The sequence below is a fragment of the Variovorax sp. YR750 genome, from assembly GCF_900109805.1.
Classification (GTDB): domain Bacteria; phylum Pseudomonadota; class Gammaproteobacteria; order Burkholderiales; family Burkholderiaceae_C; genus Variovorax; species Variovorax gossypii.
The window spans coordinates 55,903-167,396 of sequence record NZ_FOBJ01000011.1; the positions used below are offsets into that span (position 1 = coordinate 55,903).

Annotated in this window: 103 protein-coding genes and 1 pseudogene (2 of these 104 only partly in view); 54 read left to right on the plus strand and 50 right to left on the minus strand. The window is 68.6% G+C overall.

The window, feature by feature from the left end:
* Together BMY35_RS22095 and corA are read right to left on the minus strand one after the other, a co-directional pair.
* On the minus strand, positions 1-703 hold the 5' portion of the coding sequence (locus BMY35_RS22095) for a YoaK family protein (RefSeq protein ID WP_093203755.1). The gene continues 62 nt to the left of window position 1, outside the view; only the first 703 of its 765 coding nucleotides appear in the window; it begins with the start codon at positions 701-703; its stop codon lies off the left edge, out of view.
* Positions 704-784: 81 nt separating this feature from the next.
* Positions 785-1,771, minus strand: a complete 987-nt coding sequence (gene corA, locus BMY35_RS22100; protein ID WP_093203758.1) for a magnesium/cobalt transporter CorA — start codon at positions 1,769-1,771, stop codon at positions 785-787.
* 236 nt (positions 1,772-2,007) lie between these two features.
* Between corA and BMY35_RS22105 the strand changes: the two genes are divergently transcribed.
* From BMY35_RS22105 to hprK, 4 genes are all read left to right on the plus strand, one after another.
* The gene (locus BMY35_RS22105; RefSeq protein ID WP_093203760.1) at positions 2,008-4,128 is read left to right on the plus strand and encodes an ATP-dependent helicase; all 2,121 of its coding nucleotides are present in this window, start codon (positions 2,008-2,010) and stop codon (positions 4,126-4,128) included.
* Between the two features lie 344 nt (positions 4,129-4,472).
* Complete coding sequence (gene hpf, locus BMY35_RS22110) at positions 4,473-4,802, plus strand: ribosome hibernation-promoting factor, HPF/YfiA family (RefSeq protein WP_019655573.1); 330 nt, start codon at positions 4,473-4,475, stop codon at positions 4,800-4,802.
* Positions 4,803-4,995: 193 nt separating this feature from the next.
* On the plus strand, positions 4,996-5,463 hold the full coding sequence (locus BMY35_RS22115; RefSeq protein WP_019655574.1) for a PTS sugar transporter subunit IIA: 468 nt from the start codon (positions 4,996-4,998) through the stop codon (positions 5,461-5,463).
* A gap of 98 nt (positions 5,464-5,561) precedes the next feature.
* Complete coding sequence (hprK, locus tag BMY35_RS22120; RefSeq protein WP_093203763.1) at positions 5,562-6,521, plus strand: HPr(Ser) kinase/phosphatase; 960 nt, start codon at positions 5,562-5,564, stop codon at positions 6,519-6,521.
* A 57-nt stretch (positions 6,522-6,578) separates the two neighbouring features.
* On the opposite strand, the gene fur is transcribed toward hprK, so the two are convergent.
* A complete protein-coding gene (gene fur / locus BMY35_RS22125) occupies positions 6,579-6,998 on the minus strand; it encodes a ferric iron uptake transcriptional regulator (RefSeq protein WP_093203766.1) in 420 nt (139 codons plus the stop codon).
* A 93-nt stretch (positions 6,999-7,091) separates the two neighbouring features.
* Between fur and BMY35_RS22130 the strand changes: the two genes are divergently transcribed.
* From BMY35_RS22130 to BMY35_RS22145, 4 genes are all read left to right on the plus strand, one after another.
* Positions 7,092-7,658, plus strand: a complete 567-nt coding sequence (locus tag BMY35_RS22130; protein WP_093203768.1) for an outer membrane protein assembly factor BamE — start codon at positions 7,092-7,094, stop codon at positions 7,656-7,658.
* A gap of 109 nt (positions 7,659-7,767) precedes the next feature.
* The gene (gene dapB, locus BMY35_RS22135; RefSeq protein WP_093203771.1) at positions 7,768-8,613 is read left to right on the plus strand and encodes a 4-hydroxy-tetrahydrodipicolinate reductase; all 846 of its coding nucleotides are present in this window, start codon (positions 7,768-7,770) and stop codon (positions 8,611-8,613) included.
* A gap of 24 nt (positions 8,614-8,637) precedes the next feature.
* Positions 8,638-9,333, plus strand: coding sequence for a MotA/TolQ/ExbB proton channel family protein (locus BMY35_RS22140; protein WP_093203773.1), 696 nt, complete (start codon positions 8,638-8,640; stop codon positions 9,331-9,333).
* 28 nt (positions 9,334-9,361) lie between these two features.
* Positions 9,362-9,832, plus strand: coding sequence for an ExbD/TolR family protein (locus BMY35_RS22145; RefSeq protein ID WP_093203776.1), 471 nt, complete (start codon positions 9,362-9,364; stop codon positions 9,830-9,832).
* Positions 9,833-9,836: 4 nt separating this feature from the next.
* On the opposite strand, the gene BMY35_RS22150 is transcribed toward BMY35_RS22145, so the two are convergent.
* The 6 genes from BMY35_RS22150 to BMY35_RS22180 all read right to left on the minus strand — a co-directional run bounded on the left by BMY35_RS22150 (position 9,837) and on the right by BMY35_RS22180 (position 21,896).
* Complete coding sequence (locus BMY35_RS22150) at positions 9,837-12,320, minus strand: glycogen/starch/alpha-glucan phosphorylase (RefSeq protein ID WP_093203779.1); 2,484 nt, start codon at positions 12,318-12,320, stop codon at positions 9,837-9,839.
* A 23-nt stretch (positions 12,321-12,343) separates the two neighbouring features.
* Positions 12,344-13,816, minus strand: coding sequence for a glycogen synthase GlgA (glgA, locus tag BMY35_RS22155; protein ID WP_093203782.1), 1,473 nt, complete (start codon positions 13,814-13,816; stop codon positions 12,344-12,346).
* Positions 13,817-13,826: 10 nt separating this feature from the next.
* Positions 13,827-15,143: a glucose-1-phosphate adenylyltransferase gene (gene glgC, locus BMY35_RS22160; protein WP_093203785.1), complete on the minus strand. Its 1,317-nt coding sequence runs from the start codon at positions 15,141-15,143 to the stop codon at positions 13,827-13,829.
* A gap of 91 nt (positions 15,144-15,234) precedes the next feature.
* Positions 15,235-17,343 carry a glycogen debranching protein GlgX gene (glgX, locus tag BMY35_RS22165; protein WP_093203787.1) on the minus strand — a complete coding sequence of 703 codons (2,109 nt, stop codon included), beginning with the start codon at positions 17,341-17,343 and terminating at the stop codon, positions 15,235-15,237.
* Positions 17,344-18,036: 693 nt separating this feature from the next.
* Positions 18,037-20,214: a 1,4-alpha-glucan branching protein GlgB gene (glgB, locus tag BMY35_RS22175; RefSeq protein WP_093203790.1), complete on the minus strand. Its 2,178-nt coding sequence runs from the start codon at positions 20,212-20,214 to the stop codon at positions 18,037-18,039.
* A 5-nt stretch (positions 20,215-20,219) separates the two neighbouring features.
* Positions 20,220-21,896 (minus strand): alpha-amylase family glycosyl hydrolase, encoded by a 1,677-nt coding sequence (locus tag BMY35_RS22180; RefSeq protein WP_093203792.1) that lies wholly within the window; start codon positions 21,894-21,896, stop codon positions 20,220-20,222.
* 135 nt (positions 21,897-22,031) lie between these two features.
* Here BMY35_RS22180 and BMY35_RS22185 point away from each other — a divergent pair, with 135 nt between their 5' ends.
* The 3 genes from BMY35_RS22185 to BMY35_RS22195 are packed head-to-tail and all read left to right on the plus strand — an operon-like array spanning position 22,032 to position 24,615.
* Positions 22,032-23,510 (plus strand): NAD(P)-binding domain-containing protein, encoded by a 1,479-nt coding sequence (locus BMY35_RS22185; protein ID WP_093204261.1) that lies wholly within the window; start codon positions 22,032-22,034, stop codon positions 23,508-23,510.
* Positions 23,507-24,016, plus strand: a complete 510-nt coding sequence (locus BMY35_RS22190) for a CMD domain-containing protein (protein ID WP_093203795.1) — start codon at positions 23,507-23,509, stop codon at positions 24,014-24,016. The genes BMY35_RS22185 and BMY35_RS22190 overlap by 4 nt, the downstream gene beginning before the upstream one ends.
* The gene (locus tag BMY35_RS22195) at positions 24,013-24,615 is read left to right on the plus strand and encodes a peroxidase-related enzyme (protein ID WP_093203797.1); all 603 of its coding nucleotides are present in this window, start codon (positions 24,013-24,015) and stop codon (positions 24,613-24,615) included. The genes BMY35_RS22190 and BMY35_RS22195 overlap by 4 nt, the downstream gene beginning before the upstream one ends.
* Here the strand turns inward: BMY35_RS22195 and BMY35_RS22200 are convergent.
* Positions 24,607-25,689 (minus strand): NAD/NADP octopine/nopaline dehydrogenase family protein, encoded by a 1,083-nt coding sequence (locus BMY35_RS22200; RefSeq protein ID WP_093203800.1) that lies wholly within the window; start codon positions 25,687-25,689, stop codon positions 24,607-24,609. The genes BMY35_RS22195 and BMY35_RS22200 overlap by 9 nt on opposite strands.
* A complete protein-coding gene (locus BMY35_RS22205; protein ID WP_093203802.1) occupies positions 25,682-26,656 on the minus strand; it encodes a Bug family tripartite tricarboxylate transporter substrate binding protein in 975 nt (324 codons plus the stop codon). The genes BMY35_RS22200 and BMY35_RS22205 overlap by 8 nt, the downstream gene beginning before the upstream one ends.
* A gap of 160 nt (positions 26,657-26,816) precedes the next feature.
* On the opposite strand from BMY35_RS22205, the gene leuS reads away from it, so the two are divergent.
* The 6 genes from leuS to BMY35_RS22235 all read left to right on the plus strand — a co-directional run bounded on the left by leuS (position 26,817) and on the right by BMY35_RS22235 (position 35,936).
* Positions 26,817-29,447, plus strand: coding sequence for a leucine--tRNA ligase (leuS, locus tag BMY35_RS22210; protein ID WP_093203805.1), 2,631 nt, complete (start codon positions 26,817-26,819; stop codon positions 29,445-29,447).
* 35 nt (positions 29,448-29,482) lie between these two features.
* The gene (gene lptE / locus BMY35_RS22215; RefSeq protein ID WP_093203807.1) at positions 29,483-30,004 is read left to right on the plus strand and encodes an LPS-assembly lipoprotein LptE; all 522 of its coding nucleotides are present in this window, start codon (positions 29,483-29,485) and stop codon (positions 30,002-30,004) included.
* Positions 30,005-30,023: 19 nt separating this feature from the next.
* Positions 30,024-31,088 (plus strand): DNA polymerase III subunit delta, encoded by a 1,065-nt coding sequence (gene holA / locus BMY35_RS22220; RefSeq protein WP_093203810.1) that lies wholly within the window; start codon positions 30,024-30,026, stop codon positions 31,086-31,088.
* 85 nt (positions 31,089-31,173) lie between these two features.
* The gene (locus BMY35_RS22225) at positions 31,174-32,466 is read left to right on the plus strand and encodes a glutamate-5-semialdehyde dehydrogenase (RefSeq protein ID WP_093203812.1); all 1,293 of its coding nucleotides are present in this window, start codon (positions 31,174-31,176) and stop codon (positions 32,464-32,466) included.
* Between the two features lie 105 nt (positions 32,467-32,571).
* The gene (gene gshA, locus BMY35_RS22230; protein ID WP_093203815.1) at positions 32,572-33,897 is read left to right on the plus strand and encodes a glutamate--cysteine ligase; all 1,326 of its coding nucleotides are present in this window, start codon (positions 32,572-32,574) and stop codon (positions 33,895-33,897) included.
* 170 nt (positions 33,898-34,067) lie between these two features.
* Positions 34,068-35,936 (plus strand): potassium transporter Kup, encoded by a 1,869-nt coding sequence (locus tag BMY35_RS22235; RefSeq protein WP_093203818.1) that lies wholly within the window; start codon positions 34,068-34,070, stop codon positions 35,934-35,936.
* Positions 35,937-35,951: 15 nt separating this feature from the next.
* Here BMY35_RS22235 and BMY35_RS22240 read toward each other — a convergent pair whose 3' ends face one another.
* Both BMY35_RS22240 and BMY35_RS22245 read right to left on the minus strand, forming a co-directional pair.
* Positions 35,952-36,875 (minus strand): polysaccharide deacetylase family protein, encoded by a 924-nt coding sequence (locus BMY35_RS22240; RefSeq protein ID WP_093203820.1) that lies wholly within the window; start codon positions 36,873-36,875, stop codon positions 35,952-35,954.
* A gap of 10 nt (positions 36,876-36,885) precedes the next feature.
* Positions 36,886-37,314, minus strand: coding sequence for a hypothetical protein (locus tag BMY35_RS22245; RefSeq protein ID WP_093203823.1), 429 nt, complete (start codon positions 37,312-37,314; stop codon positions 36,886-36,888).
* A 264-nt stretch (positions 37,315-37,578) separates the two neighbouring features.
* Between BMY35_RS22245 and gshB the strand changes: the two genes are divergently transcribed.
* Positions 37,579-38,538: a glutathione synthase gene (gene gshB / locus BMY35_RS22250; RefSeq protein ID WP_093203825.1), complete on the plus strand. Its 960-nt coding sequence runs from the start codon at positions 37,579-37,581 to the stop codon at positions 38,536-38,538.
* Between the two features lie 20 nt (positions 38,539-38,558).
* On the opposite strand, the gene BMY35_RS22255 is transcribed toward gshB, so the two are convergent.
* The 12 genes from BMY35_RS22255 to BMY35_RS22310 all read right to left on the minus strand — a co-directional run bounded on the left by BMY35_RS22255 (position 38,559) and on the right by BMY35_RS22310 (position 51,910).
* Positions 38,559-40,775, minus strand: coding sequence for a TonB-dependent receptor (locus tag BMY35_RS22255; protein WP_093203828.1), 2,217 nt, complete (start codon positions 40,773-40,775; stop codon positions 38,559-38,561).
* A gap of 122 nt (positions 40,776-40,897) precedes the next feature.
* A complete protein-coding gene (locus tag BMY35_RS22260; RefSeq protein ID WP_093203832.1) occupies positions 40,898-41,665 on the minus strand; it encodes a class II glutamine amidotransferase in 768 nt (255 codons plus the stop codon).
* Between the two features lie 48 nt (positions 41,666-41,713).
* On the minus strand, positions 41,714-42,832 hold the full coding sequence (locus BMY35_RS22265; RefSeq protein WP_093203834.1) for a class II histone deacetylase: 1,119 nt from the start codon (positions 42,830-42,832) through the stop codon (positions 41,714-41,716).
* A complete protein-coding gene (locus tag BMY35_RS22270) occupies positions 42,829-43,884 on the minus strand; it encodes a branched-chain amino acid ABC transporter permease (protein WP_093203837.1) in 1,056 nt (351 codons plus the stop codon). Before BMY35_RS22270 ends, BMY35_RS22265 begins: the two co-directional genes overlap by 4 nt.
* Before the next feature lie 12 nt (positions 43,885-43,896).
* Positions 43,897-44,763 (minus strand): branched-chain amino acid ABC transporter permease, encoded by an 867-nt coding sequence (locus tag BMY35_RS22275; RefSeq protein WP_093203840.1) that lies wholly within the window; start codon positions 44,761-44,763, stop codon positions 43,897-43,899.
* A gap of 16 nt (positions 44,764-44,779) precedes the next feature.
* Positions 44,780-45,478, minus strand: coding sequence for an ABC transporter ATP-binding protein (locus tag BMY35_RS22280; protein WP_093203841.1), 699 nt, complete (start codon positions 45,476-45,478; stop codon positions 44,780-44,782).
* Positions 45,465-46,223 carry an ABC transporter ATP-binding protein gene (locus BMY35_RS22285; protein ID WP_093203844.1) on the minus strand — a complete coding sequence of 253 codons (759 nt, stop codon included), beginning with the start codon at positions 46,221-46,223 and terminating at the stop codon, positions 45,465-45,467. The genes BMY35_RS22280 and BMY35_RS22285 overlap by 14 nt, the downstream gene beginning before the upstream one ends.
* A gap of 28 nt (positions 46,224-46,251) precedes the next feature.
* Positions 46,252-47,562, minus strand: a complete 1,311-nt coding sequence (locus BMY35_RS22290) for an ABC transporter substrate-binding protein (RefSeq protein ID WP_093203846.1) — start codon at positions 47,560-47,562, stop codon at positions 46,252-46,254.
* Between the two features lie 116 nt (positions 47,563-47,678).
* Positions 47,679-48,662, minus strand: a complete 984-nt coding sequence (locus BMY35_RS22295) for a Bug family tripartite tricarboxylate transporter substrate binding protein (RefSeq protein WP_093203849.1) — start codon at positions 48,660-48,662, stop codon at positions 47,679-47,681.
* Between the two features lie 40 nt (positions 48,663-48,702).
* Positions 48,703-50,172, minus strand: a complete 1,470-nt coding sequence (locus BMY35_RS22300; RefSeq protein ID WP_093203851.1) for an amidase — start codon at positions 50,170-50,172, stop codon at positions 48,703-48,705.
* 85 nt (positions 50,173-50,257) lie between these two features.
* Positions 50,258-51,244 carry a helix-turn-helix domain-containing protein gene (locus BMY35_RS22305; RefSeq protein WP_093203854.1) on the minus strand — a complete coding sequence of 329 codons (987 nt, stop codon included), beginning with the start codon at positions 51,242-51,244 and terminating at the stop codon, positions 50,258-50,260.
* 138 nt (positions 51,245-51,382) lie between these two features.
* Complete coding sequence (locus BMY35_RS22310; protein WP_177213677.1) at positions 51,383-51,910, minus strand: MarR family winged helix-turn-helix transcriptional regulator; 528 nt, start codon at positions 51,908-51,910, stop codon at positions 51,383-51,385.
* A 147-nt stretch (positions 51,911-52,057) separates the two neighbouring features.
* Here BMY35_RS22310 and BMY35_RS22315 point away from each other — a divergent pair, with 147 nt between their 5' ends.
* The 7 genes from BMY35_RS22315 to BMY35_RS22345 are packed head-to-tail and all read left to right on the plus strand — an operon-like array spanning position 52,058 to position 59,786.
* Entirely contained in the window at positions 52,058-53,500 is a 1,443-nt protein-coding gene (locus tag BMY35_RS22315; protein ID WP_093203860.1) for an NAD-dependent succinate-semialdehyde dehydrogenase, read from the plus strand.
* Between the two features lie 30 nt (positions 53,501-53,530).
* Positions 53,531-54,910 (plus strand): aminotransferase class III-fold pyridoxal phosphate-dependent enzyme, encoded by a 1,380-nt coding sequence (locus BMY35_RS22320; protein WP_093203863.1) that lies wholly within the window; start codon positions 53,531-53,533, stop codon positions 54,908-54,910.
* Complete coding sequence (locus tag BMY35_RS22325) at positions 54,907-56,157, plus strand: Tm-1-like ATP-binding domain-containing protein (protein WP_093203867.1); 1,251 nt, start codon at positions 54,907-54,909, stop codon at positions 56,155-56,157. The genes BMY35_RS22320 and BMY35_RS22325 overlap by 4 nt, the downstream gene beginning before the upstream one ends.
* Positions 56,154-56,825: an HAD-IA family hydrolase gene (locus BMY35_RS22330; protein WP_093203870.1), complete on the plus strand. Its 672-nt coding sequence runs from the start codon at positions 56,154-56,156 to the stop codon at positions 56,823-56,825. The genes BMY35_RS22325 and BMY35_RS22330 overlap by 4 nt, the downstream gene beginning before the upstream one ends.
* 11 nt (positions 56,826-56,836) lie before the next feature.
* Positions 56,837-58,228, plus strand: a complete 1,392-nt coding sequence (locus BMY35_RS22335) for a transaminase (RefSeq protein ID WP_093203872.1) — start codon at positions 56,837-56,839, stop codon at positions 58,226-58,228.
* Positions 58,225-59,019: an SDR family oxidoreductase gene (locus BMY35_RS22340; RefSeq protein WP_093203875.1), complete on the plus strand. Its 795-nt coding sequence runs from the start codon at positions 58,225-58,227 to the stop codon at positions 59,017-59,019. The genes BMY35_RS22335 and BMY35_RS22340 overlap by 4 nt, the downstream gene beginning before the upstream one ends.
* The gene (locus tag BMY35_RS22345) at positions 59,016-59,786 is read left to right on the plus strand and encodes an SDR family NAD(P)-dependent oxidoreductase (RefSeq protein ID WP_093203878.1); all 771 of its coding nucleotides are present in this window, start codon (positions 59,016-59,018) and stop codon (positions 59,784-59,786) included. Before BMY35_RS22340 ends, BMY35_RS22345 begins: the two co-directional genes overlap by 4 nt.
* Before the next feature lie 9 nt (positions 59,787-59,795).
* Here the strand turns inward: BMY35_RS22345 and BMY35_RS22350 are convergent, their stop codons facing one another.
* Positions 59,796-60,935: an ABC transporter substrate-binding protein gene (locus BMY35_RS22350; protein WP_093203880.1), complete on the minus strand. Its 1,140-nt coding sequence runs from the start codon at positions 60,933-60,935 to the stop codon at positions 59,796-59,798.
* A gap of 66 nt (positions 60,936-61,001) precedes the next feature.
* Positions 61,002-62,522 carry a DHA2 family efflux MFS transporter permease subunit gene (locus BMY35_RS22355; protein WP_093203883.1) on the minus strand — a complete coding sequence of 507 codons (1,521 nt, stop codon included), beginning with the start codon at positions 62,520-62,522 and terminating at the stop codon, positions 61,002-61,004.
* A 134-nt stretch (positions 62,523-62,656) separates the two neighbouring features.
* Here BMY35_RS22355 and BMY35_RS22360 point away from each other — a divergent pair, with 134 nt between their 5' ends.
* Positions 62,657-63,967, plus strand: a complete 1,311-nt coding sequence (locus BMY35_RS22360) for a zinc-binding metallopeptidase family protein (RefSeq protein WP_093203885.1) — start codon at positions 62,657-62,659, stop codon at positions 63,965-63,967.
* On the opposite strand, the gene BMY35_RS22365 is transcribed toward BMY35_RS22360, so the two are convergent.
* The 4 genes from BMY35_RS22365 to BMY35_RS22380 are packed head-to-tail and all read right to left on the minus strand — an operon-like array spanning position 63,958 to position 66,724.
* Entirely contained in the window at positions 63,958-64,197 is a 240-nt protein-coding gene (locus BMY35_RS22365; RefSeq protein ID WP_093203888.1) for a cysteine-rich CWC family protein, read from the minus strand. The two genes, BMY35_RS22360 and BMY35_RS22365, sit on opposite strands and share 10 nt — an antisense overlap.
* Positions 64,194-65,450 (minus strand): 6-phosphofructokinase, encoded by a 1,257-nt coding sequence (locus tag BMY35_RS22370; RefSeq protein ID WP_093204264.1) that lies wholly within the window; start codon positions 65,448-65,450, stop codon positions 64,194-64,196. The genes BMY35_RS22365 and BMY35_RS22370 overlap by 4 nt, the downstream gene beginning before the upstream one ends.
* Before the next feature lie 57 nt (positions 65,451-65,507).
* Positions 65,508-66,323, minus strand: coding sequence for an enoyl-CoA hydratase-related protein (locus BMY35_RS22375; protein ID WP_093203890.1), 816 nt, complete (start codon positions 66,321-66,323; stop codon positions 65,508-65,510).
* 32 nt (positions 66,324-66,355) lie between these two features.
* A complete protein-coding gene (locus tag BMY35_RS22380; RefSeq protein ID WP_093203893.1) occupies positions 66,356-66,724 on the minus strand; it encodes a DUF2917 domain-containing protein in 369 nt (122 codons plus the stop codon).
* Between the two features lie 82 nt (positions 66,725-66,806).
* Between BMY35_RS22380 and BMY35_RS22385 the strand changes: the two genes are divergently transcribed.
* A complete protein-coding gene (locus BMY35_RS22385) occupies positions 66,807-67,742 on the plus strand; it encodes a LysR substrate-binding domain-containing protein (protein ID WP_093203895.1) in 936 nt (311 codons plus the stop codon).
* Between the two features lie 29 nt (positions 67,743-67,771).
* Here the strand turns inward: BMY35_RS22385 and BMY35_RS22390 are convergent, their stop codons facing one another.
* Entirely contained in the window at positions 67,772-68,344 is a 573-nt protein-coding gene (locus BMY35_RS22390) for a fasciclin domain-containing protein (protein WP_093203898.1), read from the minus strand.
* 415 nt (positions 68,345-68,759) lie between these two features.
* Here BMY35_RS22390 and BMY35_RS22395 point away from each other — a divergent pair, with 415 nt between their 5' ends.
* The 3 genes from BMY35_RS22395 to BMY35_RS22405 all read left to right on the plus strand — a co-directional run bounded on the left by BMY35_RS22395 (position 68,760) and on the right by BMY35_RS22405 (position 70,273).
* Positions 68,760-68,987 carry a hypothetical protein gene (locus tag BMY35_RS22395; protein WP_093203900.1) on the plus strand — a complete coding sequence of 76 codons (228 nt, stop codon included), beginning with the start codon at positions 68,760-68,762 and terminating at the stop codon, positions 68,985-68,987.
* On the plus strand, positions 68,980-69,759 hold the full coding sequence (locus tag BMY35_RS22400) for a hypothetical protein (RefSeq protein ID WP_093203903.1): 780 nt from the start codon (positions 68,980-68,982) through the stop codon (positions 69,757-69,759). The genes BMY35_RS22395 and BMY35_RS22400 overlap by 8 nt, the downstream gene beginning before the upstream one ends.
* 76 nt (positions 69,760-69,835) lie before the next feature.
* Entirely contained in the window at positions 69,836-70,273 is a 438-nt protein-coding gene (locus BMY35_RS22405) for an EamA family transporter (RefSeq protein ID WP_093204267.1), read from the plus strand.
* Here BMY35_RS22405 and BMY35_RS22410 read toward each other — a convergent pair.
* The gene (locus BMY35_RS22410; protein ID WP_093203905.1) at positions 70,263-71,534 is read right to left on the minus strand and encodes an MFS transporter; all 1,272 of its coding nucleotides are present in this window, start codon (positions 71,532-71,534) and stop codon (positions 70,263-70,265) included. The two genes, BMY35_RS22405 and BMY35_RS22410, sit on opposite strands and share 11 nt — an antisense overlap.
* 137 nt (positions 71,535-71,671) lie before the next feature.
* Positions 71,672-73,858, minus strand: a complete 2,187-nt coding sequence (locus tag BMY35_RS22415) for a malate synthase G (protein WP_093203908.1) — start codon at positions 73,856-73,858, stop codon at positions 71,672-71,674.
* Between the two features lie 195 nt (positions 73,859-74,053).
* Here BMY35_RS22415 and hisC point away from each other — a divergent pair.
* Together hisC and BMY35_RS22425 are read left to right on the plus strand one after the other, a co-directional pair.
* A pseudogene (gene hisC, locus BMY35_RS22420) lies at positions 74,054-75,043 on the plus strand (histidinol-phosphate transaminase); the annotation flags it as partial.
* 66 nt (positions 75,044-75,109) lie between these two features.
* Positions 75,110-76,081 (plus strand): Bug family tripartite tricarboxylate transporter substrate binding protein, encoded by a 972-nt coding sequence (locus tag BMY35_RS22425; protein WP_093203912.1) that lies wholly within the window; start codon positions 75,110-75,112, stop codon positions 76,079-76,081.
* A gap of 134 nt (positions 76,082-76,215) precedes the next feature.
* On the opposite strand, the gene BMY35_RS22435 is transcribed toward BMY35_RS22425, so the two are convergent.
* Positions 76,216-76,956 carry an IclR family transcriptional regulator gene (locus BMY35_RS22435; protein ID WP_093203917.1) on the minus strand — a complete coding sequence of 247 codons (741 nt, stop codon included), beginning with the start codon at positions 76,954-76,956 and terminating at the stop codon, positions 76,216-76,218.
* Positions 76,957-77,082: 126 nt separating this feature from the next.
* Between BMY35_RS22435 and BMY35_RS22440 the strand changes: the two genes are divergently transcribed.
* The 8 genes from BMY35_RS22440 (at position 77,083) to BMY35_RS22475 (ending at position 85,689) form a co-directional block, all read left to right on the plus strand.
* On the plus strand, positions 77,083-78,018 hold the full coding sequence (locus BMY35_RS22440) for a hydroxymethylglutaryl-CoA lyase (RefSeq protein WP_093203919.1): 936 nt from the start codon (positions 77,083-77,085) through the stop codon (positions 78,016-78,018).
* On the plus strand, positions 78,011-79,213 hold the full coding sequence (locus BMY35_RS22445) for a CaiB/BaiF CoA transferase family protein (protein WP_093203922.1): 1,203 nt from the start codon (positions 78,011-78,013) through the stop codon (positions 79,211-79,213). The genes BMY35_RS22440 and BMY35_RS22445 overlap by 8 nt, the downstream gene beginning before the upstream one ends.
* 4 nt (positions 79,214-79,217) lie before the next feature.
* Positions 79,218-80,198 carry a Bug family tripartite tricarboxylate transporter substrate binding protein gene (locus tag BMY35_RS22450; RefSeq protein WP_093203923.1) on the plus strand — a complete coding sequence of 327 codons (981 nt, stop codon included), beginning with the start codon at positions 79,218-79,220 and terminating at the stop codon, positions 80,196-80,198.
* 33 nt (positions 80,199-80,231) lie between these two features.
* Entirely contained in the window at positions 80,232-81,203 is a 972-nt protein-coding gene (locus BMY35_RS22455) for a Bug family tripartite tricarboxylate transporter substrate binding protein (protein WP_093203925.1), read from the plus strand.
* 8 nt (positions 81,204-81,211) lie between these two features.
* Positions 81,212-82,156, plus strand: coding sequence for an SMP-30/gluconolactonase/LRE family protein (locus BMY35_RS22460; protein ID WP_093203927.1), 945 nt, complete (start codon positions 81,212-81,214; stop codon positions 82,154-82,156).
* Between the two features lie 48 nt (positions 82,157-82,204).
* Positions 82,205-83,131: a LysR family transcriptional regulator gene (locus tag BMY35_RS22465; protein WP_093203930.1), complete on the plus strand. Its 927-nt coding sequence runs from the start codon at positions 82,205-82,207 to the stop codon at positions 83,129-83,131.
* Positions 83,132-83,192: 61 nt separating this feature from the next.
* Positions 83,193-83,645, plus strand: a complete 453-nt coding sequence (locus BMY35_RS22470) for a DUF2214 family protein (RefSeq protein WP_093203932.1) — start codon at positions 83,193-83,195, stop codon at positions 83,643-83,645.
* A 7-nt stretch (positions 83,646-83,652) separates the two neighbouring features.
* Positions 83,653-85,689, plus strand: a complete 2,037-nt coding sequence (locus BMY35_RS22475; RefSeq protein WP_093203935.1) for a spermidine synthase — start codon at positions 83,653-83,655, stop codon at positions 85,687-85,689.
* Positions 85,690-85,787: 98 nt separating this feature from the next.
* Here BMY35_RS22475 and BMY35_RS22480 read toward each other — a convergent pair whose 3' ends face one another.
* Positions 85,788-86,132 (minus strand): hypothetical protein, encoded by a 345-nt coding sequence (locus BMY35_RS22480; RefSeq protein ID WP_093203939.1) that lies wholly within the window; start codon positions 86,130-86,132, stop codon positions 85,788-85,790.
* Between the two features lie 131 nt (positions 86,133-86,263).
* Here BMY35_RS22480 and argS point away from each other — a divergent pair, with 131 nt between their 5' ends.
* The 7 genes from argS (at position 86,264) to BMY35_RS22515 (ending at position 94,425) form a co-directional block, all read left to right on the plus strand.
* Positions 86,264-87,949 carry an arginine--tRNA ligase gene (argS, locus tag BMY35_RS22485; protein WP_093203942.1) on the plus strand — a complete coding sequence of 562 codons (1,686 nt, stop codon included), beginning with the start codon at positions 86,264-86,266 and terminating at the stop codon, positions 87,947-87,949.
* An 11-nt stretch (positions 87,950-87,960) separates the two neighbouring features.
* Positions 87,961-88,731 (plus strand): SPOR domain-containing protein, encoded by a 771-nt coding sequence (locus tag BMY35_RS22490; protein WP_093203944.1) that lies wholly within the window; start codon positions 87,961-87,963, stop codon positions 88,729-88,731.
* A 156-nt stretch (positions 88,732-88,887) separates the two neighbouring features.
* Positions 88,888-89,535 carry a thiol:disulfide interchange protein DsbA/DsbL gene (locus tag BMY35_RS22495; RefSeq protein WP_093203947.1) on the plus strand — a complete coding sequence of 216 codons (648 nt, stop codon included), beginning with the start codon at positions 88,888-88,890 and terminating at the stop codon, positions 89,533-89,535.
* A 132-nt stretch (positions 89,536-89,667) separates the two neighbouring features.
* Positions 89,668-90,387, plus strand: a complete 720-nt coding sequence (gene lptA, locus BMY35_RS22500; RefSeq protein ID WP_093203949.1) for a lipopolysaccharide transport periplasmic protein LptA — start codon at positions 89,668-89,670, stop codon at positions 90,385-90,387.
* The gene (lptB, locus tag BMY35_RS22505) at positions 90,384-91,178 is read left to right on the plus strand and encodes an LPS export ABC transporter ATP-binding protein (protein WP_093203952.1); all 795 of its coding nucleotides are present in this window, start codon (positions 90,384-90,386) and stop codon (positions 91,176-91,178) included. Before lptA ends, lptB begins: the two co-directional genes overlap by 4 nt.
* 21 nt (positions 91,179-91,199) lie before the next feature.
* Complete coding sequence (gene rpoN / locus BMY35_RS22510) at positions 91,200-92,810, plus strand: RNA polymerase factor sigma-54 (protein WP_093203954.1); 1,611 nt, start codon at positions 91,200-91,202, stop codon at positions 92,808-92,810.
* Positions 92,811-92,823: 13 nt separating this feature from the next.
* Complete coding sequence (locus BMY35_RS22515; RefSeq protein WP_093203957.1) at positions 92,824-94,425, plus strand: phospholipase D family protein; 1,602 nt, start codon at positions 92,824-92,826, stop codon at positions 94,423-94,425.
* A gap of 13 nt (positions 94,426-94,438) precedes the next feature.
* Here the strand turns inward: BMY35_RS22515 and BMY35_RS22520 are convergent, their stop codons facing one another.
* From BMY35_RS22520 to BMY35_RS22545, 6 genes are all read right to left on the minus strand, one after another.
* Positions 94,439-95,089: a LysE family translocator gene (locus tag BMY35_RS22520; RefSeq protein ID WP_093203959.1), complete on the minus strand. Its 651-nt coding sequence runs from the start codon at positions 95,087-95,089 to the stop codon at positions 94,439-94,441.
* Positions 95,090-95,136: 47 nt separating this feature from the next.
* Positions 95,137-95,505 (minus strand): hypothetical protein, encoded by a 369-nt coding sequence (locus tag BMY35_RS22525; protein ID WP_093203961.1) that lies wholly within the window; start codon positions 95,503-95,505, stop codon positions 95,137-95,139.
* Between the two features lie 10 nt (positions 95,506-95,515).
* Positions 95,516-96,154: a YceI family protein gene (locus BMY35_RS22530; RefSeq protein ID WP_093203963.1), complete on the minus strand. Its 639-nt coding sequence runs from the start codon at positions 96,152-96,154 to the stop codon at positions 95,516-95,518.
* Positions 96,155-96,222: 68 nt separating this feature from the next.
* The gene (locus BMY35_RS22535; RefSeq protein WP_371287188.1) at positions 96,223-96,816 is read right to left on the minus strand and encodes a YceI family protein; all 594 of its coding nucleotides are present in this window, start codon (positions 96,814-96,816) and stop codon (positions 96,223-96,225) included.
* A 2-nt stretch (positions 96,817-96,818) separates the two neighbouring features.
* Complete coding sequence (locus tag BMY35_RS22540; protein WP_093203965.1) at positions 96,819-97,412, minus strand: cytochrome b; 594 nt, start codon at positions 97,410-97,412, stop codon at positions 96,819-96,821.
* Positions 97,413-97,528: 116 nt separating this feature from the next.
* A complete protein-coding gene (locus tag BMY35_RS22545; RefSeq protein WP_093203967.1) occupies positions 97,529-99,334 on the minus strand; it encodes an ATP-binding response regulator in 1,806 nt (601 codons plus the stop codon).
* An 82-nt stretch (positions 99,335-99,416) separates the two neighbouring features.
* Between BMY35_RS22545 and BMY35_RS22550 the strand changes: the two genes are divergently transcribed.
* Positions 99,417-100,649, plus strand: a complete 1,233-nt coding sequence (locus BMY35_RS22550) for a THUMP domain-containing class I SAM-dependent RNA methyltransferase (RefSeq protein ID WP_093203971.1) — start codon at positions 99,417-99,419, stop codon at positions 100,647-100,649.
* On the opposite strand, the gene BMY35_RS22555 is transcribed toward BMY35_RS22550, so the two are convergent.
* Complete coding sequence (locus BMY35_RS22555; RefSeq protein ID WP_093203974.1) at positions 100,635-101,132, minus strand: surface-adhesin E family protein; 498 nt, start codon at positions 101,130-101,132, stop codon at positions 100,635-100,637. The genes BMY35_RS22550 and BMY35_RS22555 overlap by 15 nt on opposite strands.
* Before the next feature lie 115 nt (positions 101,133-101,247).
* On the opposite strand from BMY35_RS22555, the gene BMY35_RS22560 reads away from it, so the two are divergent.
* The 3 genes from BMY35_RS22560 to BMY35_RS22570 are packed head-to-tail and all read left to right on the plus strand — an operon-like array spanning position 101,248 to position 102,554.
* The gene (locus BMY35_RS22560) at positions 101,248-101,679 is read left to right on the plus strand and encodes a putative toxin-antitoxin system toxin component, PIN family (protein ID WP_093203976.1); all 432 of its coding nucleotides are present in this window, start codon (positions 101,248-101,250) and stop codon (positions 101,677-101,679) included.
* Between the two features lie 9 nt (positions 101,680-101,688).
* Positions 101,689-102,312: a type VI secretion system amidase effector protein Tae4 gene (locus BMY35_RS22565; protein WP_256229248.1), complete on the plus strand. Its 624-nt coding sequence runs from the start codon at positions 101,689-101,691 to the stop codon at positions 102,310-102,312.
* Positions 102,309-102,554 carry a hypothetical protein gene (locus BMY35_RS22570; RefSeq protein WP_093203981.1) on the plus strand — a complete coding sequence of 82 codons (246 nt, stop codon included), beginning with the start codon at positions 102,309-102,311 and terminating at the stop codon, positions 102,552-102,554. The genes BMY35_RS22565 and BMY35_RS22570 overlap by 4 nt, the downstream gene beginning before the upstream one ends.
* A gap of 18 nt (positions 102,555-102,572) precedes the next feature.
* Here BMY35_RS22570 and BMY35_RS22575 read toward each other — a convergent pair whose 3' ends face one another.
* Entirely contained in the window at positions 102,573-103,493 is a 921-nt protein-coding gene (locus tag BMY35_RS22575) for a BUD32 family EKC/KEOPS complex subunit (protein WP_093203984.1), read from the minus strand.
* Positions 103,490-105,187: an FMN-binding glutamate synthase family protein gene (locus tag BMY35_RS22580; protein WP_093204274.1), complete on the minus strand. Its 1,698-nt coding sequence runs from the start codon at positions 105,185-105,187 to the stop codon at positions 103,490-103,492. Before BMY35_RS22580 ends, BMY35_RS22575 begins: the two co-directional genes overlap by 4 nt.
* Positions 105,188-105,242: 55 nt before the next feature.
* Between BMY35_RS22580 and BMY35_RS22585 the strand changes: the two genes are divergently transcribed.
* Together BMY35_RS22585 and BMY35_RS22590 are read left to right on the plus strand one after the other, a co-directional pair.
* Complete coding sequence (locus BMY35_RS22585) at positions 105,243-106,034, plus strand: YecA/YgfB family protein (protein WP_093203986.1); 792 nt, start codon at positions 105,243-105,245, stop codon at positions 106,032-106,034.
* A 167-nt stretch (positions 106,035-106,201) separates the two neighbouring features.
* Positions 106,202-107,383, plus strand: coding sequence for an MFS transporter (locus tag BMY35_RS22590; RefSeq protein ID WP_093204276.1), 1,182 nt, complete (start codon positions 106,202-106,204; stop codon positions 107,381-107,383).
* Positions 107,384-107,388: 5 nt separating this feature from the next.
* On the opposite strand, the gene BMY35_RS37785 is transcribed toward BMY35_RS22590, so the two are convergent.
* The 4 genes from BMY35_RS37785 to BMY35_RS22605 form a co-directional block, all read right to left on the minus strand.
* Positions 107,389-108,285, minus strand: coding sequence for a hypothetical protein (locus BMY35_RS37785; protein ID WP_143080714.1), 897 nt, complete (start codon positions 108,283-108,285; stop codon positions 107,389-107,391).
* A gap of 137 nt (positions 108,286-108,422) precedes the next feature.
* On the minus strand, positions 108,423-108,743 hold the full coding sequence (locus BMY35_RS22595; RefSeq protein ID WP_093203989.1) for a GNAT family N-acetyltransferase: 321 nt from the start codon (positions 108,741-108,743) through the stop codon (positions 108,423-108,425).
* Positions 108,740-109,237 carry a nuclear transport factor 2 family protein gene (locus BMY35_RS22600; protein ID WP_093203991.1) on the minus strand — a complete coding sequence of 166 codons (498 nt, stop codon included), beginning with the start codon at positions 109,235-109,237 and terminating at the stop codon, positions 108,740-108,742. Before BMY35_RS22600 ends, BMY35_RS22595 begins: the two co-directional genes overlap by 4 nt.
* A gap of 34 nt (positions 109,238-109,271) precedes the next feature.
* Positions 109,272-110,168, minus strand: a complete 897-nt coding sequence (locus BMY35_RS22605) for a LysR family transcriptional regulator (protein ID WP_093203995.1) — start codon at positions 110,166-110,168, stop codon at positions 109,272-109,274.
* Positions 110,169-110,268: 100 nt separating this feature from the next.
* On the opposite strand from BMY35_RS22605, the gene BMY35_RS22610 reads away from it, so the two are divergent.
* Positions 110,269-111,453, plus strand: coding sequence for an Acg family FMN-binding oxidoreductase (locus tag BMY35_RS22610; protein ID WP_093203998.1), 1,185 nt, complete (start codon positions 110,269-110,271; stop codon positions 111,451-111,453).
* Between the two features lie 33 nt (positions 111,454-111,486).
* On the opposite strand, the gene BMY35_RS22615 is transcribed toward BMY35_RS22610, so the two are convergent.
* Positions 111,487-111,494: the final stretch of a CinA family protein gene (locus tag BMY35_RS22615; protein WP_240652295.1), read on the minus strand. Its footprint extends 517 nt past the window's final position; 8 of the gene's 525 nt are visible here — the last part of the coding sequence; its start codon lies beyond the right edge, outside the window — the gene reads right to left on this strand; the stop codon is at positions 111,487-111,489.

Sequence of the window (111,494 nt, forward strand, 5' to 3'; positions counted from 1 at the left end):
CGAGCAGCAGCGCGGCCAGCGGCACCACGCAGACGAAGCCCACGTACTTGAAGCCCAGCGCGCCCACCGCGCCGCCGAGCACGAACATGCCGACCAGACCGCCGGCGCGGCGCATGCGGCTGCGGTCGTGGCGCACAACAAGGGCCGGCGACGGTGCCGACTTCGAGCGGCGGTTCCAGTAGAGCATCTTGCCGATCTCGATGCCCATGTCGGTGATGTTGCCGGTCATGTGGGTGGTGCGGATGCTGCCGCCCGAGGTCTTGGACGCCACCGCGTTCTGCAGGCCCATGATGAAGGACAGCAGCAGCACGGTGAGCGGCACCGCGAACGGCGTCGCCCAGGTCAGCGTGATGGCGCCCATGAGCCCGAAGGGAAACATCAGCGCCGCCTCGAGCATCAGCGGCAGCGCGTAAACGCCGTGCATGCGGTGCTGCCGGCCCCAGTTCACAAGTACCGCGCAGACGGCCGCGCCGGTCACGAAGGCCAGGATCGCGCCCAGCGCATTCAGCAGCAGCTTGACGTTTCCCAGCACCATGCCGTCCGCCAGCTGAGAGGCGAAGCCGGTCATGTGCGAGGTGTACATGTGCAGCACGAGGAAGCCGCCCGCATTGACGGCGCCGGCGTTGAAGGCCAGCAGCAGGCCCAGCGCGGCGTTGGTGGACGGCGCGCGATGGCGGTTGGTGAGAAAACGAAGTCTGCGCACTGTGGCTCTCCGGTCAGCGCCTGGCTGCCGGCCACTCTAGCACCCCGGGGCCGGGGGCCGGCCCCCGCCCGTTGCTCGTGCCTACTTCAGCCAGCCGCGCCGGCGGAAGTACCACATCGGCACCAGCGCGCTGGCCGCCATCAGCACGATGGCATACGGGTAGCCCATGGCCCAGTCGAGCTCGGGCATGAACTTGAAGTTCATGCCGTAGATGCTGGCGATCAGCGTCGGCGGCAGCAGCGCGACGCTGGCCACCGAGAAGATCTTGATGGTCTTGTTCTGGTTGATGTTGATGAAACCGACGGTCGCATCCATCAGGAAGTTGATCTTGTCGAAGAGGAAGGCCGTGTGGTTGTCCAGCGACTCGATGTCGCGCAGGATCTGGCGCGCTTCCTCGAACTGCTCGGCGTTGAGCATCTTGCTGCGCATCATGAAGCTGACCGCGCGGCGCGTGTCCATCACGTTGCGGCGGATGCGCCCGTTCAGGTCTTCCTGCCGGGCGATGGCGCCGAGCACCTCGCCGGCCAGCTCGTCGCTGACGTTGCCCGAAAGCACTTTCTTGCTGGCCGCCTCGAGCTCGTCGTAGATGTTCTCCAGCGAGTCGGCCGAGTACTCGGCGTCGGCGTCGAAGAGCTTGAGCATGACTTCCTTGGCGTCCTCGATCAGCCCCGGCGCGCGGCGCGCGCGCATGCGCAGCAGGCGGAACACCGGCACGTCCTCGTCGTGGATCGAGAACAGCACGCCGCGGCTGCGCAGGTCGGTGTTGTGCTGGTTGAGGATGAACGCGACGCGCACCGCGCGCGGTGCCTCGTCGTCGTCGATCAGGAAGTCGGAGCGGATGTGCAGCTCGCCGTTGTCTTCCTCGTAGAAGCGGGCCGACTCCTCGATGTCCTCGTCCATCGCGTCTTCGGGAATGGACAGGCCGTAGTACTGCTTGATCCAGCGCTTTTCCTCGAGCGTGGGCGATTCGAGGTCGACCCAGATCGGCTGGAACTTGGAGAGCTCTTCGAGGGCCTCGATCTCTTCCTGGACGAGGCGGCCGTTGGCGAGCGTGAAGATGTTGAGCATTGGGCTCACTCCCGGAGATGACTGGACGGTGGGCGAGGGGAGGGGGCGCTTTCAATTCCCCGGCCCGACGTGCGCAGGAAGCGCAGAAAAGGCGTCAGCGAAAGGGAGTTGAAAGCTGCCGAGACGGGGCGGTTTCCATTGGAAAAATCTCCGGTTGCAGCGAGGCGCGATTATGTCACCGCTCATATGTCGACGAGGTGGCCGGACTGGACGGGCATACAGTAAAGTCGTGCGCCATGCAGACCACTGCGCTCCCCGTTTTTCCGGCCGTGCCGAAGACCCAGGCCGAACGCCTGGCCGACGCGCTCGCCTCGCTCAACGAGGCGCAGCGCGCGGCGGTCGAGCACGGCGTGAGCGCGGCCACCGCCGGGCGCGACGAGCGGCCGCTGCTCGTCATCGCGGGCGCCGGCTCGGGCAAGACCAGCACGCTGGCGCACCGCGTCGCAACCCTCATCGCCGGCGGCGTCGATCCGCAGCGCCTGCTGCTGCTGACCTTCTCTCGCCGTGCCGCGCAAGAGATGGAGCGCCGCGCCGGCCGGGTGCTGGCGCAGGTGCTGGGCCTGAAGTCCGAGGCGCCGCCCGCGCTGCCCTGGGCCGGCACCTTCCACGGCGTCGGCGCGCGGCTGCTGCGCGAGTACGCGCCGCAGATCGGGCTCGACGAGAACTTCACCATCCACGACCGCGGCGACGCCGAAGACCTGATGGGGCTGGTGCGCCACGAGCTCGGCCTGTCTTCCACCGTCAACCGCTTTCCGCGCAAGGGCACCTGCCTGTCGATCTACTCGCGCTGCGTGAACACCCGCGCGCCGCTGGCCGATGTGCTTAAGGAGGCCTTTCCCTGGTGCGACGAGTGGGAGGCCGAATTGAAGAAGCTGTTCGGCGCGTATGTCGAGGCCAAGCAGCGGCAGAACGTGCTCGACTACGACGACCTGCTGCTCTACTGGGCCGAGATGGCCGCCGAACCCGCGTTGGCCGCGCACATCGGCGGGCGCTTCGACCACGTGCTGGTCGACGAGTACCAGGACACCAACCTGCTGCAGGCCTCGATCCTGCTGGCGCTCAAGCCCGACGGGCGCGGCGTGACGGTGGTGGGGGACGACGCGCAGTCGATCTATTCCTTTCGCGGCGCCACGGTGCGCAACATCCTCGACTTCCCTTCGCAGTTCGCGCAGGAGGCGCGCGTGGTCACGCTGGAGCGCAACTACCGCTCGACGCAGCCGATCCTCGACGTGTCGAATCGCGTGATCGCGCAGGCCGCCGAGCGGCATGCCAAGACGCTGTGGACCGACAAGCCCTCGGCCGGCAAGCCGCTGCTGGTGCTCGTGCCCGACGAGGCCGGGCAGGCGCGCTGGGTGGCCGACAAGGTGCTGGCGCATCGCGAGGGCGGGCTGGCGCTGAAGTCGCAGGCGGTGCTATTCCGCACCTCGACGCACAGCGCGGCGCTCGAGCTCGAGCTGGCGCGGCGCAACATCCCGTTCGTGAAGTTCGGTGGGCTCAAGTTTCTCGAGGCCTCGCACGTGAAGGACCTGCTCGCGGTGCTGCGCTTCGCACAGAACCCGCGCGGGCGCATGGCGGGGTTCCGGGTGACGCAGCTGATACCGGGCATCGGCCCCGCCACCAGCGCACGCCTGCTCGACACGATGGAGCAGGCCGCCGACCCGGCCGCGGCCGTGCGCGAGTTCGTGCCGCCTTCGGCCGCCCGCGCGCAATGGGCCGACTTCGTCGAAGCCTATGCCGCCCTGCGCGCGCCGGGGCTCAAGTGGCCGGCCGACGTCGAGCTGGCGATGGACTGGTACCTGCCGCACCTGGAGCGCCTGTACGAGGACACCTCCGGGGTGCGGCGCGCCGACTTGGAACAGCTCGCGCGCCTCGCGGCCGGGTATGCCTCGCGCGAGCGCTTTCTCACCGAACTCACGCTCGATCCGCCCGAAGCCACCAGCGACCGGCCGGGGCCGCCGCTGCTCGACGAGGACTACCTGATCCTCTCCACCATCCACTCGGCAAAGGGGCAGGAATGGAATTCGGTGCACGTGCTCAACGTGGTCGACGGCTGCCTGCCGGCCGACGTGGCGCAGAGCGCGCACGAGCTGGAAGAGGAGCGCCGGCTGCTCTACGTCGCGATGACCCGGGCCCGCGACCACCTGCACCTGCTGGTGCCGCAGCGCTTCTACGTCACGCAGCAGGCGGCGCGAGGCGACAGGCACATGTACGCCAACCGCACGCGCTTCATCGCCGACGCCGACCTGGAAGGCTTCGAGCAGCAGACCTGGCCGCCTCCGCCCGAGCGGGCACCGGCCGTGCCGCCGCCCAGCGCGGTGATCGACCTGCGAAACAGGATGCGCGCTGCCTGGCGCTGAGCGGGCGGGCAGGGCGGCTGGCCCTTCCGGCGGCAGGGTCACCGGCCGCGCGGCGCTGAAACACTTGTTTCGAACGCGCGGCATCGCCAGCCCCGCGCGTGCCCGCAGCTATCGATTCGCTAGCGTGTGAAAAGCTGCTCAAGAGGCGGCAAAACCCCGGGCAACTCAGGTATTGCAATACCGTGACAGCTTGGGCATAGTGAATCGACCGTCCCCTCTTTCTCCTCTTCTTCCCCTCCCCCCTTCCTCCCTTTCCCTACCCCCAAGAGAACTCCCGTTTCGCCGGCCAAACCGCATCCTGCGGCGCGGTCATTTCCCCAACCGTCAATTCCAGGAGGTCATTCATGAATTTGACGATCAGCGGTCATCACCTCGACGTCACACCTGCCTTGCGCACCTACGTCACGAGCAAGCTGGACCGGGTCATCCGACACTTCGACCAGGTGGTCGATGTAAAGGTGATCCTCACGGTGGAAAAGCAGAAGGAAAAGGAACGCCGCCAAAGGGCGGAATGCAACATCCACGTCAAGGGCAATGACATGTTCGCGGAGTCGAGCCACGCTGATCTCTACGCTGCGGTCGATGAACTGGTCGACAAGCTCGACCGCCAGGTGGTGCGCCACAAGGACCGCCTGCAGGACCACCATCACGCGGCACCCAAGCGCCTGATGTAAGAGAGAGCCCCAGGGCTCGCATCGAAGGCCGCCTCAGGGCGGCCTTTCGTTTTTCCGACTGTGACGCTGGGTCTTTTGGCAGGCGCCCAGAGGAGAGCACGAGGCCTCTGGGCAACATGTAGACAGAAAGTAAATAGGGGGACTGGGGGTTTTTACCAAGCGGGTGCATAATCGCCCCCGCTCTGCACCCACCATGAATCGCCTCGCGTCCATCCTGCCGCCCGCTCAAGTGCTCGTGAGCGTTGACGCTACCAGCAAGAAACGTGCTTTCGAAGAAGCCGGCCTGCTGTTCGAAAGCCTTCACGGTCTGGGCCGTGCCCTCATCACCGACAGCCTTTTCGCGCGCGAGCGCCTCGGCTCCACCGGCCTGGGTCACGGCGTCGCCATTCCGCATGGCCGCATCAAGGGCCTCAAGTCGCCGATGGCAGCCGTGTTCCAGCTGGCCAATCCCATCGGCTTCGACGCCCCCGACGAGCAACCCGTCGCACTCCTGATCTTCCTGCTGGTGCCCGAAGCGGCCACGCAGAAGCACCTCGAAATCCTCTCCGAAATCGCCGAGCTGCTGAGCGACGCCAGCCTGCGCGAACAGATCAAGTCCAGCACCGACGCAACTGCCCTGCACGACCTCATTGCCGGCTGGCAATCCACCCAGGTCGCCTGAGCGCATGCGTCGGCGCGCGCGGCTGCTGATAAGCTGCGCGGCTCCTTCTTCCCTCATTCCAACGCAATGCCGGCGCCCGCGCGCCGCCTCCTGAACGCATGAAGCCGACAGTCATCAGCGCCGATGCCATGTTCGAGGAGTTCCGTGGCTCGCTCCGGTGGGAATGGCTCGCGGGGCTGGGCGCCTCGGAGCGCCAGTTCGACCCCGAGGTCATCAGCCGGGCCCAGTCGGCCGCGGACCTCGTCGGCTACCTCAACTACATCCACCCGTACCGCGTGCAGATCCTCGGCGCCCGCGAGGTGGCCTACCTCACGCGCGGCAGCGAGGAAGACTGCGCGCGGCGCATCGCCCGCATCGTCACGCTGGAGCCGCCGATGCTGGTGCTGGCCGACGGCCAGGCCGCGCCCGACGAGCTGCTGTCGATCTGCGAGCGCGCGCAGCTGCCGCTCTTCGCCACGCGCGAGTCGTCGGCCTTCGTGATCGACCTGCTGCGTGCCTACCTGTCCAAGCACTTCGCCGAGCGCACCTCGATGCACGGCGTGTTCATGGACATCCTGGGCATGGGCGTGATGATCACGGGCGAGTCGGGCCTGGGCAAGAGCGAGCTGGGGCTGGAGCTGATCTCGCGCGGCAACGGCCTCGTGGCCGACGACGCGGTCGATCTCTACCGCATCAACCAGAACACCATCGAGGGGCGCTGCCCCGACCTGCTGCTGAACCTGCTCGAGGTGCGCGGCATCGGCCTGCTGGACATCCGCGCGATCTTCGGCGAGACGGCGGTGCGCCGGAAGATGCGGCTGAAGCTCATCGTGCACCTCGTGCGGCGCGACAGCTTCGAGCGCGACTACGAGCGCATGCCCTCGGCTCCGCTCACCCAGGACGTGCTGGGCATCCCGGTGCGCAAGGTCATCATCCAGGTGGTGGCCGGGCGCAACATCGCCGTGCTGGTGGAAGCGGCGGTGCGCAACTCGATCCTGCAGCTGCGCGGCATCGACACGTACGCCGACTTCGTGGCGCGGCACCACAAGGCGATGGAAAACTCCCGCGACGGGGATTGATCGGTTCCGGCGGCCGCCGCCGGGCCGCGTTTCCTTTTCCCGTTTTCCTGCTTCGTATCAGCGCTTCTTGGCGCAATCTCCGCAAAGACCGTAGAGGGACATGGCGTGGTCCTGCAGGATCCAGCCCTTGTCCTTGGCGACCATCTGCTGGCGGCGCTCGATCTCGGCATCGTAGAACTCCTCGACCTTGCCGCAGGAGGTGCACACCAGGTGGTCGTGGTGGGTGCCTTCGTTCAGCTCGTAGACCGCCTTGCCGCTCTCGAAGTGGCTCCGCTCCAGGATGCCGGCCTGCTCGAACTGGGTGAGCACCCGGTAGACCGTGGCCAGGCCGATGTCGGAATGTTCGTTGAGCAGCACGCGGAACACGTCTTCCGCCGTCATGTGCCGCTGGCTGCCGGTCTGGAAGATCTCCAGGATCTTCAGGCGCGGGAGGGTGGCCTTGAGGCCGGTATTCTTCAGTTCGTCGATGTTGGCCATGTTGGTTCCTGCGCCCCGGAGGGCTGCGGCTAAAGGCCCTGAAAAGGCCAGCCGCTACAATGGCCGATCATATCGCTACCCCCTTTTCCTCCCATGCCTGCCAACTTCCAACGCCGGCCCTGGCTGCTGGCTGTCGCCGTCGCGGCAACGCTCGGCCTCGGTGCCTGCAGTGGTTTCACCGAGCGCACGCGTGGCGCGCTGGCCGCCGTAACCCCCTACAAAGTCGAGGTGGTTCAGGGCAATTTCGTGTCGAAGGAACAGGTCGCGGCGCTCAAGCCGGGCATGTCCCGCCAGCAGGTGCGTGAAATCCTCGGTACCTCGCTGCTGAACGACGTTTTCCACGCCAACCGCTGGGACTACGTCTTCACCATCCGCCGCCAGGGCGTCGACCCACAGGAACGCCGCCTGACCGTGTTCTTCAACGGCGAGATCATGGACCGCTTCCAGGGCGACGAGATGCCCAGCGAGGAAGAATTCGTCGCCACGCTCGACACCCGCAAGAAATCCGGCAAGGTGCCCGCGCTCGAGGCCTCGGAAGACGAGCTCAAGAAATACGCCCCCAAGGACGACGAGAAGAAGGCCGATGCCTCCAAGGGCTCGTCGTCGGCTTCCCTGCCGCCGCTGCCGGCCGCCTACCCCCCGCTCGAAGCCGCGCGCTGAGCGCGCAGGAGCATCGGCGGCTGCGGGCGGCGCCCGCCAGTCGGGCGGCGTCCGTTCCGTGTCCATGCATGCCATTGGCCGTTTCGAAATTCCCGAAGACTGAACCAGCGTGACCGAATCCACCTCCACTCCCACCAGCAATTCCGCCTCCGCGCCGCGCCGCGTCGCCATCGCCGGGGCATCGGGCCGCATGGGCCACATGCTGATCGAGGCCGTGCGCAACGCGCCCGACCTGCGCCTGGCCGGCGCCCTCGACATCGCCGGCAGCCCGGCCCTCGGCGCCGATGCCGGCGCCTTCCTGGGCTTCGACAGCGGCGTGTCCATCGTGTCCGACCTGCGCGCCGGCCTGAAGGACGCGCAGGTGCTCATCGACTTCACCCGCCCCGAGGGCACGCTTGCGCATCTCGCGGTCTGCCGCGAACTGGGCGTGCAGGCCGTCATCGGCACCACCGGCTTCAGCGACGCCCAGAAGGCCGAGATCGCCGAGATCGCGAAGGACATCGCGATCATGATGGCGCCCAACATGAGCGTGGGCGTCAACGTCACCTTCAAGCTGCTCGAGATGGCGGCCAAGGCCATGGCGACGGGCTACGACATCGAGATCATCGAGGCGCACCACCGCCACAAGGTCGACGCGCCCTCGGGCACCGCGCTCAAGATGGGCGAGGTCATCGCCGACGCGCTGGGCCGCGACCTCAAGGACTGTGCCGTCTATGCCCGCGAGGGCATCACCGGCGAGCGCGACCCGTCCACCATCGGCTTCTCGGCCATCCGCGGCGGCGACATCGTGGGCGACCATACCGTGCTGTTCGCCGGCACCGGCGAGCGCATCGAGATCACCCACAAGTCGTCGAGCCGCGTCACGTATGCACAGGGCAGCCTGCGCGCGGTGCGCTTCCTGGCCGGGCAGCGCGCGGGCCTGTTCGACATGTACGACGTGCTCGGCCTGCGCTGACCGCGCAGCCCGGAAGGACCGCCGATGAGCGTGCTCGAACTGCTGGCCCACGGTGACGGCGTCAGCCGTTCGGTGGCCGCGCTGCTGCTCGCGATGTCGATCGCGAGCTGGGTCATCATCCTCTGGAAGGCGTGGCTGCTGCGCGGCGGCACGCGCGACGTGCTGCGCAGCATCGCGGCGTTCTGGCAGTCGTCCACGCTGGCCGACGCCGAGCAGAAACTCAGGGCCTTCGACCGCGCGACGCTGGTGTCGCCCGCCGTGTCGGCCATCAGGAGCGTGGCCGCCGGCGAAGCGGCGGGCACGCTGGGCGCCACGGTCGACCGCAACCAGCGGCTCACGCGCGTGCTGCGCGACGCCCTGCACGGCGCGCTGCGCCGGCTGCAGGCGGGGCAGATCCTGCTGGCCACGGTCGGCGCCACCGCGCCCTTCGTCGGGCTGCTGGGCACGGTCTGGGGCATCTACGGCGCGCTGACGGGCATTGCCGGCCAGACCGGCGGCTTCACCATCGACAAGGTGGCGGGCCCGGTCGGCGAGGCGCTCATCATGACGGCCTTCGGCCTGGCCGTGGCCATTCCGGCCGTGCTGGCCTACAACGTCTTCGGCCGCGTCATCGGCCGCATCGAAGCCGAGCTCGAAGGCTTCGCGCACGACCTGCTGGGCAGCTTCGGAGCCCCGGCCGCGCCCGTCGCGCCGCCGCCCGCGCGGCCGATGCCGGTCTGAGAGCACGCAGACAGCAAGAGCCGCAGCCATGGCCTTCGGTCGCACATCACTGGGCAGCGCCACCGGCGGCGGCGGTCGCGCCATGGGCGCGGGCGCGCAGCGGCCGCTGTCCGACATCAACGTCACGCCACTGGTCGACGTGATGCTGGTGCTGCTGGTGATCTTCATCATCACCGCGCCGCTGATGGCCAGCTCGATCAAGCTCGACCTGCCGCAGACCGATGCCGGCCAGCCCAACGACGCGCCCAAGTTCGTGAGCCTGTCGGTCGACGCATCGGGCAAGGTCTTCCTCAACGACAAGGCCGTGACCGACGAGGAACTGGCGCAGCAACTCGAAAAGGCCGCCGCCGACAGCAAGGACACCGAGGTGCAGCTGCGCGCCGACCAGACCGTGCCCTACGGCAAGGTGGTGGCGCTGATGGGCATCGCGAACAAGGCCGGGCTCAGCCGCATCGGCTTCGTCACGGAAGCCGAACCGCCGAAGAAGCCGGGAAGCTAGCTGGCTAGCCCAGCACTACTGGCTTGGTGTGCCAGATCTCGTGCGCGTACTGCGCAATCGTGCGGTCCGACGAGAACACCCCCATCCCCGCCACGTTGAGGATCGCCGTGCGCGTCCACGCATCCGAGTCGCGGTACAGCGCATCGACCTCGGCCTGCTTCGCCACGTAGCTCGCGTAGTCGGCCAGCAGCAGGTAGTGGTCGCCCCAGTTCACCAGTGCGTCGTAGATGCCCTGGTAGCGCGCCGGCTCGCCGGGCGAGAACTCTCCGTCGCGGATCGCGTCGAGCACGCGCTTGAGCTCGGCGTTCTCCTCGTAGATCTCGCGCGGCTGGTAGCCCCGCGCGCGGATGTCGGCCACCTCGGGCGTGGTATTGCCGAAGATGAAGATGTTCTCGGGCCCCACGCTCTCGCGCATTTCCACGTTCGCGCCGTCCAGCGTGCCGATGGTGAGCGCGCCGTTGAGCGCGAACTTCATGTTGCCGGTGCCCGAGGCTTCCGTGCCCGCCGTGGAGATCTGCTCCGAGAGGTCGGCCGCCGGCATGATGACCTCGGCCAGGCTCACGCTGTAGTTCGGCAAAAACACCACCTTCAGCAGCTTGCCCACGCGCGCGTCGGCGTTGATGGTGCTCGCCACGTCGTTGATGAGCCGGATGACCAGCTTGGCCATCGCATAGGCCGATGCCGCCTTGCCCGCGAACACCACCACGCGCGGCACCATGTCGATCGGCGTACCCGCGGCCTGCGCGTCGAGGATGCGGTGGTAGCGCGTCACCACGTGCAGCACGTTGAGCAGCTGCCGCTTGTATTCGTGGATGCGCTTGACCTGCACGTCGAACAGCGCGTCCGTGTCGATGTCGATCTTCAGGTGCTGCTCGACCCAGTTGGCCAGCCGCAGCTTGTTCTCGCGCTTGGCGTGGCGGAACGCGCGCACGAAGGCCGGCTGCGCGGCCATGGGCCTGAGCGCCTCCAGCTGCGACAGGTCGCGCCGCCAGCCCTTGCCGATGCGCTGGTCGAGCAGCGCCGCCAGCGGCGGGTTGGCCTGCGCCAGCCAGCGGCGCGGCGTGACGCCGTTGGTCTTGTTGTTGAAGCGCTCGGGAAAGATCTTCGCGAAGTCCGAGAAGATCGACTGCTTCATCAGCTCCGAGTGCAGCCCCGACACGCCGTTGACCGAATGGCTCGCGAGCACCGCCACGTAGGCCATGCGCACGCGCCGCTCGCCGGCCTCGTCGACCAGCGAAAGGCGGCGCATCAGCTCCACGTCGTTGCCCACCTTCTGCGTCACGGCGGCGAGGAACTTCGCGTTGATGTCGTAGATGATCTGCAGGTGCCTCGGCAGGATGCGCCCCAGCATCTCCACCGGCCAGGTCTCCAGCGCCTCGTGCATCAGGGTGTGGTTGGTGTAGCTGAACACCTTCTGCGTGTGCGCCCAGGCCACGTCCCACGAGAGGCCATGCTCGTCGAGCAGCAGCCGCATGAGTTCGGGCACCGCCAGCACGGGGTGCGTGTCGTTCAGGTGGATGCTGACCTTCTCCGACAGCTGGTCGAAGGTCTTGTGGTTGCGCAGGTAGCGGCGCAGCAGGTCCTGCACGCTCGCGCTGCAGAAGAAGTACTCCTGGTGCAGCCGCAGCTCGCGGCCCGAGGGCGTGGAGTCGTCGGGGTAGAGCACGCGCGAGACGTTCTCCGAGTGGTTCTTGCTCTCCACCGCCTGCATGTAGTTGCCGCGGTTGAAGGCCGAGAGGTCGATCTCCTCGGTGGCGCGCGCCGACCAAAGCCGCAGCGTGTTGGTGGCCTGCGTGCCGTAGCCCGGGATGATGGTGTCGTAGGCCACCGCCAGCACGTCGTGCGTGTCGACCCAGTCGGCGGCGCCCGATGCCGCGCCGGCGCCTTCGCGCTTCTGCACGTGGCCGCCGAAGCGCACGCGGTAGTTCACCTCGGGCCGCTGGAACTCCCACGGGTTGCCGCGCGTGAGCCAGTAGTCGGGTGTCTCCACCTGCTGGCCGTCGACGATGCGCTGGCGGAACATGCCGTACTCGTAGCGGATGCCGTAGCCCATGCCCGGCACGCCCAGCGTGGCCATCGAGTCGAGGAAGCAGGCCGCCAGCCGCCCCAGGCCGCCGTTGCCCAGCGCCGCGTCGGGCTCGCGTTCGGACAGCGCCGCCATGTCCACGCCGAAGTCGGCCAGCGCCTCGCGCACGGTGTCGTACAGGTCCACCGCCAGCAGCGCGTTGGTGAAGGTGCGCCCGATCAGGAACTCCATCGACAGGTAGTAGACGCGCTTCAAGTCCTGCGCGTAGTTGGCGCGCGTGGTCATCATCCAGCGCTCGACCAACTGGTCGCGCACCGCCTGCGAGGTGGCGTTGAGCCAGTCGTCCTGGCTGGCCGCGACGGGGTCCTTGCCGACCGCGTAGATCAGCTTGTTGGCCACGGCGCGCTTGAAGGCCGCGACGTCGCGGTCGGGGTGGTCGTAGGCGAAGTCCTTGATCGTCATGGGAACGCTCCCGGGTTATCTATCTATTGCTGGATGGCTTGACGGTAGACGTCGATGTACTGCGCCGCCGCCGTGGCCCAGTCGGCCGGCCGCCGCATGGCGTTGCCGCGCACGCGGCGCCAGTCGGGCGCGCGCTCGTGCAGGGCGAAGGCGCGGCGCACGGCGCGCTCGTAGTCGGCCACTTCGAAGCGGTCGAACACGAAGCCGGTGGCCTCGCCGCTGGCCAGGTCTTCAAGCGAGCTGTCGACCACCGTGTCGGCCAGCCCGCCGACGCGGCGTACCAGCGGCAGGGCGCCGTACTTCAGGCCGTACATCTGCGTGAGGCCGCAGGGTTCGAAGAGCGAGGGCACCAGGGTCACGTCGCCCGCGCCGAAGAGCTGGTGGGCCAGCGTCTCGTTGTAGCCGATGGTCACGGCTACCGACTGCGGCGCGGCCGCCGCGCGCTGGCGGAAGGCTTCCTCCAGCCAGGCCTCGCCGCTGCCCAGCAGCGCGAGCTGCCCGCCCTGGGCCAGCAGTGCGTCGAGCCCGCCGAGCACCAGGTGCAGGCCCTTCTGCTCGGTGAGCCGGCTCACGACGATGAAGAGCGGCGCATCGGGCCGCTCGGCCAGCCCCAGCTGGTGCTGCAGCACCGACTTGCAGCGCGCCTTGCCGGCCATGTGGCGGCCTTCGGGCGTGTGATAGCCCTGGATCAGGGCGGCGTCGGTGGCGGGGTTCCAGACCTTGTCGTCGACCGCGTTGAGGATGCCGCTCAGCACCGCGCTGCGCTGGCGCAGCAGGCCGTCGAGCCCGCAGCCCTGCTCGGGGGTCTGGATCTCCAGCGCGTAGGTCGGGCTCACGGTGGTGAGCCGGTCGGCGAAGTACAGGCCACCCTTCATGAACGAGATCTGGCCGTGGTATTCGAGGCCGTTCATCTGGAACGCCGGGCCGGGCAGGCCGAGCTCCGCAAAGTGCCAGGGCGCGAAGATGCCCTGGTAGGCCAGGTTGTGCACGGTGAAGACGCTGCCCACGCGCGGGCCGCCGGCCTGCCGCGCGAAGTGCAGGTAGGCCGGCGCGAGCGCGGCGTGCCAGTCGTGCGCGTGCACCACCTCGGGCTGCCACTGCGGATCGAGCCCCTGCGCCAGTTGCGCCGCCGCCCAGCCGAGCAGCGCGAAGCGGCGGTGGTTGTCGCCGTAGGGCTGGCGCGAGATGTCCTCGTAGGGGTTGCCGGGCCGGCCGTAGAGCGCCGGCGCGTCGATCACGTAGGCCGGGATGCCGGGCGTGCCGTCGATGTCGATGTGCCCGAGGCGCAGCCCGAAGCCTTCGCCCCAGGGCGCATCGAAGGCGGCCACGGGCGCCAGGTCGCGCACGCCGGCCACGATGGCCGGGAAGCCCGGCAGCAGCACGCGCGCGTCCTGCCCTTCGGCGATGAGCGCCAGGGGCAGGGCGCCGGCGATGTCGGCCAGGCCGCCGGTCTTGAGGAGGGGGAAGAGTTCGGCGCTGACCTGGAGGATTCGCATCGTTGGTGGATCAGGCCGAGGCCAGTCGTTTGAGCATCTCGCGGGTGACCAGCACCACGCCGTTCTCGGTGCGCTCGAAGCGAGCGGCGTCCGCCTCGGCATCTTCGCCGATCACCATGTCCTCGGGTATGACGCAGGCGCGGTCGATCACCACGCGGTTCAGTCTGGCGCCGCGGCCGACTTCCACGTCGGGCAGCAGCACGGCCTCGTTGATCTCGCAGAAGGAATGCACGCGCACGCCCGAGAACAGCACCGAGCTGCTGACCTTGGAGCCCGAGACGATGCAGCCGCCGGAGACGATGGTGTTGACCGTCATGCCGTGGTGGCCGTTGCGGTCGAGCACGAACTTGGCCGGCGGCAGCTGCCGCTGGTAGGTCCAGATGGGCCAGTCCGTGTCATAGATGTCGAGCTCCGGGGTGATGGAGGCCAGGTCGAGGTTGGCTGCCCAGAATGCATCAATCGTGCCCACGTCGCGCCAGTAGGTCTTGGCCTCCGGCCCGCGCGAGGCCCGCGTCACGCAGGACATGCCGAAGGGATGGGCCAGCGCGCGGCCCTGGGCCACGGCGCGGGGGATGATGTCCTTGCCGAAGTCGTGGCTCGAATCGGGGTTGGCGTTGTCCTCCTCGAGCAGCTGGTAGAGGTACTCGGAATCGAACACGTAGATGCCCATGCTCGCCAGCGCCGTGTCGGGCCTGCCGGGCATGGCGGGCGGATCGGCGGGCTTCTCGAGGAAGTCGGTGATCTGGCGGCCGTCGTCCACGGCCATCACGCCGAAGGCCGTGGCCTCCATGCGCGGCACCTCGATGCAGCCGACCGTGCAGCCCAGGCCGCGCTCGGCATGGTCCTTCACCATCAGCGAGTAGTCCATCTTGTAGATGTGGTCGCCGGCCAGCACCACCACGTAGTCGTGCCTGGTGGAGCGGGTCTGGATGATGTCCAGGTTCTGGAACACCGCGTCGGCCGTGCCGCGGTACCAGTGCTCGTCGCCCACGCGCTGCTGGGCGGGAAGCACGTCGACCATCTCGTTGAGCTCGGCGCGCAAAAAGCTCCAGCCGCGCTGCAGGTGGCGCATGAGCGAGTGCGACTTGTACTGCGTGACCACCGCCATGCGCCTGATGCCCGAGTTCAGGCAGTTGGACAGCGCGAAGTCGATGATGCGGAACTTGCCGCCGAAGTACACGGCCGGCTTGGCGCGCCGGTCGGTCAGCTGCTTGAGGCGGGAGCCGCGTCCGCCGGCCAGCACCAGTGCGATGGTGCGGCGGACCAGTTGATGGGCCTGCAGCTCCTGCTGTTGCGGTAGCTGCGCTTGCGGTGTTGGGTTGTCCATCCTGAGTCTCCGTTCGTTGGTTTGTTCGCTTGCCGGAATCCGCCGTCAGAGTTTCTGCATCGAGACTAGCACCGCGCCGTACGCCTGGCTCCTACGTTCTTGCAATCCCGATGCTCGAGAAAGGCACCTGCAGCGTGCCGGTCAGCGCCCGGCCCTGTGCGTTGTCCGGATCGCTGTCGGGATCGGTGGACAGGCAAAGGCGCCACGCGCCCGCCGGCAGCGTGAACGACACGGTCTCGGGGCCCGCGTTCACCATCACCAGCCATGCGCCGCCGTCCGCGGTGTCGTGAGGAAAGTCACGGCTGAAGAGGATTGCAAGGGCCGTGCCCGAGCTCCATTCGGCGGGCGTCATCGGCTCGCCGTCGGGGCGCAGCCAGCGGATGCCCGGCGCTCCCCGCGGAGCCTCCCTTGACGGCTCTTCCGCCGGCCACCAGCGCGTGCTGCGCAGGGCGGGGGCCTCGCGGCGCAGCGCGGCGAGGCGGGCCAAGAAGGCGCTCATGCGCGCCGCGTCGCTGCCGGGCGCCGACGTGCCGATCCACGCGAGCCAGGTGGTCTCGTTGTCCTGGCAGTAGGCGTTGTTGTTGCCCTGCTGGCCGTGGCCGATCTCGTCGCCGGCCAGCAGCATCGGCGTGCCCTGCGACAGCATCAGCGTGGCGAGCAGCGCGCGCCGCAGGCGGGTGCGCAGGGCGAGCACGGCGGGGTCGTCGCTCGGGCCCTCGACGCCGCAGTTGTTGCTCATGTTGTGGGCGTGGCCGTCGCGGTTGCCCTCGCCGTTGGCGAGGTTGCGGCGCTCGCCGTAGCTCACCAGGTCGCGCAGCGTGAAGCCGTCGTGCGCGGTGATGAAGTTGACGCTGGCCGTCGGCGCGCGGCCGTGGTGCGCGAACTGGGCGCTGGAGGCCGCGAAGCGATGGGCGAAGTCGCCGAGCTTCGCCCTGTCGTCATGCTCCTGCCGCAGCCAGAAGCCGCGCTGCGTGTCGCGGTAGCGGTCGTTCCATTCGAGCCAGCCGGGCGGGAACCCGCCGAGCCGGTAGCCGCCGGGGCCGATGTCCCAGGGCTCGGCGATGAGCAGCGTGCGCGAGAGCACCGGGTCTTGCGAAATGGCGGCGAAGAAGGGCGCGCGCGCATCGAACCCGCGTTGCGCGTCGGCGCGGCCGAGCACGGGTGCGAGATCGAAGCGGAAACCGTCGACGCCCATCTCGCAGGCCCAGAAGCGCAGGCTGTCCATCACGAGCTGCAGCACGCGGGGCTCGCCGAGGTTCAGGCAGTTGCCGGTGCCGGCCCAGTTCTCGTAGAGCGCGCGGTCGTCGGCGCGCAGGTGGTAGTAGAGCGCGTTGTCGATGCCGCGCATCGAAAGCGTCGGGCCGAGTTCGTCGCTCTCGGCGCTGTGGTTGTAGACCACGTCGATCACCAGCTCCATGCCGCGCGCGTGGATCGCGTCGGCCATTGCGCGGAACTCGCCGGCGGGCGTGGTGCCGGGGCGGCCGCTCCAGTAGCGGGCTTCGGGCGCGAACCAGCCGATGGTGTTGTAGCCCCAGTAGTTGCTCAGGCCCATGCGCAGGAGGCGCGGCTCGTCGGCGCGGTGCTGCACGGGCATGAGGCTCAGGGTGGTGATGCCCAGTCGCTGGAGGTGGTCGAGTACCGCGGGTTCGGCGAGGCCGGCGTAGGTGCCTCTGAGGACTGCGGGGACGGCGGGGTGGAGTTTTGTCTGGCCCTTGACGTGGAGTTCGTAGAGGACGCGGTCGCCTGATGCGATGCGGGCGTGGCCTGCAGGTCCATGCTCGGTCGGTGCCGGCGCTACCCGGGCCTTGAGGGCGATGGCTGCGTTGTCTCGGGGGTCTCTTTTTTCTGGATTCGCCGGGTCGTGGCCCAGGAAGAGGTCGCTGCCGTCGTAGGTGCCTACGATCTCGCGGGCGTATGGGTCGAGGAGCAGCTTCGATGGGTTGAAGCGCTGGCCTGCCTTGGGGTTCCAGGGGCCGTGGACTCGGTAGCCGTAGACGAGGCCTGGCTTGCCGCTTGGGAGGTGGCCGTGCCAGATGCCGTCTGTTTGTTCTTTCAGGCTGAGGCGTTGTTGTTCGTTCTTGCCTGTGGTGTCGAAGATGCAGAGGTCTACTGCTTCTGCTGTGGGGGCTGCTATTGCGAAGTTGATGCCCTGGGGGGAGGGGGTTGCGCCTAGGGGGTAGGGGTTGCCTGGGCTCAGCATTGTTGTGGGCTCCTCATGGAGTTTGCTTCCCGGGGCCGGGAGTTCCGCCCGGCGGCGGACCTACTTTCTTTTGCTTCGCCAAAAGAAAGTAGGCAAAGAAAAGGCGACCCCACTGTCTGCGACCCCTTCGCTTCGCTACGGGGCAACCTGCGGTGCTCGCGTTTCGCGGGGTCTCGCAGAACTCGCTTCGCTCAAACAGCTGCGAGCCCTGATCCGCGAAACGCTGCGCTCCTCGGCGCAGCCAGAGGGGAGGGAGAACACCCGGGCCTTTGCTTCGCTCGGCCGCCAAGGCACGGCAAGCGCTTCGCGCTTGCCGTGCTTGGAGTGAATCGCTGCTCTTGTTGGCGGCGCTGAAGTTGAATGTGAATACGTGGCCGAGCGAAGCGAAGGCCAGTGCAGGCTGTTCGGCGGCCGAGCGCAGCGATGGCCTGTTTGGTTCCCAACTCCCTTCTGGCTGCGCCGAGGAGCGCAGGCGTAGGAGGGACAAGGGCCGCAGCTGTTTGAGCGTAACGAAGTGAAGCGAGTTCTGCGGACCCCCTCCTACGTCGAGCACCGCAGGTTGCCCGTAGCGAAGCGAAGGGACGCAGACAGTAGGGTCGCCTTTTCTTTGCTTACTTTCTTTTGGCGAAGCAAAAGAAAGTGAGTCGGCCGCCGGGCCGAGACCCGGCCTCGGGAAGCAAACAACCTCAAAGATCAAACCAGCACCCACATCAAGGTCCCCAGCGGCGGCACGCTAATAGACAAGGAGTCCGTCTTCCCATGCCAAGCCACAGGCGAACTCTCGACAACCCCATTCCCAACCCCACTCCCCCCATAGACAACCCCATCCGTATTGATGACCTCCCGGTAGGAGCCGCTAGAAGGAACCCCCAGTCGATACCCATGCCGAGGCACAGGCGTGAAGTTGCAAACCACGACAACAAACGCCCCATCCCGCGCCCGCCGCACAAAAGCAAACACCGACTGATCCGCATCGTCATGCACGATCCACTCGAACCCTCGCGCCTCATGGTCGAGCTCATGCAGCGCAGGAAAGTGCCGATAAACGTTGTTCAGATCCCGCACCAGCCTCCGCACCCCCTGATGCGCCGCATGCTCCAGCAGATGCCAATCCAGACTCCGATCGGCATTCCACTCCGCGTACTGCGCAAACTCCCCGCCCATGAACAGCAGCTTCTTCCCCGGATAGGCCCAGAGGTACCCATACAGATTGCGCAGTCCCGCGAACTTCTGCCACTCGTCGCCGGGCATGCGCCCGATCATCGATCCCTTGCCATGCACCACCTCGTCATGCGACAGCGGCAGCACGAAGTTCTCGCTGTGCGCGTACATCAGCCCGAAGGTGATCTGCCGATGATGGTGCTTGCGGTAGACCGGATCGGTGCCGGCGTATGCCAGCGTGTCGTTCATCCAGCCCATGTTCCACTTGTAGTGGAAGCCCAGCCCGCCGTCCTCGGGCGGCCGGGTCACACCGGGAAAGCTGGTCGACTCCTCGGCGACCGTCATCGCGCCGGGCCGTTCGATGCCCACCACGCGGTTCATGCGGCGCAGGAATTCGATGGCCTCCAGGTTCTCGCGCCCGCCGAGCGCGTTGGGCACCCATTCGCCCGACTTGCGGCTGTAGTCGCGGTACAGCATCGACGCCACCGCGTCGACGCGCAGGCCGTCCACGCCGTAGCGCTCGAGCCAGTACAGCGCGTTGCCGACGAGGTAGTTGCGCACCTCCGTGCGCGCGTAGTTGAAGATCAGTGTCTGCCAGTCGTTGTGGAAGCCCTCGCGCGGATCGGCGTACTCGTACAGCGCGGTGCCGTCGAAGCGGCCGAGGCCGTGCGAATCGGTGGGGAAGTGCGCAGGTACCCAGTCGAGGATCACGCCCAGCCCCGCCGCGTGCGCGGCCTCGACGAAGTGCCGGAAGTCGCCGGGCGTGCCGAAGCGCGAGGTCGGCGCATAGAGGCCGATGGGCTGGTAGCCCCACGAGCCGTCGAAGGGGTGCTCGCTGACGGGCAGCAGCTCGATGTGCGTGAAGCCCATGTCGCGCGCATAAGGCACCAGCGTGTCGGCCAGCTCGCGGTAGTCCAGCCATTCGTGGCCGTTCTTGCGGCGCCACGAGCCCAGGTGCACCTCGTAGATGCTGATGGGCGCGTCGCGCCCGTTCGCGGCGGCGCGGCCCTCGGGCATCTTCACCGGCGCGGGCAGGGGCTGCACCACGCAGGCGGTGTCGGGGCGCAGCTGCGCCGAGAAGGCGAAGGGGTCGGCCTTGCGCAGCACCTCGTCCTGCGCCGACAAAATCTCGAACTCGTAGCTGTCGCCCACGGACACGTGCGGCGCGAAGATCTCCCACACGCCGCACTCGCGGCGCAGCCGCATCATGTGGCGCCGGCCGTCCCAGTTGTTGAAGCTGCCGACCACCGACACGCGCTTCGCGTTCGGCGCCCAGACCGCGAAGGCCACGCCCTTCACGCCGTCCATCTCGCGCAGGTGCGCGCCCAGGCGCTCCCACGGCCGCAGGTGCGTGCCCTCGGCCAGCAGCCACACGTCGGTCTCGCCGAGCACGAACGGAAAGCGATACGGGTCCTCGAGCCGCGAGGTGTGCGTGTCCCAGTCGACCTGGAACGAATAGCCCATGCGGGCCTCGGCCGCGGGAACGAGTCCGCTGAACAGATCCGACTCGGGATGGCGCGAGAGGATGGAAAGCGGCCAGCCGGTGCGCGAATGCACCACGGCCACGTGCTGCGCGCCGGGCAGCAGCGCCCGCACCACCAGGCCCTCGGCAGTCTCGTGCGGGCCGAGCACCGCGAACGGATCGCCGTGCTCCGCGCGCATCAGCGCGTGGATATCGGCTTCGGGCAGCGGCTTGGTCTTCGATGACATGGCGGTCAGCTTCGTCCTTCTTCCGCGGCGGGCGTGCCGAAGAAGACGCCGTACGGCGCAAGCACCAGCATGCGCCTTTCGTCTGAGTCCTGGATGACGGCGGTCGGCGCGAGCGGCTGTCCGACCAGAGGCATCAACCCGTCGGGCAGCGGCATCGACACCGGCTCGCCACCGAGGTTGAAGACGGCCTGCAGCGAATGGAGGCCGTCACCGCGCTCGAAGTGCAGCAGGGGCTCCGGCGCATCGATGAAGCGGATGCCGCCGGTGCGCAGCAGCGGCTGGGTACGCCGCCAGTGCAGCAGCGCGCGGCTGAAGTCCAGCATCGAGCCGGGGTCGGCGGCCTGCCGTTCGACGGCCAGCGGCAGGTGCGGGCCGTACACCGGCAGCCAGGGCGTGCCGGTGCTGAAGCCGCCGTTGGGTGCCTCGGGGGTCCAGGGCATGGGCGTGCGGCAGCCGTCGCGGCCCTTGAACTCGGGCCAGAAGGCGCGGCCGTACGGGTCCTGCAGCAGTTCGAAGGGCACCTCGGCCTCGGGCAGGCCCAGTTCCTCGCCCTGGTAGATGCTGGCGCTGCCGCGCAGCGACAGCAGCAGCGCGAGCCAGAGCCGGTCGCGGCGCGTGTCGGGCGCGCTGCCGTCGCTCCAGCGCGTGGCGACGCGCGGCACGTCGTGGTTCGATACCGCCCAGCAGCCCCAGCCGCCCGTTTGCGCGAGCGCGTCGTCGAGCGCCTCGACCTGGTGGCGCAGGTGCGCGGGGCTGTGGTCGGCCGTCAGCAGGCTGAAGCTGTAGGCCAGGTGCAGTCGCTTGCCGAGCTCGGTGTACCGGGCCATGACCGGCGGCGCGTTTTCATCGCCGACCTCGCCCAGCGCCACCGCGCCGTAGTCGTCCAGCAGCCGGCGCAGGCTTTCGAGGAAAACCAGGTTCTCGGGCTGGCTCTTGTCGTACAGGTGCTGCTGCATCGCGTACGGGTTGTCGGCGCGCACCGTGCTGACCTCGCCGATGGAGGCCAGCGTGGCCGGCGGGTTGTCGCGCAGCAGCGCGTCGTGGAACTGGTGGTTGCAGGCGTCGAAGCGGAAGCCGTCCACGCCGCGCTCGCACCAGAAGCGCACCTCGTCCAGCAGCGCCGCCTGCACCTCGGGGTTGTGGAAGTTGAGGTCGGGCTGCTCGGCGAGGAAGCTGTGCAGGTAGTACTGGCGCCGGCGCGAGTCCCACTGCCAGGCCGAGCCGCCGAACACCGAGAGCCAGTTGGTCGGCGGCGTGCCGTCGGGCTTGGGGTCGGCCCACACGTACCAGTCGGCCTTGGGGTTGTCGCGCGAAGACCGGCTTTCGGCGAACCAGGCGTGCTGGTCGGAGGTGTGCGAGAGCACCTGGTCGATGATGAGCTTCAGACCCAGCTCGTGCATCCGCGCCAGCATGGCGTCGAAGTCGGCCAGCGTGCCGAAGATCGGGTCGACCGCGCGGTAGTCGGCCACGTCGTAGCCGAAGTCCTTCATCGGCGAGCGGAAGAAGGGGGAGACCCAGATGGCATCGACGCCGAGGCCGGCCACGTGTTCGAGCCGGGACGTGATGCCCGGCAGGTCGCCGATGCCGTCGCCGTCGCTGTCCATGAAGCTGCGCGGGTAGATCTGGTAGATCACCGCGCCGCGCCACCATTCGCTGTTGCTGCCGTCGGTTTTGCTGCCCATGCCGGTCCCTGTGGTCTGAAATCATTGTGGCATGCGAAATCCGGGCCAGTGATACGGTCATGCGGGGCGCCGGCGCACGGTGCGATGGCGCGTGAAGCTTTCTTTCTACACTGGGCGCCGTTCCCGCTTTTCAAGATGACGACTTCCGATCCCGCTTCCTCCTCTTCCCTGGCCGCGCTCGAAGCGCGGCTCGCCCAGGACCTCGAATACCTCGGCTGGCCCGCCCGCCAGTGGATGCCCGCGCGGCAGGCCGGCGGCGAGCCCATGCTCGACGTGGCCATCGTCGGCGGCGGCCAGGCCGGCCTGGCCGCCTCGGTCGCGCTGGCGCAGCTGGGCGTGCGCGCCGTGATCTTCGACCGCTCGCCCGCCGGCAGCGAGGGCCCCTGGGCCACCACGGCCCGCATGGAGACGCTGCGCTCGCCCAAGGAGCTCACCGGTCCCGCGCTGGGGCTGCCCGCGCTCACCTTCCGCGCATGGTTCGAGGCCCAGTTCGGGCTGGAGGCCTGGACCGCGATGGACAAGATCCCGCGCCTGCAGTGGATGGACTACCTCGTCTGGTATCGCCGCGTGATGGGCGTGGACGTGCGCAACAACACGGCCGTGACCGGCATCCAGCCCCTGCCCGATGCGACCGGCGTGCGCCTCGCCCTGCGCACGCCCGGAGGCGAAAGCAGCGTGCTGGCGCGCCGCCTCGTCCTGGCCACCGGGCGCGACGGCCTTGGCGGCCCGGCCGTTCCCGCCTTCGTGAACGCCCTGCCGCGCTCGCAGTGGGCGCATTCTTCCGACGAGATGGACTACGGCCGGCTCAAGGGCCTGCGCGTGGGTGTGATCGGCGCCGGCTCTTCGGCCATGGACAGCGCCGCCACCGCGCTGGAGGCCGGCGCCCACAGCGTCGAGCTGCTGATCCGCCGCACCGACCTGCCGCGCGTCAACAAGGGCAAGGGCGCGGGCGTGCCGGGGCTCACGCAGGGGCACTACGACCTGCCGGACGAACTCAAGTGGCGCATCCGCCACTACATCAACGTGCTGAACGTGCCGCCGCCGCATGGCAGCACGCTGCGGGTGTCGCGCCATCCCAATGCCTTCTTCAACTTCGGCTGCCCGGTGCTGGCCATCGAGCCGAAGGGCGAGGCGATGCGCGTGTCGACGCCCAAGGGCGACTTCGAATTCGACTTCCTGATCGTCTCGACCGGCTTCAAGGTCGACTGGCCCAACCGCCCCGAGTTCGACGGCATTGCCGCCCATGTGCGCACCTGGAAGGATCGCTTTCAGCCCGCCCCCGGCGACGAAGACCAGGAGCTGGACGACTCGCCCGACCTCGGCCCGGCCTTCGAATTCAAGGAGCGCGCGCCCGGCGAATGCCCGGGGCTCGGGCGCACCCACTGCTTCTGCTACCCGGCGGCGCTGTCGCACGGCACGGTGTCGGGCGACATCCCGGCCATCAGCGACGGTGCGAAACGGCTGGCCAGCGGCATCGCCAGCCTGTTCTACCGCGAGGACTTCGACCATCACTGGGCCAACCTCGAAGTCTTTGCCGAGCCGGAGCTGTTCGGCGACGAATGGACGCCCGCGCTGCCGCCGCAAGAGAGAAATCGAGAAGAAACCGAACCATGACAAGCACACCCGTTTCCGATGTGATCGATGCCGTCGTCCCGCTGACGCCGGACCAGCCCAACTGGGCGCTGCGGCGCCAGCGCGAAAAGGTGCTCGCCGCCACGCAGGGCAGCTACGACGCGATGTTTTCCCCCTCCGTCGAGGGCATCTCGGTGATCGAGCGGCTGCTGGTGGCGCTGCATGCCTGCCGCGTGTCGAAGGCGGACAGCCTCGCTGTGCACTACCGCGACCGGCTCGCGGCCGAGGGCGCCGCCGCCGCCGTGGTCTCGGCTGTTGATGCCGGCAAACCCGTGGCCGACGCACGCCTGCAGGCCGTGCTGGCCTTCACCGGCAAGCTGATCGAGCGCCCCATTGAAGGTGACAGGGCTGCCGTGCAGTCGCTGGCCGAAAGCGGCCTTTCGACGCCGGCCATCGTGGCGACGAGCCAGCTGATCGCCTTCCTCTCGTACCAGATCCGCGTCGCCGCGGGCCTGAAGGCGCTGGCCGCGCTGGAGGTGTCGGCATGAGCGCCCCGATCCGCATCAAGGGCTTCACCAACGAAGTGCTCAAGTGGAAGCCGTGGCTCGACACGGTGAACGTCGACACCGCCACGCCCGAGCAGCTGGCGGCGCTGGACGAGATGAGCCCGCAGGCGCGCACCTCGCCCTACTTCCTGGTGCTGGCGCACCAGCCCGAGATATTGCTGCAGCGCTCCATCGCCTTCAACGCGATCATGTTCGCACCGGGCGGCATGCCGCGCGCCGAGCGAGAGCTGGGTGCCACGGTGGAGTCGCGCGTCAACGGCTGCGTGTACTGCGCCTCGGTGCACGCGCAGCGCTTCGAGCAGCTGGCCAAGCGCAACGACGTGATCTCGCAGGTGTTCGAGGAGCCGGCGGGCGCCGGCACCACGGAGCGCGAGAAGGCCATCGTCGAGTTCTCGATCCGCCTGGGCGCGAAGCCCGACAAGGTCACGTCCGAGGACATCCGCAAGCTGAAGGATGTCGGGCTGGGCGAGCTGGAGATCCTCGACCTGATCCACTCGGTGGCCATCTTCGCCTGGGCCAACCGGCTGATGCTCAACCTCGGGGAGCCGGTGTTCCCCGAGGAAGCCGACGGCTCAGCCTAGGCGCGCGAGCAGGCCGGCGACTGTCTCGTTCGCCAGGCCCAGAGGATCGATCAGGTCGTTCCCGCGGCGGTAGTCGATGCCGTTGACCAGCGAGGCCGCATCCACGATGGTGCGGGTCGCGGGCGTAGGCACGCCGGCGATGGCGCCCAGCGCCTCGACGAAGGCCAGGCCGTAGGGCATGTCCTCGCTCACGTAGCGGGTGTCGGTCTGCGTGGGGCCCGGCGGGCCGCCGCGCTTGGCGTGCAGCTCGGCGGCGATGTCGGCGAGCTTTTCCGACTCGGTGCCGAAGGAGCGAGCGAAATGTGCCTCGATGGGACCGAGTTCGATGCCGAAGGCGGCCGCCACGGCGCGGCGCTCGGCATCGAGCGCCTCGATCGCGCGCGCCACGCCGGGCGTCATGCAGTGGTACTGCGGCCAGTTCTCGGCGCGCTCGATGCGTGTCCAGTTGAAGACCGCGAGCGGCCCGTGCGACTGCGGATTGACGTTGGCCAGGGCGCTGGCGAGCGCGTTGCCCTGCGCGGAAAAGCCTTCGCCGAAGAGATCCGTGCACAGCGCGACGGCTTCATCCACCCGGGGGCCGGGCAGGGCGGAGACGCCGACGGCTTTGCGCCGTGTCATCACCTTGACCTGGGTACCCGATTCGCGGCGCGCGGTCAGCACGGTGGTGCCGAAGCTGGCGACGGTGACCTGCCGGCCGGCGCGCACCGCGGCTTCGTGCAGATAGAGCGACGACAGCGAGGCCATCGAGCTGACGATCACCGTCTGGCCGTCGCGCAGGAAGGGCAGCAGGGAGTCCATCACCTGCCTGTGGCCGTTGACGGGCAGGGCGAGCAGGAGAACGTCGGAGGCGGCGCAGAGCCCGGCCGGGTCGTCGGCGACTTCGACGCTCACCGAAAACGACTGGATGCCGCCGGCTTCCAGCGGCTGCGTGCGCAGCGCGTCAGCGCCTCGTCCGCCGGGCGACCAGACGATGACGCCGTGGCCGGCCCGCCGCAGCCAGGCCGCGCTGGCCAGCGCGATCGCCCCGGCGCCCGCGATGCCGACGCGGTAATTGTGGCCCGCGGGCTCAGTCAACCTTGATTCCGCCTTGCTTGATGACCTTGGCCCAGCGCTGGCTGTCCTCGGTCACGACCTTGCCCAGAGCCGCCGCGCCGCCGCAGGTATTGACTGCGCCCAGCTGGGCGAAGCGCTGCTTCGTCTCCGGCAGGTTGCACACCTCGACCAGTGCGGCCGACAGCTTCTCGATGCTCGCCGCCGGCATGCGCGCCGGCGCCATCACACCGACCCAGACCGGCACTTCCATGCCCGGCAGGCCCGTGGCGTCGCCGATGGTCGGGGCCGAGCCCATGCTGGGCAGCGCGGCGCGCGAGAAGGTGCCGAGCACGCGGGCCTTGCCGCTGGCGACCATGGGCTCGATCGAGGCCACGCTGGTCACGATGGTCGCCACCTGGCCGCCCAGCAGGTCGGTGAGGGCCGGCGCGGCGCCGCGGTAGGGCACGTGCAGCAGGTTCACGCCGCTGGCCTGGGCCAGCAGCGCACCGGTCAGGTGCGAGACGGTGCCGTTGCCGGTCGAGGCGTAGGTGACCTGGCCGGGCTTGGCCCTGGCGTCGCGCAGCACGTCAGCCACCGTCTTGTAGGGGCTTTCGGCGCGCACGGAGAGCGTCATGGGGGTGTCGGCGACCAGGGCGACCGGTACCAGCTCGTGCACCGGGTCGTAGGGGAGCTTGGCCTGCAGGTGGGGCGCGATGGTGACCGCGCCGCCGGTGGCCAGCAGCACCGTGGCCCCGTCGGTCGCCTTGGCCACCGCGTCGGCGGCCACGATGCCGCCGGCACCGGCCTTGTTGTCGATGATGACCGGCTGGCCCAGCTTGTCGGTGAGCTTGGCGCCCAGGTAGCGGGCGATGACGTCCTGCGCCCCCCCGGTGGCGAAGGGCACGACGATGCGCAGGGGCTTGTCGTTCTGCTGGGCCCAGAGGGGTGTGGCGGCGAGGCCGGCGGCGGCCGCGAGGGCCAGGGCAAGGTGTTTCAGGCGCAGTTTCATGGTGCTTCAGGCGGTGCGACGAGCCTGCCGGGCGGCAGGCGTTACCCGCGCAACACGCAGGTTACGTGCCCCGAGTCTAGAGTCTGCGGGCCGGGGCCTCGCCCGGGCGCGATAATCCCGCGTTCCCGGCCGCTCCGAGCCGGGCTCTTGCCGAACCGCCATGAATCCCAGCTACAAACCCAGCGACGTCGAGTCCGCTGCCCAGGCGCAATGGAGCGCCGCCGATGCCTACCGCGTCACCGAGGACGCGAGCCGCAAGAAGTACTACGCCTGCTCGATGCTGCCGTACCCCAGCGGCAAGCTGCACATGGGCCACGTGCGCAACTACACGATCAACGACATGCTCACGCGCTACCTGCGCATGAGCGGCTACAACGTGCTGATGCCCATGGGCTGGGACGCCTTCGGCCTGCCGGCCGAGAACGCCGCGCTGAAGAACGGCGTGCCGCCGGCCAAGTGGACCTACGAGAACATCGCCTACATGAAGGGCCAGCTCCAGGCCATGGGCCTGGCCATCGACTGGAGCCGCGAGATCGCCACCTGCGATCCCAGCTACTACAAGTGGAACCAGTGGCTGTTCCTGAAGATGCTCGAGAAGGGCATTGCCTACCGAAAGACCCAGGTCGTCAACTGGGACCCGGTCGACCAGACCGTGCTGGCCAACGAGCAGGTGATCGACGGCAAGGGCTGGCGCACCGGCGCCACGGTCGAGCGCCGCGAGATCCCGGGCTACTACCTGAAGATCAGCGACTACGCCGAGGAGCTGCTCGAGCACACCCAGCACAAGCTGCCGGGCTGGCCCGAGCGCGTCAAGCTGATGCAGGAGAACTGGATCGGCAAGAGCGAGGGCGTGCGCTTCGCCTTCACGCATGACATCAAGGGCGCCGACGGCAAGCTGATCCAGGACGGCCGCATGTACGTGTTCACCACGCGCGCCGACACCATCATGGGCGTGACCTTCTGCGCCGTGGCGCCCGAGCACCCGCTGGCCGCGCATGCCGCCACGCTCGACCCCAAGGTCGCGGCCTTCATCGAGGAGTGCAAGAGCGGCGGCACCACCGAGGCCGAACTCGCCACGCAGGAGAAGAAGGGCGTGCCCACCGGCCTGACGGTGATGCACCCGATCACCGAGGAGCAGGTGCCGGTGTGGGTCGGCAACTACGTGCTGATCGGCTACGGCGATGGCGCCGTGATGGGCGTGCCCGCGCACGACGAGCGCGACTTCGCCTTCGCCAACAAGTACGGCATCGAGATCATCCAGGTGGTGCTGGTCGACGACGAGCCGCACTTCGACTATCACAAGTGGCAGGACTGGTACGGCGACAAGCAGCGCGGCGTGACCATCAACTCCGACAATTTCAGCGGCATGACCTACAAGGAGGCCGTGGCCGCCGTGGCGCATGCGCTGGGCCAGAAGGGCCTGGGCGAGCTGCAGACCACCTGGCGTCTGCGCGACTGGGGCGTGAGCCGCCAGCGCTACTGGGGCACGCCGATCCCGATCATCCATTGCGACGAGCATGGCGCAGTGCCGGTGCCCGAGAAGGACCTGCCGGTGGTGCTGCCCACCGACTGCGTGCCGGACGGCTCGGGCAACCCGCTGAACAAGCACGAAGGCTTCCATGCCGGCGTGGTCTGCCCCGTGTGCGGCAAGCCCGCGCGGCGCGAGACCGACACGATGGACACCTTCGTCGACTCGTCGTGGTACTTCATGCGCTACTGCGACCCGAAGAACGACGAGGCGATGGTGGCCGGCGGCGCCGACTACTGGATGCCGATGGACCAGTACATCGGCGGCATCGAGCACGCCATTCTTCACCTGCTGTACGCGCGCTTCTGGACCAAGGTGATGCGCGACCTCGGCCTGGTGAAGGCCGACGAGCCCTTCAGCAAGCTGCTGACGCAGGGCATGGTGCTCAATCACATCTTCTACAACCGGGGCGAGAAGGGGGGGCAGAACTTCTTCCCGCCGACCGAAGTCACCCCGGTGGTCGATGCGCAGGGCCGGATCATCGGCGGTACGCTGGCCGACGGAACGAAGCTCGAGTACGGCGGCGTCGGCAAGATGGGCAAGACCGAGCGCAACGGCGTTGACCCGCAGGACCTGATCGAAAAGTACGGCGCCGATACCGCGCGCCTGTACACCATGTTCACGGCGCCGCCCGAGGCCACGCTCGAGTGGAACGACGCGGCAGTCGAAGGCAGCTACCGCTTCCTGCGCCGCGTGTGGAACTTTGGTGCAGCGCTGGCCGAAATGCCTGTTTCACCGAGCGGCCCGCCGGTGTATGGCAAGAGTGCGCAGGCGCTGCGCCGCGAAGTGCATGCCGTGCTGCGCCAGGTCGACTATGACTACCAGCGCATGCAATACAACACGGTGGTGTCGGGGGCCATGAAGCTGCTGAACGCGATGGAGGGCTTCAAATCCGAAGGGACGCCAGGCGACTTGGCTGCATTGCGCGAGGGCTTCGGCATCCTGCTGCGCTGCCTGTACCCGGCCACGCCGCACATCGCCCAGCAGCTGTGGAACGAGCTCGGCTACGACAAGGACATGGGCGGCCTGCTCGATGCGCCCTGGCCCACGGTCGACGTGAGCGCGCTGGTGCAGGACGAGATCGAGCTCATGCTGCAGGTCAACGGCAAGCTGCGCGGCAAGCTCAGCGTGCCGGCCGGCGCGTCGAAGGACGAGATCGAGAAGCTCGCGCTCGCCTGCGACGACTTCGTGGCCTTCGCCGAGGGGGCGTCCGCCAAGCGCGTGATCGTGGTTCCGGGCCGCCTGGTCAACGTGGTCATCTGAACCGCCGAACGAACGACTCAATCAACCAAGCAAGCATGAACACTCGCAATGTCTCGCTGCCGCGCCGCGGCTTTCTTCTCGGGCTGACGGCGGCCGGTGCCTCGCTCGGCCTGGCCGGCTGCGGCTTCGAGCTGCGCAAGGCTCCCGTCTTCGCGTTCAAGTCGCTGTCGGTGTCGGGCAACTCGGCCATCATCAACCAGATCAGGCGTGAGCTGCGGGCGACCGGCTCGGTGACGGTGCTGTCGGGAGAGGACGCCTCCAAGGCCGACGTGGTGCTCGAGATCCTGAGCGAGGATCGCAACCGCATCGTCATTTCGACCAACTCGGCCGGCTTGGTGCGCGAACTGCAGCTGCAGCTGAAGGTGCGCTTCAAGCTGCGTACGCCGGGCGGCAAGGACCTGCTGCCGCCCACGGATGTCTCGCAGACGCGCGACCTGAGCTTCAACGAGACCAACGCGCTGGCGAAGGAAGGCGAAGCCGACCTGCTGTTCCGCGACATGCAGTCGGACATCGCGCAGCAGCTGATGCGCCGGCTGGCGGCGGTCAAGGAAATCTGAGACCGGCTCTTTCTTTTCCATGCAACTCGCCAGCGCCCAGCTCGCGGCCCATCTGCAGAAGGGCCTGAAGCCCCTCTACACGATCCACGGCGATGAGCCGCTGCTCGCGCAGGAGGCGGCCGATGCCATCCGTACCGCCGCGCGCGCGCAGGGCTACACCGAGCGCAGCTCGTACACCGTGGCCGGCGCGCACTTCGACTGGAGCGCGGTGCTCGCGGCCGGGGGCTCGCTTTCGCTGTTCGCCGACAAGCAGATCGTCGAGATCCGCATCCCCTCGGGCAAGCCCGGAAAGGACGGCAGCGCGGCCCTGCAGCAGCTGGCCGAATCGGCGCCCGGCAACGACAGCACGCTCACGCTGGTGATGTTGCCCAGGCTGGACAAGGCCACGCGCACCGGTGCCTGGTTCTCTGCGCTGGAGAACAACGGCGCGAGCATCCAGGTCGACCCCATCGAGCGCAACGCGCTGCCGCAGTGGATCGCGCAGCGGCTGGGCCAGCAGGGCCAGCGCGTCATGCCCGGCGATGAAGGCCAGCGCACGCTGCAGTTCTTCGCCGACCGCGTGGAGGGCAACCTGCTCGCGGCGCACCAGGAGATCCAGAAGCTCGCGCTGCTGCACCCGGCCGGCGAGCTGAGCTGGGAGCAGGTCGAGGGCGCGGTCAACAACGTGGCGCGCTACGACGTGTTCAAGCTGTCCGAGGCGGTGCTGGCCGGCAATCCCCAGCGCGTGGCGCGCATGCTCGACGGCCTGCAGGCCGAGGGCGAGGCCGAGGTGCTGGTGCATTACGCCATCGCCGAAGACATCCGTGCCCTCAAGCGCGTGAAGGACGCCATGGCCTCGGGCCGCCCGCTGCCCATGGCCCTGCGCGAGAACCGCATCTGGGGACCGCGCGAGCGCGCCTTCGAGCGCGTACTGCCCCGGCTGGACGACCGCATGCTGACCCGCCTGCTGCGCGCGGCGCACGTGGTGGACGGCATCGTGAAGGGCCTGAAGCAGCCCGACTGGCCCGCCAGCGGCTGGCAGGCCCTGCAGCGGCTCGCGCTGATGCTGTGCCGCGCCTGCGGCGGCGCGGCGCGGCGCGCCTGAGCTGCCGGTCCGGCCGGTACGGGCGGCTCCAGCCACCAAAAGACCTGCGCCAGCCGGGCCGGGGTCGGCGTGGGAAAATACGCGGATGAACGCGTTCAACGTAAGCGAACACATGCAGGCGCTAGGCCTGCAAGCCAAGACCGCCGCATTCCTCATGGCTCGTGCCGATGCGGCCAGCAAGAACACGGCGCTGAAGGCGCTGGCCCGCCGCCTGCGCGAAGCCGGCCCGGTGCTTTCCGTGGCCAACCAGAAGGACCTGGAGCGCGCCACGGCCGCCGGCCTCTCGGCGCCGATGGTCGACCGCCTCAAGCTCACGCCCAAGGTCATCGAGACCGTCGCCCAGGGCTGCGAGCAGCTCGCCGGCATGGCCGACGTGATCGGCGAGATCATCGGCATGAAGCAGCAGCCCAGCGGCATCCGCGTCGGCCAGATGCGCGTGCCGATCGGCGTCTTCGGCATGATCTACGAGAGCCGGCCCAACGTGACCATCGAGGCCGCGAGCCTGGCGATCAAGAGCGGCAACGCCGCCATCCTGCGCGGCGGCTCGGAAGCCATCGAATCGAACAAGGCACTGGCGCTGCTCGTGTCGGAGGCGCTGGCCGAGGCCGGGCTGCCGGTCGAGGCTGTGCAGCTGGTGCAGACCACTGACCGCGAGGCCGTGGGCCGGCTGATCGCCATGCCCGAGTTCGTCGACGTGATCATCCCGCGCGGCGGCAAGGGCCTGATCGAGCGAATCAGCCGCGACGCCAAGGTGCCGGTCATCAAGCACCTGGACGGCAATTGCCACGTCTACGTGGACGACTCGGCCGAGTTCGACATGGCGCTTCGCATCGTCGACAACGCCAAGACCCAGAAATACAGCCCCTGCAACGCCGCCGAAGGCCTGCTGGTGTCGGCCGCGGTGGCCGACGACTTCCTGCCCGAGATCGCCGCCATCTTCGCGGCCAAGGGCGTGGAAATGCGCTGCGACCCGGCGGCGGCGGCCATCCTGCGGGCCGACGGCGCGCTCGATCCGAAGGCCAAGGTGGTCGATGCGGTCGAGTCCGACTGGTCGGAGGAATACCTCGCCGCGGTCATCAGCATCAAGGTGGTGGCCGGCGTGGACGAGGCCATCGCCCACATCAACCGCTACTCGAGCCACCACACCGACGCCATCGTGACGCGCGACCATGTGCATGCCCAGCGCTTCCTGCGCGAGGTCGATTCGGCAAGCGTGATGGTCAATGCGAGCACACGCTTCGCGGACGGCTTCGAGTTCGGGCTGGGTGCCGAAATCGGCATCAGCACCGACAAGTTCCATGCGCGCGGCCCGGTGGGCATCGAAGGACTGACCTCGCTCAAGTACGTGGTGCTGGGGCAGGGCGAAGTCCGGAGCTGATGCCCGGGTTCGATGCGTCCGCGCGCGGCCTTGTCATTGGGGCGTACATCCCCAAATCCTAGAATTCCGCTCCACCTTTAAGCACAAAACCAACAAGGCCGCCGCATGGTTCCGCATCTAGTCACCGCCCTGACCGGCCCGATCAACGAACTGGAGCAGCGGGTGCTCGACTCGATGCCCGCCATCGAGCGCTGGTTCCGGCTCGAGTGGATGGAGCACACGCCGCCGTTCTACAGCGCCGTCGACATCCGCAACGCGGGCTTCAAGCTGGCGCCGGTCGACACCAACCTCTTTCCGGGTGGCTGGAACAACCTCACCAAGGAAATGCTGCCGCTGGCGGTGCAGGCAGCGCAGGCGGCCATCGAGAAGATCTGCCCGGAGGCGCGCAATCTGCTCGTCATTCCGGAAAATCACTCCAAAAATACCTTTTATCTCGCCAACGTCGCGCAACTCGTGCGCATCTTCCACATGGCGGGGCTCAATGTGCGCATCGGGTCGATCGATCCGGCCATCAAGTCGCCCAAGAAGATCGAGCTGCCGAACGGCGAGACCGTGACGCTCGAACCTGTCGTGCGCAGCAAGCGTCGGCTGGGGCTGAAGAACTTCGATCCCTGCACAATTCTCCTTAACAACGAGCTTTCGGCGGGAACTCCCGGCATCCTCGAGGATTTGCACGAGCAGTACCTGCTGCCGCCGCTGCACGCGGGCTGGTCGGTGCGCCGCAAGAGCAACCATCTGCACAGCTACGAGGAGCTGTCCAAGCGCTTCGGCAAGCTGCTGGGCATCGACCCGTGGCTCATCAACCCGATCTATGCGCGAGCCGAAGGCGTGGACGTGGCCGAGGGCCGCGGCATCGACGTGCTCACCAGCCATGTGGACGCGGTGCTGACCAAGGTGCGCCGCAAGTACAAGGAATACGGCATCAACGAGAAGCCCTTCGTCGTCGTCAAGGGCGGCCACAGCGGAAGCGGCAGCCCAGGCGTGGTGACGGTTCGTGACGCCAAGGACGTCGAGGCGCTGATCGGCAAGCCGCGTACCGGCGCCGCCAGCATTGCCCCAGCCGCCAGGACGGGTGCTGGCCGCGACCTGCGCGAGCCCACTGAGCTGATCGTCCAGGAAGGCGTGCTCACCAACGAGCGCGTGCACAACGGCGTGGCCGAGCCGGTGGTCTACATGATGGACCGCTATGTGGTCGGGGGCTTCTACCGCGTGCATTCCGAGCGCGCCGCCGACGAGAACCTGAAGCTGCCGGGCGCGAGCTTCGTGCCGCTGGCCTTTTCTGAAAGTGCGCACTTGCCACAGCCGGGAGCCAAGCCTGGCGCCAGTGCGCCCAACCGCTTCTACATGTACGGCGTGGTCGGCCGGCTGGCCATGGTGGCCGCCAGCTACGAGATGGAAGCGACCGATCCGGACGCCGAAATCTACGAATGATTGCCGGGGGCGGCTTGCCTAGGCGGCGGGCAACGGCAAAATAGCGGCCCCACAGCAACGGAAACAAAAGGGCGGGAGGGCAAGAAGGTGGACTAAAGTTCGCCTTTCGCACCCCGGCGTGCCTGACTGACGCGTCGATTCCAGCAGCCTGTCCTTTTCCCATCGACCTCGTGTCAGCCCCCAAAAATCTCTCAGCCGGCCTGATCGTCGGCGCCATCGGCGTCGTCTATGGCGACATCGGCACCAGCGTGCTGTACGCCGTCAAGGAAGTGTTCGGCCACGGCCACGTGCCTTTCACCGTCGAGAACGTCTACGGCATCCTCTCGATGTTCTTCTGGACGCTCACGGTCATCGTGTCCATCAAGTACGTCGTGCTCGTGCTGCGCGCCGACAACGAAGGCGAGGGCGGTCTGGTCGCCATGCTGGCGCTGGCCTCCCGCGCGGTGGCCGACAAGCCCAGGCTGCGCCACCTGCTGCTGGTGGTCGGCATCTTCGGCACATCGCTCTTCTACGGCGACGGGGTCATCACCCCGGCCATCTCGGTGCTCTCGGCGGTCGAGGGCCTGGAAGTGGTGTCGCCGCACTTCACGCACTACGTCATTCCTCTCACCCTGGTCGTGCTGTTCTGCCTGTTCGTGGTGCAGAAGCGCGGCACCGCGGGCATCGGCAAGTTCTTCGGGCCGATCACGCTGACCTGGTTCCTCGCGATCGCCGTGCTCGGCGTGTCGCAGATCCTGCACCACCCCGAGATCCTGAAGGCGCTGAACCCGTTCTACGCGCTGAAGTTCATGTGGGACAACCCGGGCACCAGCTTCATCCTGCTGGGCGCCACTGTGCTGTGCGTGACCGGCGCCGAGGCGCTGTACGCCGACCTGGGCCACTTCGGCAAGAGCCCGATCCGCATCGCGTGGTTCTCGGTGGTGATGCCGGCGCTCACGCTCAACTACTTCGGCCAGGGCGCGCTGCTGCTGGAGAACCCCGAGGCAGTGAAGAACCCGTTCTTCATGATGGCGCCTGAATGGGCGCTCATTCCGCTGGTGCTGCTGGCCACTGCAGCTACCGTGATCGCGTCGCAGGCCCTCATCACCGGCGCCTTCAGCGTCACGCGACAGGTCATCCAGCTGGGCTACCTGCCGCGCCTGAACATCGAGCACACGAGCGTGCGCACGGCGGGGCAGATCTACATTCCGCTGGTCAACTGGGGCCTGTTCGTGGCCATCGTGCTGGCGGTGGTCATGTTCCGCTCGTCGAGCAGCCTGGCCGCGGCCTACGGCATCGCCGTGACCACCGACATGCTGATCACCACGGTGCTGACCTTCTTCGTGATCCGCTATGCGTGGAAGCTGCCGCTGGCGCTTTGCATCGGCTCCACCGCGCTTTTCTTCATCGTCGACTTCCTGTTCTTCGCGTCGAACCTGCTCAAGCTCTTCGAGGGCGGCTGGTTCCCGCTGCTGATCGGCGGCTTCGTCTTCACGCTGATGATCACGTGGAAGGAAGGCCGCCGCCTGATGGGCGAGGCGCAGCACGCCGATGCCATCGACCTGAAGTCGTTTCTCGATTCGGTGTTCGTGAGCCCGCCCGCGCGCGTCGACGGCACGGCGGTGTTCCTCACGGCCGAGCCGGGCGTGGTGCCGAACGCGTTGCTGCACAACCTCAAGCACAACAAGGTGCTGCACGAGCAGAACATGTTCGTCACCGTGCGCAACCACGAGGTGCCGTGGATCCCGATGGACAAGCGCATCGAGATCGAGGCGCTGGGCCATCACTGCTGGCAGATCATCGTGCACTACGGCTTCAAGAACGACATCGACCTGCCGCGCGCGCTCGAGAACGCCCGCATGCGCGGCTGCCAGCTCGAGCAGATGACCACCAGCTACTTCCTGTCGCGCGACGTCGTCATTCCCACGCTGGGCAGCGGCATGGCGCCGTGGCGCGAGAAGCTGTTCGCGCAGATGCACCACAACGCGAGCGGGGCGGCCGCCTTCCTGGGGCTGCCGAACAACGCGGTGGTGGAGCTGGGCTCGAAGATCGAGATCTGAGGCCGGGTGCGCGGCTCAGCCGAACTCCCCTGGCCGCTCCCTCTCGATCTCGCCCACATGCGAGGCGATCGCCCCCGGCGTGGTGAACCAGATATCGCCCCGGTCCCGCGCCTGGGCCAGGCGCGCCAGCGCGGTGCGCAGGTGTCTCAGCCGGTAGGGCTGCCCCACGATGTACGGATGCAGCGCCACGCCCATCACCAGCGGCTGCGCGCGTGACTGATCGAGCATTTCCTCGAAGTTGTCGACCACCATGGTGCTGAAGTCCTTGGCGTCCATCAGGCGGCCGACGATCATCGGGATGTCGTTGAGCTCCTGCGGGTACGGCACCGACCACAGCGAGCCGCCGCCGCGCGTGCGCATGCGCAGCGGCTGGTCGTCGTGGCACCAGTTGAGCGTGTAGCCGTAGCCGGTCTCGGCCAGCAGGTCGGGCGTGAGGGCGCTTTCGGAGATCCACGGCGAAAGCCAGCCCGCGGGCGCCTGCCCGCTTTCGCGCAGCATGCGCTCGCGGCAGCGCAGCAGCAGTGCGCGCTCGTGCTCCTCGTCGAGCACGCCCTGGCGTTCCGCATTGCTGTGGCCGTGGCCGATCAGTTCGTCGCCGCGTGCCACCAGCGCCTGGACCAGCTCGGGGCAGTGGTCGTACAGCGCTGTGTTGACGAGCGCGCCGGTCGGCAGCGCGAGCGCGTCGAACAGCTCGAGGCAGCGCCACGCGCCGACGCGATTGCCGTACTCGCGCCAGCCGTGGTTGAGCACGTCTGGTTGCGGCGAGGCGGGGCCGATGCATGCGCCCAGCCCGTCCCCGAAGGCGAAGTGCTCGACGTTGAAGCCGATGTACACCGCCAGCCGCGCGCCGTTCGGCCAGGTGTAGTCGGGCCGCCGCGTGATGGGCCGGTAGTCGAAGCGGTCGTGCGTGGGCAGCCGGTCGGGCCAGCGCGTGCTCATGCCGGTGGCCTCACAGCACCGCGAGGCCGGCGCGCACCAGCAGCCATTCGGCGCTGTCGTTCCACACGTCCATCTGCACGATCAGGCCGTGGCGCACCACGTAGCGGTCGACATAGCGGTTGCCCTCGAAGGCCGTGCCATCGGGCCATGCGCCGTAGAGCGTGCCGAGGCTGTAGACCACCGTTTCCTCGGGCGTGCCGCCGGCCACCGTTTCGGTGCGCTCGATCTTCTTCTTCACCCAGGCATAGCGCTTTGCATTGAAGGCCGAGGTGTCGGCAGGCGCATGCATCGGGCGATTGCCGGTGAAGCGGATGCGGATGTCGGGCGCGGTGAAGCGCGAGGCCGACTGCGGGTCCGGAATCATCACCAGGCGCAGGAATTCGTCGACCACGGCGGCGGGATCGGGCGCGGGGCCGCCTTGCGAAAAGGATGTGTCCACGAGGTTCTCCGGGAGTTGTCGCAGTCGCAGGCATGCAATTCTCGTGCCGGATGGTTGACGTTATGGGTCTCAGATTGTTGACAATCCTGCGCCCGCGAGCTCCCGGCACAATCACCCGATGCGCGTTGCGCGGCCCGGCTGGCCGCGGCGGGCTGAAGAGAAAAAAGCCCCCGCCGGCAAGGACATCGCCGCTTCCGGCAACATCGCGCCCCGATATCCATGCCAATGGCCGCCGCGCCCCGGCAACGCAAGAAAGAACGCCTGATGAAAAACATCCTCTTCGTCGCCGATCAGCTCGATCACTTCAAGATCTACAAGGACACGACCTTCTCGATGATGCGCGAGGCGCAGCGTCGCGGCTACCGCATCGCGGCCTGCCTGCCGCAGGACATCCAGTGGAAATCGGGCGGCATGGTCACGGCCACGGTGCAGCAGATCACGCTGACCGGCGACGCGAAGGACTGGTACCGCATCGACATCACCGAGGCCAAGGCGCTGAAGGACTTCGACGCCGTGCTCATGCGCAAGGACCCGCCCTTCGACGCCGAGTACATCTACGCCACGCACCTGTTGGAGCAGGCCGAGCGGGAAGGCGCGCACGTGGTGAACAAGCCGCGCGCGCTGCGCGACCACCCCGAGAAGCTGGCGATCATGGAGTTTCCGCAGTTCGTCACGCCCACGCTGGTGACGCGCAGCCCGCAGGCCGTGCGCGACTTCCACGCCGAGCACGGCGACATCATCCTGAAGCCGCTCGACGGCATGGGCGGCATGGGCATCTTCCGCGTGAAGCAGGATGCGCTGAATCTCGGCTCCATCGTCGAGACGCTCAACAAGGACGGCGCCGAAACCATCATGGTGCAGCGCTTCGTGCCCGAGATCTCGCAGGGCGACAAGCGCATCCTCATCATTGCCGGCGAGCCGGCGCCCTTCGTGCTGGCGCGCATTCCGCAGGGTACCGAGGTGCGCGGCAACCTGGCGGCGGGTGGCAAGGGCGTGGCGCAGCCGCTCACGCCGCGCAACCGCGAGATCGCCGAGACCGTGGGCCGCGCGCTGGCGCCGCGCGGGCTGCTGCTGATCGGGCTCGACGTGATCGGCGACTCGGTCACCGAGATCAACGTGACCAGCCCGACCTGCTTCCAGGAAATCACCGAGCAGACCGGCTTCGACGTGCCGGCGATGTTCATCGATGCGCTCGAGGCGACCCTGCGCCAGCAGGGCCGCTGACGCTACCTCAGCGCGTTCGATCAGAAGTCGATCGTGCCGCTCACCGCGAAGGTGCGCGGCGCACCCAGCACCAAGTAGTTGCTGCCCTGCGTGCCGCCCCCCGAGGCCCAGTACGACTTGTTGAACAGGTTGTCGATGCGCGCGCGCAGCGTGAGCAGGCGGCCGTTGCCGAGATCGACCAGGTAGCGCGCGCCCACGTCGACGCGCGTCCACGACGGCACCGATTGCGTGTTGGTGGCGTTGGCGTACTGCTTCGAGGTGTAGAGCACGCGGGCGTTCAGCGACAGGTTGCGCATGCCGGGCACGTCCCATTCGGCGCCGATGTTGGCCTGCTGCTTGGCCACGCCGATGGCGGTCAGGCCGTCGGTGGCGCCGCCTTGCGTGTTCTTCTGCTTGGCGTCGAGCAGCGTCAGGCCGCCGAGCAGGCGCAGGCCCTTGGTCGGTTGGCCGAACACCGAGAACTCCAGGCCCTGGTTGCGCTGCTTGCCGTAGAGGCCGTATGTCTGGCTCGAGTAGTAGTAGGTGGGCTGGTCGGTGGTGAAGAACGCAGCGCTGGCGCCGAGCGTGCCGCCGTCGTACTTGACGCCGATTTCCTTCTGCTTGGCCTGATAGGGCGCGAAGATTTCGCCGGCATTGGTCACCGGACGGTTGTTCACGGTGGTGCCCGCGACGTTGCCCTTGACCAGGCCTTCGATGTAGTTGGCGTAGGCCGAGACGGTCGGCGTGATCTTGAACACGACTCCCGCGACCGGCGTGGTCTTGCTCTTGTCGTAGGTGCTCGTCTGCTTGAGCGTGTTGTAGGCGAAGCTGGTCTGCTCGATGGTCTGGCGGCGCGCGCCGAGCGTGACCAGCAGGCGGTCGTCCATGAACGACATGGTGTCGGCAATGGCCACGCTCGAGGTGTCGATCTTGTCGGTCAGGCGCGGGTTGTCCAGCGTGTTGCCCACGAAGGCGCCGTTGGCGACCGGGTAGGGCGAGGCGTACGGCGTGTAGATGTTGTTGCGCACGCTCTGCGCCGAGATGGCGTAGGCGTTGTCGCGGTCATTGCTGTACTTGGCCGCCGAGACCACCACGGTGTGCTTCACCGGGCCGGTGGCGAAGTTGCCGCGCACGCCGATCTCGGCGGTGCCGATGCGATCCTTGCGGGTGTTGCTGAAGCGCGTGTTGCTGGTGCTGCCGAAGGCGTCGGTGAGCGTCGGGTTCGACAGCACGTTGTCTTCGTCGCTGCGGCGCACACCGCCGGCTGCCCAGGCCGTGATGTTGTCGGTGATGTCGACTTCGCCGCGGAAGGTGGCGAACTTGTCCTTTTCCTTCGAGTAGGTCCAGGGCTGTGCGAAGTTGGTGCGGGCGTCGGGCGCGCGCGGGATCGGCAGGGTGGACGAGGGCGTCAGGCTCGGGCGGCCGTCCTTCAGGTCGTAGTCCTGGTAGCCGAAGTCGGCCGACAGGCGCACGTTGCGGTTGTGCCAGTCGAGGCCGATGCCGAAGGCGCTGAGCTGCTGGCTTTCGTTCTTCACGCCCGTGCCGCCTTCGCGGCGCACCGCGTTCACGCGCACGCCCAGGCTGTCGTCGGGGCCGAAGCGGCGCGCGAGGTCGAGGTTGACGAAGCCCTGGCCGCCGGTCTGCACGCCGAAGCCGACGCGGGTGAGCGGTTCGTTCGGCGCGCGCTTGGGCAGCAGGTTGATCGCGCCGCCGATGCCGCTGCCGCCGGGGGCGGCGCCATTCAGGAAGGTGTTGGCACCGCGGAACACTTCCACGCGCTCGAAGAATTCCGAGGCGATGTATTGGCGCGGCAGCATGCCGTAGAGGCCGTTGTAGGCCACGTCGTCGGAATACACGGGGAAGCCGCGCACCACGTAGAGCTCCTGGAAGTTGCCGAAGCCGCGGGCCTGGCGCACCGACGGGTCGTTCAGCAGCACGTCGGCCACGCTCTTGGCCTGCTGGTCCTGGATCAGCTCGTTCGTGTAGTTGTTGCTGGAGAAGGGGGTGCTCATCATGTCCTGGTTGCCCAGGATGCCGACCCGCCCGCCGCGCGCCACCTGGCCGCCGGCATAAGGCTTGGTCAGGCCCTCGGCCGATGCGTCGGCGCTGGCCTCGACGGTCACCGTCGACAGCGTGCCGCTCGATACCGCAGCAGCGGCCGGCTCCGCCGTGGTGGTTTGGGCCAGGGCCGCCGCGGCATTGAGCGCGAGCAGCGTTGCGACCACGGAAGGCCGGAGATGGAAGAAATGAGCGGGCATGGACGGTTCAGATATGCAAATGAGAACCGTTATTGTTTACTCGTATGAGTCCGACCGTCGATACTTTCTTGCAATGTTGCTAAAAAGTGTCAGTCAAAAGACTGACTCGGCTCCAGGCGCCTTCAGCGCCCGACTCGCTGCCCGTCCACGAACACCTGCAGCTCGCCCGGAGCGAACTGGGTCCACGTCTCGTTGGTCGTCAGGGGCGCGGTCACGACCACGGCGACGCGGTCGTTGGGCGTGGTGTGCTGCGCGAAGTCGATCTCGAGGTCTTCGTCCGACAGCTGCGCCGTCACGAAGGGATGGCGGCGCTCCACGTACCAGAGGTTGGTCGATGCATGCGCCCACAGCGCCTGCCCGTTGGACAGCATGAAGTTGAAGGTGCCGTGGCCCGCGAGCTGCGGCGCCAGTTCGCGCAGCGTGAGCGTCAGCTCCTCGATGCTCGGCACGCCCGCGTGCGACTTGGCCAGCTCCTGCATGATCCAGCAGAAGGCGTGCTCGCTGTCGGTGTTGCCCACCGGGTGGAAGTTGCCGTGCAGGCGCGGACGGAATTCCTTCAGGTCGCCGTTGTGGGCGAACACCCAGTAGCGTCCCCACAGCTCACGCACGAACGGGTGGCAGTTCTGCAGGTTGACCTCGCCCTGTGTCGCCTTGCGGATGTGCGCGATGACGTTGCGGCTCTGGATCGGGTAGCGCCGGATCAGGTCCGCCACCGGCGATTCGCTCGCCGGCTGGTGGTCGACGAAGTGCCGCAGCCCGCGATCCTCGAAGAACGCGATGCCCCAGCCGTCGGCGTGGTGGTCGGTGCGGCCGCCGCGTTGCGCGAACCCCGTGAAGCTGAAGGTCACGTCGGTCGGCGTGTTGCAGTTCATCCCTAGCAATTGGCACATGACTGCGATTAGACCGCGATTCGCGTGCCGATCGCGCCGCCGCTGCGTTCAGATACCGTGCAGCGTCGCCATCTCGTCGATCAGGCCCCGCTGGAACGCATCGAAGCGCGCCGAAGGCTGCTGCAGCCCGAAGAACTCGCTGAACGGATCTTCCACTTCCGTGCGGTGCCCCGAGAGCTCCTCCACCACAGCCAGCCCGCAGAACGGCACGCAGGCCTCCGAATAGCCGCCCTCGTGCACCACCACCACCCGCCCGTCACAATGCCGGGCCGCCAGCGCGTTGACCTGCCGCATCATCTGGCGGAACGACTCCGGATGCAGCTGCATCCGCGCCAGCGGGTCCACGCCGTTGGCGTCCAGCCCGCTCGCCACCACGATCAGCTCGGGCCTGAAGCGGTCGATCACAGGCGCCACCATGCGCTCGAAGGCGTACATGTAGGCGTTGTGGCCGCCGCCGGGCTGCAGCGGAATGTTGACGTTGAAGCCCAGCCCCTCGCCCTCGCCACGGTCTTCCGCGCCGCTGTAGCCGGGCGGAAAGCAGTTCTCCTGGTGCAGCGACAGCGTCAGCACGTCGGGGCGGTCGTAGAAGATCGCCTGCGTGCCGTTGCCGTGGTGCACGTCCCAGTCGATCACAGCCACGCGGCCGAGCTTGTGGCGTGCCTTCATGGTCTCGATGGCCACCGCGATGTTGTTGAACAGGCAGAAGCCCATGCTGTGCTCGCGCAGGCAATGGTGGCCCGGCGGGCGCGTCAGCGCGAAGGCGTTGCGGTGGCGGCCCTGCAGCACGCTGTCCATCGCGGCGATGGCCAGCCCGGTGGACAGCTTCGCGATCTCATAGCTGCCTGGCCCGAAGGGCGCGACCTCGCCCAGGTCGCCGCCGCCGGCGTCGCTGGCGGCCTTGAACTTCTCCAGGTAGCTCGCGGGGTGCACGCGCCGCAGGTCTTCCTCGGTGGCCATCGGTGCGCCCAGCAGGTCGAGCCGAGCGCTCAGGCCCGACACGTCCATCAGCGACTTGATGCGGCGCTTGGAGTCGGGCGACTCCGCCATGCCGCTGCCGGCCATGGGCTGCACCCAGCCGCCCACGGGCAGGAACAGCGCATGCAGGCCGCCCGGCACGTGCCAGAAGGTGCGTTCGTCGTGAAAGAAGGCGGTGGTGGCGGTCTTCATGCGGTGCGTCCTCGCGTGGATTCGGAAGTGAGGGAAGAAGAAAGGTCGGAAGCAGAAGAAGGCGAAGTGTGCTCGCGCGACGGCGGATGGCGCTGCACGCTCAGCCCGCGCCACCCCCAGCGCTCGCGCGCCAGGCCCCACAGGCCGCGCGGCGCCAGCAGCATCACCGTCACCGCGATGCAGCCCATCGCGATCAGGTACCAGCCGCCCGACATCGCGAACCAGGTGTTGAACAGCTCGCGCAGCCCGAAGTAGATGACCGCGCCGATCAGCGGCCCCTCGATGGTCCCGATGCCGCCGATGATGACGATGAACATCGCGGTCACCACCCAGTTGATGTCGAAGGCCGAGTCGGGCGAGACGAACATCGTGCCCATGAAGTGCGCCGCGCCCGCCAGCCCGAAGCCCAGCCCCGAGAGCACGAAGGCGATGAAGCGGTTGCGCCACACGTTCACGCCGATGCTGGTGGCCGCCAGTTCGTTGTCGCGCACCGCCATCAGCCCGAGGCCGAAGGGCGAGCGCATCAGCAGGTAGACCCCGGCCACGGCCGCCAGACCGATGGCACCCGAGATCCAGAACGCGTTCTGCTGGAAGCTCTCGGCCTCCACCAGCCGCACCGCCTGCAGCGGCACGCCCGATTCGCCGCCGAAGAGCGGAAACTTCGCCACCAGCAGACGCACGATCTCGGCCAGCACCCACATGCCGATCGAGAAGTAGGCATCGCGCAGCCGGAACATCAGCGGCGCCACCACTGCCGCCAGCAGCGCCGCACCCGCGCCGGCCACCGGCACCATCCAGTAGGGCGAGATGCCGAGCCGGTCGGAGGCGATGAACAGCAGGTAGGCCCCGATGCCCACGAAGGCCTGGTGACCCATCGACACCAGCCCCGTGTAGCCGGCCAGCAGGTTCCACATCTGGGCCATCGCCAGCGTGACGAGCACTTCGCTCAAAAGGCGCAGCGTGCCGCCGTCGGCCACGGTGGGCGCGAAAGCGATTGCCGCCGCGGCGATGGCGAAGCAGATCCAGGGAACGGGAGAAGAACGGTCACGCATGAAATTCGCCGATCAGGAGCGCGGGCCCGCGATGCCGTTGGGACGCACCATCAGCACCACGAAGAACAGCAGGTGCGCATACAGCGCGCCCGCATTGGAATCGAGCCGCTGGCCCGCGAGCTGCGCCACGCCCAGCGCGATGCCGCCGGCAAGCGCACCCCGGAAGGAGCCCATGCCGCCGATGATGACCACCTCGAAGGCACCCAGCAGCCGCTCCACGCCCGAGAACGGCGTGAACGAGGTGCGCAGCGCGAGCAGCAGCCCGGCCACCGACGCGAAGGCCAGCGACAGCCCCATCACCACGCCGTACACGTGGGCCGGCCGCACGCCCATCGTGCGCACGATCTCGCGGTGGTCGGAGGTGGCGCGCACGATCAGGCCGAAGCGCGAGCGCTGCAGCAGCCACTGCAGCGCGCCGAAGGCCAGCACCGCGAGCACAAGCACCAGCACCGGATACCAGCCGATGCGCAGCCCGCCGATCTCGAAGCCGGCCGTGGCCAGCGCGCCGCCGTCGAGCGCGCGCGGATCGGCGCCGAACAGCTCGGCCATCAGGTTGCGCAGCACCACCGCGATGCCGAAGGTCACCAGCACCGGCGTGAGTGGATCGTCGGTGGCGACGGCGCGGTTCAGCAGCAGCCGCTGCAGCAGGTAGCCGGTGCCGAAGGCCGCCAGCCCCACCGGCACGATGAAGAGCAGCGGCGACACGCCCGGAAACTGCGCCGCCAGGAACACCGCGAAGTAGGCCGCGAGCACCACGAACTCGCCATGAGCGAGGTTGACCATGCGCATCACGCCGAAGACCAGCGCCAGCCCGAGGCCGAAGAGCGCATAGAGGCCGCCGAGCAGCACGCCGTTGATGATGGTTTCGATCCAGGCCACGGCCGCTCTTTCTTCTTCAGTGTCCGAAGTACGCGTTGGCGATCTGCTGGGCGCTGAAATCGCTGGCTTGCCCCGCCAGCGTGACGCGCCCCTTGAGCAGGCAATACACGCGCTGTGCGATGCGGCAGGCGCGGGTCACGTCCTGCTCCACGATCAGCAATGCCGTGCCCTGCGCGCGGATGTCGACGAACGCGCGGTAGATCTGCTCGATCACCACCGGCGCGAGGCCCAGCGAGATCTCGTCGCACAGCATGAGGCGCGGATTGGCCATGAGCGCGCGGCCGATGCTCACCATCTGCTGCTGGCCGCCCGACAGTTGCGTGGCCGGCCGGTGGCGGAACTCGCGCAGGATCGGGAACAGCGCATACACCGTCGTCAGCGACCAGTGGCCGGGCCGCTGGCTCAGCGCACCCATGCGCAGGTTTTCCTCCACGGTGAGCGAGGGAAACAGCATGCGCCCCTCGGGCACCAGCGCGATGCCGCGGTGCGCGATGCGCTCGGCCGGCTCGGCCTCGATGGCCTGCCCGTCAAAGCGGATTGCGCCCCGGCTGCGACGGCCCAGTCCCGCGATGGCGCGGATCAGCGTCGACTTGCCCGCTCCGTTGGCGCCGATCAGCGCGGTGGCCTCGCCTTCACCCACGTCGAGCGACAGGTCGAACAGCGCCTGCAGGTCGCCGTAGTGGCTGCACAGTTCGCGCACCTCAAGCAGTGGCATGACCGGCCTCCAGGGTTTCGGTGGCTTCTTCTCCCACGCCCATGTAGATCTCGCGCACCTCGCGGCTGTCCATCGCGGCGGCGGGCGCGTCCTCCAGCAGCTTGCGGCCGAAGTTCAGCACCATGATGCGGTCGGCCACCGCCATCAGCGCCTGCGCGATGTGCTCGATCCAGATCATCGCCACGTCCTTCTTGAGCTCCAGCACGAGCGCCACCAGCACCTGCACTTCGGCCTCCGTCAGGCCTCCCGCGATCTCGTCGAGCAGCAGCAGGTGCGGTCGCGTCGCGAGGCCCTTGGCCAGCTCCAGCCGCTTGCGGTCCAGGAGCGGCAGGCGGCCGGCCGGCGTGTCGGCGCGATCGGCCAGCCCGGTGCGTTCCAGCACCGCCCAGGCCTCGCGCTCGGCCTGCGCGCGCGGCAGCCGCGCGGCGAAGCTGGCGGCTGCCAGTGCGTTCTCGTAGGCGCTCAGGTGCGCGAAGGGCTGCGGGATCTGGAAGGCGCGTGCCACGCCCAGCCGCGCGCGCACGTCGGCGCGCAGGCCCACCAGTTCGCGGCCCTCGAGCTTGATGCTGCCGGCGTCGGGCACGGCCACGCCGGTGATCAGGTTGAACAGCGAACTCTTGCCCGCGCCGTTGGGCCCGACCACACCGAGGCACTCGCCGCGCGCGAGCGAGAGCGAGACCCCGTCGGCAACGACGATCTCGCCGTAGCGCTTGCACAGGCCTTCGATGACGAGGCAGCCGGTCATGCCGATGCGATATTTCTGCTGCAGAGGCTCAGGCGGACTTGAGCTGCGACAGCAGCTTCAGCTCGTCTTCCACCGGAATCTGCGTCGCCGTGCTGTTGTGCGTGATGACCAGCTCGTACGGAAACTTGGCGCCGGCCTTCGTCTTGCGCCATTGTCCCGCCACCATCGGGGTGACGGCCACGCTCTTGATCGGGCTGCCCTTGAAGTCGATGCGACCGACGATCGAGTCCAGCTGCAGGTTGGCCAGCGCGTCGCGCACGGCCTTCTTGTCCTTCGGGTTGCTCGCGTTCTTCAGCGCCGCGATGCCCACCTCGAACAGCGCGTGGCCGTAGCCGATGGGCTGCGTCCACTGCTTGCCGGTGCTGCTCTCCCAGTCGGCCGCCAGCGCCTTGGCGCTCTGGCCGGTGAGCGAGGACTTGAACGGGAAGCTGGGCGTCCACCAGATCTCGGTCGACATGCCGTTGCCCGCCGCGCCCAGCGACTCGACCGCGCTCGGGAACAGGAAGGCCGCGGCCATCGTCACCACCTCGGGCCGGTAGCCCGCCTGCTGCGCCTGCTTCCAGAAGGTGGCGAAGTGGTTCGCATAGGCGAAGCCCGAGACGATGTTCGCGCGCGCCGCCTTGAAACTGGAGACCTGATTGCTGAAGTCGTCGGTCGCGATCTTGAAGAAGCCGCCGTTGGTCTCCTTGTAGCCGCGCTGCTTCGCGCCGTTGGGGATGCCGTTGGCCGGATCGGCGAAGGCGTGACCCGGGCCGTTGTCGATGTAGAGCGTGCCCAGCGCGCGTTCCACCTTCAGCGGCTCCCACATGCCGAAGAAGTTCTTCAGCACGTCGTCGGCGCCCCAGAAGAAGTGGAACGAGAACGGAAAGCCCTTCTGCGGCGTGGAGCCGCGCCCGAAGGTGATGGCCTGCCATGGGCCCATGGTGGAGACCATCGGCACGCCGTTGACGTCGCAGAGCTGGCCGGCGGCCAGCGCGGCGTCGCTGTCCTGCACCAGCAGCAGGTCGACCTTCTCGCGCAGCAGCAGCTCGCTCGACATGGTGGCGCCGCGGTTGGCGTCCGACTGGGTGTCGCGCACCACGATCTCGACCTTGTAGTTGGTGCCGCCGATGTTGAGCCCGTCCTTCAGCGCGGCGCGCACGCGCTCCAGGCTCCACGGATCGGCCTCGCCGAAATTGGCGCGCACGCCCGACAGCGTGGTGAGGTAGCCGATCTTGATGGTCTTCGACTGCGCATTGGCCAGCACGGGCACGCCGGCCAGCGCGGCCGCGCCGCCGCCGATGACGAGTTGGCGGCGCGTGAGCGCGCCGGAGGCTTCGCGGAAAGAGTCGGCGGTCATGGTGGGGTGCTCCTTGGCGTGTGGAGGATTGACGGTAGGCTGGGCCGCATCGTCTCTCCGCGTGCGCCGGCGGCGTTATCGAAAACTGGCAAAAGGCGCGTGGTGCCCTGCGTGCCTCACTCGGGCCGCAAGTTCACCGACTTCGCGATCGCCCGATAGCGCTCCACGTCGGCCTGGTAGGCGCGGCGCAGTTCGGCCAGCGGCTGCTCGGGCGGCACTTTGCTGCCGCCGAGCTCGATGCCGCGGCGGATCTCCGGCTTCTGCATCATCTGGTTGAAGGCCGCGTGCAGCCGCTGCTGCGTTTCCTCGGGCACGCGCTGCGACACCTGCACGCCCGACCACAGGCTGTAGACGAAGTCCTCCAGCCCCTTGCTGTTGCGCATCAGCGGAATGGCCGTGAAGCGCTCGTGCGGCACGGTGGCCGCGAGGCCCAGCGCCTTGACCTTGCCGGCGTCCAGCAGGTCGGGCACGTTGCCGGCCAGCGGCATGAACACCAGGTCGATCTGCCCGCCCAGCAGGTCGTTGACCACCGGCGCCATGCCCTTGTAGGGCACGTGCAGCATCTTCGTGCCCGTCTGCTGCGTGAATCGCTCGCCCAGCAGGTGGTAGAGCGAGCCCGGGCCGATGCTGCCGTAGCTCAGCTCCTTCGCATCGGGGCGGCGCAGCATCGTGACCAGTTCGTCGACGCTGCCCACGCCGAGGTCCTTGCGCGCCAGCAGCACCATCGAGGTGACGGCCATCACGCCGATGGGCCGGAAGTCCTCCGCCTTGTAGCGCGCGCTGGCGAGCGTGAGCGGCGTGAGCATCAGCTCCATCGGCGAGCCCAGCAGCAGTACCGAGCCGTCGGCGGGCGCGTTGGCTGCCTTCATCACGCCCAGCGATCCGCTGGCGCCGGGCACGTTGTCGACGATGGCGGTCTGGCCCAGCAGCCGCGAGAACTCGGGCGCGGCCAGCCGTGCGTTGATGTCGGAGCCACCGCCGGCGGGGTAGGGAACGATCAGGCTCAGGGTCTTGCCCGCCGGGCCCTGAGCGGCGGCGAGCCCTGTCATGGTGGAGAGGCCGGCGGCAAGGCCGGCGCCGATCAGTGAACGTCTGCGCATGGGTTGTCTCCTCGTGTTGTTTGTTGTCGGGTTCCGGAACTCAGCGCGCGTGCTGCAGCAGCGGTGGCCGCATGCCCGCGAAGGGCGTGGCCTGGTGCCAGCCGTGCGCCATGCGCAGCACCTCCAGGTCGGCTCCGGGCCGGCCGATGAGCTGCAGCCCCATCGGCAGGCTGCGCGTGCCGGCCTCCTGCGAGAAGCCGGCCGGGATCGCCATCGTGGGCAGGCCGGCGAGCGTGGGGCCGATGGTCACTTCCATCCAGCGGTGGTAGGTGTCCATCGCGCGGCCGCCCACCTCGCGCGGCCAGTGCTCGTCGGCGGAAAGCGGAAACACCTGCGCGGCCGGCAGCACCAGGAAGTCGAAGCGCTCGAAGAGCTTCAGCAGCGCGCCGTGCCACTGCGTGCGCGTGACTGCGGCTTCGTGCAGCATGGCCGCGCTCAGGCGTTCTCCCTGTTCCACTTCCCAGCAGGCCTCGGGCTTGAGCTGCGCGCGCGTGGCGGCGTCGGCATGCAGGCCGCGCAGTGCGCCCGCGACGATGAAGCCGCGCAGGCGAAGCCATGCGGTCCACAGCGCGTCGAAGTCGAAGGCGGGCACGGCCGGCTCGACGCTGCAGCCCAGCGTGTCGAAGTGCCGCAGCGCTGATTCGCACAGCGCCATCACGCCCGGCCCCATCGGCAGATGGCCGCCGAGGTCGCCCAGCCACGCGATGCGCCGGCCGCGCAGCTCGGCGTCGAGCGGTTGGGCGAAGACTTCGCCGTCGCCCGCGAGGCTCAGCGGCGAGCGCTCGTCGTGGCCGGCCTGCACCGACAGCAGCCATGCCACGTCCTCCGGCGTGCGGCCCATCGGCCCTTCGCAGCCGAGCTGCTGGAAGAAGAGTTCGGGCCCCGGCCCGGTCGGCACGCGGCCCAGCGAAGGGCGCAGGCCGTAGACGTTGTTCCATGCGGCGGGGTTGCGCAGCGATCCCATCATGTCGCTGCCGTCGGCCACCGGCAGCATGTGCAGCGCGAGCGCCACCGCGGCGCCGCCGCTGCTGCCGCCGGCCGCATGCTGCTGGTTCCACGCGTTGCGAGTGGTGCCGAACACCGTGTTGTAGGTGTGCGAGCCGAGGCCGAATTCCGGCGTGTTGCTGCGGCCGACGAAGATGGCGCCAGCACTGCGCAGGCGCTCGACCATGATCGCGTCGTGCGTCGTGACCTGCTTCGCAAACACCGGGCTGCCCATGGTGGTGGGCATGCCGGCGGTGGCGACGAAGTCCTTGGGCGCCATCGGGAAGCCGTGCAGCCTTCCCACCGCTTCTCCGCGAGCGAGGCGCGCATCGCAGGCGTCGGCCTGCTGCAGCAGCTGTGCCGTGGGCTGCAGCGAGACCAGTGCGTTGACGGCCGGGTTGAAGCGCTCGATCTGCGCGAGGCAGGCCTGCATCAGTTCGCGGCATGAGAGCTCGCGGCGCTGCAGGGCGGTGGCGAGCGCGCGGGCGCTCAGCGTGATCGGCTCGGTCGACGTGGAGGCGGACATATGGCGGTCAACGATAGCGACCGCCTCGCCAAGTCAGTATCGAAAAACGGCAAACTTCGCGCGCCCGCCGCGCGGGACCGGTGCCTCAGTGGTGCATGACCGCCGCGCTGCGCAGCGTCTGCGATGGCAGCTCGCCGAACTGCCGGCGGTAGTCGGTCGCGAACTGGCTCAGGTGCCAGAAGCCCCAGTGCGCCGCGATGTCCTGCACCGAACGCGATTCGGGCCGCTTGAGTGCGCGGCGCACGCCGTTGAGGCGCAGCGCCCGCAGATAGCGCGCAGGGCTCAGCCCCAGCGTTTCCTGGAAGCAGTAGTTGAGCTTGCGCTGGCTCGCGCCGATGCGGTTGCACACCTCCAGCATCGACAGCGGCTCGTCGGGCCGCGCCATCATCAGCTCGCAGGCGCGACGCACCACGCGGCGCTGCGCATCGGTGGAGCGAAGCTCGCGCAGGTCCACGTCCTCGGGCAGCGCGCTGAGCCAGGCCAGCAGCACGTCGTCGCGCAGCTGCATCGTGGCGACGTGGTCGTCGAGCAGGGCGGGCATGGCGTCGAGCGCGGTGAAGGCGCCTCGCAGCGTGCCGCGCAGCGACTGCATCGTCGTCTCGTCGAAGTGCAGCACTACGCGCCGTTCGAGCCACGCGGGCGGCGCGCGATCGTTCAATCGTTCGGCGAGCGACTGCAGCAGCGCGTTGTCGACCACGATGCCCGTCAGCTCGAAGCCCGCAGGGCTGCACAGGTCGAGTTCGTCGCAGCGGCCGACCATTACCGAGCCGGTGTCCAGCCGCTGACCGGAGAAGCGCGCCTCGCCGTCCTGGCGGCATGTGAGCGCGAAGCCGCAGCAGTCGGGGTTCATCTCGCCATGCTGGCGCAAAGCGCGGTTGGTGGTCTCGCGCACCAGCCTGAGGCCGGGCAGCTGCACGTGATCGAGGAAGCCCGCGAAGCTGCCGCCGGAGAGCATGTCGCACTCCAGGTGCCAGCCGCTCTGGCTGCTGGCGTACGCGTCGATGTCGTGCGTGGTCAGCGTCCAGCGCTCGACTGCGGGTTGGTATTGGGCGGAGGCGGTCTGGCGGTTCATGGCGGTCCGGCGAGTCTTTAGGCAAGGGCGTGCGTGGCCCTCCCTCAAGCAATCTCCAGACCAGATTGTTTCGTTGACAACGATTCCAAAGTGACAGGACAAACCCCTAAGCGCAAGGGGCGAGTGCCTGTGCGCAGGCTATTCGAGCTCGCCGCTGGGCTCGAAGCCGGTGGTGCTGTCGAACAGCTTCTGCACGATGGTCTGCAGCACCTGCTGCTCCTCGGGCGTGAGCTGTGCAAAGAGACGCTGCGCGGTGTCGTGTGCCAGCGGCACCATGTCGCGATACAGCGCGAGGCCTTCTTCCTCCAGCGACACGATGACCTTGCGGCGGTCTTCCACAGAGGGATGCATGTTCGCCAAGCCCAGGTCCACCAGCCGGTGCTGCGCGCGACTCACGCGGGCCTTGTCCATGCTCGTCTTCTGCGCGATCTCCAGCGCCGACAGCGCGCCGTACTTGCCCAGCACCACCACGATGCGCCACTCCGGAATCTGCAGCGAGAAGCGGCTGGCGATCGACTGGCCCACCGTCTGGCTCACGCGATTGGCGACCACCGAAAGCTGGAAGGGCAGGAAGGTCTCGAGGTCGAATGCATCGACGCTCGCACTGTTGCGCGCGCGCGTGGAGGTCCTGGAGCTTGACTGTGATGGAGTGCGTGAACGGGGCACGGTGCGAGTGTGTGGTGGGTGTGCGTGTTGTCGATGGATCGGAGCGAGGAACAGTATAGGAAGGCCTTCGCGCATCGCGAACAGGGCTGCGCGAGGTTTGCCAGTTTTCGATAACGCCGCATGTGGGTCGCTACCTATCGTGCAGGCATGGACTACCCCGAACTCGCACTGCACATCGCCGGCCAGTGGCGCACGCAGACCCAAGGCGGCCGTCGCGCCGTGATCGACCCCGCCACCGAAGAAACGATCGCGCACCTGCCGCTCGCAGGCCGCGAAGAGCTCGCCGAGGCCGCCGAGGCCGCGCAACGCGGCTTCATTCAATGGCGCGCGAAGAGCGCACTCGAGCGCTGCAACATCCTGCGCGGCGCCGCGCAGAAGATCCGCGAACAGGCGAAGACCATCGCGCAGGTGCTCACGCTCGAACAGGGCAAGCCGCTGGCCGAGTCAGTGCGCGAAGCCACGCTGTCGGCGGACATCGTCGACTTCCAGGCGGAGGAAGCCAAGCGCCTCTACGGCAGGCTGGTGCCGCCGCGCGTCGAGGGCGTTCTTTCGCAGGCCGTGGTGCGCCGGCCGGTGGGGCCGGTGGCGGCCTTCACGCCGTGGAACTTTCCGGCCAACCTGCCGGCGCGCAAGCTGGCGAGCGCGCTCGCCGCTGGCTGCAGCGTAGTCATCAAGCCCGCGGAGGAAACGCCGGGCACCTGCATGCTGCTGGTGCGCGCCTTCCTCGATGCGGGCGTGCCGCCCGAGGCGCTCAACATGGTGTGCGGCGAGCCGGCCGATGTGTCTTCTTTCCTCATCGACCATCCGGCGATCGCCAAGGTGTCGTTCACCGGCTCTGTGGCGGTGGGCAAGCTGCTGGGCGAACAGGCGGCGCGCCACGTCAAGCGTTTCACCGGCGAGCTGGGCGGCCACGCGCCGGTGATCGTCTGCGAGGACGCCGACTTTTCCTTCGCGCTCAAGAGCTCCATCGCCGCCAAGTTCCGCAACGCGGGCCAGGTGTGCGCCTCGCCGATCCGCTTCTACATACCGCGCAGCCGCTTCGGCGAATGGAGCGAAGCCTTCGTGCAGGCCGCGCGCGCATTGCGCATGGGCCCGGGCACCGACGCTGCCACGCAGATGGGGCCGCTCGCGCACGAGCGCCGCATCGAAGACATGCAGCGCTTCGTCGACGACGCCGTCGAGCGCGGCGCGCAGCTTCTGTGCGGCGGCCAGCGTGCGCAGCGGCCCGGCTACTTCTTCGAGCCCACAGTGATCGCCAATGCGCCGCCCGACAGCCGCGTGATGCGCCAGGAGCCCTTCGGCCCCATCGCGGTGCTGCAGCCCTACGACGCGCTCGACGAAGCCGTCGACAGTGCCAACGCCTTGCCCTACGGCCTTGGCGCCTACGCCTTCACGCGCGACCTGCACACCGCGCACCGCCTCGGCGAGGCGCTGGAGGCCGGCATGGTCGGCATCAACCACTTCGGCGTCTCGCAGCCCGAGATGCCCTTCGGCGGCTGGAAGGAAAGCGGCATCGGCCAGGAGATGGGTGCCGAAGGCCTGCTGCACTACACCGAAGTCAAGACCCTCACCGTCGGCGTGCCGGCCTGAGCACGCAATGCAAATTTCCGGAGACAACGCATGACATCGACCGATGCCGCCGCAGTGGCGGCACTCAAGCGCGACAACGCGCAGTACCTGTGGCACCCGATGGCCCATCCGCAGGCCATGCAGAAGACGAAGCCGGACATCATCGCGCGCGGCGAGGGCTGCTGGATCTGGGACGTCGACGGCCACAGGATGCTCGACGGCGTCGGCGGCCTGTGGGCCGCGAACCTGGGCCACAGCAACAAGGCGGTGCGCGACGCCATCGTCGCGCAGCTCGACGAACTGCCCTTCTACAACGTGTTCCGCGGTACCACGCATCCGCGCGCCATCGAGCTGTCGAAGCGCATCGTGCAGACCATGGAGCCCGACGGCGTGGCGGCGGTGTTCTTCAGCAACGGCGGCTCCGACGCGGTGGAAGGCGCGCTCAAGCTCGCGCGCCAGTACTGGAAGCTCAAGGGCCAGGCCGACCGCCACAAGTTCATCGCGCTGCGCCAGGGCTATCACGGCGTGCACTTCGGCGGCATGAGCGTCAACGGCAACCTCAACTTCCGCCGCGCCTACGAGCCGCTGCTGCCCGGCTGCTTCCATGTCGACACGCCATGGCTGTACCGCAACCCGTACACGCAAGACCCGGAGGAGCTGGGCGAGATCTGCGCCACGCTGCTGGAGCGCGAGATCGTGTTCCAGGGCCCCGACACCGTCGCCGCCTTCATCGCAGAGCCGATCCAGGGCGCCGGCGGCGTGATCGTGCCGCCGCCCAACTACTGGCCGCGCGTGCGCGAGATCTGCGACAGGTACGGCGTGCTGCTGATCGCCGACGAGGTCGTCACCGGCTTCGGCCGCGGCGGCGCGATGTTCGGCACGCGGCTGTGGAACGTGAAGGCCGACCTGTGGTGCCTCGCGAAGGGCATCTCCTCGGGCTACGTGCCGCTGGGCGCCACGGCCATCGGCGCCAAGGTGGCCGAGGCGTTCATGGACGACCCGACGGGACAGGCCGCGGTGGGCCACGGCTACACCTACAGCGCACACCCGGTGGCGGCGGCCGCCGCGCTGGCCACGCTCGACCAGATCGAGGCACTCGACGTGCCCGGCAACGCCGCGCGCGTGGGCGCGCATTTCCAGGCCCGCGTGCGGCCCTTCGCCGAGCGCTTCAGCTTCGTCGGCGACGTGCGAGGCATGGGCCTGATGCTCGGCATCGAGATGGTGGCCGACAAGGCCACGCGCGCCACGCTGCCGCGTGGCAATCCGGTCGCGGCGAAGGTGGCGCAGGCCGCCTACCGGCGCGGGCTGATGGTGCGCATCTCGGGGCCGAACCTGATCCTCTCGCCGCCGCTGGTCATCACGCGCGAGGAGGTCGACTTCATGGTCGATGCGCTCGAAGGCGCGTTCGCCGAGGTGGAAGCGACGCTGTGACACCGACCGTTCCGACCATCCTCCTGATCGGCACCGCCGACACCAAGAGCGCCGAGCTGCTCTTCATGCGCGAGTGCATCGAGGCCGGCGGCGGCCGCGCGGTGGTGATGGACGTGGGCGTGCTCGACGGCGCGCCCTTCGTGCCCGAGATCACCCACGTCGAAGTGGCCGCGGCGGCAGGCAAGACCGTCGCCGAAGTGGCGGCCAGCGGCGACGAGAACACCGCGATGACGCTGATGGCCCACGGTGCCGCCAAGCTCGCCGCGCGCTGGCAGGCCGAAGGCCGCATCGACGGCATGCTGGCGCTCGGCGGCACCATGGGCACCGACCTCGCGCTCGACGTGGCGCAGGCGCTGCCGCTTGGAGTGCCGAAGGTGCTGGTCTCGACCATCGCCTACTCGCACCTGCTGCCGCCCGAGCGCATTCCGCCCGACCTCATCATGGTGCTGTGGGCCGGCGGGCTCTACGGCCTCAACAGCCTGTGCCGCTCGGCCCTGAGCCAGGCGGCCGGCGCGGTGCTGGGCGCCTGCCGGCAGGTGCGCGCGCCTGCCTTCGGCCGGCCGCTGGTGGGCATGACCTCGCTGGGCTCCAGCGCGCTGACCTACATGAAGACGCTCAAGCCCGCGCTGGAGTCGCGCGGCTACGAGGTCGCGGTGTTCCACACCACCGGCATGGGCGGGCGAGCGTTCGAGGCGCTGGCCGCCGAGGGCCGCTTCTGCGCGGTGATGGACTTCAGCCTGCAGGAGCTGGCCAACCAGCTCGGCGGCTCCTGCGTCAACGCGGGCCCCGACCGGCTGCTGGGCGCGGGCCGCGCGGGCACGCCGCAGATCGTCGCGCCGGGCGCGATCGACATGCTCGACTACCCCGCGTGGCAGCCGATGCCCGCGGGACTTGAAGGCCGGCCGGCGCACATGCACAACCGGCTGCTGGCCTCCGCGCTGAGCGCGCCCGATTTCCGCCGCGGCGTCGCGGCCGAGATCGCGCGCCGGCTGGCCCGTGCCGAGGGCGCCACCTGCGTGCTGATGCCGCTGCAGGGCATCGAAGGCTGGGACCGCCCCGGCGAACCGCTGCACGACCCCGAGGGCCTCGCGGCCTTCACCGACGGCCTGCGCGGCAGCATCGGCAATGCCACGCGGCTGATCGAGCTGGACGCACACATCAACGACGACGCCTTCTGCGACGCCGCGCTGCGCGTGTTCGACGCATGGGTGGCCGACGGCACCGTGCCCGCCGGGAGGCCCGCATGAGCCGCGGCACGCAGGCACTGGTGCTGGACTTCGGCGGCGTCATCAGCCGCACGCTGTTCGAGACGCACGCGCTCACCGAGGAGGCACTCTCGCTGCCGCGCGGCACGCTGACCTGGCGCGGCCCCTTCGACATCGCGAGCGATCCGCTGTGGCGCGACATGCAGGCCGACAAGATCTCCGAGCGCGACTACTGGATGGCGCGCACCCGCGAAGTCGGCGCACTCGTCGGCGAGCGTTGGGACCGCATGGAAACCTTCGTGCAGCGCGCACGCGGCGCCGACCCGGAGGCGGCGATCCGCCCCGAGGCGATCGCGGCCATCGACGCTGCGCGCCGCGCGGGCTGCAGGCTCGCGATCCTCTCCAACGAGCTCGACCTGTTCTACGGCGCCGACTTCCGCAAGCGCCTGCCCTTCATGGCCGCCTTCGACGTGGTGGTGGACGCCACGCACACCGGCATCCTCAAGCCCGACGCGCGCGCCTACCGGCAATGTATCGAGCAGCTCGGCCTGAGCGCCGATGCCTGCGTGTTCGTCGACGACCAGCTGCGCAACATCGCCGGCGCCGAGCGCGTGGGCATGCGCACAGTTCACTTCGACGTGATGCACCCCGGTGCGAGCTACGCGAAGGCTCTGGCCTTGCTGGGTGTCGCTTCTTCCTCTCTCGATTGATCTTTCTTCCGATGACTCCGACCTTCGAACCCACCGTGCCGCGCGAGCGCGTGCAGACCCTGATGCAGGCCGAGCAGGAACGCTACGCGCGCACCCACGCCCGCTCCGGCGAACTCTATGCCCAGGGCCAGCAGGCCTGGCTCTACGGCGCACCCTCGCACTGGATGCGCCGCTGGATCGGCGGCTGGCCGCTCTACGTGCAGGATGCGCAGCTGCCCTACGGCGCGCGCTTCGTCGACGTGGACGGCAACGGCTATGCCGACTTCTGCCTCGGCGACACCGGCGGCATGTGCGGCCACGGCCATCCGGCCATCGTCGAGGCCATGGCGCGGCAGGCGCGCGTTGGAACCTCGCTGATGCTGCCGAACGACGATGCGGCCTGGGTCGGCGAAGAGCTCGCGCGCCGCTTCGGCCTGCCGTACTGGAACCTCACGACCTCGGCCTCGGACGCCAACCGCGCCTGCATACGGCTGGCGCGCATGGTCACCGGCCGGCCTCGCGTGCTGGTGTTCTCGGGCTGCTACCACGGCTCGGTGGAAGAGGCGCACGTTGAGCTGCGCGACGGCGCGGTCGCGATGCGCAACAACATCCACCCCAACGGCTTTCCGCACGACAAACTTTCGGCCGTGGTCGAGTTCAACGACCTGCCGGCGCTGGAGCGCACGCTGCGCGCCGGCGACGTGGCCTGCGTGCTGGCCGAACCCGCGATGACCAACTACGGAATGATCGCGCCCGACCCCGGCTTCCACGAGGCGCTGCGCCGCCTCACGCGCGAGACCGGCACGCTGCTCGTCATCGACGAGACCCACACCATTTCCAGCGGACCCGGCGGCTACACCCGCGAGCACGGGCTGGAGCCCGACATGTTCGTGATCGGCAAGGCCATCGCGGGCGGCATTCCCGCCGCAGCCTTCGGGCTGAGCTCGGAAACCGCCGAGCGAGTCTGGCAGGTGCTGCCCAAGCTGCATCCCACGCAGCGCCAGTCGGCACATGCCGGCTTCGGCGGCACGCTGGCGGGCAACGCGCTCACCGTGGCCGTGATGCGCGCGGTGCTCTCGCAGGTGCTCACGCCCGAGGCCTTCGAGCGCATGCGCACGCTCGCGCAGCGGCTGGCCGATGGCGTCAACGCCAGCATCGCGGAAGCGGGCCTGCCGTGGCACGCCACCAAGGTCGGCGCGCGCGTGGAAACGCTCTTCTGTCCCGACGCGCCGCGCAACGCCTCCGACGTGCGCCGCACGCGCGACGGCGACCTGGAGGCGCTGCTGCACCTCTACCTGATGAACCGGGGCGTGCTCATCACGCCCTTCCACAACATGATGCTGTGCTGCCCGGGCACCACAGAGCGCGAGGTGGACGAGCACAACGCGGCCTTCGCCGAGTTCGTGCGGGAGTGCAGGGGATGAGCGCGGGCGACGCTTTCGGGCTCGAAGGCAAGGTCGCGCTCGTCACCGGCGGCGGGCGCGGCATCGGCGCGGCCATCGCGCAGGTGTTCGCCGAGGCCGGTGCCTCGGTACTGATCGCCAACCGCACCGGCAGCGCGGGCGAGGCGGTGGCGGCTGCGCTGCGAGAGCGTGGCCTTCGCGCACAGGCGCTGGCCTGCGACATCGGCCGTCGCGACGAGGCCGAACGTGCCGTGGCCGAGGCGGCGCGCATCTTCGGCGCGCTCGACATCGTGGTCCACAACGCGGCCGTCAATCCCTGGGCCGCGATCGACGCGATGAGCGACGATCAGCTCGAGCAGACGCTGGCCGTGAACCTCAAGGCCTGCTTCTGGCTCGCGCAGGCGGCGGTGCCGCACATGCGCGCGCGCGGTGGCGGGCGGCTGCTGGTCACTTCGTCGGTCACGGGGCCGCGCGTGGCGATGCCGGGCAGCGCGCACTACGCGGCGAGCAAGGCGGGCGTGAACGGCTTCATCCGCACTGCCGCGCTGGAGTACGCGCGAGAGGGCATCACCGTCAACGGCGTGGAGCCGGGCTACATCGCCAAGCAGGGCGGCTCGCTGCTGTCCGACCCGGCGAAGGCGGCGCGCATCGCGCGGCACATTCCGGCCGGCGAACTGGGGCGGCCCGAGGACATCGCGTACGCGATGCGCTTCCTGGCCAGCCCGGCGGCGCGCTACATCACGGGGCAGACCATCGTGGTCGATGGCGGCTCCACGCTGCCCGAGAGCCCGTTCTTCGCGGAGCAGGCATGACCGGGCGCCTGCAGGGCAAGGCCTGCCTGGTGGTCGGCGCAGCCACCGGCATCGGTGCAGCCGTGGCCACGCGTTTCGCCGCCGAGGGCGCACGCGTCGCGGTGGCCGGCTGGCCCAGGCCGCAGCCCGTAGGCGAGGGCCCGGCCTTCGATTGCGACGTGACCGACGACGAGGCAGTTCGCGCCACCGTGGCAGCGGTGCAGGCCGCCTTCGGCCGCCTCGACGTGCTGGTGAACTGCGCAGGCATCGTGCGCAACGACGACGCGGCCGACATCGACGACGACGCCTGGCGGCGCCTGCACGAGGTCAACCTCGGCGGCACCATGCGCTGCCAGCGCGCGGTGCTGCCCGGCATGGTGGCTCAAGGTGGCGGCGCCATCGTCAACATCGCCTCGGTCGCGGCCTTCAATGCGGGCGCCGGCATGGCGAGCTACGCCGCGAGCAAGGCTGGCGTGGTCGCGCTCACGCGTTCGGCGGCGCAGGCCTACGGGCCGAAGGGCGTGCGCGTGAATGTGCTGTGCCCCGGCTGGGTCGATACGCCGATGAGCCGGCAGGAGATGCGCGACCTCGCGGCCGAGCGCGGCATCGACGAGAGCGCCGCGCACGCCCAGACGGTGGCGCGCATCGCGCTGGGCCGCATGGCCACGCCCCAGGAGATGGCGGCCGTGTGCCTGTTCCTTGCGAGCGACGAGGCTTCCTTCATCACCGGCGCGGCGCTGGTGGCCGACGGCGGTGCTCGGGTGCCTGCGGCGGCGCGGGCCGCGTGAGGGGCGTTCCTAGCGCAGGAACTTGCCTTCCTTCGTCACCCGCACCATCTCGATGAAGCGCGAGCCGGTGTTGCTGGTGCCGGTGAAGTCGATCTCCATGTTGCTCATGCGCAGCTTCATGGCCTTGAGCGTGGCGTGCAGCTTGGCGCGCGTGAGGTCGCGGCCGGTGCGGCGCAGCGCCTCGATCATCACCATCGCGTTCACGTAGCCCTCGTAGCTCAGGTAGCCGATGTCCACCTTGGCGCGCTCGGCGAGCTGGCGGTATTCCTTCGCGCCGGCGTCGACCTCGCTCCAGGGGTAGGGCACGATCTGCGAGATGGCGAGGCCGCTGGTCTTGTCGCCCACCAGCTTCGCGGTGACGTCGCCCGGCACGATCGACATGCCGTAGAACATCTGGCGCCCGCCGGCGGCCCACGCGGCTTTCATCACCTCGCCGCCGATGCCGCCGCCCAGGTACATGATCACGGCCTGCGCCTTGCTGTCGGCCAGTGCCTTGCCGGACGCCTCGTTGGTCGTGCCGTCGCCCTTCACAGCCACCGCCGCCTCGGGCTTCAGCTTCAGCGCGGTCAGTGCATCGCCGACGAGCTTGGCGACCTCCGCGCCGCCCGGGTTGTCGAGATAGGCCACGGCGATGCGCGAGACGCCGATGGTCGTCAGGTGCTGCACCAGCGCCTGGGCCTCGCGGGCGAAGGTGGCGCGCACGAAGTAGCCGGCGCCGCCGACCTTCTCGCGGGCCGAATCCGATACCGCGTAGCCGCCTACCGTCGGCGCGCCGCTCTGGTTCAGCACCTTGGCCCCCGCGGCGGTGGTGGCGGAGCCGACACAGCCGAAGAAGGCGAAGACGCGATGTTCCGCCAGCAGCTTTTCGTAGTTGGCGACGGCCTTCTCGGGCTTCAGCTCGTCGTCGAGCGAGACAAGCCTGATCTTGCGGCCCGACAACCCGCCCTGCGCATTGACCGCGTCGAAGGCCAGCCCTGCGCCGGCCATCACGACCTTGACCGGCACGCCCAGCGGGCCGCTCAGGATGCCGGTGTGGCCGAGGACGATCTCGCTGTCGGTGACGCCGTTCTCGGCGGCCAGGGCGGATGAAAGCGGGCCGAAGCCGGCCACTGCCGCAGCCGAGGCGGCGATGAAATTTCTGCGATGCATGGGGGCCTGATTGCGATACAACTGATAACAATTGAATGCGAAAGCCCCGTCTTCCGCCGCCGGGGTTTACCCCGTGTTGCGCGGCGGCCCCGCCGGCCTCACGGGGTTCCCGGACCCCTGGCGCAGCTGCCAGGCCGCGCAGATGGCCAGCGCGCAGAGCCCGGCCAGCATCGCGAAAACCTCGTCGAAGGCTGCCAGCCGCGCCGGGCTGCTCATCGGGTTGGCCAGCGAATCGCCGTGCGCCGCGAGGCGCCACTCGAGCACGATGGCGCACAGGCTCACGCCGGCCGCGCCGCCGAGCATGCGCACGAAGTTGATCGCGCTCGCGCCCTGCGGAATCAGCGGCTTGGCCAGCGGCCGCATCGAGCCCAGGTTGAGCGAGGGCAGGATGAAGCCCAGCCCGATGCGCCCGATGATCGCGAAGGCCACCAGCAGCCACAGCGCGCTGTCGAGCCGCAGCACCATCATCAGCGCGAACGAGGCCGCCAGCAGCGCGAGGCCGATGGTCACCAGCACCCAGGTCGGGTGCTTGTCGGCCAGGCGGCCCACGCCGGCGATGGTGAGCGCCAGCACGATGCCCGCCGGCAGCAGGATGGTGCCCACGTGCGAAGCGGAGAGATGCAGCCCCACCTGCATGTACACCGGCAGCAGGTAGGTCGAGCCGAACAGCGCCGTGCCGTAGATGAAGGCGACCACGCTGCCCATCGCGAACTGCCGGTAGCGGAAGAGCGCCAGGTTCATCAGCGGCGTGCCGCCCGAAGCAGCCAGGCGGCGCTGCCACCACACGAAGATGCCGAACGAGGCCAGCGCGCCCGCCAGCAGCAGCGCCGCCTGCAATGGCGAATCGCCGCGCAGCGCCACCAGGCCGTTCAGCAGGCACAGCGTGCCGACCGTGCCCAGCGCCAGTCCGCGCGCATCGAGGCCGTCGCCGCGCGTGGCGGCCACGCCGCCGGGCGCGGTCTTGGGCACGAACTTGTAGGCCAGCCAGAGAGAGGCCAGGCAGAACGGAACCACCATGAAGAAGATCGAGCGCCAGCCGAACAGGTCGACCAGCACTCCGCCGATGCTCGGCCCGATGGCCGGCGCCAGCACCACGCCCATGCCGAAGATGCCGCTCGCGCGCCCCTGCTCGTGCGGCTCGAAGGCGCGCAGGATGATGATGGCCGGAATGGGCTGCACCACCCCCGCCGCCAGCCCCTCGGCCACGCGCGCGAACAGCACCAGCGAGAAGTCGTTGGCCACGCCGCCCACGATGCCGCCCACCAGCAGCAGGAGCATCGTGCCCACGTAGGTGCGCCGGTAGCCGTAGCGCGACAGCAGCCACGGCGTGGTGAGCATCGACACCGTCATCGCCACCATGAAGCCCGAGCTCACCCACTGCGCGCGCTCCTGGCCGAGCGAGAAGTGATGGCTCATGCCGGGGATCGCCACGTTGACGATGGTCGAGGACATGATCGACGCCATCGTTCCCACCATCACGGAAAGCAGCAGGTACCAGCGGTAGCGTTCGCCATAGCGCTGGCGCATCGTGCCGATGGAGGGCGGGGCCGGCGTGGTCGCGGCTTCTTGGGGCTGTGGGGAGGTCATGGGGCGGCGGAATGTCTCGGGTCCGTCGTCCTACAAGCATATCGGGCTTTGCGTGGCGGCAAATGAAAGGGGCGGCCGCAAAATCGGTCCGCTGCCCCCTCCGCGTCAAGAAGATCGATCAAGACAACTGCCGCATGAACGCTCCATCCGACGATCAAGCCAACGCCCAGCCGGTTGCCTCCGGCGAAGCGGAAGGCGCGCCCACGCTCGCGACCGAACTCGCGGCGCCCACTGTCAGCCGCGCCTACCGCTGCCAGTGCGACCGCCCCGTCTTCCTGCGCAACAGCGAGTGCCTGGCCTGCCACACGCCGCTGGGCTACGTGATCGAGCGGCTCGGCGTGATGCCGCTCGCGCCGGCTGTCGGCGAGGGCGCGCAGCCCGACACCTTCACCGTGTTCGGCGATCCGCACGGCAAGACCTACCGGCGCTGCGCGAACCTCATGACGCCAGCCGCGTGCAACTGGATGGTGCCCGCCGCGCGCGAGGGCGAGCAGCTGCCCCCCGACACCCAGGGCCTGGCGCCCGGCTACTGCCTGGCCTGCAGCGTCACACGCACCATTCCCGATCTCTCGGTGGAGGGCAACGGCGAGCTCTGGCGCAAGCTCGAGACCGCCAAGCGCCGGCTCGTCTCGCAGCTGCTGGCGCTGGGCCTGCCGGTGGTCAGCCGCCACGTCGATCCCGCGCACGGCCTGAGCTTCGACTTCCTGAGCAACGTGCCCGGCGGCCCGCACGTCATGACCGGCCACCAGCACGGCGTGATCACCCTCAACGCGGAGGAGGCCGAGGACGCCGTGCGCGAGCGCATCCGCGCCGAGATGCGCGAGCCCTACCGCACGCTGCTGGGCCACTTCCGCCACGAGATCGGCCACTACTACTGGGACCTGCTGGTGCAGCCCACGCAGTGGATCGACGACTTCCGGAGCCTCTTCGGCGACGAGCGCGCCGACTACGCCGCCGCGCTGCAGACGCACTACGAGCAGGGCCCGCCGCCCGACTGGGCCGACCGCTTCGTGAGCAGCTACGCGAGCACACACCCGTGGGAAGACTGGGCCGAGACCTGGGCCCACTACCTGCACATGGCCGACACGGCCGATACCGCGATGAGCTTCGGCGTCGACGCCACCAACGTCGAACTCGCGAGCGACCTGTTCACCCTCGACGACCTCTGGCAGCCGGACGACCCCGACGCTGGCAAGTTCCTCGACTTCGTCAACGGCTGGGTGCTGCTCACCAACGTGCTCAACGAGCTGTCGCGCAGCATGGGGCAGCCCGACTACTACCCCTTCGTGATGCCGCGCGTGGCGGTGGGCAAGCTGCAGTTCATCCACCGCGTGGTCACGCAGCAGCGGCCGGGCGATGCGCCGACGATGGTGGTGGCGGCCGACGTGGCCGAGGCTGCGCAGCCGCAGGCAGAGGCGCAGCAGCAGAGCCTTGGTCAGTCCTGAGACTGAGGCGCCGCGCCCGTCGCGCAGCGCATGCAGATGCATGCCAGCCCGCGCATCTCTTCCGGCAGGTTGGTGAGCGGCGCCTTGCTGAAGTCGACCTGCATGCACCAGCACGGCGGCTGCGCCTGCCCGGTCTCGCGCTCGATCTCCATCGCGCAGCGGTTCAGTTCGCCGCACAGCGGGCAGCGCGTGGCGTCGATCAGGCCGGGAACGGCCTCCGTGGTCATCATGAAATCTCGAAGGCCGGCAGCTTCTTCGCGACGATGTCGTTGCGCAGCGTCGCGTACACCGGCAGCCCGCCGCTGTAGGCGGGGTAGTCCTCGCCCTCGATCAGCGGCAGCAGGTAGCGGCGGCACTTCTCGGTGATGCCGTAGCCGTCGTCGGAGATGAAGTCGCGCGGCATCGGCTTCTCGACGTTCGCGACCGATTCGAGCGGCGCGCTGCCGATGCGGTATGCGTACGGAACGTCGGAGATGCGCTCGATGGTCGGCATCACCGCGTTGCGGCCTTCCAGCGCGAGTTCGACCGCGCGCTGCCCGAGTTCGTAGGCCTGCCGCACGTCGGTGGCCGATGCGATGTGCCGCGCGGCGCGCTGCAGGTAGTCGGCCACGGCCCAGTGGAACTTGTGGCCCAGCGCTTCCTTGATCATCTGCGCCACCACCGGCGCGGCGCCGCCCAGCTGCGCATGGCCGAAGGCATCGCGCGTGCCCTGCTCCGCAAGGAAGGTGCCGTCGGGGTGATGGCAGCCTTCGGACACCACCACCGAGCAGTAGCCGTGCCGCTTCACCAGCTCGTCGACGCGCGCGAGGAAGCGCGCCTTGTCGAACTCGATCTCGGGGAACAGCACCACCACCGGAATGCCCTGGTCCGAGGCCAGGCCGCCGGCCGCCGCGATCCAGCCCGCGTGCCGGCCCATCACCTCGAGCACGAACACCTTGGTGGAGGTGGCCGCCATCGAGCGCACGTCGAACGAGGCCTCGATGGTCGACACCGCCACGTACTTGGCGACCGAGCCGAAGCCGGGGCAGCAGTCGGTCAGCGGCAGGTCGTTGTCGATGGTCTTGGGCACGTGGATGGCCTGCAGCGCATAGCCCATCGACTGCGAGAGCTGGCTCACCTTGAAGCAGGTGTCGGCCGAGTCGCCGCCGCCGTTGTAGAAGAAGTAGCCGATGCCGTGCGCCTTGAACACCTCGATCAGCCGCTCGTACTCGCGGCGGTTCTTCTCCAGCGACTTGAGCTTGTAGCGGCAGGAGCCGAAGGCGCCCGAGGGCGTGGTGCGCAGCGCCGCGATGGCCTCGGCCGATTCGGCGCCGGTGTCGATCAGTTCCTCGGCCAGCGCGCCGATGATGCCGTTGCGTCCGGCGTAGAGCTTGCCGATGCGGTCGGGGTGCCGGCGCGCCGTTTCGATCACGCCGCAGGCCGAGGCGTTGATGACCGAGGTGACGCCGCCCGACTGGGCGTAGAAGGCGTTGGGGATGGACATGCGCGGCATTGTCCTGCAGCCCCCCGGCCGGCGCCAGTGGACGCCGGTGTCGGATTGTCAGCGGCTCTCGAAGACCGGCGGGCGCTTCTGCAGAAAGGCGCTCACGCCTTCGCGGAAGCTGGGCCGGTCGATCAGCTCGCGCTGGCGCTCGCTCTCGTAGTGCAGCTGTTCCTTCAGCGTGTGGTGCTCGGAGGCCTCGAAGGCTTCGCGCGCCTCGATCACCGCATGCGCCGGCAGGCGGGCGAGGCGCTGCGCGATGCCCTTGGCCTCTTCGAGCAACTGCTCGTCGTCCACACAGGCCCAGATCAGGCCCCACTGCACCGCGCGGCCCGCGCCCACGCGCTCGTCGAGCAGCGCCATGCCCATGGCGCGTGCACGGCCGGCGCGGCGCGGAATGGCCCAGGTGCAGCCCAGGTCGGGCACGATGCCCAGCTTCGGCAGGAAGGGCAGGTAGAAGTAGGCGCTGCGCGCGGCGATGGTCACGTCGGCCGCGAGCGCCAGGCCCACGCCCGCGCCGGCGGCCGGGCCGTTCACTGCCGCGACCACCGGCACCGGCAGCGTGCGCAGGGTCTCGATCAGCGGGTTGCTCAGGTTCTGCATCCACTCGGCGGTCTGCGTGCCGAGCGACTTGCCTTCCTCGGGCGGCGTCATCGCGCTCAGGTCGGCGCCCACGCAGAAGGCCTTGCCGGCGCCCGTGAGGATCACGGCGCGCACCGAGCGGTCGTCGCGGATGCGCTCCAGCGCGTCGCGCAGCTCGACCTGCAGGTCGCGCGCGATGGGGTTGAGCTTTGCGGGCAGGTTCAGCGTCAGCGTCGCGATGCCGTCGGCCTGCTCCTGGAGGATGAAAGGTTGTGGGGGTGTGTCGGAACTCATGGCATCGATGGTTCGATGCGCATGGGGGCCGGTCAAGCCGGGGACAACCCGTGGGGCAGCAGTCGCCGGGGCGACCATGCGCGCGGCGAAGGCGCGGGCAGCGGCATGGCGGCCGGCCGGGCGTCCGACACGGTGATGCACGACGATTCCAGCGCCGACACCAGCACGCGACGGTGATCGCTGCTCTCGAAGCGCTCGCCGGGCTCCAGCACGATGTCGCGCGTGTCGCGGTCGATCGTGACCCATACCGAGCCGCTGCGGCATTCGATGCCAACGCCCGCGCCGTCGGGCACGGCGAAGACCGAGCGCTTCGGCAGGCTCACATGGAAGCGGGAAGTGCTGGACGAGAAAGTCACGGAGGGAGAGGAAGAAGAGGCGGTGGAAGAGGACGAGGTGCTCATGGCAAGCTCCATTGCATTCACTATGCGAATGAATATAGTGAGCCGGATCCCTCTTTGCACACGGTAATTCGGAACTCGTTGCATGCGTACAGAGAATGCGAAAGCCGCCGGAGCCACCGGCGGCGAGCTGCCGCCGCTGGAGCTGCTGCGCAGTTTCGAGGCGGCCGCGCGCCGGCTGAGCTTCACGCTGGCGGCCGCCGAGCTGCACCTCACGCAGTCGGCCGTGAGCCGGCAGATCCAGCAGCTCGAGGCCAGCCTGGGCGTGTTGTTGTTCGAGCGGCGCCATCGCGCGCTGTCGCTCACCGAGGCCGGCGGGGTGCTGCAGCGTGCCGTCACCGACAGCCTCGAGCGCCTGCGCGACGCCACGGCGCGGGTGCGTGCGAGTTCGGCGCCGCGCCAGGTGGCGATCACCACCACGCCGGGCTTCGCGTCGATCTGGCTCATTCCGAAACTGGCGCGCTTCACCGGCAGCCATCCGCAGGTGGACGTGCGCGTGTCGGCCACGCTCGACGTGCTCGATCTGGAAAGCAGCCGCATCGACCTGGCGGTGCGCTTCGTGCCCGTGGGCCGCGGCATCGGCCCGGCGCTGTTCGAGGAGTCGGTGATCCCGCTGTGCTCGCCGCAGGTGGCCGCATCGCTGCGCCAGCTTTCCGACTTCTCGAAGCTCACGCTGCTTACCGTCGAGTACCCCGACCACAGCGAAGCTCCCACGGCCGACTGGGAGCCCTGGCTCAAGGTGATGGGGCTGGAAGACCTGCGCATGAAGAGCACGCTGCGCTTCACGCAGTACGCCGATGCCGTGTCCGCCGCGGTGGCGGGGCAGGGCGTGGTGATCGGGCGGCTGCCCTTGCTGAGCGAGCTGGTGCGCGACGGCCGGCTCGTGGCGCCGCTGGGCGAGGGCGCCGCCTCGCATCGCGGCTACTTCATCGAGATGTCCAGGCGCGCCGCGGGCAACCGCGACGCGCAGGAGTTCGCGCAGTGGCTGCGCGACGAGGCCGAGGCCGCGCAGCGCGGCTGACGAAAGCGGAAAACGGAAAAGGGGGCCGATCAGCCCGGCAGCAGCACCTTGTTCACGACGTGGATCACGCCGTTGGACTGGTAGACGTTGGCGATCGTCACCGTCGCGGTGCCGCCCTTGGCGTCGGTCACCATCACGTTGCCGCCGCTCATCGTCGCGGTGAGCGTGCCGCCGCTCGCGGTCTTCAGCGTGGCCTTGCCGCCGCCCGCGTTGATGGCGCTCATGAGCGCGGCGCCGTCGAGCTTGCCGGGCACCACGTGGTAGGTCAGCACCTTGGTCAGCGTGGGCTTGTTCTCGGGCTTGAGCAGCGTGTCGACCGTGCCCGCCGGCAAAGCGGCAAAGGCCGTGTTGGTGGGCGCGAACACGGTGAAGGGACCGGGGCTCTTCAGCGTGCCGACGAGGTCCGCGGCCTTCACGGCGGCCACCAGCGTGGTGTGGTCCTTCGAATTCACGGCGTTGTCGACGATGTCCTTCGTCGGGTACATCGGAGCGCCGCCGACCATCGGGTTCGATGTGCCACTGCTGTTGCCGCTCATGCCCATGCCGCCTGCGCAGGCTGCGAGCAGGACCGAGACACTTGCTGCGATTGCGAGTTTCTTCATGGAAGTCTCCTGGAAAGGTGATTGGTTCTCGAGGCTCTCTGTGGAAACCGCCAACAGCTCGGAGGCGCGACGCGCTTGAGTGGGATACGGCGCATTCGCGCAACCGGATTCACCGGGTTCAAGAAAAGCCTTGCGTAGGCTTTGCGCCACAGAGGCACATGCGGCGCTTGCACATCGCATGCGCGATCGACAGAATCCGCCCTTCGTTTTTCAGCAACAGTTTTTGCTCCCTTCGCGCCCGGCGACGATCAACCTCCCTGGCGACACATCAATCCAATGAACCGTTACCTGAACACCTGATCCGCACACCGACCGCCCCGGCCGGATGTGCATTCCACGCACCCGCCGAGGCCAGTCGACAAAGGCCCCGCGCAGCCATTCGCCGGGGCCTTTTTGTTTTTCGGAGTGTGTGCACATGAGTGCTCAACGAAAGGCCCGCGACGACGACAAGCGTCTGGGCCGGTTCTATTTTTCGGTGCCGAATGCGGCACCTCGCAATCCCGTGGTGGCCGCGCTGGCGCGCCGCGAAGCAAGCCAGAAGGCGGGGCGCCACCTGCGCACCCACAGCGCCGAGCGGCGCGCGCAGAAGGTGGCGCTGCAGAAGGCAGCGCGCGACTTCAGGGGGAGGAGCGACGATGCGTGACGACATGGACAAGGTCATCGTCGAGCGGCCGCGAAGCGGCTGGCGCGTGCAGGGCGATGGACGCAATTGGCGCAACAGCAACGAGGCAGGATCGCGCGTCGGCATGAAGCGCGGCTACAAGCACAGGAAGTGGCTCAGCGAAAACCTCGCGCCGCTCAAACGCTGGCTGCACAAACAGGTGCACCGGCCGTGGGACAAGGTCTACGCGGAACTGTGCAGCGGCATCGATCGCCGCAGCACGGTGCAGGCACACATCTTTGAACACATCGACGACTTCGTCGAGCGCGCAGCGGTGCTGCGCGATGGCGAAGTGTGGGTGCGGGCACGCTGGTGGAACGACGGCAGTCGCGCGCCGTTGCATCAGGCTTCGCATGTCGAACTGTTCGTGCACCCGGTCACCGGCATCCTGCTGCCCAACCGGCGTCTCGCCCAGGCCCGGCAATGGGCTCGCGGCGAGAGCGATGAGAGGAGCGGAAAGAAACCACATGCGTCTTTCATCGCGATCGACGAACTCACGCAATGGCACTGCGTGAACGGCGACTGGTTCGAGATCACGCTGGCGCCCACGCCGCCGATGAAGGCTCCGGGCGTCTGGGAGAAGCGTTTCGACGCGCTGCGGCGCTGCTTCGTCAAGACCACCTGCACATGGGGTCGACCGGAGTTCGGCGTATCGAGCAACCAGGCCATGTACGGGCGACCGGATGTCTATGCCGCGACCAAGCGCCAGTTGAGCCGCAAGGAGATCCGGGCGAGGCTGGGTGACGACGCCTGAGCCGCTCGTCAGGTAGCGACAAGTCGCGTCGCGCATGATGGAGGCGCCCGCGTTGTCGTCGATGAAAGAAAGCACCATGAACCTCACCGCCTCCAACTGGTTCCTCTGGGCCGTCCTGTCGGCCGTCTTCGCCGCGCTGACGGCCATCCTCGCCAAGCTCGGCCTGGCCGGCGTCGATTCCGACATGGCCACGCTGGTGCGCACCGTGGTGATCTTCGCGGTGCTCCTGGTCTTCGTGAACGCCACCGGCAAGTGGACGAACCCGCTGCAGCTCTCGCCGCGCACCTGGCTCTTTCTCGTTCTCTCGGGGCTCGCGACGGGCGCGTCGTGGGTCTGCTACTTCCGCGCGCTGAAGATGGGCAATGCCTCGCAGGTTGCGCCGGTCGACAAGCTCAGCGTGGTGCTGGTGGTGCTCTTCGCGGTGATGTTCCTCGGCGAGCGCCCCTCCGGCCGCGAATGGGCCGGTGTCGCGATGATCGCTGGCGGCGTGCTGATGCTGGCGATCAAGCGCTGAGCTGCGCCGCCGTCCGTGCGGGTGCGCGCGGCAGCAGGAAGAACGCCATGGTGCCGGCGGCCAGCATGCCCGCGACGGTGAGGAACACCGCGCGGAACGGCTCGACGCCATTCGCCACGGCCCACGACGCGGCCACGCCGGTGGTCCACTGCATCAGCGAGACGCCGAGGAACATGGCCATGTTCATCAGCGCCATCGCGCGGCCCGTCATGGCGGCCGGGTAGGCGTTCTTGGTGTACGCGTACTGCAGCACGCTGTAGCCGGAGAGCAGGCCATAGATGATCGGAAGGCCGATGTCGACCGCACGCGAATGCGTCAGCGCCATCGCGCCGAACATCAGCGTGCCGGCGAGCGCGCAGCCCATCATCCAGCGCGTGCGCCGCGCGCCGCCCGGGTCCATGCGGCCGAAGAGCGTGGGGCTGATCATGCCGGCGACGGTCATCACCAGCGCGACGTTGCCGCTCGCCACCAGCGAGAGGCCGTGGCGGTCGTGCAGCACCGGGCCGAGCCACAGGCCGCGCAGCGTGATGAAGGCGGCGTACGACACGCAGGCGAAGCACAGCAGCCCCAGCGTGTGGGGCATGGCGAACAGCGGCAGCAGTTCGCGCACGGCCTTGCGCAGCGACTGGCGCTCGGTCTGCCCCGCGGGTGCTTGGTCCGTAGGGCGCGCAGGCTCGTGCACGCGCCAGGAGATGAGCAGCCACGAAAGGACAGCGAATGCAGCCAGCACCGCATAGCCCACGCGCCACGACGAAGCCTCGATCAGCAGTGCCAGCGGCGTGCCCGTGAACAGGATGCCCATGCCGGCGAGGCTCATCACCAGCCCCGACATCGCGGTGAAGCGCGATGCATCGAAGTGCCGCGCGATGAACACCGTGCAGGCCAGGAAGGCCGGCGCACAACCCACGCCGATCAGCGCCTGCCCCAGCAGCAGCGCGTGGAAGTTCGGCGCCATCGCGCACAGCACCGCGCCCGCGACGGCCAGCGGAAAGGCGGTCAGCACCGTGCGGCGCACGCCGAACATGTCGATCGACACGCCCATTGCGAGCTGCATGATCCCGAACATGAAGTGGAAGGTGCCCGCCCAGGTGCCGAGCTGCTGCGGCGTCAGGCCGAAGTGGCTGGTGAGCGGCGTGGCCATCATGGCGCCGACGGTGCGGAAGGCCTGGCTCAGTGCGAAGGCGGTGGCCAGTGCCACGAGCATGGCGGCCGCGGAGGAGGACCAGCGCGGCGGAGGCGGCGATGCCGCGTTCGTGTTCATCGAAGGGGAGGGCGGGAAGCAGAGGGAGAACCCCGTCGATGCTAACGGCATGCCGCCCATCATGCAGAACGGCGCCCGAGGGCGCCGTTCGTCTTGCATGTTTCAGGCCCGGCTTAGTGCCGGACCTGGGTGGGCGATCAGGCCTCGCCCTTCACCTTCAGGCGCCATGCGTGCAGCAGCGGCTCGGTGTAGCCGCTGGGCTGCTCGATGCCCTTGAACACCAGGTCCTGCGCAGCCTTGTAGGCGGCCGAGGTCGCGAAGTTGCCGGCCATCGGCTGGTACAGCGGGTCGCCCGCGTTCTGCTCGTCGACCACCTTGGCCATGCGCTGGAAGGTCTCGTCGACCTGCGCCTTGGTCACGACGCCGTGCAGCAGCCAGTTGGCGATGTGCTGGCTGGAGATGCGCAGCGTGGCGCGGTCTTCCATCAGGCCGACGTTGTGGATGTCGGGCACCTTCGAGCAGCCCACGCCCTGGTCGATCCAGCGCACCACGTAGCCGAGGATGCCCTGCACGTTGTTGTCGATTTCCTGCTGGCGCTCTTCAGCCGTCCACTTGGCTTCGGCCGCGATCGGCACCTGCAGCAGCGCGTTGAGGATGTTGTCGCGCTCGATCACTGGGTCAGATTGGGCGGCGATCTTCTCCAGCTCCTGCTGCACCGCGGTCACGCTGACCTGGTGATAGTGCAGCGCGTGCAGCGTGGCGGCGGTGGGCGAGGGCACCCAGGCGGTGTTGGCGCCGGCCTTGGGGTGGCCGATCTTCTGCTCGAGCATCGCGGCCATCAGGTCGGGCATGGCCCACATTCCCTTGCCGATCTGTGCCTTGCCGCGCAGGCCGCTCGACAGGCCGACCAGCACGTTGTTCTTCTCGTAGGCGCCGATCCACGCGCTGGACTTCATGTCGCCCTTGCGGATCATCGGGCCGCCCTGCATGGCGGTGTGCATCTCGTCGCCGGTGCGGTCGAGGAAGCCGGTGTTGATGAAGGCCACGCGCGCGGCGGCCTCGGCGATGCAGGCCTTCAGGTTCACGCTGGTGCGGCGCTCTTCGTCCATGATGCCCAGCTTCACGGTGTTGGCCGGCAGGCCCAGCAGCTGCTCGACGCGGCCGAACAGCTCGCTGGCGAAGGCCACTTCGGCCGGGCCGTGCATCTTCGGCTTGACGATGTAGATGCTGCCGGTGCGCGAGTTGCCCTTGCGCTTGAGGTCGATGGTGGCGATGGTGGTGGTCACCACGGCGTCGAGGATGCCTTCGGGAATTTCCTTGCCGCCGGCGTACAGGATGGCCGGGTTGGTCATCAGGTGGCCCACGTTGCGCAGGAACATGAGCGAGCGGCCGTGCAATTTCACGGGCTTGCCGTCGGCGCCGGTGTACTCGCGGTCGGCGTTCAGGCCGCGCGTGAAGGTCTTGCCGCCCTTGGCGACTTCTTCCGTCAGCGTGCCTTGCACGATGCCGAGCCAGTTCGAGTACGCGACCACCTTGTCGGCCGCGTCGACCACGGCCACCGAGTCTTCCAGGTCGAGGATGGTGGAGAGCGCGGCTTCGAGCACCAGGTCGCTCACGCCGGCCGCGTCGCTCTTGCCGATGGGCGTGGAGCGGTCGATGCGGATGTCGAGGTGGATGCCGTTGTGCTTGAGCAGCACCGACGACGGCGCGGCGGCGTCGCCCTGGTAGCCGATGAACCGCGAGGCGTCGGCCAGGCCGGTGCTGCTGCTCTGCAGCGCGACGACCAGCTGGCCGTCCTTCACGCTGTAGCCGGTGGCGTTCTTGTGCGAGCCGTTCTGCAGCGGCGCGGCCTGGTCGAGCACGTTGCGCGCGAACTCGATGACCTTGGCGCCGCGCACCGGGTTGTAGCCCTTGCCCTTCTCGGCGCCGCCGGTCTCGGGAATCGCGTCGGTGCCGTAGAGCGCGTCGTACAGCGAGCCCCAGCGCGCGTTGGCGGCGTTCAGCGCGTAGCGCGCGTTCAGGATCGGCACCACCAGCTGCGGGCCGGCCTGCAGCGCGAGTTCGGAGTCGACGTTCGCGGTCGTGGCCTTCACGCCCTTGGGCTGGGGCAGCAGGTAGCCGATCTTCTCGAGGAAGGCGCGGTACGCCGGCATGTCGGCGATGGGGCCGGGGTTCTTCCTGTGCCATGCGTCGAGTTCGCTCTGCAGGCGGTCGCGCTCGGCGAGCAGGGCGATGTTCTTCGGCGCGAGGTCGCTGACGATGGCGTCGAAGCCCTTCCAGAAGACGTCGCTGGCCACGCCGCTGGCGGGGAGGACCTTGTCCTCGATGAAGCGGTGCAGCTCGGTCGCGACCTGGAGTCCGTGGGCGGTGGTGCGGGCGGTCATGGGGGTTCTCCTTGAGACAAATGCAATCCTGGGACGAACTTTATTCGATACTTTGCTGGCCAGTAAGAGCCGGAAGCGGGATTTATCCGTGACAAAAATGGAGGTAATCGATGTCGGGCGCCCTGTGGTGCAAAGGGTAGGCACTGATAAGAGCGTTGCAAGTGCCGGATATATTTAACTTCTTAAATAAAAACGAATTCCAGTTCCATGATCCTCCTGGCCTCCAACGAAAACCCCCTCGGCATGCCCGAATCGGCCCGCCGCGCGGCCGCCGAAGCGCTCGCGGGCGCCGGCAACTACCCCGACAGCAACGGCACGGCGCTGAAGAACGCGCTGGCCGCCCGGCTCGACGTGCCGGCCGACTGGCTCACGCTGGGCAGCGGATCGAGCGAGATCCTCGAACTGGCGGCGCAGGTGAGCCTGAAGCCGGGCGAGGGCGTCGTCTATTCGCAGTACGGCTTCATCGTCTACGCGCAGGCCACGGCGCACGCCCATGCGCACGCAACTGTCGTGCCTTCGCGCGACTTCGGCCACGACCTCGACGCGATGCGCGCCGCCATCGGCGACGACACGAAGCTGGTGTTCGTCGCCAACCCGAACAACCCGACCGGCACCTTCATCGACGCCCCGCCGCTGCTGGCCTTCCTGCAGTCGGTGCCGGCGCACGTGACGGTGCTGTTGGACGAGGCCTATACCGAATACCTGTCGCCCGCGCAGCGCTACGACAGCATCGAATGGGTGCGGCGCCTGCCCAACCTCATCGTGGCGCGAACCTTCTCCAAGGCCTTCGGGCTGGCGGGGCTGCGCATTGGCTACGGCGTGTCGCAGCCGGCGCTCACGGCGCGCATGAATGCGCAGCGCCCGCGTTTCAACGTGACGACGCCGGCGCAGGCAGCGGCGGTGGCCGCGCTGGGCGACGCGGATTTCCTCACGCGCACCTACGAGCTCAACACGGCGGGCCGCGACCAGCTCGCGACCGGCTTCAGGGAGCTGGGCTTCGAACACGTCGCTTCGTCCGGCAATTTCCTGATGGTGCGGGTCGGCGACGCGCAGGCCGTGCATGCGCGCCTGCTGGCGGCCGGCATCGAGGTTTCGCTGCTCGGCCCCTACGGCCTGCCGGAGTGGCTGCGCGTCAGCATCGGCCTGCCGGAGCAGAACCGGGCGGTGCTGGCCGCCTTGCGCTGAGCCGAACAAGGCCGGGCTGAACCCGGCGGGTCCGACATTTCCACAACGCCACGAGGAGACAAGACCATGAAACGCCGTCAGTTCGCAGCGCAGGCCGCTGCCGCCCTTGCCGTCACGGCCGCCGCGCCGCTGGCGTTCGCGCAGCAGGACCGCACGATACGGATACTGGTCGGTTTTCCCCCGGGCGGTTCGGTGGACGTGGTGGCGCGCCTGCTGGCCGACAAGATGCGCGTGTCGCTCGGGCAGAACGTCATCATCGACAACAAGCCCGGCGCGGCGGGACGGCTCGCGCTGGGCGAGCTCAAGCGCTCGGCGCCCGACGGCGCCACGCTAGCCTTCTCGCCCAGCGGCGCGATGGTGATCCACCCGTGGCTCTATCCGAACCTCGGCTACGACCCGGCGAAGGACTTCACGCCGATCGCCCTCGGCAGCACCTTCGACTTCGCGGTCACCGCCGGCCCGGGCGCGCCGCCCGGCGACCTGAAGGCGGTGCTAGCGTGGATGAAGGCCAATCCCGCCAAGGCGAACTACGCCACCTCGGGCGCGGGCACGGTGCCGCATTTCGCGGGACAGCTGATCGCGCAGGCCTCCGGCGTGCCGATGACGCACGTGGCCTATCGCGGCGGTGCTCCGGCGGCGCAGGACCTGATCGGCGGGCAGGTGCCGCTGATGGTCGACACGGCTTCGGAAACCATCGAGCACCATCGCGCCGGCAAGGTCCGCATCCTCGCGGTGACGGGCGAGCAGCGCAGCCGCGCGCTGCCCGAGGTGCCCACGCTGAAGGAGGCGGGCATCAACGTGACGGCCGATGCCTTCTTCGGGATGTACGGGCCGCCGGGGATGTCGCCCGAACTCGTCGCGCGCATCGACAAGGCCGTGGCCGAGGCGCTGCGGATGCCCGACGTGCAGGAAAAGATCTACGCGCTGGGGCTCGTACCCGCGCATGCGGGGCCGGCGGAACTGGCTGCGATCCAGGCGGCGCACCTCAAGCGCTGGGAGTTGCCCATCAAGAACTCGGGCTTCAAGGCCGAGTCCTGAGGCTCCCGCATTTCTCCCTCCCCCGCTGGGGGAGGGCTGGGGTGGGGGCAAGCGGCGGATGCATCTTCAGCTGAGCATCGAAGGCCGCTTGCCCCCATCCCAGCCTTCCCCCAAAAGGGGAAGGAGCAAGACCGTCAGACCTGCCCGCTGAGTTCCCTGGCCGCGGCGCGCACCGGCTCGATGTAGCGCTCGTCGTAGCGGTGCGTGGGCATCGTCAGCGTGACCGCGGCCGCCAGGCTGCCGTCGGCATGGAACACCGGCGCCGAGATGCCGGCCAGCTCGGCCGTACGATCGCCCACCAGCGCGCACCAGCCCTGCGCGCGAATGGTGTCGTACAGCTTGCGCTCCTTCGCTCCGCGCGGCAGCTCGGCTTCAGGGCCGAAGGCGATCAGCACGCGCGCGCCCGCGCCGCGGTCGTTGGGCAGCAGGTCGCCGGCGCGGACGTGGTCGCGCACCACGTGCGATGAATCGACGCGGAACTGGCACAGCCGCACCCAGCTGTCGCCCTGCACCTGCCGCACGTGGTACGCCGCGCTCTCGCCGGTGGTCGCGACCAGCGCGCGCAGCACCGGCAGCACGATGCGGTCGAGCGACTGCGACGCCGTGTAGAGCCCGTGCAGCCGCGCGATCTCCATGCCCAGCGCGTAGCGGCCGTCGTCCTGGCGGCGAATCAGCCGCGCGTGCTCCAGCGACGCCAGCAGCCGCAGCACGGTGCTCTTGTAGAGCTGCGTGCGTTCGGCGAACTGCGCGAGCGACAGCGCCTCGTCGCCAGGCTGGAAGGCCGAGAGCAGGCTCAGTGCGCGGTCGACCGCGGCCGCGCCGCCGGGGGCGGCATTGAGGTCGGAGACGGATTCGGTCTGGGCTTTGCGGGGCATGACGGGAAGGAGTTGGGAACGGCTCGGCTTGACAGTCGGGGCGGATCGACGGTCTAATTCTGTTTAACGGAATGTAGTTCTATAAGACAGAATGGTCAAGCAGTTCCAGAACAGGAGACGGATTCGATGACACCCCCAGACGTCCTCATCAGCGAGGTCGGTCCGCGCGACGGCCTGCAGTCGGTCAAGGCCACCATGCCCACGGCCGACAAGCTGCGCTGGATCGACGCGCTCTACGCCGCCGGCGTGCGCGAGATCGAGGTCGCTTCCTTCGTGCCCGCGAAGCTGCTGCCGCAGATGGCCGACGCCGCCGAGGTGGTGCGCCACGCCGTCACGCTGCCCGGCCTGGTGGTGATGGCGCTGGTGCCCAACCGCAAGGGCGCTCAGGCCGCGCTCGAGGCCGGTGCGCACAAGCTCACGATGCCGGTGTCGGCCAGCGTGGCGCATTCGCTGGCCAACGTACGCAAGACGCCCACCGAGATGGTCGAGGAGGTGCGCGCCATTTCCGAGCTGCGCCGCGAGATCGCGCCGCAGGTGAGGCTCGAGGCCGGCATCTCCACAGCCTTCGGCTGCACGCTGCAGGGCCTGGTGCCCGAGGACGACGTGATCCGCCTGGCCGCGCAATGCATCGAGGCCGGTGCCGACGAATCGGGCCTGTCCGACACCGTGGGCTACGCCAACCCCGCACAGGTGCGCCGCCTCTTCAAGCGGCTGCGCGCCGAGATCGGCAGGCACGCCGGCGCGGCCCACATGCACAACACGCGCGGCCTCGGCATCGCCAACTGCCTCGCGGCATGGGACGAGGGCGTGCGCACCTTCGACGCATCGCTGGGCGGGCTCGGCGGCTGCCCCTACGCGCCGGGCGCCTCGGGCAATGCCGTCACCGAAGATCTCGTCTTCATGTTCGAAGCCATGGGCGTGCGCACCGGCATCGACATCCAGAAACTCATCGCGGCGCGCGCGCCGCTCATGGCCGGCCTGCCCGGCGAACCGGTCTACGGCATGACGCCCGAGGCCGGCCTGCCGAAAGGCTTTGTCCAGGAAGCCGTTACCCATGTCTGAAGCCAACCCATCGTCGAACCCGCTGCCGTACGCCGGCGTCCGCGTCGTCGAGTTCACGCACATGGTCATGGGCCCGACCTGCGGCCTGCTGCTGGCCGACCTGGGCGCCGAGGTCATCAAGGTCGAGCCCATCGAGGGCGACAACACCCGCCGCCTGCTGGGCTCGGGCTCGGGCTTCTTCCCGACCTTCAACCGCAACAAGAAGAGCATCGCGCTCGACCTGAAGAAGCCCGAGGGCGTGGAAGCCGCGCTGCGCCTCATCGCCACCGCCGACATCGTCAGCGAGAACTTCAAGCCCGGCACCATGAAGAAGCTGGGGCTCGACTACGACGCGCTCAGCAAGCTCAACCCGCGCCTCATCTACGTGAGCCACAAGGGCTTTCTGCCCGGCCCCTACGACCACCGCACCGCGCTCGACGAAGTGGTGCAGATGATGGGCGGCCTCGCCTACATGACCGGCCGCTCGGGCGACCCGCTGCGCGCGGGCACCAGCGTGAACGACATCATGGGCGGCATGTTCGGCGCCATCGGCGCGATGGCCGCGCTGCGCCAGCGCGACATCACGGGCAAGGGCTGCGAGGTGCAGTCGGCGCTGTTCGAGAACAACGTGTTCCTGGTGGCGCAACACATGATGCAGTTCGCCGCCACGGGCAAGGCGGCCGACCCGATGCCCAGCCGCATCTCGGCCTGGGCCGTGTACGACGTGTTCACCGTGAAGGACGGCGAGCAGATCTTCCTGGCGGCGGTGAGCGACAAGCAGTGGGCCATCTTCTGCAAGGCATTCGGCCTCGACGAGATGCTGGCCGACCCGCGCCTGAAGACCAACAACGACCGCGTGCTGGCGCGCGAATGGATGATGCCGATCCTGCGCTCGCATCTCGCGAACCACAGCGCGGCCGATCTTGCCGCGGTGTTCGAGAAGAACGAGCTGCCCTTCGCGCCCATCACCAGGCCGCAGGAGCTGTTCGACGATCCGCACCTCAACGCCACCGGCGGCCTCGCGCCGGTGCGCATGAACGACGGCAGCATGGCCAAGGTGCCGCTGATGCCGTTCACGCTCGACGGCGAACGCCCGGGCATCCGCCTTCAGCCGCCGCGCGTGGGCGAGCACGGCCGCGAGCTGCTGAAGGAAGTGGGCTACAGCGACGAAGAGATCGCCGCGCTCGAAACACGACACATCACACTCGGAGACTGACCTCATGTTTTTCAATGCACGGCGCGCCTTGCTGGCGTGCGCCGCGGCCGCCGCATGGCTGAACGCCGCCCCCGCCCTTGCCGACACCGCCTGGCCCGACAAGCCCGTTCGGCTCATCGTTCCCTACACGCCCGGCGGCGCCACCGACATCGTGGCGCGGCTCGTCGCGCAGAAGCTCGCCGACGACACCAAGTGGACCTTCATCGTCGACAACCGCGCGGGCGGCAACGGCAACATCGGCATGGACGTGGTGGCCAAGGCCAAGCCTGATGGCTACACCATCGGCCTGGGCCAGACCGCGAACCTCGCGATCAACCCGACGCTGTTTCCCAAGATGCCCTACGACGCATTGAAGGACCTGGTGCCGGTGGCGGTGGTGGCTTCGCAGCCCGTGGTGCTGGTGGTGCGTGCCGATGCGCCGTTCAAGTCGCTGGCCGAGCTGGTCGCCGCCGCCAAGGCCAAGCCGGGCGAGATCAGGCAGGCGCTCGCGGGCACCGGCACGCTGGGCCACATGGCCGGCGAGGTGCTGGCCAAGCGCGCGGGCTTCACGGTGCTCAACGTGCCATACAAGGGCGCGGCCCCCGCCATCACCGACCTGCTCGGCGGCCAGACCGACTACATGTTCGCCACGCCGCAGGGCGCGCTGTCGATGGTGAAGGGCGGCCGCCTGCGCGCGCTGGCCGTCACCTCGGCCAAGCGCCTTCCGGTGATGCCCGACGTGCCCACCGTCGCCGAGAGCTACAAGGGCTTCGAGGCGGTGGACTGGAAGGCGCTCGTCGCGCCGGCCGGCACCAGCCCCGACATCGTGAAGAAGCTCAGTGCCGCCGTCGACAAGGCGCTGGCCAAGCCCGCGACCATCTCGCAGCTGCTGGCCGAAGGCAGCACGCCCGTGGGCGGTACGCCCGAGCAGGCAGCGCAGTACATCAAGGCCGAGCATGCGCGCTGGGGCGCGGCGGTGCGCGAGGCCGGCGTGCGACCCGAGTGACCGACTCCTTTCCTTGCTGACAAAGGAACAAAGATGAAGCTGCACTCCTGGCTCGCCGCCATCGCGCTGGCGGCTCCATTCATCGCCCCCGCGCAGTCGCAGGCACAGGCCCAGTGGCCCTCGAAGCCGGTGCGCCTCGTGGTCCCGTACGCGCCGGGCGGCACCACCGATTACGCGGCGCGCCAGATCGCGCAGAAGCTCACCGAGCAGACTGGCGTGTCCTTCTACGTGGACAACAGGGCCGGCGCGAGCGGCACCATCGGCTCCAACTTCGTGGCCAAGGCGGCGCCGGACGGCGGCGCGTTCCTGATCAACGACACCACCTACGCGATGCTGCCGCACCTCTTCAAGAAGCTGCCGTGGGAGCCGGCCGACCTGGTGCCGGTGACGGCCATCGTCGATGCGCCGCTGGTGCTGGTGGTGGGCGCGAGCTCGCCCTACAAGACGGTGCAGGCGCTGATCGACGAGGCCCGTGCGAATCCCGGCAAGCTGACTTTCGGCTCGGGCGGCGTGGGCAGCTCCACCCACCTGGGCGGCGAGCTGCTCAAGCAGAACGGCAAGCTCGCGCTGACGCACGTGCCCTACAAGGGCGCGGGCGAGGCGATGCTGGGCGTGGTGTCGGGGCAGGTCGACGTGCTGGTGACGGCGGCGCCCACGGCCATTCCGCAGGTCAAGGGCGGCAAGGTGCGCGCGCTGCTGGTGACTTCGCCGCAGCGTCTTGCAGCGCTGCCCGAGGTGCCCACCAGCGCCGAGGCCGGGCTGAAGGACTTCACCGCCACCAACTGGTTCGGCATCGCGGCGCCCAAGGGCACGCCGCAGCCCATCGTCGAGAAGCTGCAGGCCGAGGTGAAGAAGGCGCTGGCGTCGCCCGACCTGGCGAAGCGCTTCGCCGAGCAGGGCGCGAGCCCCGGCGGCGCGGCGACGGCCGACTTCGGCAAGTTCGTCCAGGGCCAGACGCAGAGCTGGGGTGCGGTCATCAAGGCCGCTGGCGTCCAGCCCGACTGAGCGAAGCCATGTGGAACCTGAACTTCCAGCCGCCCGAGATCATCGAGGCGCGCGTGCTCACCCGCCTGCCCGACGCGTTCCGCAAGCCGCGGCGCACCGAGTGGGTCGACGCCAACAAGCCCGGCCACGTGATGGATAGCTTTCTCGAAGGCCCGGTGTTCGACCGGGCGGGAAACCTGTACGTCACCGACATTCCCTATGGCCGCATCTTCAGGATCGCGCCTTCGTCGCTCGACTGGGAGCTGGTCGCCGAATACGACGGCTGGCCCAACGGGCTGGCGATCCATGCCGACGGCAGCCTCTGGATCGCGGACTACCGGCGCGGCATCCTGCGGCGCGATGCGGGAGGCGGCGGTATCGAGACGGTGCTCGGGCATCGCAACAGCGAGTCCTTCAAGGGCGTGAACGACCTGAGCTTCGACCTCGACGGGCGGCTCTATTTCACCGACCAGGGCCAGACGGGCCTGCACGACCCCACCGGGCGCGTGTACCGGCTGCATGCCGACGGCAGGCTCGACCTGCTGCTGGGCAACGCGCCGAGTCCCAACGGCATCGCGGCCAGCGCCGACGGCAAGGTGCTCTTCGTGGCGGTCACGCGCGGCAACCAGGTCTGGCGCGCGCCGCTGTTGCCCGACGGCAGCCTCTCGAAGGTGGGCGCGCTGCAGACTTTCTTCGGCACCAGCGGGCCCGACGGGCTGGCGGTCACGGCCGATGGCGGCCTCGTGGTGGCGCATGCGAGCCTGGGCGGCGCCTTCGTGCTCAACGCGCGCGGCGAGGTCACGCACATGGTGCGCAGCCCGGCCGGGCAGACGGTGACCAACATCGCCTTCCGGCCCGGCACGCGGCAGCTGGTGCTGACCGATTCGGCCACCGGCAGCGTGCTGGAGGCGGAGCTGCCGGTGGGCGGGGCGCCGCTCTTCTCGCACGCGACGGACTCCCGGCACCAGGTCTAGAGCCGGAAGGGCCGGTGCCGGAGTGAGCGGGGCTATAGTTCCCGCCCCATGGACCGCCTGAAGCAACTCGAATCCTTCGTCTCGGTCGCGACCCGCGGCAGCCTCACCGCCGCGGCCAAGGCCGAGGGCGTGGCGCCCGCGATCATGGGGCGCCGGCTCGACGCGCTGGAAGAGCGCCTGGGCGTCAAGCTGCTGGTGCGCACCACGCGCCGCATCACGCTCACGAACGAAGGCAGCTCCTTCCTCGAGGACTGCCAGCGCCTGCTGTCCGAGTTCGCCAATGCCGAGGCCAGCGTGAGCGCCGGCGGTCTCAAGGCCAGCGGCCACCTGCGCGTGACGGCGCCCGCCGGCTTCGGCCGCCGGCACGTCGCGCCGCTGGTGCCGCGCTTCCATGCGCTGCACCCTGAAGTGACCATTTCGCTGAACCTCAGCGACCGCGTGGTCGACGTCACCGGCGAGAGCTTCGACTGCGCGGTGCGCGTGGGCGACCTGCCCGATTCGTCGCTGGTGAGCGTGCGGCTCGCCGACAACCGCCGCCGCTGCGTCGCCACGCCGGAGTTCGTGCGCCGCCACGGCAAGCCGAAGCATCCGGGCGAACTCTCGCGCTTCGCCTGCCTCACGCTGTCGAGCGACGCCTCGCAGACGCGCGGCTGGGCCTTCCGCATCGTCAACGAGGAGGGCAACCAGGAGCTGATCCACCTGCGCCCGAGCGGCCCGCTCGACTGCTCCGACGGCCAGGTGCTGCACGACTGGTGTCTCGCCGGCCACGGCATCGCCTGGCGCAGCACCTGGGAGGTCGAGGCCGAGATCGACGCCGGCCTGCTCGTGCCGCTGCTCGACGAGTTCGCCGCGCCGCCCAACGGCATCTATGCGGTGTTCGCGGGTGCCAAGCACCTGCCGCTGCGGGTGCGACTGTGGCTTGATTTCCTCAAGGAGCAGTACGGGAATCCGGAATTCTGGGGAGGAAGGGCCTGAGGCGCATCAGCGGCGTCACAATCTGTTTGCATTTGCAACCCCACAGAGAAGAAAGTCACTGATGACGCTCGAAGCCATCCTCGCGTACCTGCACTTGCTCGCCATCCTGACGATGGTTGTGTTCATTTCCAGCGAAGCGGCGCTGTGCCGCGTGCAGTGGCTCAACGCGGCGGTGGTCGAGCGGCTGGCCAAGGTCGACATGGTCTACGGCATCGCCGCCATCGCGGTGCTCGCCACCGGCATCGCGCGCACCTGGTGGGGCGTGAAGGGCACGGCCTGGTACTGGACCAACCCGCTGCTGCACGTGAAGCTGGGGCTCTTCATCATCGTGGGCGTGGTGTCGATCTTTCCGACGCTCACGTATTTCCGCTGGCGCAAGACGCTGCGCGCCACCGGCAAGCTGCCGGCCGAGGCGGAGATCCTGAAGACCCGCAAGCTGGTGATGATCCAGGCGCACCTGATCGCGCTGATCCCGCTGGTGGCGGTGTTCCTGGCACGGGGCTTCGGCAAGTAGGCGCGGCATGGGACGCGCCGGCATCCAGCTCCTGTTTGCCGGAACGATCTTCAGCAGCGCGTTCCTGCTGTTCCTGGTCCAGCCGCTGATCGCGAAGCAGATTCTTCCGTGGTTCGGCGGCTCGGCCGCGGTGTGGTCGGTCTGCATGGTGTTCTTCCAGGCCGTGCTGCTCGCGGGGTACGCGTACTCCGACTGGGTCGCGCGCCACCTGCGCATGCGGGCGCAGGCCGTGCTGCACGTGGGGCTGCTCGTCGCGAGCCTGGCCTTCGTGCCGATCGTGGTGGGCGCGCAGTGGAAGCCGACCGGCGCCGAAGACCCGGCCTGGCGGATCCTGGGGCTGCTGCTCGCCACTATCGGCCTGCCGTACTTCCTGCTTTCCACCACCGGGCCGCTGGTGCAGTCGTGGGTGGCGCGCACGCCCTGGGGCGCGCAGGTGTACCGGTACTTCTCGCTGTCGAACCTGGCTTCGCTGCTGTCGCTGCTGAGCTATCCGGTGCTGATCGAGCCGTTCAGCACGCTGCGGCAGCAGGCCAACGGATGGTCGTGGGGCTACGGCGCGTTCGTGCTGCTGTGCGCGGGCACGACGCTGTACATGGCGCGGCGCTGGCCGGTCGGCGTGGTGGCGCCGCAGCCGCCCGGCCAGGCCGCCGCGCCGGACCAGCCGCCGCGGCCCGCCGACTACCTGCTGTGGCTCGCGCTGCCCGCGCTGGCTTCGTGGCTGCTGCTGGCCGTGACGAACCACATCACCCAGAACGTCGCCGCGGTGCCTTTCCTGTGGGTGCTGCCGCTGTCGCTGTACCTGCTGACCTTCGTGCTGTGCTTCGAGAGCGACCGCTGGTACCGCCGTGGCGTGTTCCTGCCGCTGGCGGCCGTGATGCTGCTGCTGTGCGCCTTCGGGCTGCAGCACAGCATCGGCGCCGATGTCTACGTCGCGCTGCCGCTCTACGTGTCGGGGCTTTTCGTGCTGTGCATGTTCCTGCACGGCGAAACCGCGAGGCTGAGGCCGGGGGCGCGCTACCTCACGCGCTTCTACCTGATGCTGTCGTTGGGCGGGGCGCTGGGCGGGGTGATGGTCGGGCTGGTCGCGCCGCACGTGCTGGCGGCGTACTACGAACTGGGGCTCGGCCTGATGCTGACGGCGCTGGCGGCCGCGGCCGTGCTGCGCCGGCGGATGTGGCTGCGGCTGAGCTGCGTGGTGCTGGCTGCCTGCTGCATGCTTTTCCTGTTGCTGCAGATCGACAGCGACCGGGCGGGCGCGCGGAGCCTGCAGCGCAATTTCTATGGCGCGCTGCTGGCATACGACACGATGCGCGACCCGCCCTCCGACAGCGTGCGCCAGCTGGCGCACGGATCGGTCAAGCACGGAGCGCAGTTTCTGGACCCGGCGCGCCGGCGCGAGCCCACCACCTACTACGGCGAGACTTCGGGCATCGGCCGCGCGATCGCCGCCGCGCCGGCGGGGCCGCGCCGCGTGGGGCTGATCGGGCTGGGTGCCGGCACGCTCGCGACTTACGGCCGCAGCGGCGACGTCTACCGCTTCTACGAGATCAATCCGCAGGTGTTCGAGCTGGCGGACAAGGAATTCAGCTTCCTGCGCGACAGCGCCGCGCGCATCGAGCGCGTGCTCGGCGATGCCCGGCTGGCGCTGGAGCGCGAGCCGGTGCAGGGCTTCGACGTGCTCGCGGTGGATGCGTTTTCAGGAGACTCGGTGCCGGTCCACCTGCTCACGGCCGAGGCGATGGACGCCTACCTGCGGCACATGAAGCCCGACGGGGTGATCGCCTTTCATGTCACCAACCGCTTCCTGGCGCTCTCGCCCGTGATCGCCAGGGTGGCGCAGGCGCGGGGACTGCATGCGGTGCTGGTGCACGACGAGGCGGAGCAGGCCGAATGGCTGCGCCGCACCGACTGGGTGCTGGTCGCGCGCGATCCGCGGGTGCTGAAGCGTGATCCGATGGGGCAGGCAGCCATTCCCATCGAAGTGCAGCCCGGGCAACGGCCCTGGACCGACGACTTCAACAACCTGCTCGGCGCGCTGAAGTAGCGCACGGCGGCACGGTCACGCCAAAAGAAAAGACCCGCACGCTGCGGGCCTCGTTCTTCTCGAAGGCCGGTGCTTCGATGCACCGACGCGCCATGGCTTCAGGCCTTGGCGTCCTTCTCGCACTTCTTGATGAAGCTGTTCTTGGCGGCGCCGGCCAGCGGCTTGCCGTTCTTGTCCACGGCCTTGGCGGCGCAGGCGGGAGCGGCCGCGGCCTTGGTTTCCTTCTCGCACTTCTTGATGGAGCTGGCCTTGGCGGCGCCGGCCAGGGCCTTGCCGTTCTTGTCCACGGCCTTGGCTTCGCAGCTTGCGCCGGCGGCGGGGGCTGCTGCGGCAGGGGCGGCAGCGGCGGGGGCTGCAGCGGGTGCGGGAGCCTTGTCTTGAGCCTGGGCTGCGCCGAAGGAAAGGCAGATGCCCAGTGCGACCAGGGAAAGGAGCTTCTTCATGGTGATATGTCCTCGCTAGGTTGAGTTGTGACAGGTTCCCCGCCTCGGGGCCGACCATCGTAACGGGCCAAGGCAACGATCGGATGACCATCGTCAACAGCGCCCGGGTTTGCCCCCGGTAAAATTTCCGGATGCTATTGGTCAAACAGGAGCTGCTCGCGGCGCTCGCGAACACGCTCGAATCCCTCTCGCCCGGCGCCGGCTCCAAGGCCGCGTTCGAGTCGCCCAAGATGGCCGCGCACGGCGATTTCGCCTGCACGGCAGCGATGCAGCTCGCCAAGCCGCTGGGGCGCAAGCCCCGCGAACTGGGCGAGGAACTGAGCGCCGCGCTGCTCGCCACCCCCGCGTTCGCCCAGTGGGTCGACGCCATCGAGATCGCCGGGCCCGGCTTCCTCAACATCCGCCTGAAGACTGCCGCCAAGCAGCAGATCGTGCGCGAGGTGCTGTCGGCCGGGAATACTTTCGGCCAACAGCCGGCCACCGGCGAGAAGGTGCTGGTCGAGTTCGTCTCGGCCAACCCGACCGGTCCGCTGCATGTGGGCCACGGCCGCCAGGCCGCGCTCGGCGACGCCATCTGCAACCTGCGCGCCTCGCAGGGCGAGAGCGTCTGGCGCGAGTACTACTACAACGACGCCGGCGTGCAGATCCAGACGCTGGCCAACAGCACGCAACTGCGCGCGCGCGGCTTCAAGCCCGGGGACGCCGAATGGCCCAGCGGCGAGAAGGCGCCTGCATACAACGGCGACTACATCGCCGACATCGCGGCCGACTTCAAGGCGAAGAAGACCGTCAAGTCGGAAGACCGCGAAGTCACCGCCAGCGGCGACATCGAGGACATCGACGCCATCCGCGAGTTCGCCGTGGCCTACCTGCGCCGCGAGCAGGACCTGGACCTGCAGGCCTTCCGCGTGCGTTTCGACCAGTACTACCTGGAGTCCAGCCTCTACACCAGCGGCCGCGTCGAGGATGCGGTGCGCAAGCTCGTGGCCGCCGGCAAGACCTACGAGCAGGACGGCGCACTGTGGCTGAAGTCGACCGACTACGGCGACGACAAGGACCGCGTGATGAAGAAGCAGGACGGCACGTACACGTACTTCGTGCCCGACGTCGCGTATCACATCGCCAAGTGGGAGCGCGGCTTCCACAAGGTCATCAACATCCAGGGCACCGACCACCACGGCACCATCGCCCGCGTGCGCGCCGGCCTGCAGGCCGCCGGCGAGGGCATCCCCGAGGGCTACCCCGACTACGTGCTGCACACCATGGTGCGCGTGATGAAGGGCGGCGAGGAGGTCAAGATCAGCAAGCGCGCCGGCAGCTACGTCACGCTGCGCGACCTGATCGAGTGGACCAGCACCGATGCGGTGCGCTTCTTCCTGCTGAGCCGCAAGCCCGATACCGAGTACACCTTCGACGTCGACCTCGCGGTGACGAAGAACAACGACAACCCGGTCTACTACGTGCAGTACGCCCACGCGCGCATCTGCTCGGTGCTGGCCGGCTGGGGCGGCGACGCCGCCGCGCTCAAGGACGTCGACCTGTCGCCGCTGGAGAGCCCGGTCGCCCAGGCGCTGATGCTGCTGCTGGCCAAGTACCCGGCCATGCTGACCGCCGCCTCGAAGGACTTCGCCCCGCACGATGTCACCTTCTACCTGCGCGAGCTGGCCGCCAGCTACCACAGCTACTACGACGCCGAGCGCATCCTGGTCGACGACGAAAAGGTGAAACTGGCCCGCCTGGCGCTGGTCGCCGCGACCGCGCAGGTGCTGCACAATGGCCTCGCGATTCTCGGCGTCAGTGCGCCGAGCAAGATGTGAACTCCCTCACCATGAAGAAGACAAGAAGTCAACGCGGCAACATCGTCATCGGCCTGATCATCGGGCTGGTGCTCGGCCTGGGCGTCGCGCTGGGCATCGCGGTCTACGTGACCAAGGTGCCGATCCCGTTCGTGACCAAGACGCAGCGCGGCGGCGCCGAGCAGGACGAGGCCGAAGCCCGCAAGAACCGCGACTGGGACCCGAACGCGCCGCTGGCCGGCAAGGCAGGCGCTCCCAAGCCGGCGGCCCCGGCCGCTCCGGCCGGCCCGGTCAACCCCATCACCGGCGAGCCGGCCACCGGCAACACCGCCGCGGCTCCGGCCACCGCTTCGCCCAACACCGCGCCGCCGGTGCCCGTGGTGGTGGCGCCCAAGCCGCGCCCCGCGCCGGTGCCGGCCGAGGCCAACGCCCTGCCGCCGTCGAACGATCCGCTGGGCGACCTGGCCCGCGCCCGCTCGGGCAGCGTTTCCGGCTCCGGCAGCACGACCACCGCGTCGGCCGCGCCGAGCAGCGGCAGCAACGCCGGCAGCAGCTCCGGCCCCGATCCGTTCATGTACTTCGTGCAGGCCGGCGCCTTCCGCACCACCGAGGACGCCGAGGCGCAGCGGGCCAAGCTGTCGCTGATGGGCGTCGAAGCCAAGGTCACCGAGCGCGAGCAGGCGGGCCGCACCGTCTACCGCGTGCGTGCCGGCCCCTTCAACAAGAAGGACGACGCCGACCGCCTGAAGGAGCGGCTCGACGGCGGCGGGATGGATTCGGCGCTGGTCCGCGTGCAGCGCTGACCGGACGCCATCCGGCCGGCAACCGACACGAATAGCCCCTAAGCTTCGCTGCGCGGCGTTTGCCGCCACCATCCACAGCCTCGGGCGCGCCGGATGCGGGGGAACTCCCCGCCGCGCGCCGGCTCAGTCTGCCGTAATAACTGGAGAGCTCTTTCAATGAAACGTCGTGACTTTTCGCTGGCCGCCACTTCGCTCGGACTGCTGTCCCTGGCCGCCAACCCGGCACACGCCCAGGCGCGCGTGCCCAAGGCCGGCTCCGAGTACCTGGTGCTCGACAAGCGGGTGCCGGTCGACGCGCCCGCCGGCAAGATCGAGGTGGTCGAGTTCTTCTCGTACAACTGCCCGCACTGCAACGACTTCGAGCCGTCGCTGGAAGCCTGGATCAAGACGGTGCCGAAGGAAGTCGCCTTCCGCCGCATCCCCGTTCCCTTCGTGGGCAACGACGTCGAGGCCAAGCAGCGCCTGTACTACACGCTCGAAGCCATGGGCAAGGTCGACGAATACCAGCCGAAGGTGTTCAACGCGATCCACGCCCAGCGCCAGAACGTGAACGGCGACGCCAACATCATTGCCTGGGCCACCGCCAACGGCCTGGATGCCGCCAAGTTCAAGGAAACCTTCACCTCCTTCGGCGTGGCCAGCAAGGCCAAGCGCGCCTCGCAGCTGACCGACGCCTACAAGGTGGCCGGCGTGCCTGCGATGGCCGTGGCAGGCCGCTGGTACGTGGACGGCGAGACCGCCGGCAACATGACCAAAGTGCTTCAGGTCGTGAACTATTTGATCGGCGAAGCAAAGAAGGGCTGAGCCCTTGGATTCACGCTGTTTCTGGTAGCAAACCAGAGCGAAAGTCAAGCCCGCCTAGGCGGGCTTTTTCATCTGTGCGTGCGGGGCAGAAGCACTCAGACGCATACAATGCCGAGCAAGTTTCGTGCCTCTATGACATTGCACTCTTACCCCACCACCCCCTTCCTTCGTCGCGTCAGCCGGCTGGCTGCCGGCGCGCTGTTGCTGGCCGGCTTCGCCTCGGGTGCCCTGGCCGAGACCGCCGACCGCTCCAAGCCGATGAACATCGAGTCGGACGCGATGCGCTACGACGACCTGAAGCAGACCAGCGTGTTCACCGGCAACGTTTTGGTGACAAAGGGCACGATCATCATCCGCGGCGCGCGGCTGGACGTGCGCCAGGACGCCGAGGGCTACCAGTACGGCGTGGTCACGGCGGCACCCGGCAAGCGGGCCTACTACAAGCAGAAGCGCAACGCGCCCGACGAGTGGATCGAGGGCGAGTCGGAAGTGATCGAGTACGACAGCCGCGCCGACAACGTCAAGTTCATCCGCAACGCCACCATGCGCCGGCTGCTGGGCGCCACGCCGAACGACGAGAGCCAGGGCGCGCTGATCGTCTACGACCAGAGCAACGACACCTACACCGTCAACGGTTCCACCGTGCCGCCGAATACCGCCGTCAACGCCTCGGCCCCGGGCGGGCGCGTCAGGACCATCCTGACCCCCAAGGCCGCCACAGCCCCTGCGGCCGGCGCCTCGGCCCCGGCCGCCGGCGCGAAGGCGCCGCCGCCGGCGCCCACCCCGGCACCCGGCAAGGGCCTGCGCCAGAGCACCACGCTCGGCAGTGACCAGGGAGATACCCGCAAGTGATCGAATCCGCAGGAACGCAGGACGTCAACGGCGCCCCGGGCAGCCGCCTGGTCGCGCGCGGCCTGAAGAAGAGCTACGGCAGCCGCACGGTCGTGAAGGACGTCTCGCTCGACGTACAGAAGGGCGAAGTCGTCGGGCTGCTCGGCCCCAACGGCGCCGGCAAGACCACGTCGTTCTACATGATCGTGGGTCTGGTGCGCGCCGATGCCGGCGACATCACCATCGACGGCGAGCCCATCGCCCACATGCCGATCCACCGCCGCGCCCGCATGGGCCTGAGCTACCTGCCGCAGGAAGCCTCGATCTTCCGCAAGCTCACGGTCGAGGAGAACGTGCGCGCCGTGCTCGAGTTGCAGATGGAGCCCGACGCGAACGGCAAGATGGCCCCGCTGTCGAAGCCGCACATCGAGGAGCGCCTGTCCGAGCTGCTGGCCGACCTGCGCGTCGACCACCTGCGCGATTCGCCCGCGCTCGCGCTGTCGGGCGGCGAGCGCCGCCGCGTCGAGATCGCGCGCGCGCTGGCCACGCAGCCGCGCTTCATCCTGCTGGACGAGCCCTTCGCCGGCATCGACCCGATTGCGGTGATCGAGATCCAGCGGATCATCAGCTTCCTGAAGGAGCGCGGCATCGGCGTGCTCATCACCGATCACAACGTGCGCGAGACGCTGGGCATCTGCGATCACGCCTTCATCATCAGCGACGGGCATGTGCTGGCACAAGGCACGCCTTCGGAGATCGTCGACAACGCCGAGGTACGCAGGGTGTACCTGGGCGAGCACTTCCGCATGTAAGGCGCGGGGGCGGTTTCCACCATGAAGCAAGGGCTGTCCCTTCGCGTTTCGCAGCATCTGGCGCTGACGCCACAGCTGCAGCAGTCGATCAGGCTGCTTCAACTCTCCACGCTCGAACTGAGCCAGGAGGTGGAGCAGATGCTCGACGAGAACCCGTTCCTCGAGCGCACCGCGGAAGAAGCGGCGCGCGAGGAATTCGGGCTCGACACGGCCGATGCCCCGGTTCCGCGCGATGAAGGCGGTGATGGTGGTGAAGGCGGGGACGGCGAGGGCGACTTCGCTTCGCCGGCCGCCAGCAGCGCCTCCACTGCTTCCACCGAAACCGTCACCAGTACGGCCGACACCGACGGCCCCGCCGCCGACATCTCCGAGCGCGAGCCCGACTGGGAAGGCGACGGCACCGTCGACATGGCGCCCGACGACAGCGAATGGGGCAGCGACGCGCCCGCGCGCCAGAACAACCTGGGCGACGACGAGCGCGCCGACGCCACCGAGCTCGCGCGCAGCCAGGAGTCGCTGCAGTCCTTCCTGCATCGCCAGGCGCTGAGCCTGCGCCTCGACGAGAACGACAGCGCCGCGCTGCGCTTCCTGATCGAATCGCTCAACGACGACGGCTACCTCGAAGACTCGCTGCCCGCCCTGGCCTCGGGCCTGGCCGGCGACGACAACGACCAGTTCGACGACCTGGTGCACCACTTCCAGGTGGCGCTCGGCCTGCTGCAGAGCCTGGAGCCCGCCGGCGTCGGCGCGCGCGACCTCGGCGAATGCCTGAGCATCCAGCTGCGCGCCATGGCCAGCGAGGACGAGACCGAGGAAGAGGAGCAGGTCCGCAAGACCGCCATCGCCATCTGCAAGCAGCCGATGGAGCTGCTCGCGCGCCGCGACTTCAAGCGCCTGGCCACGCTCACCCGCAGCAACGAGGACCTGGTGCGCTCGGCGCTGCAGATCATCGCGCGGCTGGAGCCCAAGCCGGGCCGCAGCTTCGTCGACGTCGAGCGCAACATCATCATTCCCGACGTGATCGTCACCAAGACCGGGCGCGGCACGAACGTGAAGTTCCGCGTCATGCTCAACCCCGAGGTGATGCCGCGCCTGCGCGTGCACGACATCTACGCCGGCGCGCTCAAGTCGCACAAGGGCGAGGGCAGCCAGGCGCTGTCGCAGCGGCTGCAGGAGGCGCGCTGGTTCATCAAGAACATCCAGCAGCGCTTCGACACCATCCTGCGCGTGAGCAACGCCATCGTCGAGCGGCAGAAGAGCTACTTCGTGCACGGCGAGCTGGCCATGCGCCCGCTGGTGCTGCGCGAGATCGCCGACGAGCTGGGCCTGCACGAGTCGACCATCTCGCGCGTGACCACCGCCAAGTACATGGCCACGCCCTTCGGCACGGTCGAGCTCAAGTACTTCTTCGGCTCGGCGCTGGGCACCGAGACCGGCGGCAATGCGTCGAGCACCGCGGTGCGCGCGCTCATCAAGCAGTTCGTCGGCTCCGAGAGCGTGAAGAAGCCGCTGTCGGACAGCCAGATCTCCGAGATGCTGAAGGAACAGGGCATCGAGTGCGCGCGCCGCACCGTCGCCAAGTACCGCGAGGCGCTTCGCATCGCTCCCGCCAACCTGCGCAAAGCCCTGTAGAAAGACACCGCCGATGAGCCGGGGCCTGATGTCGCGCTGTGGGCATTGGGTCTTCGCCATGGTGGCGGTGCTGCTGTTCGCAGGCTGCGCCACGCTGCCCGACGAGGCGCCGCGCACGCCCACCAGGGCCATGACCGTCTCGGCCGACACCGCCCTCGGCAAGATCGCGCTGGCTTCCCAGCCCGACCCCGACCTGAGCGGCTTCCGCCTGATGCCCGGCGGCGATTTCGCCTTCGACACCCGCATCCAGCTGGCCCGCCGCGCGCAGCGCACGCTCGACGTGCAGTACTACCAGATCGAGAACGACGAGACCGGCCGCTACCTGCTGCGCACCCTGCGCGACGCCGCCCTGCGCGGCGTGCGCGTGCGGCTGCTGATGGACGACCTCTACACCTCCGGCGAAGACGAGCTGCTGCTGGGCCTCGCCGCCACGCCCAATGTGGAGCTGCGGCTGTTCAACCCGTTCCCGGCCGGGCGCGGCAGCCTGCTGAAGCGCTTCACCGCCTCGCTCTTCGACTTCAGCCGCGTCAACCGGCGCATGCACAACAAGCTGTTCATCGCCGACGGCGCGATGGCGGTGGCGGGCGGGCGCAACATCGGCAACCAGTACTTCAGGCGCACCGCGGGCGAGAACTTCATCGACCTCGATACCTTCGTCACAGGCGCGCTCATCCCGCGCCTGGGCAGTCTCTTCGACCAGTACTGGAACAGCGTCTACGTGCGGCCGATCCAGTCGGTGGCGAGCACCGGCCTGTCGCGCGAGGAGCTGCAGCAACGCTTCGAGCTCGCCACCGGCCCCGACACCACGCCGCCGCCTCCGAGGCCCGCGCCCAACGACCTGCTCGGCTACAGCCCGATGGCGGAAGACCTGGACGCCGGCAAGCTCGGCCTGATCTGGACCACCGCCGAGGCATACGCCGATTCGCCCGAGCGCGTGATCGGCAAGACCGCTTCCTACGGCGGCGTGCCGCTGCTCGACGTGGACAGCGTGCGCTACAACGTGGTCGAGCAGATGCGCCGCGCCCGCTCGGACGTGACCATCGTCTCGCCCTACCTGATCCCGGGCCCCTCGGGGCTGGAGGTGATGCGCGAGATCCGCGGCCGCAACGTGAAGATCAGCGTGGTCACCAACTCGCTGGCCGCCACCGACGAGCCGCTGGTGCACACCGCCTACCGCCGCTACCGCCCCGACATGCTCAAGCTGGGCGCCGACCTCTACGAGCTGAGCACCAACCGCACCCGGCGCAGCGTGCGGCTGGGGCTCTTCGGCACCTCGGTGGGCAGGCTGCACGCCAAGTCGGCGGTGATCGACCGGCGCATTCTTTTCGTCGGCTCGATGAATTTCGACCCGCGCTCAGAAACGCACAACACCGAGATCGGCCTCTTCATCCGCAGCCCCGAGATGGCGCAGCAGGCGCTCAAGCTCATCGACGTGCTCAAGCAGCAGGGCGCCTACAGGCTGCGCTTCGCCGAGAGCAGCAACGAGTCGCGCATCGAATGGGTCAGCGACGACGCCGGCAAGCTCACCGTGCTGACCGAGGAGCCCGACTCCGGCTTCTGGGACCGGACCATGCTCGAGATCCTGGCGCCGCTGACGCCGGAGAGCCTGCTCTGAGCCTCGACGCCGCTCAGTGGCCGCCGCGCACGGCCGACCACACGAGCCGAAGGCCCAGCAGGCCCATCACGCCGCCTGCCGCGCGGTCGATCCAGACCTTGTAGCGCAGGTAGGCCGAGCGCGGCGCCGCAGAGGACAGCGCCAGCGCGACGATCGAATACCAGCCCGTCTCGATGCAGAAGATGACTGCCGGCACGGCCAGCGCCAGCACCAGCGGCACCTCGCGCGGCAGGAAGGCCGCGAAGATGCTCGCGTAGACCACCGCCGTCTTCGGGTTGCTCACCTGCGTGGCCAGGCCCAGCAGGAAGGTGCGCTTGCCGCGACCCTGCGGGCGCTGCGAGGAATCGACGGCCTCCTGCGCCACGGCCAGCGGCTGCCGCGCGCCACGCCAGATGCGAAAGCCGAGGTAGACGAGATAAGCGCCGCCCAGCCCCTTGATCGCCAGGTACAGCGCCGGCACCGCGAGAAACGCCGCCTGCAGCCCTGCCAGCGCCGCGATCGCGAAGACCAGCCCGCCGGCGCCCATGCCCAGCGCCGCCGCGAGGCCGTCGGCGCGCGAAGTCATGGCGGTGCGCGCCACCATCACGAAGCTGGGGCCGGGGCTCATCGCGCCCACGGTCATGGCGCCGGCGATGCCGAGAAGCGCGAGGGTGGTGTCCATCATTCAGGTTCCTTGGTTGTCGCCGGGCGCAGTTCGCCCGGTTCGCTGCATCACAGGTTCTTCCATTCCTCGACGACGATCTGGAACGGGTCCTCGTAGAGCACCTTGCCGGGATTGCGCGAGCGAAGCATCCGGACAGCGGTGTCATGCTGGATCAGAAGTGCTGCGAGGCTGCGCATCTGCTGGATCGACTCGGTGGCGCCGTCCTTGAACCAGGCCACGGCGTTCCTCGACCAGCCGGCGCTCGAAAACGGAGGGCAGGGCAGATTCGCGTTGAACCATGCATAGATCGCTTCGAGCCGTTCTTCTTCCGCGGCCGTGAATTCGCCCTTGTCTCGCAGGATGCGGGTCTCGGTGACGAGCCCGCTGAGCTGCCGGTGATCTTCCTCGTCGCCTCCAACCACGAACCGGATGAACATGAGCCCGTTGTTATTGCACGTTGACCGCTTCGACCTGCACCAGCAGCCTCACCTTGTTCTCGAAGCCGAAGTTCAGCCCCCAGGTGATGCCCCAGTCGCTGCGCTCCACGGTGGTCTCGAAGTCGCCGCCGCACACCTGGCGGTTGATGAGCGGGCTCAGGTAGCAGTTGAAGCGCACGGCCTTCAGCGTCACAGGCTTCGTCTGGCCCATCAGCGTGAGCGTGCCGGGCACGTCGACCACCTTGTCGCCGGAGAACTCGATGCGGTCGGCCACGAAGCGGCCGGTCGGAAACTCGGCCACGTTGAAGAAGTCCTTGCTCTGCACGTGACGGTTGAGCAGGTCGACGCCGGTATTGATGGAGCTGATGTCCATCGTGATGTCGACCTTGCCGCTGGTGCCGGTGCCGTCGATCTGCACCGAGCCGTCCTTGGTGCTGAAGCGGCCCCGGTTGGTGGTGGTGCCGTAGTGGCCCATCTCGTACATCACGAAGGTGTGCGTGGGGTCGATCACGTAGTTGGCGTTCTTCGCCGGCCCGCCCGCGGGCTTGGCGGCTGCCGCCGGCGCGAATTCCGAGGGCAATTGTTGCTGGGCCGTGGCGCCGGTGAACACGGTGGCCGACAGGGCCACGGCGAGAAGGAGCTTTTTCATGGCGGTGGTCGTGTGGGGCATGAAAGAGAAAAACCGATGAAGGAGGGCGGGCGGGTGGGCGAAGCGGATCACAGCGGCCCGAGGCCCGCGAGCGTGAACCTGAAGCGCACCTGCACCTCGTTGCCGACCATCGAGGTGTCGGTCCATTCGCCGTCGCCCACCTTGTAGTCGAGCCGCTGGATCGTAAGGCTTCCGGTGGCCACCGCGTAGTTGCCGCCAGGCGCCGGCGCGATGCTGACGGGCACCGTCACATACCTGGACGTGCCCTTGATGGTGAGCTTGCCCGCCATCTCGAACCTGCCTTCGCCCAGTGCCTTGATGGCGCTCGACTGGAAGCTCGCCTGCGGGAAGTGCGCCGCGTCGAACCACGGCTGCTTGGGCAGCTCGGCATCGCTCATGGGAATGCCGAAGCCCGCGCTGGCGGTGTCTATGTGAAGCACGACGCTGCCGCCCTCGGGCTTCTTCGGGTCGAAGGCGACCTGCGCGTCGAACTTCTTGAACGTGCCTTCCACCGGCACGCCCATCTGCTTGCTGACGAACACGATCTGGCTCTTGTCGGCAACGAGCCTGGCGGCCGGGGGCTCCGCGCCGGCCGGCAGCGCCATGACCAGGGTCAGGGCCAGGGCCAGCACCGGGGTGAACAACGGGAGCTTCATCTTCATCGTCATCGAGCTGATTCCTGGCGTGGCCCGGGCCACATGCGTTTCAGAAGACCGTCGCGGTCGATCCAGTGGTGCTTGAGCACCGCCGCCACGTGCAGCAGCGTGACGCCCGCCAGCACGAAGGCGCAGTTGCGGTGCAGCGGCTGCAGCATCGCCTCGGCGAAGTCGTGGTCGACCGGCACGAAGTCGGGCAGCTGCAGCACGCCGAACCACGCGACGGGCATGCCCATGGCCGAGCTGTAGGCCCAGCCGGACAGCGGCACGGCGAAGAACAGCAGGTACATCAGCGCATGGCTGACGCGGTAGCTCGCCAGCTGCAGGCGCGACATGCCCGCGGGCAGCGCCGGCGGGCGGTGCCCCAGCCGCCACAGCAGGCGCAGTGCCGACAGCAGGAGGATCGTGATGCCCGCCCACTTGTGCCAGCTGTAGATCTTCAGCCGCAGCGGGGAGAACTGCAGGCCCGTCATGTAGAGCCCCACGCCGAAGGAGCCGACGATCAGCACCGCGAGCAGCCAGTGCAGCGCGATCGCGAACAGGTCGTAGCGCAGGCCGGCCGGGTCGGTGGCGAGGGGGGAGGAAGGCGTGTCGGTGGACATCGGGGGCGGGGACGGCGGCCTGTACGCGGTGTGCGCGGAGCATATCCCGGAAGCGATGACAGCACGGGCCGTGCCAGCTCCAGCACGCGTCGGGTGCGTCGGGTGCGTCGGGTGCGTCAGCCGCGCGCCTGCTGCACTCCCAGCAGCATCCGGCGCAGCTCCTCCGGCTGCACCGGCTTGCGCAGCGCGCGCCAGCCCTGCTCGGCGGCCAGCCGCTGGGTGGCTTCGGTGATGTCGGCGGAGATCAGCGCGATCGCCAGCGAGGGCTTCTGCTGCTGCAGCTTCGCGGCCAGCGCGATGCCGTCGAGCGCGCCCGGCAGGCGGATGTCGCAAAGCGCCGCGTCGAGCGCGTGCAGGTCGGCCAGCGCCAGCGCCTCGGCGGCGCTGGCGTAGACGCGCGGCTCCACCTCCCACTGCCTCAGCAGCGCGGCGAGGCTGTCGGCCACCACCGCGTTGTCTTCCACCACGAGCACGGCGAGGCCGGGGCGCAGCGTGCGCTCTGCACCGGTGCCGTCGTCCTTCGCGGCCGAAGCGGCGGGTTGCTGCACGGCAGCCTGTGCGCCCTCGGGCGCGGCGGGCAGTTCGAAGCCGAACACCGAGCCCCGTCCCGGCGCCGAGCGCAGCGACACCTCGATGCCGAGCTGCGTCGCCAGCCGCCGAACGATCGCCAGGCCCAGCCCGTGGCCGCGCTGCAGGTTGCGCTCGACGTTGCCGATCTGCTCGAAGTCGTCGAACACGCGCTGCTGCGCCTCGGGCGGGATGCCGATGCCGCTGTCGCGCACCTCCACGCGCCAGGCCCGGGCGCCGTCGCGCCGGCGGGCGCGCACCGCCAGCAGCACGCGCCCGCGCGGCGTGAACTTGACGGCGTTGTCGACCAGGTTGGCGAGCACGCGGCGCAGCGACACCGTGTCGCTCCAGGCGATCGCGCCGGGCGGGCAGCGCACCAGCACCCGGCCGTTACCCGCCTGTCGCGCGAGTTCCTGCAGCAGCGGCGCGAGTGCCACGGTGGTGGGCCGCAGGGGGTCGACGGCGGCCTCGATGCGGCCGATTTCCAGCAGCTGGTTGGTCAGCCCTTCCAGCGCCTGCTGCGCCCGCGCCAGCGAACCCACCGTGTGCTGCACCGCCTCCATGCTCGCGCCGTCGTCCAGCTGGTGGCGCAGCACCTCGGCCTGCAGGCCGATCGCCATCACCGGCTGGCGCAGGTCGTGGTTGGCGGCCGAGAAGAAGCGCAGCCGCTCGGCCTGCGCCTGCTCGGAGGCGCGCAGGCCGGCCAGGGCCTGTTCGCGCAGGCTGTGCTCGTTGAGCCGCAGGCCGATGTTTTCCTCGAGCTGGCGCGAGCGCTCGGCCACCAGCTTCCACATCATCGCGGTCAGGCCGATGCCGATCACGGCCACCGCCGCCATCACCGGGGCGCCCAGCCAGAGCCCGGTGACGATGATCGGCGCCAGCAGCAGCGTGATCGCCAGCTGCGTGGCCGGCGTGTAGAACGACACCGAGAAGGCCGACGACAGCGTCATGCCCATGATGATCACGCCCAGCAGCAGCTGGAGGTCGACGCGCGCGGGGTTGAACAGCAGCACGCCGGCCAGCCCGTGCGCCAGCTCCCAGACGGCGGTGCGCAGCGTATGGGTGCGCTGCGCCTCGCGCAGGCTGGCGGGCGTGAAGGGCTCGGGCAGCCGCTGCGGGAAGAAGCCCCGCATCGCCGTCACCCCGGTGATCAGCGCGATCCACGCCAGCGCGCGCACGAGCGAGAACTGCCAGGCGAAGAGCGCCGCCACGCCGCAGTTCAGCAGGTACTGCACCAGCAGCACCGGCCCGATGGGCTTGATGGACAGCCGCAGCACCTCGCACTGGATCGCGAAGCTGTCGCTGCCGTTGCCGGCGGGGGACGGCGCTGGCGGAGATGCGGGGGTGGGAGTCATCGGCGAATCGACTATATAGAGAAGGGTTGCAGCGCGGCGACAATGGAGTCCCCTAGTCGGGCTTCCCGATGGCCTACTTTCCGTGAACGATCTCTCCTTTTTCCTGCCTTGCGCCGCCGGCGTCGAGGAATTCCTCGCCCAGGAGGTGCACGCCCTGACCGGCCGCGCCGGGCAGGACCTGCTTTCCCTGCGCGGCGGCGTGCGCGTGCGTGCCGACTGGCGCGACGGCCTGAAGCTCAACCTGCACAGCCGCCTCGCGCAGCGGGTGCTGGTCGAGCTGGCCCACGGGCCCTACCGCAACGAGAACGACCTCTACGGCATCGCCAGCGGCGTGGCCTGGGAGATCTGGTTCACGCCCAAGCAGACCTTCAAGATCGAGACCACCGCCCAGCACAGCCCGCTGCAGAGCCTGAACTTCGCCACCCTGCGCATCAAGGACGCCATTGCCGACCGCTTCCGGGCCAAGGCCAACGGCGTGCGCCCGAGCATCGAGACCCAGTGGCCCGACTGCCGCGTGTTCGCCCACCTGACCACCGACACCTGCACGCTCTACATCGACACCAGCGGCGAGCCGCTCTTCAAGCGCGGCTGGCGCCAGGACAAGGGCGACGCCCCGCTGAAGGAAACCCTGGCCGCCGCCATGCTGGCCGCCAGCGGCTGGTGGAACCCCGAGACCGGCGAGGTCGCGGACCAGCCGCTGTACGACCCCTGCTGCGGCAGCGGCACCATCGCCATCGAGGCGGCGCAGATCGCGCGCGGCATCGCGGCCGGATCGCTGCGGCGCTTCGGCTTCGAGAAGCTGCTGCCGTTCCAGGCGCACGTGTGGTCGGCCATCAGGCAGGAAGCCGAGGCGGCCGTGGCCGGCGATGGCGCCCCGGCGGTCTTCGGCTCCGACGTGTCGCACCGCATGGTCGACTTCGCCCAGCGCAATGCCGAGCGAGCCGGCGTGGCGCAGGCCGTCGAGTTCCGCGGCGGCGACGCGCTGCAGCGCATGCCGCCGGCCGAAGGCGGCGTGATCATGCTCAACCCGCCGTATGGCGAGCGCATCGCCGTGGGCGGCGTGGCCGGCGCGGGGCGCCCCGGGGCACGGGAGACGGCGCAATCCACCGACGGGGACGGCGGCGACTTCTTCCCGCAGCTCGCCACCCACTGGAAGAAGAACTACGCCGGCTGGACCGCCTGGGTGCTCACGCCCGACCTGAAGCTGCCGAAGCTGATGCGCCTGAAGGAATCGCGCCGCGTGCCGATGTGGAACGGCCCGATCGAATGCCGGCTGTTCCGCTTCGACATGGTCGCGGGCTCAGCGCGCAGGTAGCGGCGAGAGCGGCGGTTCGCCCTCGGGCCTGGGCTGCTGTTGTTGTTGCGGCTCCCTGGCTTCCTTCGGCCGCACCGCGCAGGCCGCGTTGATCGTGCGCGTGACGAGGTCGCGTGCGCCGGCCAGCGTCACGGGGCGCACGTCTTCCTCTTCTTCGTAGTGTTTCACCGCGACCGGTTCGCCCACGAAGTTCGGATGCCCGAAGTAGCTGACGTTCACGTAGCGCGCGCTGCGGGCATCGCAATCGACCTTGGCCCGGGCCTGGAAGGAGCGGTACTTGATGCCGTCGCGACCGGTGCGGTCCTGCGGCAGGCTCATGCGCAGGCTCACCAGGCGCTTCGAGCCGTCGGCCTCGACGCTGGTCGGGTCGACCTGCACATAGCTGGCGGTCTCGTCGCCGGGCGTACCCGCCAGCGTCAGCCACTCGGCCCGGGCGCCAACGGACGCGAGCAGGGCGAGGCAGAGCAGCGGTAGGCGTTTCATGAAGGAAGGCGGGGAGTGCTGGTTTTGGCGAAGTCCGATTGTCGTCGGCCCGGCTAACGGGCGGCTGACCGCAGCATCGGATGGTGCAACATCGGCGATATTCCCCGCACATCCCATGACGTTGACAGAACCCGCCAGCCTTGTCGTCATCGACACCAACATCGCGCTCGACCTGCTGGTCTTCGAGGACCCGGCCTGGGGCCCGCTGACCGCGCGCCTGGCCGCCGGCGAACTGCGCTGGCTGGCCACGGCCGCCATGCGCACCGAACTCGAACGCGTGCTGGGCTACCCCCTGATCGCCCGGCGCATGGCGCAGCGGGAACTGCAGGCGCCGGCCGTGCTCGCCGATTTCGACGCGCGGGTGCACGTGGTGGAAGCCGTTCCGCCGCGCGCGCCCTGCGTGTGCAGCGACCCCGACGACCAGGTCTTCATCGACCTGGCCGTGGCGCACAAGGCGCTGCTGCTGAGCAAGGACCGGGCGGTGCTGTCGATGAAGAAGCGGCTGGCGCTGCGAGGGGTGGCGGTGCAGGCGGCGTATGGGGCCTAGTGGCCGGTGATGTTGCCCGGTGCCGGGTATCAATTGACAACGTTTCGTTCATCGAACTTTTTTGAAGCGGCACTAGATTTTCAGCAAGGGGAGGGTGGCTGCGGTGAATGGGCATCGCAGGCTTGCGCCTGCCTTGACCGACTGGAAATCATGCAGCCATCTTTTGCGACCCTCTGGGCGAACCACCCGACGATCAAGGGGGACGACGCCTTGCTGGACAAGGATGTCTACAAGGATCAATGCGCCATCAACGTAGGAGCGACTTTCATCCGCTCCAGCCTGAGCCTCGAGAGCTTCCCTGGTGTCTATTCCTGGCAGAAGGACAGGCCGAAGTACCCGATCAGGGCTCAGGAGTTGGCGAACTGGCTGGACTCCGGCAAGTCCGGCTTCATGTCTCGCACCGAGAAATACTCAGGCAAGGAAGGGTTCGAGAAAATCGCCAAGCGCACAGGAATCGTGTTCGTCCAGAACTACTGGGGCGCAGGGCGACAGGGTGACCACATCGATCTCTGGAATGGTTCGCGGATGACGGAGCGCATGTCCTATTTCCGCATTCAATGGCACCTCTCCTTGGAAGGCGTTTTCACCGACATGCGTCTGGCGCAAGCCATATGGTTTTGGCAGGTTCAATGAAAATCCTATTTCGCCTCATCTGCATTGTGCTGGGCGGACTCGCGCTCAGCTTCGTTGTGACCAAGGGACTGCTCGTCCCCATTGGCCAGTGGTACGAAATGAACAAGGCTCAAAGCGAGAGCGATCTGACGCAAGCCTTCGTGATCGCCCTTGCAATGCAAGCCCTTTCCGCCATCGTTGGGGGCTGGCTTGGCGATTGGCTGCTTCGCAAATGGCTTCGGAAACGGCTCGACCGCCAATAGTCTTGCGGACAAGCGTGGCTAGTGCTGCACCCCGTTGGCAACCTGCAGATGCCACCGCCCCAGCAGCCGAGCCACCGCCCGCACCCGCTGCGTATCGCGCCCCCACCGCCGGCTCGCCGGCAGCTTCTGGGCCCACTTCATCCGCCGTGCCGCGTTCGTGATGCGCTCGCGCACTTCCTCGCTCACGCCGGCCAGCGCCGCGTGCCAGTGCTGTCCGGCGGCCTGCGGCGCGGCGGCCTCGAGCATCATGGCGGTCGAATGCAGGTAGCTCAGCCAGTCGCGCGCCTGGCATTCGGCCAGGGTCATGACCTCGGCCGGGTCGTCCTCGAAGTCGATGTAGCCGATCACGCCGTCGGGGCACTGCACGAGATTGCGGTCGAAGGCCTGGCTCAGGTGCTGGCCGCACACATGCACGGCGGCGATGGCGGCCAGGCCCTCGCGCCATACCGACAGCAGAGCGGCGGGGCCGGCGGCCGCTGCCTGGTCGAGGCGCTCCTGCAGCACCACCGTCGCGCGGCCGCTCTCGCCCAGGTCGGAGATCAGCAGGCCGTCGGGCTGCTGCGCCAGCACCACCGGCACGCGCAGGCCGGCGGCCGCGAGCTGCTTGAGGCGCCGCGCCTCGGTGGCGATGGCCGCTTCGCCGCCGGGGTTGGGCACGGGCTTGATGATGTCCAGCCGCGCCATGCGCGCGACCGCCGCCATCACGCGGTAGCCCCATTTGCCGTGCCGGGGGCCGGCCTTCTTGAGCCACACGCGTTCGCTGCCGAAGCGGTGGCTGGCCACGTTCTTCTGCTGCTGGGGCAGGGTGGTGCGCAGGAATTCCGCGTAGTCGCCGGGCGCCGGCGGGTTCGGGGAAAGCGCGTCCAGGGGCGCGGGCGCCGAAGCTGCGCCCTTGCGCGTTTGCAGGCGCCGGCTGGCGCCTCTACTCAGTGGGTTCATGCGGCCAATGCGAAGCCCGTCACGAGCCCTTGCGGGCCCTGCGTCACGGGCTGGAAACTCTCTGCACTGGCCAGCGGCCAGTAGGTACGGAAGACATTGTGCTGCTCGTCGAGCGGGCCGAGCAGCGCGCCCGGCTGCACCTGCATCACCAGGTTGCTCAACAGGCGCACTTCGGTGTCGGAAATGCGGCGCACGATGTGGTGCGCGGTGATCTGCTGCGGATGGTCGAGGCCCGCGGCCTGCACCAGCTCCTGCAGCGCGTGCAGCGTGCTGCGGTGGAAGTTGTGCACCCGCTCGGCCTTGGTCGGCACCACCAGCGCCTTCTGGCGCAGCGGGTCCTGCGTGGTCACGCCCGTGGGGCAGTGGCCTGTGTGGCAGCTCTGCGCCTGGATGCAGCCCAGCGCCATCATGAAGCCGCGCGCGGCGTTGCACCAGTCGGCACCCAGCGCCATCATGCGCGCCACGTCGAAGGCCGTGATCACCTTGGCGGCGCAGCCGATCTTGATGCGGTGGCGCAGGTTCACGCCGATCAGCGTGTTGTGCACCAGCAGCAGGCCTTCCTGCAGCGGCGCGCCCACGTGGTCGCTGAACTCGACCGGCGCCGCGCCGGTGCCGCCCTCGGCGCCGTCGACCACGATGAAGTCGGGCGTGATGCCGGTGGCCTGCATCGCCTTGACGATGCCGAACCACTCCCACGGATGGCCCAGGCAGAACTTGAAGCCGGTGGGCTTGCCGCCCGACAGCTCGCGCAGCCTGGCGACGAAATGCATCATCTCCGTCGGCGTGGAGAAGGCGCTGTGCGAGGCGGGCGAGATGCAGTCCACGCCCACCGGCACGCCGCGCGCGGCGGCGATCTCGGGCGTGACCTTGGGCGCCGGCAGCACGCCGCCGTGGCCGGGCTTGGCGCCCTGGCTCAGCTTGATCTCGATCATCTTCACCTGCGGATCGCGCGCATTGGCGGTGAAGCGCTCCTCGCTGAAGCTGCCGTCGTCGTTGCGGCAGCCGAAGTAGCCGGAGCCGATTTCCCAGATCAGGTCGCCGCCGTGCACGCGGTGGTGCTGCGAGATCGAGCCCTCGCCGGTGTCGTGCGCGAAGCCGCCCATCTTCGCGCCCTTGTTGAGCGCGAGGATGGCGTTGGCCGACAGCGCGCCGAAGCTCATGGCCGAGATGTTGAACACGCTGGCGCTGTAGGGCTGCGTGCAGACCTGCGCGGGGTTCGCGCCCGCCGGCTGGGGCGTGCCGCCGATCACGATGCGGAAATCGTGGTCGGCCAGCTTGGTCGGCCGCATCGAGTGGTTGATCCACTCGTAGCCCGCGATGGTCACGTTCATCTGCGTGCCGAAGGGGCGGTTGTCGGGGTCGCCCTTGGCGCGCTGGTACACCAGCGAGCGCTGGGCGCGCGAGAAGGGCGCGGCCTCGGAGTCGCTCTCGATGAAGTACTGCCGCATCTCGGGCCGGATGAACTCCAGCAGGAAGCGCAGGTGGCCGATCACCGGGTAGTTGCGCAGGATGGCATGACGGGCCTGCCGCAGGTCGTGTACGCCGGTACCTGTAAGTACCGCAAAGACGGCGACGCCGATCCAGGCCAGCCACAGATGGGGCGAAGCCAGCACGAACGCCAGGCATGCCACCAGACCGACCACGCACAGGGCGAAGGCGCTGTAGCGCGTCGGAAACGGAATAATCGTGGGCATAGAAATAGTCTCGACCGTGGCCTGCTGCATCATAGAGGGCTGCCTCGAACTTGCCATGACGACCATTCCCGACCCCATTTCGCCTCCCGACAGCACCCCCGCAGCCCGCACTCCCCTCGGTCCCGACGATTTCGACGCCCTCGACCAGGCCCTCGACGCCATGCGCGAGCACGACGAGGAAATCCCCCAGTGGGAGTTCTGCGAGGGCTTCATGGCCGCCCTGATCTGCACCCGCCGGCCCATCCTGCCGTCCGAATACTGGCCCGTCCTGCTGGGCGACAGCTTCTCTTCCGCCCAGCACATGGAGTTCGTCTGGAACTGGAAGCGCCGCTGGATCGAGATCGAGGAAGGCCTCGACGCCCCCGTCGAAACCCTCGACGACGAGCGTAGCTGGCAGCCCGAGGTGCTCGACACCCGCGGCGCCATCGCCTCCCTGCCGGAAGAAGAACGCGCCGAAGTCGCCGGCGAGGCCATTCCCTCGTTCGCCCAGGTCTGGGCGCTGGGCTTCATGTACGCCGTGGAGAACTGGCCCGAAGACTGGGCCGAGCCGCGCGACAAGGACGCCGCGCGCATGCTGAACGACGCGCTCGACAACATCGTCGCCCTCACCGAGGACGACACCGGCAAGCCCACGCTGTCGATGTACAGCGACGACGCGCCGCCCAGCGTGAGCCAGCAGCGGCTGGACGACTTCGGCGCCGCCATCTGGGCGGTGTACGACCTGCGTCAGCTCTGGAAGAGCCTGGGCCCGAAGGCCGAGACCATCCGCAAGGAAGCGGCTCCCGGCCGCAACGACCCCTGCCCCTGCGGCAGCGGAAAAAAATACAAGAAGTGCCACGGTGAGTGATCTGACTCACCCCCAGGCTTCGCGCACTTCGTGTCGCTTCGCCAACCCCCTTGCAGGGGGCAATACCTGCGGCCCGGCAAAGCCGGTTCCGCGGTATTCCTGAAATGAGCTCAGTCTTGGCGCAGCGCTCCGCCGCAGAACCCCTGACGCCCCGTGCGGCATGGGTGATGGTCCTGGCGCTGTGCGCCGGGGTCGCGCTGAGCCAGGCGTTCCGCACGGTGGGCGCCATCATGGCCAGCCCGCTGCAGGCCGATTTCCATCTCTCCGCACAGGCCCTCGGGATCTTCTCGGGGGCCTTTCACTTTGCGTTCGGCGCGATGCAGCTCTTCATGGGCATCGGCATCGACCTGCATGGGGTGCGCCGCACGGTGCTGGTGGCCTTTCCGGTCGCCATCGCGGGGGCGCTGCTGTCGGCGGTGTCATCCAGCTACCTGGTGCTGGTGGCCGGGCAGGCGCTGATCGGCGTCGGCTGCGCGCCGGCCTTCCTGGTTTGCACGGTGTTCATCGCTCGCCACTTCCCGCCGGCGAGCTTCGCCACCGTGTCGGGCATCGTGCTGGCCGTCGGCGGCCTGGGCATGCTGGCCACCGGCACGCCGCTGGCCTGGCTGGTGCAGGCGTATTCGTGGCGCGCGGGCTTCCTGGTGCTGGCCCTGGCCGCAGCGCTGGCGTGGCTGGCGATCTGGTACTGGGTGCACGAGCCGGCCTCGGCCATGCCGGGCAAGCGGGAGTCCATTCCCGAGGCGATCCGCCAGTTCGGCGCGCTGTTCGCCATGCCGCACACGCTGGGCATCATGGTGCTGGGCGCGGTCACGTACGCGGCCTTCATCTCGCTGCGCGGCCTGTGGCTGGGCCCGCTGATGATGGAGCGCCACGGCTACTCGCTGGTGCAGAGCGGCAACGTGGCGCTTGCGGTGTCGGTGATCTCGCTGTTCGGCGCGCCGCTCTTCGGGCGGCTCGACCGCGACGGTGCCTCGCGCCGCCGCTGGATCGCGATCTGCTGCCTGGGCTACGCCGGGCTCTTCGCGCTCATCGCCGTGCTGCACTCGGCCTGGCTCGACATCGCAGGCATGGTGCTGATCGGCGTGCTCTCGGGCTTCATCGTCTGGCAGTACGCCGACGTGCGCGGCGCCTACCCGGCCACGCTCACCGGCCGCGCGATGGCCGTGTTCACCATGGCGATGTTCCTCGGCGTGGCGTTCATGCAGTGGGGCACGGGCGTGGCCGCCTCGGTGGCGGCGGCGCATGGCGGCGATCCGCTGACGGCCGTGTTGGGCACGATCGCCGTGCTGCTGGTCTTGGGCATCGCAGCCTTCGCTTGGCTGCCTGCGCCGAAGGCCGAGTCAGCGTGAAGCAATCAAGGCGTTGATTTGCGATTGAACCAAGACGCGTTGTCGATCACTTCTATCGATACTCCATCTGTTCGCTCTCGCCTGACTGCACCGGTGAGAGGCGCATAGAGCACAACGGACGACGACGTCGCGAGCACCACGACTCCTTCAGCGAAGACTTTTCCGTCCTTTGATAGCGCTACGCAATTGACAACTCGAAGGGCTTTCTTTGTGGAGCGTGGGATTCCTTTTTCCCGGATATCGCGAGGGAAAAGTGGCATGCACGCGTTTACCCCGATAACCCAGTCTTTGGTATGCCTCTGCCCGAGCTCGTATCCAAACACCGGCACAATAGCCAACAAGGACGGTATCGCCGCAGATACCACTATTGCTGACCACAACGTTGCAAAGAGAATTGCCGCGGAGACAGTGGGCCACGCGACCAGGGATTTAAAGAACTGCGGCAATGAATCTTCGCGTGACGGTGTTCTGAGCCATGTGTCGGCACGTCGCAGCGAGGGGCGGCGGGGCAGTTGCCACCGCCATTTGCGAATCACAAGCAGCATTGCAGCCCAAAGAGCGACAAGGCCGATGCCCCATCCTCCAATGCTTGAGACTACCTTCCCCCAAAAATCAATATCAAAAAGGATTGATGATCCGGCATTGATTAACGTCGTTATCGCAACACTGGAGAGGTCGATCAGCTCGAAGGTTGATGCGTAGATCGTTGCATGGGGAAGGCCGAACTTGCTCTCGACCGATAGGGCGACGCCATAACCGAGAGCGGCCAAAACGATGGCAAGTATTGAGGCTACCGAGACGATAGCGCCCAAACTTATCCATGCTGCCTTCTGAACGGAATTGGTCGGCGGTACGTCCGGAATTGCGGCTAACTCTTCCGTCTTTTCTAACTCTTGAGCCATCTAAATGCCCTCCTTCTTTGGCATTCGATGGTCTCAAAAAAACAAGCAAACAGAGGAAGAAACAATTGTGATTGAAAGTGGATGCGAGCCACTTTGTTGTCAGGCTGAACTGGCAGGATTCAGCAGATCCCCGTCGCCTAGATCTTGAACGCTCGTTGAATGTCCGGCCGCACCAGGTCGACGTATTCGCGGTGCTTGCGGATATAGCCCGCGATGAACTGGCACACCGGAATCACGTGCAGCCCCTTCGCGCGAGCCTCGCCGAGCACGTGCTTCGCGATGCCCGAGCCCACGCCCTTGCCCTCGAATTCGGGCAGCACCTCGGTGTGGGTGAACATGATCGCGTCGGTCAGCAGGTTGTATTCGGCGTAGCCGGCCAGCTTGCCGTCGAGCGCGGCCTCGTAGCGGTGCTGTGCTTCGTTGTTGGAAAAGGCGAGGGCGGTGTCGTTGGTGCTCATGGCTGTCGTGCGAGAAAGGTTGCGAGGTTGGCTGCCGCGGTGGCGCGCACCTTGTTGCGCAGCATGGGGCTCCAGCCTAGCAGCAGGCCCGGCGTGCCGAGCGCCTGGCGCGACCAGGTCCAGAACGGGAAGCTGTCGCGGTGCGTGGCGATCAGCCCCTCGGGCGTGAAGGTGAAGCGCGAGTCGATGCTGTTGTCGACGATGCGGCCGGTGGCGGTGAAGCGGTAATGCGCGTCCCAGTGGGCGCTGCCGGTGCCGTCGTCGTTCGCCTTCACGTCGCGCCAGGTCAGCTTCCACACGTCGGCGCCCTTGGCCTTGGTGCCGCCGGCCAGCATGCGCCACATGCCGCCCACCTCGCGCCGTCCGCGCAGCGAGAAGGCCTCGTCGTCGAACACCGCGTCGGGGGCGTAGCAGGCCTCCATGGTCGGCGCGTCTAGCTTCGCGAAGGCGCTGTAGAAGCGCTCGATGGTCTGGGCGTTGGTGGCTGCTGTCATGAGGCCTCTTGGGGTGGGTCGGAGCGGCGTGGCGTCAGATCGACGCCGGGATGTTGCGCGCGAGGAAATCATAGACCGCGCGGATGCGCCGGTCGGTGTGGATCTCGCGGTGCACCGCGAGCCACACCGGCAGCGACTTGATCTTCAGCTGCGGCAGCACGCGCACCACCGAGCCGTCGGTGCGCGCGAGCGACTCGCTGACGAAGCCTATGCCCATGCCCAGGCGCAGCGCTTCCCAGTAGGCGCCCATGTCGTCGGTGCGGAAGCAGAAGTGCTCGCGCAGCAAGGGCGTGCCCAGCTGCGCCGACATGCGGACGATGGTGTCGATGCTGTCGTAGCCCAGCACGTCGTGCCGGTACAGGTCGGTCGTCTGCCTCGGCGTGCCGCGGCGCCGCAGGTAGTCGACATGGGCGAAGGCTCCGAGCGCGAAGGTGCCGATGCGGCGCGCCACCACCGTGGCCGCGGTGGGCTGCGTCATGCGGATGGCGATGTCGGCCTCGCGCTGCAGCAGGTTGCTGATCTCGCTGGTCGACACCAGGTCGACCTGGATCTCGGGCAGCTCCTGCCGCATCCGCACCAGCAGGCCGGGCAGCATCTGGCGCGCGGTGGCCTGGCTCGCCGAGATGCGCACCGATCCCGCGATGGTCGCGTTGGCGCCCGAGACGCTGCGCGACAGCGCGAGCGCGCCGTTCTCCATGGCACGGGCCGATTCCGCGAGACGCGTGGCCATGGCCGTGGGCCGCAGCCCCCGGCCGGTGCGCTCGAACAGCACCACGCCCAGCTGCGATTCCAGCTCCGCGATGTGCCGGCCCAGCGTCGGCTGGCTCGCGCCCAGGGCGCGCGCGGCCGCGAGCAGGCTGCCGTGGTCGAGCGCGGCCAGGAATGCGCGCACCAGCCGCCAGTCGAAGCCGAGTTCGTTTTCGGAGCGCATCGGAGGTCCGGTGGGTGTCGGGCAGGTATTCAGTTCCGCATAGCAGTTATGGAAGCTTAAGCGATTGTTAATCGCTGCCCCGCTTTCGATAATCCGCCCGATGGATGAGCGAAGAAACTTTATCCGGCTGCTGGGAGGCGGCGTTGTGGTGGCGGCGGGTGCGGCCGCGCTGGCAACCTGGTGGCTGAACTCCGACGTGCCGGCGGCCGCGCTGGAGATATGGAACGGCCCCGGCGACGAGCCCGATGCGCGCAAGCGCGCCGTCGCGTACGCCGTGACGGCCCCCACCGCCTACAACCGCCAGCCCTGGCTGGTCGACCTGCGCGAGCCCGACGCCATCGTGGTGTATTGCGACCGCGAGCGCGTGCAGCCCGAGACCGATCCGTACGGACGCCAGATCGTCATCGGCCACGGCGCCTTCATCGAGCTGCTGGTGATGGCGCTCGCCCAGCAGGGGCTGCAGGCCAGCGTGCAGCTGTGGCCGCAGGGCGAGCTGGCCGGCGAGCCGAGGCACTGGCCGCACGTTCCGGTGGCGCGGCTGCGGCTGGCGGGCGGCGGCGTGCCCGATCCGCTGTTCGCGCAGGTGCTGCGGCGGCGCACGCCCAAGCAGCGCTTCGACCTCACGCGGCCGGTGTCGGCCGACATCCTGCAGGGCCTGACCTCCATCGCGTCCGCGGGCGGCATGGTGAGCTCGGCCGGCACGGTGGACATGGCGCGCGTGCAGCCCCTGCGCAAGCTCTGCGCGGCGGCCGCGCGGGTGGAGCTCACCACGCCCGGCACAGCGATGGAAAACCTGCAGCTGCTGCGCGTCGGCCCGCAGGAGATCCTCGCGCACCGCGACGGCTTCTCGATCAACGACCCTGCGCTGCGCGTCGCCGTCGCGCTGGGGCAGTTCGACCGCCGCACGCCCGCGTCCGAGGACAGCCTCTCGTTTCGCCGCACCCTGCAGCTGTTCGAGGACCAGGCCAACACCGCGATGGGCTTCGTCTGGCTCAGCACGCGCGGCAACAGCCGCACCGAGCAGATCGCGGCGGGCCGCGCCTACATGCGCCAGCAGCTGCGCGCCACCGACCTGGGCCTGGGCATGCACCCGATGAGCCAGCCGCTGGAGGAGTTCGCGGAAATGGCGCCGCACCGCGCGGCTGCGCACGACATGCTGCTGGGCACCGCGCTCCCGGGCGACAGGCAGGGCCCGACGGTGCAGATGATCTGCCGCCTCGGCTACCCGATGGCGCCCGTGCCCGCCGCGCCGCGCCGGGCGCTCGCGGGTTTCATGATGGCCTGAAGCGGCGCGGAGCGGTGCCGGGCGCCGGCGGGCTCAGCGCG

Bases quoted from the DNA above. Each gene is read 5' to 3' on its own strand.
- BMY35_RS22315 (WP_093203860.1), top strand. From the start codon at position 52,058: ATGGACTACCCCGAACTCGCACTGCACATCGCCGGCCAGTGGCGCACG.
- hpf (WP_019655573.1), top strand. From the start codon at position 4,473: ATGAATTTGACGATCAGCGGTCATCACCTCGACGTCACACCTGCCTTG.
- BMY35_RS22360 (WP_093203885.1), top strand. From the start codon at position 62,657: ATGAACGCTCCATCCGACGATCAAGCCAACGCCCAGCCGGTTGCCTCC.
- BMY35_RS22595 (WP_093203989.1), bottom strand. From the start codon at position 108,743: ATGAGCACCAACGACACCGCCCTCGCCTTTTCCAACAACGAAGCACAG.
- BMY35_RS22490 (WP_093203944.1), top strand. From the start codon at position 87,961: ATGAAGAAGACAAGAAGTCAACGCGGCAACATCGTCATCGGCCTGATC.
- BMY35_RS22335 (WP_093203872.1), top strand. From the start codon at position 56,837: ATGACTCCGACCTTCGAACCCACCGTGCCGCGCGAGCGCGTGCAGACC.
- leuS (WP_093203805.1), top strand. From the start codon at position 26,817: ATGAATCCCAGCTACAAACCCAGCGACGTCGAGTCCGCTGCCCAGGCG.
- BMY35_RS22440 (WP_093203919.1), top strand. From the start codon at position 77,083: ATGACACCCCCAGACGTCCTCATCAGCGAGGTCGGTCCGCGCGACGGC.
- BMY35_RS22190 (WP_093203795.1), top strand. From the start codon at position 23,507: ATGACAAGCACACCCGTTTCCGATGTGATCGATGCCGTCGTCCCGCTG.
- BMY35_RS22390 (WP_093203898.1), bottom strand. From the start codon at position 68,344: ATGAAGAAACTCGCAATCGCAGCAAGTGTCTCGGTCCTGCTCGCAGCC.
- BMY35_RS22205 (WP_093203802.1), bottom strand. From the start codon at position 26,656: ATGAAACTGCGCCTGAAACACCTTGCCCTGGCCCTCGCGGCCGCCGCC.
- BMY35_RS22255 (WP_093203828.1), bottom strand. From the start codon at position 40,775: ATGCCCGCTCATTTCTTCCATCTCCGGCCTTCCGTGGTCGCAACGCTG.
- BMY35_RS22525 (WP_093203961.1), bottom strand. From the start codon at position 95,505: ATGTTCATCCGGTTCGTGGTTGGAGGCGACGAGGAAGATCACCGGCAG.
- BMY35_RS22410 (WP_093203905.1), bottom strand. From the start codon at position 71,534: ATGAACACGAACGCGGCATCGCCGCCTCCGCCGCGCTGGTCCTCCTCC.
- BMY35_RS22330 (WP_093203870.1), top strand. From the start codon at position 56,154: ATGAGCCGCGGCACGCAGGCACTGGTGCTGGACTTCGGCGGCGTCATC.
- BMY35_RS22465 (WP_093203930.1), top strand. From the start codon at position 82,205: ATGGACCGCCTGAAGCAACTCGAATCCTTCGTCTCGGTCGCGACCCGC.
- gshB (WP_093203825.1), top strand. From the start codon at position 37,579: ATGAAAAACATCCTCTTCGTCGCCGATCAGCTCGATCACTTCAAGATC.
- BMY35_RS22610 (WP_093203998.1), top strand. From the start codon at position 110,269: ATGGATGAGCGAAGAAACTTTATCCGGCTGCTGGGAGGCGGCGTTGTG.
- BMY35_RS22185 (WP_093204261.1), top strand. From the start codon at position 22,032: ATGACGACTTCCGATCCCGCTTCCTCCTCTTCCCTGGCCGCGCTCGAA.
- BMY35_RS22270 (WP_093203837.1), bottom strand. From the start codon at position 43,884: ATGCGTGACCGTTCTTCTCCCGTTCCCTGGATCTGCTTCGCCATCGCC.
- BMY35_RS22180 (WP_093203792.1), bottom strand. From the start codon at position 21,896: ATGGGCAGCAAAACCGACGGCAGCAACAGCGAATGGTGGCGCGGCGCG.
- rpoN (WP_093203954.1), top strand. From the start codon at position 91,200: ATGAAGCAAGGGCTGTCCCTTCGCGTTTCGCAGCATCTGGCGCTGACG.
- BMY35_RS22605 (WP_093203995.1), bottom strand. From the start codon at position 110,168: ATGCGCTCCGAAAACGAACTCGGCTTCGACTGGCGGCTGGTGCGCGCA.
- hprK (WP_093203763.1), top strand. From the start codon at position 5,562: ATGAAGCCGACAGTCATCAGCGCCGATGCCATGTTCGAGGAGTTCCGT.
- BMY35_RS22530 (WP_093203963.1), bottom strand. From the start codon at position 96,154: ATGAAAAAGCTCCTTCTCGCCGTGGCCCTGTCGGCCACCGTGTTCACC.
- BMY35_RS22555 (WP_093203974.1), bottom strand. From the start codon at position 101,132: ATGAAACGCCTACCGCTGCTCTGCCTCGCCCTGCTCGCGTCCGTTGGC.
- BMY35_RS22290 (WP_093203846.1), bottom strand. From the start codon at position 47,562: ATGACCGCCGACTCTTTCCGCGAAGCCTCCGGCGCGCTCACGCGCCGC.
- BMY35_RS22395 (WP_093203900.1), top strand. From the start codon at position 68,760: ATGAGTGCTCAACGAAAGGCCCGCGACGACGACAAGCGTCTGGGCCGG.
- BMY35_RS22140 (WP_093203773.1), top strand. From the start codon at position 8,638: ATGAGCGTGCTCGAACTGCTGGCCCACGGTGACGGCGTCAGCCGTTCG.
- BMY35_RS22365 (WP_093203888.1), bottom strand. From the start codon at position 64,197: ATGATGACCACGGAGGCCGTTCCCGGCCTGATCGACGCCACGCGCTGC.
- BMY35_RS22585 (WP_093203986.1), top strand. From the start codon at position 105,243: ATGACGACCATTCCCGACCCCATTTCGCCTCCCGACAGCACCCCCGCA.
- BMY35_RS22515 (WP_093203957.1), top strand. From the start codon at position 92,824: ATGAGCCGGGGCCTGATGTCGCGCTGTGGGCATTGGGTCTTCGCCATG.
- BMY35_RS22400 (WP_093203903.1), top strand. From the start codon at position 68,980: ATGCGTGACGACATGGACAAGGTCATCGTCGAGCGGCCGCGAAGCGGC.
- argS (WP_093203942.1), top strand. From the start codon at position 86,264: ATGCTATTGGTCAAACAGGAGCTGCTCGCGGCGCTCGCGAACACGCTC.
- BMY35_RS22240 (WP_093203820.1), bottom strand. From the start codon at position 36,875: ATGAGCACGCGCTGGCCCGACCGGCTGCCCACGCACGACCGCTTCGAC.
- BMY35_RS22535 (WP_371287188.1), bottom strand. From the start codon at position 96,816: ATGAAGATGAAGCTCCCGTTGTTCACCCCGGTGCTGGCCCTGGCCCTG.
- BMY35_RS22380 (WP_093203893.1), bottom strand. From the start codon at position 66,724: ATGAGCACCTCGTCCTCTTCCACCGCCTCTTCTTCCTCTCCCTCCGTG.
- BMY35_RS22460 (WP_093203927.1), top strand. From the start codon at position 81,212: ATGTGGAACCTGAACTTCCAGCCGCCCGAGATCATCGAGGCGCGCGTG.
- BMY35_RS22425 (WP_093203912.1), top strand. From the start codon at position 75,110: ATGAAACGCCGTCAGTTCGCAGCGCAGGCCGCTGCCGCCCTTGCCGTC.
- BMY35_RS22300 (WP_093203851.1), bottom strand. From the start codon at position 50,172: ATGTCCGCCTCCACGTCGACCGAGCCGATCACGCTGAGCGCCCGCGCG.
- BMY35_RS22195 (WP_093203797.1), top strand. From the start codon at position 24,013: ATGAGCGCCCCGATCCGCATCAAGGGCTTCACCAACGAAGTGCTCAAG.
- BMY35_RS37785 (WP_143080714.1), bottom strand. From the start codon at position 108,285: ATGGCTCAAGAGTTAGAAAAGACGGAAGAGTTAGCCGCAATTCCGGAC.
- BMY35_RS22415 (WP_093203908.1), bottom strand. From the start codon at position 73,858: ATGACCGCCCGCACCACCGCCCACGGACTCCAGGTCGCGACCGAGCTG.
- BMY35_RS22600 (WP_093203991.1), bottom strand. From the start codon at position 109,237: ATGACAGCAGCCACCAACGCCCAGACCATCGAGCGCTTCTACAGCGCC.
- BMY35_RS22105 (WP_093203760.1), top strand. From the start codon at position 2,008: ATGCAGACCACTGCGCTCCCCGTTTTTCCGGCCGTGCCGAAGACCCAG.
- BMY35_RS22495 (WP_093203947.1), top strand. From the start codon at position 88,888: ATGAAACGTCGTGACTTTTCGCTGGCCGCCACTTCGCTCGGACTGCTG.
- BMY35_RS22580 (WP_093204274.1), bottom strand. From the start codon at position 105,187: ATGCCCACGATTATTCCGTTTCCGACGCGCTACAGCGCCTTCGCCCTG.
- BMY35_RS22285 (WP_093203844.1), bottom strand. From the start codon at position 46,223: ATGACCGGCTGCCTCGTCATCGAAGGCCTGTGCAAGCGCTACGGCGAG.
- BMY35_RS22545 (WP_093203967.1), bottom strand. From the start codon at position 99,334: ATGACTCCCACCCCCGCATCTCCGCCAGCGCCGTCCCCCGCCGGCAAC.
- BMY35_RS22265 (WP_093203834.1), bottom strand. From the start codon at position 42,832: ATGAAGACCGCCACCACCGCCTTCTTTCACGACGAACGCACCTTCTGG.
- BMY35_RS22405 (WP_093204267.1), top strand. From the start codon at position 69,836: ATGAACCTCACCGCCTCCAACTGGTTCCTCTGGGCCGTCCTGTCGGCC.
- BMY35_RS22590 (WP_093204276.1), top strand. From the start codon at position 106,202: ATGGTCCTGGCGCTGTGCGCCGGGGTCGCGCTGAGCCAGGCGTTCCGC.
- lptE (WP_093203807.1), top strand. From the start codon at position 29,483: ATGAACACTCGCAATGTCTCGCTGCCGCGCCGCGGCTTTCTTCTCGGG.
- BMY35_RS22560 (WP_093203976.1), top strand. From the start codon at position 101,248: ATGACGTTGACAGAACCCGCCAGCCTTGTCGTCATCGACACCAACATC.
- glgC (WP_093203785.1), bottom strand. From the start codon at position 15,143: ATGGACAACCCAACACCGCAAGCGCAGCTACCGCAACAGCAGGAGCTG.
- BMY35_RS22320 (WP_093203863.1), top strand. From the start codon at position 53,531: ATGACATCGACCGATGCCGCCGCAGTGGCGGCACTCAAGCGCGACAAC.
- BMY35_RS22345 (WP_093203878.1), top strand. From the start codon at position 59,016: ATGACCGGGCGCCTGCAGGGCAAGGCCTGCCTGGTGGTCGGCGCAGCC.
- BMY35_RS22570 (WP_093203981.1), top strand. From the start codon at position 102,309: ATGAAAATCCTATTTCGCCTCATCTGCATTGTGCTGGGCGGACTCGCG.
- BMY35_RS22445 (WP_093203922.1), top strand. From the start codon at position 78,011: ATGTCTGAAGCCAACCCATCGTCGAACCCGCTGCCGTACGCCGGCGTC.
- BMY35_RS22375 (WP_093203890.1), bottom strand. From the start codon at position 66,323: ATGAGTTCCGACACACCCCCACAACCTTTCATCCTCCAGGAGCAGGCC.
- lptA (WP_093203949.1), top strand. From the start codon at position 89,668: ATGACATTGCACTCTTACCCCACCACCCCCTTCCTTCGTCGCGTCAGC.
- BMY35_RS22280 (WP_093203841.1), bottom strand. From the start codon at position 45,478: ATGCCACTGCTTGAGGTGCGCGAACTGTGCAGCCACTACGGCGACCTG.
- BMY35_RS22565 (WP_256229248.1), top strand. From the start codon at position 101,689: ATGTTGCCCGGTGCCGGGTATCAATTGACAACGTTTCGTTCATCGAAC.
- BMY35_RS22370 (WP_093204264.1), bottom strand. From the start codon at position 65,450: ATGTCCATCCCCAACGCCTTCTACGCCCAGTCGGGCGGCGTCACCTCG.
- BMY35_RS22355 (WP_093203883.1), bottom strand. From the start codon at position 62,522: ATGACCTCCCCACAGCCCCAAGAAGCCGCGACCACGCCGGCCCCGCCC.
- BMY35_RS22260 (WP_093203832.1), bottom strand. From the start codon at position 41,665: ATGTGCCAATTGCTAGGGATGAACTGCAACACGCCGACCGACGTGACC.
- glgX (WP_093203787.1), bottom strand. From the start codon at position 17,343: ATGCTGAGCCCAGGCAACCCCTACCCCCTAGGCGCAACCCCCTCCCCC.
- BMY35_RS22305 (WP_093203854.1), bottom strand. From the start codon at position 51,244: ATGAACCGCCAGACCGCCTCCGCCCAATACCAACCCGCAGTCGAGCGC.
- BMY35_RS22470 (WP_093203932.1), top strand. From the start codon at position 83,193: ATGACGCTCGAAGCCATCCTCGCGTACCTGCACTTGCTCGCCATCCTG.
- BMY35_RS22130 (WP_093203768.1), top strand. From the start codon at position 7,092: ATGCCTGCCAACTTCCAACGCCGGCCCTGGCTGCTGGCTGTCGCCGTC.
- BMY35_RS22435 (WP_093203917.1), bottom strand. From the start codon at position 76,956: ATGCCCCGCAAAGCCCAGACCGAATCCGTCTCCGACCTCAATGCCGCC.
- BMY35_RS22455 (WP_093203925.1), top strand. From the start codon at position 80,232: ATGAAGCTGCACTCCTGGCTCGCCGCCATCGCGCTGGCGGCTCCATTC.
- BMY35_RS22115 (WP_019655574.1), top strand. From the start codon at position 4,996: ATGAATCGCCTCGCGTCCATCCTGCCGCCCGCTCAAGTGCTCGTGAGC.
- BMY35_RS22520 (WP_093203959.1), bottom strand. From the start codon at position 95,089: ATGATGGACACCACCCTCGCGCTTCTCGGCATCGCCGGCGCCATGACC.
- BMY35_RS22575 (WP_093203984.1), bottom strand. From the start codon at position 103,493: ATGAACCCACTGAGTAGAGGCGCCAGCCGGCGCCTGCAAACGCGCAAG.
- corA (WP_093203758.1), bottom strand. From the start codon at position 1,771: ATGCTCAACATCTTCACGCTCGCCAACGGCCGCCTCGTCCAGGAAGAG.
- BMY35_RS22145 (WP_093203776.1), top strand. From the start codon at position 9,362: ATGGCCTTCGGTCGCACATCACTGGGCAGCGCCACCGGCGGCGGCGGT.
- gshA (WP_093203815.1), top strand. From the start codon at position 32,572: ATGGTTCCGCATCTAGTCACCGCCCTGACCGGCCCGATCAACGAACTG.
- glgB (WP_093203790.1), bottom strand. From the start codon at position 20,214: ATGTCATCGAAGACCAAGCCGCTGCCCGAAGCCGATATCCACGCGCTG.
- BMY35_RS22225 (WP_093203812.1), top strand. From the start codon at position 31,174: ATGAACGCGTTCAACGTAAGCGAACACATGCAGGCGCTAGGCCTGCAA.
- BMY35_RS22150 (WP_093203779.1), bottom strand. From the start codon at position 12,320: ATGACGATCAAGGACTTCGCCTACGACCACCCCGACCGCGACGTCGCG.
- BMY35_RS22340 (WP_093203875.1), top strand. From the start codon at position 58,225: ATGAGCGCGGGCGACGCTTTCGGGCTCGAAGGCAAGGTCGCGCTCGTC.
- BMY35_RS22385 (WP_093203895.1), top strand. From the start codon at position 66,807: ATGCGTACAGAGAATGCGAAAGCCGCCGGAGCCACCGGCGGCGAGCTG.
- holA (WP_093203810.1), top strand. From the start codon at position 30,024: ATGCAACTCGCCAGCGCCCAGCTCGCGGCCCATCTGCAGAAGGGCCTG.
- glgA (WP_093203782.1), bottom strand. From the start codon at position 13,816: ATGCGAATCCTCCAGGTCAGCGCCGAACTCTTCCCCCTCCTCAAGACC.
- BMY35_RS22480 (WP_093203939.1), bottom strand. From the start codon at position 86,132: ATGAAGAAGCTCCTTTCCCTGGTCGCACTGGGCATCTGCCTTTCCTTC.
- BMY35_RS22350 (WP_093203880.1), bottom strand. From the start codon at position 60,935: ATGCATCGCAGAAATTTCATCGCCGCCTCGGCTGCGGCAGTGGCCGGC.
- fur (WP_093203766.1), bottom strand. From the start codon at position 6,998: ATGGCCAACATCGACGAACTGAAGAATACCGGCCTCAAGGCCACCCTC.
- BMY35_RS22540 (WP_093203965.1), bottom strand. From the start codon at position 97,412: ATGTCCACCGACACGCCTTCCTCCCCCCTCGCCACCGACCCGGCCGGC.
- BMY35_RS22450 (WP_093203923.1), top strand. From the start codon at position 79,218: ATGTTTTTCAATGCACGGCGCGCCTTGCTGGCGTGCGCCGCGGCCGCC.
- BMY35_RS22295 (WP_093203849.1), bottom strand. From the start codon at position 48,662: ATGCGCAGACGTTCACTGATCGGCGCCGGCCTTGCCGCCGGCCTCTCC.
- BMY35_RS22475 (WP_093203935.1), top strand. From the start codon at position 83,653: ATGGGACGCGCCGGCATCCAGCTCCTGTTTGCCGGAACGATCTTCAGC.